Genomic DNA, 113911 nt, shown 5'->3' with positions numbered 1-113911 from the left:
GCATCGAACTCTTCGGCATCCCGCTCGGCGTGATCATCGGCATCTTCGTCGTCGTCATGGCGGCCTACTCGTTGATCCTCGACTTTGACCAGATCCAGACGGGTGTCCGACGCGGCGCCCGCGGATCTACGCGTGGACGGCGGCCTTCGGGCTCATCGTCACCATCGTGTGGCTCTACCTCGAGATCCTGCGCATCCTCGCGATCATCGCGAGCAGCCAGCGCAACTAGCGACACCGCGCGACAACGGCTCCGACCCGAAGGGCCCCGGCGAACACGCCGGGGCCCTTCGTCGTTCGCGGCGTGGGCTCGGCGAGCGGGGCGGCGCGGGCGGGGCGGCCGAGCGTCGGAGGGCGAGGTGTCCGGCGCGAGGTCGCACAACACGCCGCATGCGAGACGCCGAGGTCGCACGAAGTGCCGCCGAACGACGCCAAGAGCGACCGATTGTGCGATCTCGGCGGGACGCCAGGTGCCGGTGGGGAGCGGACGGCGCGAGCGGCTGGCGCGGGCGGGGCGGCGCGGGCGGGGGGCGGCGCGGGCGTCGGAGGGCGAGTGTGCGGCGCGAGGTCGCACAACACGCCGCATGCGTGACGCCGAGGTCGCACGAAGTGCCGCCGAACGACGCCGAGAGCGACCGATTGTGCGATCTCGGGGGCGTGGTGGGCGGGCGTCGGGCGGGGCGTCGGAATCGGCGGGCGAGTGTCGGGCGCGAGGTCGCACAACACGCCGCATGCGAGGCGCCGAGAGCGCACGAAGTGCCTCCGAACGACGTCGAGAGTGACCGATTGTGCGATCTCGAGCGGGGCGGGGCGCGGACGCGGAGAGGCCCGGCACGCGAGATGCGTGCCGGGCCTCGTCAGCGCGGGAGGGTCACTCCCCACTCGATCGTCCCCGGCGGCTTCGACGTGACATCGAGCACGACACGGTTCACGTCGGGCACCTCGTTCGTGATGCGGTTCGAGATCTTCGCGAGGGTGTCGTACGGCAGACGGGTCCAGTCGGCGGTCATGGCGTCCTCCGACGAGACCGGACGCAGCACGATGGGGTGCCCGTACGTGCGACCGTCACCCTGGACGCCCACGGACCGGACATCGGCGAGCAGGACGACCGGGCACTGCCAGATCTCCTCGTCGAGGCCGGCCGCGGTGAGCTCTTCACGCGCGATCTTGTCGGCCGCGCGGAGCAGTTCGAGGCGGTCCTTCGTGACCTCGCCGACGATGCGGATGCCGAGCCCCGGGCCGGGGAACGGCTGGCGACCGACGATGACCTCCGGCAGCCCGAGCTCACGACCGACCGCACGGACCTCGTCCTTGAACAGGGTGCGCAGCGGCTCGACGAGCTCGAACGTCATGTCGTCGGGCAGTCCGCCGACGTTGTGGTGCGACTTGATGTTGGCCGTACCCGCTCCGCCGCCGGACTCGACGACGTCGGGGTAGAGGGTGCCCTGCACGAGGAACTTGACCTCGGCATCAGAGTCGGAAGCCTGGGCCTCGAGCACCAGGGCCTCGGCCGCGCCTTCGAACGTGCGGATGAACTCGCGCCCGATGATCTTGCGCTTCTGCTCCGGGTCGCTGACCCCGGCGAGGGCGTCGAGGAACTGCTGCTCGGCGTCGATCGTGATGAGCCGCACACCGGTGGAGGCGACGTAGTCCTCTTCCACCTGCTTGCGCTCGTCGGCACGGAGGAGCCCGTGGTCGACGAAGACGCAGGTCAGCTGGTCGCCGACGGCCTTGTGCACCAGGGCTGCGGCGACGGCGGAGTCGACGCCACCGGAGAGTCCGGCGATGACCCGCGCGGACCCGACCTGCTCCTTGATGCGGGCGACCTGCTCCTCGATGACGTTCGCCGAGTTCCAGTCGCCGGGGAGCCCGGCGGCACGGTGCAGGAAGTTCTCGAGGACGGCCTGGCCGAACACGGAGTGCTTGACCTCGGGGTGCCACTGCACGCCGTAGAGCTTGCGCTCGTCGGACGCGAACGCGGCGACCGGGGTGGAGGCGCTCGATGCGAGGGACCTGGAAGCCCTCCGGCGCCTTCGCCACGGAGTCGCCGTGCGACATCCAGGTCACCTGCGTCTCGGGCTGGCCGCCGAGCAGGACGCTGTCGGTCCCGGTGACGTCGACGGACGTCGAGCCGTACTCGCGGAGGCCGGTGTTCGCGACCTCGCCGCCGAGGGCGGTCGCCATGGCCTGGAAGCCGTAGCAGATGCCGAGCACGGGGACACCGAGCTCGAGGATGTCGCCGTCGAGCGCGGGCGCCCCGGTCTCGTACACGGACGACGGACCACCGGACAGCACGATCGCTGCCGGGTCCTTCGCGCGGATCTCGTCCGCCGTGATCGAGTGCGGGACGATCTCGCTGTAGACGTTCGCTTCGCGGACCCGACGCGCGATGAGCTGCGCGTACTGGGCTCCGAAGTCGACGACCAGGACGGGACGCTGTTCGGTCTCGCTCACCGAGCGGCCTCCTTCTCACGCTGCTGGGCAGCGGTCAGCTCGTGGTAGGTGTCCATGGCCTTCTGCTGCATGCGGTGCTCCACCACGAAGGACATGAACGGGATGATGCCGCCCAGGGCGATGAGCAGGAAGCGGGACGGCCTCCAGCGCATGATGCTCCAGAGGCGGAAGTCGGTGAACAGGTACAGGACGTAGAGCCAGCCGTGCGCGATGAGGATCGCGATCGACAGGTTGAACGTGCCCGGTGCTTCACCGGCGGTGCCGTTCGGCACGAAGAACGGACCGTTGCCGAGCTGCATCTCGAGCTGGAGCAGGGTGTACTTGATGATGACCTCGATCACGAGGGCCAGCAGCAGCACACCGGTGATGTACGCGGAGACGCGGTACCACTTCACCGCGCCCGGGATCTTCGGGATGTCGCGGGTTCGGACGGTCAGAGCCATATCGGCCATCCTACCGTCGGAGCGCAGCGGCTTCGGCGGCGAGGGCGGCATCGCGCTCGTCCTCTTGCTCGCGCTCCCAGGCGTCCTTCACGAAGCGGTACCAGAGGAAGACGGCGAACCCGGCGAACACGACCCACTCGATCGCGTAGAAGAGGTTGAGCCAGTCGAACTGGACCTCGCGCGTGGGGGCACGGTCGGCGATGGTGCCGAGGTCGGCTGCCTTCGCGGTGGCGCCGTCGGCGACCACGTACCCGAGGTACATCCGGTCGTCGAAGGACTTCCACGTGTTCACGAACCGCGCGGGTGCGACCGCGGAGTATTCGCCCTTGTCGTAGGTGTCCTGGTCGGGTGACTCGGCCGGGTAGTAGCGCCCCTCGACGGTCATGCGCGCACCGTCGGTCAGACGATCCCCACCGGCGACCGCGTCGCTCCGCCGATCGGACCAGCCGATGACGACCGGCAGGCTCGCCCCGCTGCCGGCATCGACCAGGTGCCCGACGGTCTGGTAGGTGCCGCCCCCACTGCGCCCGGTCAGGACGGTGGTGTCACCGGCGACGAAGGTGCCGGTGACGGTGACCTTCTGCCCGGCGAGCGTCTCCGTCGCGGGCTGCATCGGCTTCGTCACCGCGTCGAGCGTCTTGCGGGTCTCGGTGGTCGCCGGCAGCGGTTTGCCGTTGGCGATGCTGCGCTCGAGCTGCCACTTGCCCAGCCCCGCGAACACCGCCGCGAGCACGAGCGCCAGCAACAGCAGCGCGATCCACCTCGGTCGTCGGGCTACGGCCACATTCGTATCAGTACTCCGGATCGCGCTGTCGCACCGGGCGTTCGGGACGCTCGGCGGGGATCTCGACGGACGACGTCACGGGTTCGTCGTCCGGCTCCGGTGACCCATTGTCGCGGTCTTCCCTGCCCGCTGCCTCCACGAGGGCGAACTCCTCGGCGAACTGGCGGTCCCGCTCGGCCCGACGGGCGGCGGCCGCGGCGTCCTGGTCGGCGACGCCGGCCTCCGCAGCGGTGTCGACGGCCTCGTCGAGGGCCGGGCCGGCCGGCAGCGTGACGCTGGACCGACCGAGCCGGGCGCGCAGTCGGGAGCGCAGCCGCGAGACGCGCGCCGGGCGCACGACGAGGCGTCCGATGCGGTCGGAGTTCACCGCGAGGAGCGGCCCGAGGATGGCCATCACGAGGACGTAGAGACCGGCGAAGGCGGTGATCCGCGCTTCGAGCCCGGCGGCGGCCGAGGGCGTCGCGAGGATCAGGGCGAACTCGCCGCGGTTCACCAGGATGACCGCCGTGTTGATGCCCTGCTGGACGTTGAAGCCGTTCATGCGCGCCACGATCTGCCCGGCGACGGCGTTCAGCACGACCGTCATGCCGATGGCGCCGAGCACTGGCCAGAGGACCTCGCCGAACGTGGACAGGTCGAGCCCGAGGCCGAAGTTCACGAAGAAGAACGCGGCGAAGACGTCGCGCATCGGGAGTGCGAGCTGTTCGATGCGGTCGCGGTAGCGCGTGGCCCCGCAGAGCAGGCCGATCACGAACGCGCCGATCGCGTCGGTGACCCCGAGCAGGTCACCGATGCCGCCGAACATCACCGCGAGGCCGAAGAACAGCACCGTGAAGAGCTCGTCGTCGCGGGTCGCGAAGATCTTCGACACCCACTTGCCCGCGAACCGGGCGAGGGTGAACATCACGATGAGGAACCCGAACGCCAGCCCGAGCTTGCCGACCACCGCCCAGATGTTCGTGTCGCCGGAGAGCACCACGGAGACGATCGCGAGGTAGATCGCGATGAAGACGTCCTCGATGACGGTCACGCCGAGGATCATCGGGGTCTCGTCGTTGGCGAGCCGTCGCAACTCGATGAGGAGCTTCGTGACGATCGCACTCGACGAGGTGGCGGTCATGCCGGCGATGATCAGGGCCTCGCGGGTGCCCCACCCGAGCGAGAACCCGAAGGCGAACCCCACGCCCATGTTGATCGCGACGTAGGTGCCGCCGGACACGAGGAGCTTGCCGGCGTTGCCGTAGAACTCCTCTTGGTCGAACTCCAACCCGAGGTTGAAGAGCAGCAGGATGAGCCCGAACGTCGCGATGAGCTCGATCGTGTGCGACTCGACGCTCAGCCCGATCCACGGGGTGTGCGGACTCGCGATGAGTCCGACGATCATGTAGATCGGGATCGCGGGCAGGCCGATGGTCTTGCCCAGTCGTCCGAGGACGTAGGCGATGAGGAACAGGCCGCCGATGGTCAGCAGCTCACCACCCAGGTGCACCGGGGTCAGCTCCTGGGCGGCGCCTCGGCGGCCGCGGCCGCGAGCTGTCCGCTGCGGTAGAACGAGAACGCCTTGGCGACCTTCTCCGGGGCACCGGCGACGACGATCGTGTCGCCGGGGAAGACGACGAAGTCCGAGGACGGCGCCGGGTTCGCGCTGTCGCCGCGGACGACCGCGACGACGGTGAGGCCGATGAAGCCCGAGTCGTGCAGGTCGCCGAGGGGCTTGCCCGCGATGGCGTCGTCGTAGTCGACCGAGAACCAGTCGATCGACAGACCCGGGATCTCGTCGAGCTTGTCGAGGCCCTCGGTGATCCGGGTGCCGCCGAGCAGTTCGGCGAGGGTGTGCGCTTCGTCCTCACTGAGGCGGAGCGAGACCTTCTCGGACTTGTCCGCGCCGTCGGAGACGTCGGCGAACGAGATGAGGTCGGAGTGCCCCGACCGGTGCGTGATGACACCGCACTTGCCACCGTCGTCGGTGTAGAAGCTGTGCAGCACGCCGACTCCGGGGAGTTTGACGCGATGGACGTCGACCATGATGGCTCCCTTTTCGAGTACCCCGATGATAACCACCAGGACCGCCCGCGCATTCCGCTCACTAGAGTTCTGTGGATGGGGAGAACACGGATGGTCGTGGCCGTCGTCGGGGTGCTGGTCGTGACGGTGTACGCGGCCTTGCTCGCGGTGCAGCAACTCGTGCTGGATCCGCTCGCCGCGGTGCCGGGCACCTCGCTGGGCGCGATCCACGCGCACCTCGAACGGCAGGGGTTCGACGTCCGCGGTGACGTCGTCGCCGTCCTCGTCACCGCGGCGATCGGTGTCGTGCTGGCGATCGTGGTGGCGACGGTGACGCTGTGGCGGCGCGTGGAACCGCACTTCGTCGTCGCCTGGATGCTCGGGATCATCGCGGCGGGTGCGGTCCCGTTCTTCGTCGCCGGCTTCCAGCTCGGCATGGACGTCGCCGACGGCTACGGGGTCAGCGGCGGCGCCCACACCGCCTGGGCCGGCGTCCTGTACGTCACGAGCCTGGTCGCATTGCTCGCGATCCCGGTGGTGATCGTGTTCGGCGAGCGGCGGCGCGCCCTCCGGGCCACGTCGGGACCGCGGGTCGCCTGACGGACGCGGGTCGCACCTCCAGTCCGTTCGTCAGCCTGGAGGCGCGACACCCGTCGTCGACGCCGGTCGCGTCCGACCGGGGTCGGCCCTACTCCGGTTCGGTCGTCTTCTCGCCGACCACCTGGTCGTCGGACGCCTTCGCGCCCTCCGCACCGCTCAATCGTCCGCCACCGACGACCACGTCGTCTTCGTCGAATCCGAACGCGATGTCCGGCGCCTCGAGCCGCACCCGGTCGGCGGACTCGTCGTCCGGCTGCAGCTGCGACTCCCGCTCGGCAGCGACCCGCTTGAGGTAGTTCGACACCTCGTTCTCGGTGGTCTCCTGGTCCCAGCCGAGCACGTCGGCCATCAACCGGGCGGCGACGGGAGCAGCGGACTCGCCGCGGTCCCACGCCTCGATCGAGATGCGGGTGCGGCGGGCGAGGACGTCCTCCAGGTGGAGGGCACCCTCGTGCGAGGCGGCGTACACGACCTCCGCACCGATGTAGTCGTCGGCCCCGGGCAGCGGCTCGGCGAGGGACGGGTTCTGCTGGACGAGCTGCGGACCTCGGTCGCGAGGGTGCCGTACCGGTTGAGGAGGTGCTCGATGCGGACCTTGTGCACGCCGAAGCTGCGCGCGGTGCGCCCGCGGCGGTTCCACGCGGCCGGGTAGCCCTCGGCGCCGAGCAGCGGGATGTCCTCGGTCGTCGAGCCGGGGATCTTGCCGTCCATCGCGGCGACGGCCTCGTCGATGGCGTCCTTGCCCATCACGCGGTAGGTCGTCCACTTGCCGCCGGCGACCACCACGAGCCCCGGCACGGTGTGCGCGACGACGTGCTCACGGCTGAGCTTCTTGATCGTCTGCTCGGACTCCCCCGCCAGGAGCGGTCGGAGTCCCGCGTAGACGCCCTCGACGTCCTCGCGCGTGAGCGGCACCGCGAGCACCTTGTTGACGTGCTCGAGGATGTAGTCGATGTCCGCTGCCGTGGCCGCCGGGTGCGCCTTGTCGAGGTACCAGTCGGTGTCGGTGGTGCCGACGAGCCAGTGCCGGCCCCACGGGATCACGAACAGCACGCTCTTCTCGGTGCGGAGGATCATGCCCGTGTTCGACTGGAACCGGTCGCGCGGGATCACCAGGTGCACGCCCTTCGACGACCGCACCTTGAACTGCCCGCGGGTGCCGATCATGGCTTGGGTGTCGTCGGTCCAGACGCCCGTCGCGTTCACGACCTGCTTCGCCCGGATGTCGAACTTCTCGCCGGTCTGGATGTCGTGCGCGTGCGCCCCGACGACCCGCTCCCCGACCTTGATGAAGCCCTCTATCCGGACCCGGGCCGCGGCGTGCGCGCCGTACGAGGCGGCGGTGCGGACGAGCGACGCGACGTAGCGGGCGTCGTCGACCTGGGCGTCGTAGTAGGTCATGCCGCCCACGAACGCGTCCTTCTTCAGGCCCGGCATGTTCTTGAGCACCTGGGTCCGGCTGAGGTGCCGGTGGTGCGGGACCCCGGCGGGCGTCCGCCGCTCCAGCTGAACACGTCGTACATCGCCATGCCGATGCCGATGTAGAACCGCTCCCACACGCGGTGGTTGAGCGGGTACAGGAAGCGCACCGGCTTCACCAGGTGCGGCGCGATCCGTTGCAGGAGCAGCCCGCGTTCGATGAGGGCCTCGCGCACGAGCGCGAAGTTGAGCTGCTCGAGGTAGCGGATGCCACCGTGCACGAGCTTCGACGACCGGCTGGACGTGCCCGAGCCCCAGTCGCGGGCCTCGACGATGCCGACGCTCAGACCGCGGGTCACGGCGTCGAGCGCACTGCCCCCGCCGACGATCCCGCCGCCGATCACCAGGACGTCGAGCTCCTTGGTCTTCAGCGCCTCGATCGCGGCGTCGCGTTCGTCCGGGCCGAGCTTCGCCGAGGGGTCGAAGCCGACCCCCGGTGCGGGTCCCGCCGGCCGCGCGGGCCTGGTCGCGCTGGACGTGCTGGTGCTGCTGGTCGTCGCCATCGTCGCCTCCGTGTCAGCGTCGGCGCCGAGGCGTCACCCGTGACGCTGCACGGGTGCCACCGTCAGTGCTGGTGGTACGGCGCCACGACCACTTCTACTCGCTGGAACTCCTTGACGTCGGAGTATCCGGTCGTCGCCATCGACCGACGCAGTGCGCCGACGATGTTCGCGCGGCCGTCCCACGTCGGGGTCGGGGCCGTGCAGGACGTTCTCGAGCGGGGCGATCGTGCCCACCTCGACCCGGCGGCCGCGGGGCAGCTCCGGGTGGTGCGCCTCGGCACCCCAGTGGAAGCCGCCGCCCGGCGCCTCGGCCGCACGGGCCAGCGCGGTGCCGAGCATGACGGCGTCGGCGCCCATCGCGATCGCCTTCACGACGTCGCCCGCGGTGCGAGCCCGCCGTCGGCGATGACGTGCACGTACCGGCCGCCGGACTCGTCCATGTAGTCGCGGCGAGCGCCGGCGATGTCCGCGACGGCCGTGGCCATCGGGGCGTGGATGCCGAGCGCCGCACGGGTCGTCGAGGCGGCGCCACCGCCGAAGCCGACGAGGACACCGGCGGCACCGGTGCGCATGAGGTGCAGCGCCGCCGTGTAGGTGGAGGCACCGCCCACGATCACCGGGACGTCGAGCTCGTAGATGAACTTCTTGAGGTTGAGGGGCTCGGTCTTCTGCGACACGTGCTCGGCCGACACCGTCGTGCCGCGGATCACGAACAGGTCGACACCGGCGTCGACGACGGTCTGCGAGAACTCCTGCGTGCGCTGCGGGCTGAGCGACCCGGCGACGGGGACCCCGGCGGCACGGATCTCGGCCAGGCGCGCGGTGATCAGCTCGGCCTTGACCGGCTCGGAGTAGATCTCCTGCATGCGCTTCGTGACGTTGCCGTCGGTGAGCGCCTTGATCTCGTCGTAGTAGGGCGCCGGGTCCTCGTAGCGGGTCCAGAGCCCCTCGAGGTCGAGCACGCCCAGCATGCCGAGCTTGCCCATCTGGATGACCGTGGCCGGCGAGGCGACGGAGTCCATCGGGGCCGACAGGATCGGCGACTCGAACGTGAACGCGTCGATCGACCACTGCACGCTGACGTCCTGCGGGTCCCGCGTCCGTCGCGAGGGGACCACCGCGATGTCGTCGAACGCGTACGCCCGACGTCCGCGCTTGCCTGCACCGATCTCGACTTCACTCACCCGGCAAGCCTAGCGGTCGTGTCCCCCGGGTGACACGGGCGGCCGGTACAGCGCCGGGGTCGGCCGACGGGGTTCAGCGCGGCGGGCGCGGACGGGCCCGGCGCTTCCGTAGCGCCCGGAGCACCAGGCCGAGCAGGAGCGCCAGCACCACCAGGACCCCGAGGAAGGCGCCGCGACCTTCCACCAGGAGTGCGGCACCGACGAAGAGCGCGGCGAACACCAGCCAGACGAGGGCGTCGAGCACGAGGGGGCCGGGGTGCGCACGTCCGGAACGATACCGACCCTGCGGGGGCGAGCCGCGCCTCCAGGCCGTCAGCAGCCCACCAGAGGCGGGACGCTGCGTGAGGAGGAGGGCCGTGCGGCGCTGAGCGTCAATCGCACGACCCTCCTCGGTGCGGATGTCGCCCCCACAGCGGCACCCACTGGTCGACTCCGACCGCTCAGCGAGCGGAGTCGACGTCCTTGGCGAGCGTCCCCAGGTAGAGCTCGATGACCTTCGGGTCGTCGGCGAGCTCCTTCCCGGTGCCCGAGTACGCGTTCCGCCCCCTGGTCGAGCACGTACCCACGATCGCAGATCTGCAGACAGCGTCGCGCGTTCTGCTCCACCATCACGATCGACACACCGGCCTTGTTGATCCGGCGCGTGCGGATGAACGTCTCGTCCTGCCGCACCGGCGACAAACCGGCCGACGGCTCGTCGAGCAGGAGCACCTTCGGGTCCATCATCAGCGCGCGGGCCATCGCGACCGACTGCCGCTCACCGCCCGACAGCGACCCGGCCCGCTGGCCCTTGCGCTGCCCGAGCACGGGGAACAGGTCGTAGATGACCTCGAGCCGCTCGGCGAACTTCTTGGGCCGCAGGTACAGCCCCATCTGCAGGTTCTCCTCGATGGAGAGCGACGGGAAGACGTTGTTCGTCTGGGGGACGAAGCCGACGCCGGCCTGCACGAGCTTGTTCGCCTTGAGGTTCGTGATGTCCTCGCCCTGCAGGGTCACCGATCCCTCGCGGACGGACACCAGGCCGAACAGCGCCTTGAGGAGCGTCGACTTCCCGGCACCGTTCGGACCGATGATGCCGATGAGTTCGCCCGGGTAGCAGTCGAGGTCGCAGCCGTTCAGGATGTTGACGCCCGGCAGGTACCCGGCGGTGAGGTTCTTCGCGCTCAGCACCGGCTCGCGTTCCAGGGTGGCCGTGCCGGCCTGCGCCGCTTCCGGACTGGAGGCGCTGCTCGCGTTCGTGGGGTCCGTCGCGTCCGTCATCGGGTCGCCTCCTGCTCGTCTTCTTCGGCTACTTCCTCGGCGAGCTCCTCGTAGGTCTCCTCGTTGAGGAGCGAGTCGTCACCGAGGTCGGTGTCGTGGTGCGCACCGAGGTACGCGTCGATGACCGCGCGGTCGTCCATCACCGTGTCGGCCGGACCCTCGGCGACGACCTTGCCCTCGGCCATCACCACGACCCAGTCCGAGATGTGCCGGACCATGTGCATGTCGTGCTCGACGAACAGCACGGTCATGCCGTCGTCGCGGAGGGACTTGATGTGCCCGAGGAGCGACTGGGTGAGCGCCGGGTTCACGCCCGCCATCGGCTCGTCGAGCATGATCATCGTCGGGTCGGACATGAGCGCCCGGGCCATCTCGAGGAGCTCCGCTGCCCGCCGGACAGCGACCCGGCGTAGTCGTCGGCCTTGTCGTCGAGCTTGAAGCGCGCGAGGAGTTCCTCGGCCTTCGCGGTGATCTCCCGCTCGCGCTTCGCCCACACCGGCTTGATCAGCGCGGCGAAGAAGTTCTCGCCCGGCTGGTCACGGGCACCGAGCAGCATGTTCTGCATCACCGTCAGACGGCTCAGGGCCTTGGTGAGCTGGAACGTGCGGACCATGCCCTTGTTGGCGATGTGGGTCGCGCTCGTCTTCTGCAGCGTCGCGCCGTCGAAGCGTCGTCTTCGCGCCGGGGCTCGGCTTGTCGAACCCGGTGAGCAGGTTGAAGAACGTCGTCTTGCCGGCGCCGTTCGGGCCGATGAGGGCCGTGATCGAGCCGCGCTGGACCTCGAGGTGGTCGACGTCGACCGCGGTCATGCCGCCGAAGTGGCGGGTGACGTCGTCGACCACCAGGATCGGGTCGGCCTTGGGGTGGCTGTACTCAGACACTGAACGTCAGCTCCTTCTTGTTGCCGAGGAGTCCCTGTGGACGGAACACGATGAGGAGCATGAGCGCGACGCCGACGAGCACGTAGGAGAACTGCTCCGCCTGCTGCGCGTTCATGATCGAGTTCGGGATGAAGTCGCCGGCCAGGGTGCGGATGAGGAGCCGGAGCACGAAGAAGAGCACCGAGCCGAGCACCGGACCGAAGACCGTCGCGGCGCCGCCGAGGATGAGCGCCGTCCAGATGAAGAACGTCATCGAGCGGCCCATCGCGTCCGGCTGCACCGAACTCGGCAGGACGTAGATGATGCCCGCGATCGCGCCGAGCGCACCACCGAACACGAGCGCCTGCATCTTGTACGAGTAGACGTTCTTGCCGAGGGAACGGACGGCGTCCTCGTCCTCGCGGATGGCCTTCAGGGACACGGCCCCACGGGCTGCGCATGAGCAGGAACAGCACGAGGGTGAACAGGGCCACGAGACCCCAGGCCGCGATGCGGATCCACCAGCCGTTGACCCCGTTGTTCGAGTACGTGAACCACAGGATCGTGGTGGTGCCGTCGGGCAGCGGGCTGAGGGCGTTGAACGGGTCGCGGTAGCTCGACCCGGTGATGCCGTTCGAGCCGCCGAGTCGTCGAGGTGAGCAGACTCGAGCGACCCACCATGCGGATGATCTCGGCGCCGGAGATCGTCACGATCGCCAGGTAGTCGCCGCGCAACCGCAGGGTCGGGATGCCGAGGATGATCGCGAACACGATGGCCACCAGCAGGGCGACCAGGACCGCCATCACGAACGGCAGCCCGTTCGTGATCGAGATCGCGAAGCCGTAGGCGCCGAGCAGCAGGAACGCCGCCTGGCCCATGTTGATGAGACCGGTGAGTCCGAAGTGGACGTTCAGGCCGATCGCGGCGAGCGCGAACGCGGCCGTCGTCGGGGCGAGTGCCTCCTGGGTGAGCGAGGACAGCAGGTTGAGGATGTAGTCCATGGCGGCGCTCCTTAGCCGATCCGCTCGGCGCGACCGAAGATGCCCTGCGGCCGGAACAGCAGGATGAGGATGAGGATCACGAGGGCGGTGGCGTACTTGAAGTCACCGGGGAGCACGAGGTTCGTGAGCTCGACGACGATGCCGATGATCATCGAACCGACGAGCGCGCCGTACGCGGTGCCGAGGCCGCCGAGCGTGACCGAGGCGAACATGAGCAGCAGCAGCTGGAGGCCGGTCTGCCAGTTCACGCCGTTCAGCACGAGGCCGAGCATCACGCCGGAGAGCCCCGCGAGGCCGGCGGCGAGCGTCCACACGAACCGGATCACGCGGTCGACGTCGATGCCGGACGCGCTGGCCAGGGCCGGGTTGTCGGACACCGCCCGGGTCGCGCGGCCGAACCGGGTCTTCGCGAGGAACAACCCGGTGGCGACGAGCACCACGAGTGCGATCGCCATCGCCACGTAGGACTGCACCGTGAGGGTGATTCCCGCGAACGGGACCGTCTCGGGGTTGCCCTGCTGGATGCGGACCGTCGAGGCGCCGAAGAAGTACTGGAACGCGTACTGGGCGGCGATCGACAGGCCGATCGTCACGATCATGAGCTGCGTCAGGCTGATGCGCTTGCGTCGCAGCGGCCGCCAGATGCCGGCGTCCTGCAGCCACCCGGTCGCGGCGCACGGCAGCGTGACGACGATGCCGGTCAGCCAGATGTTCCAGCCGAGCTGGTTCGCGAACAGGTAGGCGAGGAGGCCACCGAGGGTCACCTGCTCACCGTGCGAGAAGCTCGACAGGCCCGTGGTGCCGTAGATGAGCGAGAGTCCCACCGACGCGAGGGCGATGAGGAGCCCGAGCCGGATCCCGGAGACGAACTGCTGCCAGACGCGGGCGGCGCTGACGCTCGAGGTCGCCTCGGACGTCGTCGCTCCCTGCTGGTCGGACAGCTGGAAGATCTGCCCCGAGTTGGCGTTGAGCGACGCGTTCACCGTGCGGTCGGCGTCCTCGGCGTCCGTCAGGTACTGGCCCTTCGGCAGGCTGTCCTGGTCGACGCGCACCGTGTAGCGGCCGGCCTCGTCCACCCGGACCGACCAGCGGCCGGCGTCGGTGGTCGTCGCCGTCTGGTCGAAGCCCCCGGGACCCGTGACGTCCACGTCGACGCCCTCGGCGGGCTTCCGCTCGAGTCGAGGATCGTGCCCTGGATGCACCCGTTGGTCGGGCTCACCGTGCAGGGCTGCGACGACGCCGGGGCGCTGCTGCTGCTGGCGGACGGACTGCTCGTCGCCGCGTGCGCCGCGGGCGCCACTGCCCAGTCGATCGCGAAGGTGGCGAGGAAAGCGAGGAAGAGTACTGCGGCGAGGACCAGGCGCTTGCGACCTGGCGCTCCTCGGCGGAACCGGCGCCGCAGCACTGATCCCGGCGGAGTGATGGAACCCACGGATGAGCCTCTCGTTCGGATAGTCGAGGAACCTAGGGGTTTTTTGTGTCCCCCGTGTTTCCATCACGTTCCCTGGAGAAATCGTGCCGCAACCGTGATCCTCCTCAGGAAGCGCGGTCCCGGATCCACTGGGTTCCGCCCGTCCGGTCGGTGCAGCAGGCTCATCCGGTGAGCGCGCTCGTCGCGCGCTCGTCCCGCTCTCGCCGCGCGCTCGTCGCCGCGCTCGTCCCGGTCTCGTCCCGCTCTCGTCCCGAGGAATGGCGGGGCACCTGGCCGCGTTAGCATGTCCTATCCGGAAACCCGTCGTCGCGTTCTCGGTGCAACCACTTCACCTCGCCCACGAAGGGGACCCATGGACCAGCCGGATCCGTTCGGATTCATCGGACTCACGTACGACGACGTCATGCTCCTGCCGGGGCACACCGACGTCATCCCGAGCGAGGCGTCGACGACGTCCCGGCTCACCAAGCGGATCTCGGTCAACGTGCCGCTGCTCTCCGCCGCCATGGACACCGTGACCGAGGCCCGGATGGCGATCGCCATGGCCCGTCAGGGCGGCATCGGCATCCTGCACCGCAACATGTCGATCGACGACCAGGCCGCATACGTCGACAAGGTGAAGCGCTCCGAGTCGGGCATGATCACGAACCCGGTCACGACCCGTCCCGACGCCACCGTCGCCGAGGTGGACGCCCTCTGCGGGCAGTTCCGCGTCTCCGGCCTGCCGGTGGTCGAGCGCGACGGCACGCTCGTCGGCATCATCACGAACCGCGACATGCGCTTCGTCGCCCCGTTCGAGATGGCGACGACCTTCGTCCGCGACGTCATGACGAAGGCCCCGCTCATCACCGCGATGGAGGGCATCGACCCCGAGGAAGCGGTGGCGATCTTCGCGCAGCACAAGATCGAGAAGCTGCCACTGGTGGACGCCGACGGCAAGCTCCGCGGCCTCATCACCGTGAAGGACTTCGACAAGAGCGAGAAGTACCCCGACGCCACGAAGGACGACGAGGGCCGCCTGCGCGTCGGTGCCGCCATCGGGTTCTTCGGCGACGCCTGGCAGCGTGCCGAGGCCCTGCTCGAGGCGGGCGTGGACGTGCTCGTCGTCGACACCGCGAACGGCGAGAGCGAGGGCGTACTCGACATGGTCCGTCGCCTGAAGGCCGACCCGCGCTTCGACGGTGTGGACGTCATCGGCGGCAACGTCGCGACCCGTCAGGGCGCACAGGCGCTCATCGACGCCGGTGTCGACGCCGTCAAGGTCGGCGTGGGCCCCGGTTCGATCTGCACCACCCGCGTGGTGGCCGGCGTCGGCGTCCCGCAGGTCACCGCCGTGTACGAGGCATCGCTCGCCGCTCGGGAGGCCGGTGTGCCGGTCATCGCCGACGGCGGCCTGCAGTACTCGGGCGACATCGCGAAGGCCCTCGTCGCCGGTGCCGACACCGTCATGCTCGGCTCGCTCCTGGCGGGCACCGACGAGTCCCCGGGCGACCTGGTGTTCGTCGGCGGCAAGCAGTACAAGGCGTACCGCGGGATGGGCTCCCTCGGCGCACTGCAGACCCGCGGCGAGAAGACCTCGTACTCGAAGGACCGGTACTTCCAGGCCGACGTCCCCTCGGACGAGAAGCTCATCCCGGAGGGCATCGAGGGACAGGTGCCCTACCGCGGCTCGGTCGCGAACGCCGTGTACCAGCTCGTCGGCGGCCTGCGGCAGTCGATGTTCTACGTCGGCGGCCGGACCGTGCCGGAGCTCAAGGCGCGCGGCAAGTTCGTCCGCATCACCGCGGCCGGGCTCAAGGAGCGTCACCCGCACGACATCAAGATGGTCGTCGAGGCGCCGAACTACCGCGGCTGACCCGGCTGGCTCCGCCCTGCCACCCCCGCAAAACGCAACGTCGGCGGTTTCTCGCAGCGTCATACCGCTGCGAGGAGCCGCCGACGTTGCGTTTCAGCGGGCCTCGGACTGGGAGCGCAGGAGTTCTCCTACAGATCGCCACCTGTGGCGCCGTGCCGGCCGATGCGTCGAGCACGCTCGTCGCATGGACGCACCACCACGACTCATCCTGCTGACCTCGGACGACCGGCACTCGCAGCACGCGGTGCGACGCGGTGAACTCGTCCGCGTCACGCACGGTGTCGCCGTCGACCAGTCGGCGTGGCACGCGGCCTCCGTCCAGCAGCGAGCACGCATCGAACTGGAGGCAGTGGTCACCTCGATCGGTGAGTGGCGCGTGCTCTCACACCGATCGGCTGCGCTGCTGTGGGGACTCCCCGACGTGGATCGCCCCGACCGCCGCGTGCACGTCACGGATCCCCTCCTGAGCACCACGCACTCCGGTCGCAGAGTGGTCCGTCACGCGGCACCGCTCCTCGCTGACGAGATCGTGGTGGTCGATGGTCGACGCGTCACGTCCCTCATCCGGACCGTGGTCGACACCGTCCGGGCACGTCGTTCGAGAACGCCGTCGCCGTCCTCGACCACGTCCTGCGCGAACGACTCTCGGACGTCGACGAGATCCGCCGCGCGTTCGCCGCGTGGCCGTCCCCGCGCGGTATGACGAAGGGCCGACGGGCACTCCGGTTCGCCGACCCGCTCGCGGATTCACCCGGAGAATCGGTGAGCCGCGTCCGACTCGACGATGACGGCTTTCCACCGCCGGTGCTCCAACAGTCGTTCGGACCGTTCCGCGTCGACTTCTGGTGGGCACGTGCGGGGATCATCGGCGAGTTCGACGGACTCGGGAAGTACGAGGACGTGGACGCGGTACGCCGAGAGAAGTCCCGCGAACAGTCGCTGCTCCTGCGCCCCGAGGTCCGTCGCGTCGTCCGCTGGGGCTGGACCGAGGTCCGGACGCCCGGTCGCTTGCGGGCAGTCCTCCGCGCAGCGGAGCTTGCCGACCGGCGCGTGAGCGCAAAACGCAACTCGGGCGGCTCTCCGCAGCGCTGTACCGCTGCGAGAAACCGCCCGAGTTGCGTTTTGCGGGGACCCCGGCCGAGGCGCGCCGCCCTACGCGCTCCGCCAGTCGTCCGACGTGATGTGCGAGCCGCCGTGCGGTCCCATCTGCAGCATGCCGCCGTCGACCGGCAGGGACACCCCGGTTATGTACGACGACGCGGGCGACGCCAGGAACGCCACCGCCGCCGCGATCTCCCACGCGTTGCCGGGTCGGCCGAGCGGGACCCCCGGACGCGCGATGGTGTGCGGGTCCTGGTCCTCGGCGCCGGTCATCCGCGTGGCGATCTCCCCCGGCGCGACGGCGTTCGCCGTGATCCCGTGCTCGGCGAGCTCGATCGCGATGGTCTTGAGCAGCCCGCCGAGCCCGTGCTTCGCGGCGTCGTAGGCGGCCGATCCGTACCGGGGCTGGTGCTCGTGCACGCTCGTGATCCCGATGACCCGACCACCGGTGCCCTGCGCTACCATCCGTCGGGCGGCCGCCTGGATGGTGACGAAGGCACCGTCGAGGTCCGTCGCGACGGTGTGCCGCCACTGGTCGAGCGTGAGGTCGAGGAACGGCGCGTTGTCACCGGTCCCCGCGTCGGCGACGATGACGTCCACCCCGCCGAGCTGCTCGGCGAGGCGGTCGATCACGGCGCCGGCCTGGTCGAGCTGCGTGACGTCGATCTGTTCGACGAAGACGCGGCGGCCGGCATCGCGCACCTCGGCCGCGGTCTGCTCCGCGCGCTCGGGCTCGGACAGGTACGTGATGCCGACGTCCATGCCGGCGGCCGCGAGGGCCACGGCGGTCGCTCGACCGATGCCGGACTCGGCTCCGGTGACGATCGCGCGCGTGGGGCGGAAGGTGGTGGTCGAGGTCGGTTCGCTCATGTCCGGGGACCGTACGCGGAGGCCTCCGCAGCGTCCGTCAGCTTCCGCGCGCTCCGGTCAGGCGGCGCCGGTGACCCGCTCCGACCGTCCGGTCGGTCAGCTCATCAGGGGTTCCGTACGTCTGTACAGATTCATCACGGGTCTGTAACGAAACACCCAGGGGTGGATGAACGACACACGGGCGAAACACATCCGCCCTAGCTTTCTCGACATCCCACGTGGAGGACGCCGCGCTCGACCCGATGCGGCTCGGCCTCCGCGCAGAGAAAGGGCTCCACGGATGATCAGAACCACCCGTGCCACCACGGCACTGGCGGTGGCGGGAGCGGCAGCGCTCCTCCTCGCCGCCTGTTCCACCACCTCGGGCGACACCTCGCCGTCCTCGTCCGCCTCGGGCGGCGCGAAGAAGGACCCCGCCGCCAGCTGCAAGGCCCTGACACCCCCGGCACCGACGCGCTGAAGATCGGCACGATCCTGCCGCTCACCGGCTCGCTCGCGTACCTGAACCCGCCCGCCGAGTCCGGAGTCGGCCTCGCGGTGCAGGACATCAACGCGGCCGGCGGCGTGCTCGACAAGGACGTCACGATCGACCCCGCCACCGACTCGGGCGACAGCAACGACATGACCGTGTCGAGCTCGGCGGCGACGAAGCTCGTGAACGCCAAGGTGCCGGTCGCGATCGGCGCCGAGTCCTCGAGCGTCACGCTCAACGTGATCGACCAGCTGGACGAGCAACTGCATCGTGGAGATCTCCCCCGCCAACACGGCGGCGGACCTGTCGGGCTACTCGTCGTACTACTACCGGACCGCTCCGCCGGACTCCGTGCAGGGTTCGGCGCTCGGCCAGCTCGTCACGGGTGACGGCAACGCCAAGGTCGCGTTCCTGGTCTTCAACGACACCTACGGCACGGGGCTCCGCAACACCGTGCAGAAGGCCGTCGAGGACTCGGGCGGCTCGATCGTCTACGGCGGCAAGGGCAAGGGCCAGGAGTTCCCGCCCGGACAGACCACGTTCTCGTCCGAGGTGACGGCCGCGCTGGCCGCGAAGCCCGACGCGATCGTCGTCCTGGCCTTCGACGAGACGAAGTCGATCATTCCGGAGCTCGTCTCGCAGGGGAACAAGGCGAAGATCTACATGTCGGACGGCAACACCGCCGACTACTCGAAGGACTTCGACAAGGGCACGCTGACCGGCGCGCAGGGCACGATCCCCGGCGCCTCGCCGAAGGACGAGTTCAAGCAGCAGCTCGCCGCCTTCTACAAGAAGTCGTCCGGCAAGGACCTGGCCGACTACTCGTACGCGGCCGAGTCCTACGACGCCACCGTCCTCGCCGCGCTGGCGGCGGTGAAGGCAAGGGCACGGACTCGGGCACCATCCAGGCCAACATGGCCAAGGTGTCCGGAGCCGACGGCGGCACCGAGTGCTCGACGTTCAAGGACTGCGTCGCCCTGCTCGACAAGGGTGAGGACATCCACTACACGGGCCCGTCGGGCATCGGTCCGTTCGACGACAACAACGACCCGTCGAGCGCCTACATCGGCATCTACAAGTTCGACGGCGACAACAAGCCCGTCTACCAGAGCGCCATCCAGGGCTCGATCAAGAAGTAGAACACCAGAACCACCTCTCGAGAGCGACAGTTCTCCGCGGAACCCCCGTGGAGAACTGTCGCTCTCGCGGTGCGGGCGGGCGGCCTGGAGGCGCGGCTCAGCCCCGTCAGACCGGCTCGGCGGGCGCGGATGCGAGCGCCCGGCGCCGCGACGCCCGAGCCGCCGCGAAGGAGTCGACGGTGAGGATGACCAGCGCGAGCCACACGATGCCGAAGCCGAACCACCGCGCTCCCGACATCGGCTCGTGCTGCACGACCACACCCACCAGCAGCTGCATGATCGGCGCGAGGTACTGCGTCAGCCCGAGCGTAGAAGGCTTCACCCGCCGCGCCGACGACGCGAACAGCAGCAGCGGCACCGCCGTCGCCGGCCCGGTCAGCAGCGTGACGAGGACGTGCACCCAGCCCTCGCTCGTGAACGTCAGTCCGCCGCCGAGGCCGGTCATGCCGAGCACGACGAGCGCCACGACCGCGATCGGCAGCAGCCACACGGTCTCGATCGTCAGGCCGCTCAGGGCGTCCACGGTGCCGCCGACCCGCTTCTTCACGAGGCCGTACAGGCCGAACGAGAACGCCAGCGCCAGGGAGATCCACGGCATCCGCCGTAGCCGACCGCGATCACGACGACCGCCACGACGCTGATGCCGACGGCCGCCCACTGCGCTGGCCGCAGCCGTTCGCGGAGCACCAGCACGCCGAGCGCGATCGTGACGAGCGGGTTGATGAAGTACCCGAGCGCCGCCTCGACCGTGTGGCCGGTGGTCGTGGCAGCGACGTACACGGTCCAGTTCACCAGGATGAGCACCGCGGCCAGGCCCATCACGAGCATCACCCGGCGCTGCGCCATCAGCGTGCGGGTCCGCAGCCACGAACGGGTCACGGCGATCGCGACCGCGCAGAACACCAGCCCGAAGACGATGCGCCACGCGACGATCTCGAACGCGCCGGCGGGGGCCATCGCCGCGAAGAGCAGCGGCATGAGTCCCCAGAGTCCGTACGCGACGATGCCCTGGACGACACCCACGGATGCCTCGCTGCGGGGCGGACGCGCCGGACTCGGTTCACTCACGGAACCATCCTAGGAAGCCGGACCGACGCTGCGGGCGGGCACCGTGCCTCCCGGCCGCCGCGACGTGACCACCGACCGGACGCGAGAACGCCCCGCCGGCCGGAGCCAACGGGGCGTTCTCGGTGAGTACTGGACTCAGTGCTCGATGACCGCGAGGACGTCGCGGGCCGAGAGGACGAGGAGGTCCTCGCCCGAGTACTTGACCTCGGTGCCGCCGTACTTCGAGTAGATGACCTTGTCACCCACGGCGACGTCGAGCGGGACGCGGTTGCCGTTGTCGTCGATACGACCCGGACCCACGGCGACGACCTCGCCCTCCTGGGGCTTCTCCTTCGCGGTGTCCGGGATGACCAGACCGGAAGCGGTGGTCTGCTCCGCCTCGACCTGGCGGATGACGATGCGATCCTCGAGCGGCTTGATGCTGACGGCCACGGTGACCTCTTCTTTCTCGGTAGAGACTCGGTACTGATGAAAACCGGGTTGGCACTACGCACAGGAGAGTGCCAACGCCAACTCTAGGAGGTCGTTGGCACTCGGTCAATCCGAGTGCCAACCCAGGTCGAGCCTCTCGGCGACCTGGGAGGATCGACGCGTGGAAGCCGCCGACCTCGCCCAGTTGCTCACCCCCGCGGGGATGGCCCTGCTCGACCGTACCCCCGCCGTCTCGGACGGCGGTGAGATCGTGCGGGTCGTCGCTCGGCTGCGGGCCGAAGGGCACGATCCCGGGCTCGTGGCAGCGGTCCTGACGCAGGCGAAGCTCCGGCAGAAGGCGCGGGGGAAGTTCGGCGACTTCGCGGCCCGCATGCTCTTCACCGAGGCCGGCCTCGAGCAGGCCACCCGCCTGCAGGTCGCCGCACAGCACGCCGGACGCTTCGCAGCCGCAGGGCTGACCCGGGTCGCCGACCTCGGCTGCGGGATCGGCGGGGACGCGTTGGCGATGGCGGCGCTCGACCTCGACGTCACCGCCGTCGACCGCGACGAGGTGACCGCGGCCGTCGCCACGCACAACCTCGCTCCCTGGCCGAACGCCCGGGTCGAGCTCGGCGACGCGGCGTCGTTCGACGTGTCCAGCGTCGACGGCGTCTGGATGGACCCCGCACGACGCACCTCCGGCCACTCGGACACCCGCCGCCTGGCGGACCCGGACGACTGGTCGCCGTCGCTCGACACCGTGTTCGCAGCCGCGAGCGATGAACCCCACCGGTGTGAAGCTCGGTCCGGGCGTCGACCGCGACCTGATCCCGGACACCGCCGAGGCGCAGTGGACCTCCGTCGACCGCGAGGTCGTCGAACTCGCCCTGTGGTTCGGCCCGCTCGCCCGACCGGGCGTCCGCCGCGCCGCGACCGTGATCGGGGTCGCACGGCATCGCCGAACTCGTCGGGGCCGCCGACGCCGAGGACGTGGAGTCGGTCCCTCGGCTCGTACCTCTACGAACCCGACGGCGCCGTCATCCGGGCTCGGCTCATCGGCGACCTCGCACGGTCCCTCGACGGCCGCATGCTCTCCGAGGGCATCGCGTACGTCACCTCCGACCGGGCCGTCACCACCCCGTTCGCGCAGGGGTTCCGCGTGCTCGACACGATGCCGCTCGACGTGAAGAAGCTCGCGGCACGTCTGGCGGCCGACGACATCGGCACGGTGGAGATCAAGAAGCGCGGGGTCGACGTCGACCCGGCGCAGTTCCGCAAGCGGCTGCGGTTGCGCGGCAGCGGTCGCGTCACGCTCGTGCTCACCCGCCTGGAGGGACGGCACACCGCGATCCTGTGCGAGCGGCTCTCCGAGACGGCCGGGTAGGGCGCGGTTCGAGCCGGGCCGGCCGGGCCGGCCGGGCCGGCCGGGTCAGAGGATGAAGGCGCCCGAGTCGTAGCTGTTGTAGTCGTAGTCCGACGAGTACGACCCGGAGATCGCCCCGAGGACGACGATGAGCCCGACGATCAGGATGAACAGGCCCGTCAGGGCCCATCCGCCGATGACCCCGGCGAGCGCCAGACCGCGGCCGCCCTCACCGGTCTGCTTGATCTTGCCGAGGGCGATGTGGCCCATGATCGCGCCGGCGGGGCTGGTCAGGATCACGAGCGGCCAGATGATGATGCCGCCGAACGCGAAGACGATCGAGAGGATCGCGAGCGTGTTCGTCTTCGGACGCTGCGCGTACGGCTGGTAGCCGGCGGGGGCGTAGGGGTTCTGCTGGCCCGTCGCGTACGGATTCTGCGGGGCGCCGTAGCCGGGCTGCCCGCCCTGCTGGCCGTACTGGCCGCTCTGCTGGCCGGGTGCGGCGTACGGGTTCTGCGGGGCGCCGGAGCCCGGCTGGCCGATCTGCTGACCGTACTGGCCGTACTGACCGCCCGGCTGGCCGTACTGCCCGCCCTGGCCGTACTGGCCGCTCTGCTGACCAGGTGCGGCGTACGGGTTCTGTGGAGCCGCGTACCCACCCGAGACGCCCTGCGCCGCCGATCCCTGGCCGGACTGCGCCCACGGGTCAGTCGGCGCAGGGGCGGGGGCGGATGCCGGGGCTTCCGGGGCGGAGGCACCGTACTGCTGCGACTGGCCGCCGTCGGCCTGCCCACCGTCGTACTGCCCGGCGTCAGGCTGTCCGGACGTCGGCTGCGCGCTCTGCTCCGGCTGGTTCGCTGACGCGCCACCCTCCGGCGTCGTCTCGCCCGGCTTCGGCCACTGGTTCTGATCGGACACCGTCCACCCCTCTCGGCACCTCGGTCGTCGGTGCCTTGTGAATACTCCCACAGACGACTTGCCACCGCCCCGGACGCGAACCCGGACGGCGCCCGTCGTCAGACCTGGACGGTCGTCACCGGCAGCGTCGAGTCCGCAGCGATGCCGAGGTCGCTCGGCGCGCGCCCCTCCGCGACCAACCGCGCACCGATGGCCGCGATCATCGCGCCGTTGTCGGTGCAGAGGTCGAGCGGCGGGATCCGGAGCTCGACCCCGGCCGCCGCACAGCGTTCCTCGGCCACCGCTCGGAGCCGGGCGTTCGCCACGACACCGCCGCCGAGCAGGAGTCGGTCGACCCCGGTGTCCCGGCAGGCGTTCAGCGCCTTCGTGATGAGCACGTCGACCACGGCCTCGCGGAAGCTCGCGGCGACGTCGGCCACCGGGACCTCGCGACCTTCGTCACGGCACCGCTCCACCCAGCGTGCGACCGAGGTCTTCAGCCCGGAGAACGAGAAGTCGTAGCGGTGCGCGGCCAGGTCCTTCGGCAGCGTCAGGCCGCGGGGGAACCGGATCGCCGTCGGGTCGCCGTCAGCTGCCGCCCGGTCGATCTGCGGTCCGCCGGGGTACGGCAGCCCGAGCAGTCGTGCGACCTTGTCGAACGCTTCGCCTGCGGCGTCGTCGATCGTCTCGCCCAGGAGTTCGACGTCCCCGACCAGGTCGCGCACGAGCAGCAGCGACGTGTGCCCGCCGGACACCAGCAGCGCCACAGTCGGCAGGTCGATCTCGGTGCCGTCCGCCCGCAGGACGTCCGCTCCGACGTGTCCGACCAGGTGGTTCACGCCGTACAGGGGCTTGCCCGTCGCCACGGCGAGGGCCTTCGCCGCGCCGACGCCGACCATGAGTGCTCCGGCCAGGCCCGGGCCCGCGGTCACCGCGACGGCGTCGAGCTCGTCGAGCGTGACGCCCGCCTGGTCGAGCGCGGCCTCGAGCGTCGGCGTCATCGCCTCGAGGTGTGCGCGTGCGGCCACCTCGGGCACGACGCCGCCGTAGCGCGCGTGCTCCTCCATGCTCGACGCGATGACGTTCGCGAGCAGGGTGCTCCCGCGCACGATCCCGACGCCGGTCTCGTCGCAGCTCGTCTCGATGCCGAGCACGAGTGGTTCAGCCATCGAGGGCCTCCTGTCCGATCGGTCCCGGGCCGTCCGTGGCACCGTGCGGGAGCTCCGGCGCGCATCACCCACGCGTCGACGCCGTCCGGCTGGTAGTAGCGGGGACGGACCGCGATCCGCTCGAACCCGAACGCGGTGTACATCGCCTGCGCGACGGGGTTGTCGGCGCGGACCTCGAGGAACACCTCGTGCACGCCACGGCGTCGGGCCTCGTCGAGGAGCTCGGTGAAGAGCACCCGGCCGATGCCCTTCCCCCGCTGGTCGGCGGCGACCGCGATGGTCTGCACGTCCGCCACCGGGTTGCCGGCGAGCGACGAGAGCCCGGCGTAGCCGACGACCGTCGGCGCACCGCCCTCGGTCGTCTCGACGACGACGTAGTACCCGTGCGGCGAGTACAGCTCACCGGACATCTGCGACGCCGACCACGCGTCCGTCGGGAACGACGCGTGCTCGAGCCACATCACGTCGTCGAGGTCCTGCGGGTAGGCGCGCCGCAGGCGCAGGCCGTCGGGCAGGGTCACTTGCTTGACCCGCTTCGGCGCACCCGGCATCGTCACGTCGGGATCACGCAGGTAGAGCGGGGTGTCGTCGGCGAAGGGCGCACCGGACGCGAGCCGGTCCACGGCGAGCGCCCCGAGCCTCCAGGCCGGGATGGACGCGACGGTCACGCGGTCCCAGCCCACCGCTTCTGGCCTGGAGGCGCGGATCGCCTCGTCGAGGTCCGCCGGCTTGGCGAGTCCGGGGCCGGCCACGCGGACGCCGTCGGCGTCGCAGGCGCTCCAGTAGACCTCGCGGCGGCGGGCGTCCGTGAGGACGACGAACGGGCCGCTCTGCGGCTGGTCGGCCGCGACCGCGTCGTGGCTGACCAGCGGGAGAAGGGGACGCCGCGTGCCGCGGCGAAGGTGCGGGCGGCGGCGATGCCGACGCGGAGGCCGGTGAACGGTCCGGGGCCCATGCCGGCGACGACACCGGTGACGTCGGCGCCGGCGAGGCCGGCCTCGTCGAGGACCTCGGCGAGGAAGGGGCCGATCACCTCGGCGTGCCGACGGCTGTCCTCGGTGTCACGGGTCGCGAGGGCCTGACCGGTCGTCGGGTCGACGACGGCGACGGAGGTCCCGGCGGAGGTGTCGATCGCGAGCAGCACCCGTCCATCGTAGGCGTGGCGGACGGTCCCTACTGCGGCACTCAGTCCTCGGCCAGGCGGCCCGCGACTGCCTGCCAGATCTCGTCGGCCCGCCACCGCTCTCGTCCGCCGCGGCCGGCGCGTCCGAGGGACCGCACCCAGCCGTGTTCTTCCGCACGGCGGAGCAGCGAGGACGCCGTCGGCTGCGAGACGTCGAGCGCTCGTCGCACGGAAGCCACCGTGAGGACCGGTCAGGAGTTCGGGTTCCTGCACGAGTTGCCGAAGGCCGGCGAGGCGACCGATGGCGATGTCGGCGCGGGACACCGCAGCGTCCGTGACCGCTTCGAGCGAGAGTTCCCTCGGGATCGGCGACGGGAGGAAGTACGCGTGCGGCCACTCGGAGCAGCGGGCGGGTCGTCAGTGCGCCGAAGCGTTCTGACCGGAAGTCTTCTCGGCGCATGCCGACGTCACAATCAAGAGGGCATTCTGCTTATAACTTCGCGAAGAAGATACAACTCTGCGGCGGAGCGGGGCGCGCCGGGTCAGAGGACGGCGTCGGCCCAGCGGGGACCCGTGCCGGTGACGACCACGCGGCGGGGCTCGTCGGGGACGTCGTCCGGGTCGAGTTCGTCGTCCGCGGTCGCGTCGGCGCCGGTCGCGCGGATGATCTCGACGTCGAGGACACTGTCGGCGATGCCGTCGACGAACCCGCGCCCCCACTCGACCACGACGATCGAGGCGTCCCAGTCGAGGTCGAGGTCGTCGAGCTCGACCGGATCCGACAGGCGGTAGGCGTCGACGTGCACCAGGTCCGGGCCGGCGGTCGTCGGGTGCGTCCGCGCGAGCACGAAGGTCGGGCTCGACACCTGCCCACGGGCTCCGAGCGCCGCGCCGAGGCCGCGGGTCATCGTGGTCTTGCCGGCGCCGAGCGGCCCGGTGAGCACGACGAGGTCACCGGCGCGCAGGACCGCCGCCAGCCGGGCCCCGAGGGCGCCCATCTCCGCCGTGGTCGCCACGGTGGTGTCGAGCAGGACGCGGGACTGCTCGGTCACGGCTGCTCGCCCCGGAGGTACTCGGCGACGTGCCCCTCGACACGGTGGCCTTCGTAGACGCGCGGCACCCGGGCACCGATCCGGCAGACGATCTCCTCACCGATGGTGCCGAGCGCCTGCCCCCACTCGAGGACGGTCATCTCGTCGTGCTCGCCCGTGCCGAAGAGCACCACGGCGTCGCCGACCTGCACGTCGTCGTCACCGACGTCGACCAGGAACTGGTCCATGGCGACCCGACCGGCGATCGGGTAGCGGGTCCCGCCGATGGCGACCTCGATGCGCCCCTGCGCCAGTCGCGGGACGCCGTCCGCGTAGCCGACGGGCACGAGGGCGAGCGTCGTCTCGGCGAGGGTCCGGTACGTGTAGTCGTACGAGACGCCGGTGTCGACGGGCACCCGCTTCGTCTTCGCGACCGAGGCCGTCAGCGTCATCACGGGTTCGAGTCCGAGGTCCGACGCCGAGACGCCGTCCGCCCCGGGGATGCCGAACAGGTTCGCGCCCATCCGGACCATGTCCTTGCGGAACTCCTTGCGCTCGAGCCCGGCGAGCGAGGCGGCGACGTGCTCCGTCGGCACGTCGAGCCCGAGGTCCTCGGCCTGCTCGACCGCGGCGTCGAACAGCGCGACGGCGGAGGCGTCGTCTTCGTCGGAGGACTCGGCGAGGTGCGTGTACGCGGCGACGACCTCGATGCGTCCGGCGCGCTGGGCGTCCACGGCGAGCGCGACGAGCGCCGGCCAGGCCTCGAGCGTCGCGCCGTCGCGGTGCAGCCCGGAGTCGACGCCGAGGTGCACCCGCGCGGGGCGCTGGTCGACGGCGTCGACGACCCGCTGCAGCTCGGCGACGTTCGAGACGCCGAGGTCGACGGCGGAGTCGATCGCGTCGCGGAAGTCGAGCGCGGGGTCGTGCTGCCACGTGAACAGGTGCACGTCCTCGCCGACGCCGATCGACCGAGGCGCAGGGCCGCGGGGACCGTCAGCACGCCGATCCAGCGGATGCCGGCATCGACCGCGGCGAGCGCGATCGGTTCGAGGCCGTGCCCGTAGGCGTCGGCCTTCATGATCGCCATCACCTCGACGGGGTCCATCCACTCGCGGACCAGGTCGAGGTTGGCGCGGTAGGCGTCGAGGTCGATCTCGGCCCGGCGCAGCGGCGCGTTCACGTCGTCCTCCGTTCCACGCTGCGGCCGACCCGCGCGACCACCTCGTAGTTGATCGTGCCGACCGCCGCGGCCCAGTCCTCCACCGCGGGGTCGCCGTTCGCCGGGTCGCCCCAGAGGACGGCCTCGTCGCCGACCTGCACGTCGGCGTCGCCGATGTCGACGTGCATCGCGTTCATCGCCACGCGTCCGACGACCGGGAACGTGCCGTCGCCGATCCGGACGACGACGCGGTTGCCGAAGTCGCGGTCGAAGCCGTCCGCGTAGCCGAGGCCGATCACCGCGAGCCGGGTGTCCGTCTCGGCGCGCCAGGTGTAGCCGTAGCTGACGCCCTCGCCCGCGCGCACCGGCACTGTGCGGAGGACCGCGGCCGTGACGCGCATCGCGGGGCGCAGCCCGAGGTCGGCCGAGGTGCGGTCGGGGAACGGGCTGAGCCCGTACAGCGCGAGCCCGACCCGGGCCAGGTCGTGACGGGTCTCGGGGACGGCGATGCTCGCGGCGCTGGCGGCGAGGTGCACCACGTCCGGCACGATGCCGTTCGCAGCGAGGCCGTCGAGCGCCCGCTGCAGGGCGGCGTCCTGGTCGAGGTCGTCGGCACGCGACGCGTTCGACAGGTGCGACATGAGCCCCTCGACCCGGGTGCGGGCACCGCTCCGGGCGAGACGGCCCGCGGTCGCGAAGAGCTCGGCCCACTCGGACTCGACCGCACCGCTGCGACCGAGGCCCGTGTCGACGCAGATGTGGACGGCGGGGACCTCGGAGTCGGCGGCGGCGGCCAGCTGCGACACGCTCGACACCGCCGGGGTGACACCGTGCCGGGCCGCACGGCGGAAGTCCTCGTCGGGGGCGTGCAGCACGCGAGGATGCGGACCCCCCTCGTCGATGCCGGCCTGCCGGAGCGCGAGCGCCTCGTCGATGTCGGCGACGCCGAGCCACTCGGCCCCGGCGTCGACGAACGCCTGCGCGGCCTCGGCCGCGCCGTGGCCGTACCCGTTGGCCTTGACGACCGCGATGACGCCGGACGGGGCCACCCGTTCGGCGACCGTCGCGTAGTTGGCGATGAGCGCCTCCCGGTCGACCGTGATGCCGGTGAACGCGCTCATGACGCGACCCCCTCGGCGGTGAACGCACTCAAGCCGATTCCCCTGTTCCTTCCAACACCACGAAGGCCGTGGCGATCCCGCCGTCGTGCGACAGCGACAGGTGCACCGACCCGACGCCCCGCGTCTCGGCGACCTGCTGGGCCCCACGCCGCAGCGTGAGCGACGGGTTCCGCTGGTCGTCGGAGACGACCTCGAGGTCCTGCCAACTGAGCCCCACTCGACCCGAACGCCTTGATGAGCGCTTCCTTCGCGGCGAACCGCGCCGCGAGCGACGCGATCGGACGGGGCTCCCGTCGCGGATCAGCTCCGCCGGCGTGAACAGCCGCGTGCGCATCGCCGGCGTGCGGTCGAGCACCAGCTCGAACCGCTCCAGGTCGACGACGTCGACACCGATGCCGATGACATCGCCGTCTACTCGACGGTGACCGACTTCGCGAGGTTGCGCGGCTGGTCGACGTCGAGGCGCCTCCGCCGCGGCGAGCTCCATGCCGAACATGTGCAGCGGCGCCACGGCGAGCAGCGGCTCGAACAGCGGCGTCGCGAGCGGGATGCGCAGGACCTCGTCGGCGAAGGGCAGCACGGCGGCGTCGCCCTCTTCCGCGATGGCGATCACCCGGGCGCCGCGGGCGCGGATCTCCTGGATGTTCGACACCACCTTCGGGTGCAGCGACCGGGGGTCACGCGGGGACGGCACGATCACGAAGACGATCTGCCCGGGCTCGATGAGGGCGATCGGGCCGTGCTTGAGCTCACCGGCGGCGAAGCCCTCGGCGTGGATGTACGCGAGCTCCTTGAGCTTCAGCGCACCCTCGAGCGCGATCGGGTACCCGACGTGCCGACCGAGGAACAGCACGCTCCGGGTGTCCGCCATCCAGCGGGCGAGGTCCTTGATGCCGGACGCGTCGTCGATGGTCTGCTGGAGCTTCGGGGCGAGGCCTCGAGCTCGGCGACCTGCTCGGCGATCTGCTCGGCCGTCAGCGTGCCCCGCAGCGTGGCGAGGTGCAGCCCGAGCAGGTAGAGCGCGACGCCCTGGGCGATGAAGGCCTTCGTCGACGCGACCGCGACCTCGGGGCCGGCGTGCGTGTAGATGACCGCGTCGGACTCGCGCGGGATCGTGGCGCCCTGGGTGTTGCAGATCGACAGCACCTGCGCGCCCTGCTCACGCGCGTACTTGACGGCCATGAGCGTGTCCATGGTCTCGCCGGACTGGCTGATCGAGACGACCAGGGTGCGCTCGTTCAGCACCGGGTCGCGGTAGCGGAACTCGTGGGCGAGCTCGACCTCGACGGGGATGCGGGCCCACTGCTCGATGGCGTACTTGCCGAGGATGCCGGCGTAGGCGGCGGTGCCGCAGGCGATCACGATGACGCGGTCGACGGTCGCCAGGCGCTCGGCGATCGGGTCGAGGTCGTGCAGGGTGACGGCGCCGTCGTGCACGCGGCCGAGGATCGTCTTCGCGACGGCCTCGGGCTCCTCGCTGATCTCCTTCGCCATGAAGGAGCTCCAGCCGCCCTTGTCGGCGGCGGAGGCGTCCAAGTTCACCTCGAACTCGCTCGGCGCGGCCGGGGTGCCGTCGAAGTGGATGACGTCGACGCCGTCGGGGCGGATCGTGGCGATCTCGTCCTGCCCGATCGACAGCGCGCGCTGCGTGTAGGCGACGAACGCGGCCACCGTCCGAGCCCATAAAGCTCTCGCCGTCGCCGAGGCCGACCACGAGGGGGGAGTTGCGACGGGCACCGACGACGACACCGGGCTGGTCGGCGTGCACGACGAGGAGCGTGAAGGCCCCCTCGAGCCGCTGCACGGCCTGCTGCATGGCGGAGGTCAGGTCACCGGTCTCGCGGAACGCGCGTGCGACGAGGTGCGCGGCGACCTCGGAGTCGGTCTCGCTGAGGAACTCGACGCCTTCTGCCTTGCAGCTCGGCGCGGAGCTCGGAGAAGTTCTCGATGATGCCGTTGTGGATGAGCGCGAGCTTGCCGCCGTCAGCCAGGTGCGGGTGCGCGTTGCCGTCGGTCGGGCCACCGTGGGTCGCCCAGCGGGTGTGGCCGATGCCGGTGCCGCCGTCGGCGATCGGGTGCGACTCGAGCTCGTCGACCAGGGCCTGGAGCTTGCCCGCCTTCTTGGCGGAGGCGAGTTCCTGCGAGCCGTCGACCACGGCGATGCCCTGTCGAGTCGTAGCCGCGGTACTCGAGACGACGAAGACCACCGAGGAGCACGTCCTGGCTGCTGTTGCTGCCGACGTAGCCGACGATTCCACACATGGGGACGATCCTACGGTCTGCCTGGGCACCGACCCTGCGAAGGCGCAGGGCTGGGGATAACGTTTGGGACATGGGACGCTTCGACGACATCGCCATCACCACACTGCACGGCGAGGACACCACGTTCGGCGCCTACGCGGACAAGGCGGTGCTGGTCGTGAACGTCGCGTCGCGGTGCGGTCTGGCGCCGCAGTACGAGCAGCTCGAAGCCCTGCAGAAGGAGTACGGCCCCCGCGGCTTCACGGTGCTCGGCTTCCCCAGCAACCAGTTCCTGCAGGAACTCGGCTCGTCCGAGGCGATCGACGAGTACTGCTCGACCACGTGGGGCGTCACCTTCCCGATGTCCGAGAAGGTGAAGGTCAACGGCAAGGGCGCGCACCCGCTCTACCAGGCCCTCAAGGAGACCCCGGACGCCGACGGCAAGGCGGGTCGCGTCTCGTGGAACTTCGAGAAGTTCCTCGTCGCCCCGGACGGCACCGTCTCGCGCTTCCGTCCGACCACGAAGCCGGATGCTCCGCAGGTCATCGCCGCCATCGAGGCGGCTCTCCCCGCCTGACGCGTCGCGTCCTGCGGACGCGCACCGAGCACTGGACTGGAGGCCCGGTGCACGTGAGCAGACCGGCTCACGTGCACCGGGCCTCCCGTCTGTACGCTCGATCCCATGCCGTTCTCGGGGAGACCGCCGTCGCGCACCCGACCCCGTTCGTGGAGATCCCGCGAGGAGAGTGGTCGCAGCTCGCCCGAAGGAGCACTTGTCGCTCACCGAGACCGAGATCGTGCAGCTGCGCGGTCTCGGCGACCGGTTGGACATGCAGGAGGTGCAGGAGGGTCTACCTGCCGCTCTCCCGGCTGCTGACGCTGTACGCGGCCGGCGCACGGAACCTGCACGCCGAGACGAGTCGGTTCCTCGGGGAGCGCGCCGGACGCACGCCGTTCGTCATCGGTGTCGCCGGCTCCGTCGCGGTCGGCAAGTCCACGGTCGCCCGTCTGCTGCGCGAGCTGACGAAGCGCTGGCCGGACACCCCGCGGGTCGAGCTCGTGACGACCGACGGCTTCCTGTACCCGAACGCCGAGCTGGAGCGCCGCGGGATCATGGACCGGAAGGGCTTCCCGGAGTCGTACGACCGCCGCTCCCTGCTGCGCTTCGTGAGCCAGGTGAAGAGCGGGGCGACCGAGGTCCGGGCGCCGTACTACTCGCACCTGGTCTACGACATCGTGCCCGATGCCGAGATCGTGGTGCGGCAGCCCGACGTCCTCATCGTCGAGGGGCTGAACGTGCTCGCCCTGCCCGTGCACGGACGACTGGCGCTCTCGGACCTGTTCGACTTCACGATCTACGTCGACGCGAAGACGAAGGACATCGAGTCCTGGTACGTCGACCGGTTCCTGGCTCTGCAGGAAGAGGCCTTCGCGAGCCCGGACTCGTTCTTCCACCGCTTCGCCTCGCTCTCCCGCGAGGACGCGGTGGAGACGGCGACCCAGGTGTGGCGGGCGATCAACGAGCCGAACCTGATCGAGAACGTGCTGCCGACGCGCTCCCGCGCCACCCTCGTGCTGAAGAAGGGCGCGAACCACAAGGTCAACTCGGTGCTGCTCCGCAAGATCTGACGCGGGCGCGGCCGGGCGCCACCGCAAAACGCAACGAAGGCGGTTGCCCGCAGAGGAATACCGCTGCGAGCAACCGCCGAGGTTGCGTTTTGCGAGGGAGAGGGAGACTGCGCGCGGCGCAGGCGCGGCGCAGGCGCCTACGCGGCGTCGAGCGCCAAGCGCTCCTGCACGACGGCGGCGAGCTCCTCGGCGATGCGCTGGGCGTCGTCCTGCGAGGCAGCCTCGACCATCACCCGCACGACGGGCTCGGTGCCCGACGGACGGAGCAGCACGCGGCCGCTGTCCCCGAGCGCCTCGCTCGCGGCGGCGATGGCGTCCTGCACGCCCTGGTCGGCCAGCCCGTGCCGGTCGACACCACGCACGTTGAGCAGCACCTGCGGGAACACCGTCATGCACGCGGCGAGCCTTGCAGGGACTTGCCGGTGCGGGCCATCTCGGCGACGAGGTGCAGGCCCGTGAGGATGCCGTCGCCGGTGGTCGCGAACTCGTTGAAGATGATGTGGCCGGACTGCTCGCCACCGAGCGAGAAGTCGCCCTCGGTCATCTTCTCGAGCACGCAGCGGTCGCCCACGCCGGCCTCGATCACGGTGATGCCCGCGTCGGCCATGGCGCGCTTCAGCCCGAGGTTCGACATGACCGTCGCGACGAGGGTGTCGTCCTTCAGGCGCCCGCGCTCCTGCAGCGACAGCGCGAGGATCGCCATGATCTGGTCACCGTCGATCGCGTTGCCGGCGGCGTCCACCGCGAGGCAACGGTCCGCGTCACCGTCGTGCGCGATGCCGACGTCGGCACCGTGCTCGAGCACCGCGCGGGCGAGGTTGTCGATGTGGGTGGACCCGACGCCGTCGTTGATGTTCCAGCCGTCGGGGTCGGCGCCGATGAGCGTCACGCGAGCACCAGCGTTGACGAAGACCTCGGGCGAGACGCCGGCGGCGGCACCGTTCGCGCAGTCGAGTACGACGTGGATGCCGTCGAGCCGCATGCGGCAGCGTGCCGAGCAGGTGGACGACGTAGCGGTCCTCCGCGTCGGCGAACCGCGAGATGCGCCCGACGTCGATGCCCGTGGGGGTGGGTGCCGAGTGGTCGTGCATGGCCGCTTCGATGCGGTCCTCGACCTCGTCCGGGAGCTTGCGGCCACCGGCGGCGAAGAACTTGATCCCGTTGTCGGGAGCGGGGTTGTGCGACGCGGAGATCATCACGCCGAAGTCGGCGTCGATGTCCGCGACGAGGAACGCCGCTGCGGGGGTCGGGATGACCCCGGCGTCGAGGACGTCGACGCCTGCGGAGGCGAGCCCGGCCGCGACCGCGGAGCCCAGGAACTCGCCGGAGACACGCGGGTCGCGCGCGAGGACCGCGCGCGGGCGCGGTCGGCCGGACGCCCGGCGGGCGTCGGCGTGGTGTCCGTGTGGAGAACGGCCGCGCTCGCCTGGGCAAGACCCAGTGCGAGCGCGGCCGTCAGCTCGCCGTTGGCGAGACCACGAACCCCGTCGGTACCGAACAGACGCGGCATTGCGATCTTCAGCCGGTGGCGACTAGCGCTTCGAGAACTGCGACGCCTTGCGGGCTCTTCTTGAGACCGGCCTTCTTGCGCTCGATGACGCGGGCGTCACGGGTGAGGAAGCCGGCCTTCTTGAGGGTCGCGCGGTTGTTCTCGCGGTCGATCTCGTTCAGGGTGCGGGCGATGGCGAGGCGGAGCGCGCCGGCCTGACCCGAGGGGCCACCACCGGTGATGCGGGCGACGACGTCGTACGAGCCGAGGAGCTCGAGCACCTTGAACGGGTCGTTGATGAGCTGCTGGTGCAGCTTGTTCGGGAAGTAGTCCTCGAGCGTGCGGCCGTTCACCACGAAGGTGCCGGAGCCCGGCACGAGGCGGACGCGCGCGATGGCCTCCTTGCGGCGCCCGACGGCACCGCCGGAGACGTTGAGGATCTGACGGGGAGCGGCCTCGGCAGCGGCGGGTGCGCTCTCCGTGGTGAAGCTCTCCGGGGTCTGGTCGAGGGAATCAGCGATCTGAGCCATGAGTTTTCTCTAGTCCTTGGAAGTCGTCGTGGCCGCTGTTACTGCGAGACCTGGTCGAAGGTGTACGTCTTGGGCTGCTGCGCGGCGTGGGGGTGCTCGGCACCCGCGTACACCTTGAGCTTCTTGAGCTGCTCGCGGCCCAGCGTGTTCTTCGGGAGCATGCCGCGGATCGCCTTCTCGACGGCGCGGGTGGGGTCTTCTCGAGCATCTCCGGGTAGGAGGTCGCCGTGAGGCCGCCCGGGTAGCCCGAGTGGCGGTAGTAGACCTTCTTCGCGAGCTTGGAACCGGTCAGGGCGACCTTGTCCGCGTTCACGATGATGACGTAGTCACCCATGTCCATGTGCTGGGCGAAGGTGGCCTTGTGCTTGCCGCGGAGGAGTGCGGCGACGTGCGAGGCGAGACGGCCGAGGACGACGTCGGTCGCGTCGATGACGATCCAGTCGTGCTGGACGTCAGCCGGCTTCGGTGAGAACGTGCGAGTCACAGGAGTGCTGCTTTCGTGTCGAGGTGAGGAGTCCGTGAATCCCGCTCCGGTTGGGGTTCAGCGCGGCAGAAGCCGGTGGAACACCCAGGTGGAGGGCCCATCTGACTGTCTTGCGTGCGGGGCACGCAGACCAAGGTGAGAGCCTACCCGACGCGCGTCACGTCGGTCAAACGCGAGCGGACGGCGGACGGGAGGCGCGGTGCCGGCTGGCACCGCGCCTCCCGTCCGAGGAGTGGTTACGTCCGTCAGCCGAACAGGCTGCGCAACCAGGCGATGAGCGCCGCGAGTGCGGCGAGCGCGTCGGCGAGCGTGCCGCCGCCGTGACCCGGCTTCGCCATCGTGACCGGGCCCGCCACCGTGGCCCGGGTTCCCGCCGTCACCCGGGGTGGAGACGCCGGGCAGATCGATGCCGACCAGGATCGGGTCGTGGTCGCTCGCACGGTAGACGTCGTCCTGGTACAGGTCCGTGACGTTGTAGTCGTAGCGGCTGTACTCCAGGCCGACGGACTCGACCGAGTTGATGTTCCAGATGTCCACGCCCGTCACGGTCTGCAGCGCCGCGGGCGAGGCGAACACGTGGTCGAGCGATCCGCTCAGACCGCTGAACACGTACGACCACTCGGAGGCGTCCCGCGTCGGCCCGAGGTCGGTGTAGCCGGCCTGGTCGAGGACGGCCACCGGGTCCTCCTGGCTGTAGGCGTTGAAGTCGCCGAGCATGAAGACCTTGTCGGTGCCGGACTGCCGCTGCATCGCGGTCGAGAACGCGACGAGCGCCTTCGACTGCGCGACACGTGAGGCGTTCGAGGCGCCCTGCCCGTCACCCTGGTCGGCGTCCGCACCCGTGCCGGAGCCCTTCGACTTGAAGTGGTTCGCGATCACCAGGAAGGTGTCCTTCGCGGACGGCTTCGACGGCTTCCCGTTGCCCTTGCCGGGCTTCGCGGTCACCGGGGCGAAGGCCTGCGCGAGCGGCTGGCGCGCGTTCGCGAACGCCGTCGAGTCGGTGAGGATCGTCGACCCGCCGACCGGCTGCACGCGGTCCTTCTTGTAGATGAGCGCGAGGCGGATGACGTCCTCGCTCGCGGGGAGCTTCGACGGCGACTTCGCGTACGCCCACGTGTCCTTGCCGGTCGCCTGGTTGAGCGCGGCGACGAGGGTGGCCACGGCGGCGTCGCGGTCCTGGCCGAAGCGGGCCGAGTTCTCGATCTCCTCGAGGGAGACGACGTCGGCGCCGAGACCGTTGATGGCCTTGACGATCTTCACCTGCTGGCGGGCGAGGTCGTCCGCGTTCGCCGCACCGCGGGCGTCGCAGCCGTCCCGCACCGTGACGGGGTCGCCGTCGCGGTCGTTGTAGTACGTGCAGCCGGTGAGCTGGTCGCCGGTCGTCGGGAAGTAGTTCAGGACGTTGAAGCCGGCGAGGCGGATGTCGCCGCCGACGTTCTCGGGAGGCCGTGGTCCGCACGTTCGAGAACGACGCGGGCAGCTCCGCCTTGGGGGTCGCCCCGGTGATCGGCGACGTCGGCTGGAACTTCCACGAGTCGTTCCGGTAGTCGAGCACGACGGGCTTCGCGAAGGTCGCGCTGGCCCCGACCGTGACCGGGCCCTGGGTGAGCCACGACACCGGGATCGACTGGTTCGCCGCGCTGAGGAAGTTCGTGCTCGCGCCGTCGTCGAGGACGACCTTGCGGGCCGCGTTGTCCGCCGTCACGGCCGCCGCCTCGGCGCTGCCCGGGCGGGCGACCTCGGTCGGCTGCAGCAGGCGCTTCGTGCCGGACGCCAGGACGACCTCGCCGTACTGGTTCGTCGTGTAGTTGTCGGCGACCGTGTACGCACCCTGCGGCGCGACGAGCATGCTCTCGAGCGACTCCCGCTGCGCGTCGGTCCGTGGGAACGTCAGGGTGGCCGGCACGGGCTGGACCACACCGGCCGCGGGGAGCTTCGTCCAGACCGGCGGCGGTGGGCACCGTCAGCTCGGTCAGGCCGTTGAACTCGGAGACGGTGCCGGTCAGGCGGACCGCGTCGCCGATCGCCACGCTGCCCGCGGTCGCCGCCGAGTACACGAAGACGGCGTCCGACGCGGTGTGCGTCGCGAGGTCGAGCGCTCCGCCGGTGCCGGCGGTCTGGACCGTGTAGCCGCTGAAGCCGCCGGTGGCGTAGACCGCCGTGACGACGCCGTCCGTGGTGACCGCCTTGCCGGCGTACGGCGAGGCGGTGCCGGTGCCCTGCAGCTGCGCGATCGTGACCTGCTCGGCCGGGGTGCCGGGGTCGGTCGGGTCAGTGGGGTCGGTCGGGTCCGTCGGCTGGCCGGTCTCGCCCGCGGCGTTCTCGGGCGTGATCGTGGACGTGACGGTGAAGTCCGCCGCGTTCGAGTCGGTGTCCGTGGTGCCCTGGCGGGTCAGGCCGTCCGGCACCGAGTTCGCCGTGCCCGCCGTGGCGACCGCGGTCTCGAACGTGTTCGACGTGCCGTAGCCGAGCAGGTCGACGACGCCCGGGGTGCCGGTGGCGACCGCCCTTTTTTTTTTTTTTTTTTTTTTTCGCGGGCAGCGACAGCGCCGTCGCCTGGTCGGCGAGCACGAGGGTGCCGGTGGAGCCGGAGGGTTCAGACCCGTGACGGCGTCCGCCTCGGGCAGGGCCTCGCCGTTCGTGCCGTTCGAGCCCATCTGCACCAGGTACGTGCCGTGCGCCGGGACGGAGCCGCTCAGCTTGCCGACCGCGGGCGTACCGGTGCCGGTCGCGGCGCGGTACTGCACGGACCAGCCGTCGACACTGACGGCGGTGTCGGTCGGGTTGCCGAGTTCGACGAACTTGTTCGTGAAGGGCTGGTTCGCGCTGCCGCCCTTGAGGTAGGCCTCCTCGATGACGAGCCCGGTGCCGGCGGGGTTCGCACTCGCGGTGGTGACGGAGACGAGCGGGGCCGCGAGGAGCGCTGCGGCAGCGGTGGCGCACAGCAGAGTGCGCCCGACGGATCTGTGCATGCCCGCACGCTACCGAGCTGCGGCGCCGCTCAGGTTTCCGGCGGGTGAACGATCCGTTCCACCCCTGATCGGGGTGCGTGCGGGCATGGTCGTTCCGGGCGTACCTGGTCGTTCCGGGCGTCCCTGGTCGTTCCGGGCGTCCCTGGTCGTTCCGGGCGTCCCTGGTCGTTCCTTCCGACCAGGTATGCCCGATTCCACTTTCCATCGGCGCGCCGCGGCGCCGGAACAGCCTCAGGCGCTGACCGGCACCCACTCCGCACCGACACGGTGCACGGCCGGCCCGTGCCCCGGCAGCAGGATCTCGGGGATCGGCAGCGCCCGCGCCGACTCGATCGCCCGCGACTGGTCCGCCGTGAAGAACGGCGTGATCATCCGCGGCCGCGGCGACCACGACGCCGGCTGCGTGTCGTGCCGACTCACGACCGCGTCCCCGGTGACGATCGCGTTCGCCGCCGGCAGCAGGTACGCCGTGGACCCGTCGGTGTGCCCCTCGGCGGGCAGCGGCGTGATCGCCCGACCGTCGAAGTCCGCGCCGGTGAAGGCCCGCGCCGTGGGCACGGTGGTGGGCCGGAGCGCATCGGACCGGATCGCGCGCGCGAGCCACCGGAGCACCCGCGGCGACGCCAGCCGCCCGCCGATCTCCGCGGGGGTCACCTGCTGCCGGACGGGACCGCGCACGTTGTCGAGCTCGTCGGCGTGCGCCAGGACCTCGACGTGCGGGTGGCGCGCCAGGATGCCGGGGATCCCACCGACGTGGTCGACGTGCCCGTGTGTGACGTAGACGCGGCGCAGGTCGTCGAGGTCGTGCCCGGCGTACCGGACGGTGTCGAGCACGAGGTCGGTGTCGGCCGGGTAGCCCGCGTCGATGAGCGCGACCCCGTCTTCTTCCGCCAGGACGACCCAGTTCGACACGGGCCCCTCGACGAAGACCACACCGGGGGCGACGGAGACGACGGACCGGGGTTCGCGGGAGCTCATCCCTCGACGGTAGCGGAGGGTTCCTCCGCCACGCGCCGGGCGCGCGTCTGCTCGGCCCGGGCGGCGAGCTCGTCGTCGGCCGGGTACCCGACCTCGGTCAGGGTGAGCCCCTTCGCCGGCGCGGTCTTGAACGCACTCGTGCGGGTCTGCGCCGTGCGCAGCTCCTCGAGACGGTCCGGCCCGAAGCGCCCCTCCCCCACCGCGATGGTCGCCCCCACCATCGCCCGCACCATGGAGTGGCAGAAGGCGTCGGCCTGGAGGCGCGCCACCAGCACGCCGTCCGGCTCACGGTCCCAGCGGAACTCCTGCAGCGTCCGGATCGTGGTCGCGCCCTCGCGCGGCTTGCAGAAGGTCGCGAAGTCGTGCAGCCCCAACAACCGCAGCGCACCGCGCTCCATCGCCGCCGGGTCCAGCCGCGTCGGGTGCCACACCGTGTGCCCCCGCCGACGTGGATCGCGACCGGCGTCGGCGTCCGCGATCCGGTAGTCGTAGCGCCGCCAGAGCGGGGAGAAGCGCGCGTCGAACCCGTCGGGCGCGACCGAGGCCCGGGTGATGACGACGTCCCCCTCGGGTGCCGCGATGCCGTTGACGCGCTTGACCAGTCCGTCGAGCGTGGCGCGCGGTGGCCCGTCCGGTGCGGAGCGCCGGGGCCGGGTGAGGGCGCCCCACTGCTCGGCGGTGAGGTCGAGGTGCGCCACCTGCCCGGTGGCGTGCACCCCGGCGTCGGTGCGTCCGGCGACGGTGAGCTGCGGGGTTCGCCCCAGCGGGTGAAGACGGTGGCGAGTGCGCTCTCCAGCGCTTCCTGCACGGTGCGGAGCCCGGGCTGCCGGGCCCACCCGGAGAACGCGGCACCGTCGTAGGCGACGTCGAGCCGCAGCCGGACCTGCTCGTGCTCACTCACACCCCCACGGTAGCGATGTCAGTGCCGCGTCAGTGCCACGTGAGCGCCCGGCGGCACGATCGTCCTCGACATCGACGATCGCCGTCGAGTCACCAGGAGAGGATCCGCGATGACCACCACACCGCTCGCGGTCGAGGCCACCGGTCTCGTGAAGACCTTCGGGACGAACCGGGCAGTGGACGGTGTCGACCTCCGCGTGGAGGCCGGGACGGTCTACGGCGTGCTCGGCCCGAACGGCGCCGGCAAGACCACCACCATCTCGATGCTCGCGACCCTGCTCCGGCCGGACGGCGGCGAGGCCCGCGTGTTCGGGCACGACGTCCGCCACGAGGCGCAGGTCGTCCGGTCCCTGATCGGCGTCACCGGGCAGTACGCGAGCGTCGACGAGACGCTCAGCGCGACCGAGAACCTCGTCATCTTCGCGCGACTGCTCGGCCTGAGCCGGGCCGACTCGAAGCGGAAGGCCGTCGAGCTGCTCGAGCGCTTCGGCCTGACCGAGGCCGCTTCCCGACCGCTGAAGAACTTCTCGGGTGGCATGCGCCGGCGTCTCGACCTGGCGGCGAGCCTCATCGCGCAGCCGCCGCTGATCTTCCTCGACGAGCCGACGACCGGGCTCGACCCCCGGACCCGGGCGCAGATGTGGGACACCATCCGCGAGCTCGTCGCGACCGGCTCGACCGTGCTCCTGACGACGCAGTACCTCGACGAGGCCGACCAGCTCGCCGACCGCATCGCCGTGATCGACCACGGTCGGGTGGTCGCCGAGGGCACGAGCGACGAGCTGAAGTCCTCGATCGGTACGTCGTCGCTGCAGCTCCGGCTGACGGACGCACTGCGCCTCGACGCGGCACGGGCGCTCGTCCGGAACACCCTCGGCGTCGACGCGGTGGCCAGCCCCGAGGGCTCGCGGCTGACCGCCCCGATGTCCGACCCGGACCGCGTCACCGACCTGCTGGTGTCGTTCCGCGAAGCCGGCATCTCCCTCGCCGAGATGAGCGTGCAGAAGCCGACGCTCGACGAGGTCTTCCTCACCATCACGGGTGCGCCGGCGACCGCAGACGAGCCCGCCGACGCCGACCTCGAATCGAGCAACGCATGACCACCATCACCCCCTCCACGGGCACGTCCACCCCGCGGATCACCCCGCGCCCCGGCGTCGGCGGCTCCGGACTCGGCGCCACGGTCCGGCAGTCCTTCACGATGGCGTACCGGGGCCTGGTGAAGGTCCGTCGGACGCCCGAGCAGCTGTTCGACGTGACGCTCATGCCGATCATCTTCACCGTGATGTTCACGTACATCTTCGGTGGCGCGATCGCCGGCGACATCGGCAGCTACCTGCCGATCATCATCCCCGGCATCCTGGTGCAGACGAACATCACGTCGTCGATCGTCACGGGCGTCCAGCTCCGCGAGGACATGGACAAGGGCGTCTTCGACCGCTTCAAGTCCCTGCCGATCGCCCGCATCGCGCCGCTCGCGGGTGCGTTGCTCGCCGACACCGTCCGGTACGCCATCGCGACGACCATCACCTTCGCCACCGGCTTCGCGATGGGGCTCCGTCCCGAGGGCGGCGTCGGCGCGGTGGTCCTCGCCGGCCTGCTCGTCGTCGTGGTCGCCTGGGCCGTCAGCTGGATCTTCGCCTACTTCGGCGTGATCGCCCGCACGGCCTCGAGCGTCTCCGGCATCTCGAACATGGTGCTGTTCCCGCTGACGTTCCTGTCGAACGCGTTCGTCCCCGCGGACACGCTGCCGGACTGGCTGCGCTGGTTCTCCGAGGTCAACCCGATCTCGCACCTCATCACCGCGGTCCGCGACCTCATCAACCACGGCACCGTCACGGGCGACCTCTGGATCAGCCTGCTCGGCGCCGCCGTGATCGTCGCGGTGTTCGCCCCGCTCACGGTGCGGGCGTACATGCGGAAGGCCTGACGGGCAGCGGGCCCATCAGCGGGGTCCGAAGCGGAGCTCCTCGAGCAGGAGCCGCGCTCGCGAGGACGGCCTCGGCCCGGTCCCACCCGGCCGAGGCCGTCTCGGCGTCGGCGAGCGTCGACTCCCCGACCGCGTCGGCGAGCAGCGGTCGCAGCCGGCGGTGCAGCAAGACCGCGAAGTCCTGCCGCGACCCGAACCGGGTGGCGAACGCCCAGCAGCGGGCCGCGTGCTCGGGCTCGCCGGAGCGGGCAGCGGCGACCGCCAGCCCGGCCAGCGTGGTGCCGATGACGGGCAGGTCCAACCACCACGGGTGCAGGCGCAGCATCACGAGTGCCCCGACCCGGATGCGGCGAGCGACGTCCCGTTCGGCGGCCTGGAGGCGCGGTGCGGCTCCGCCGGTACGGCTCGCCGCCGCCTCGTCGACCGCCGCGATCCGCGCGGCCCCCGCCATCACGGTCCAGTGCGGCGTCTGCTTCCGGAACGGCGCCACCCACTCCCACGCCGCGGTGTACTCCGCGGCGGCGCGGTCGAGGTCGCCCTCGTACCGCAGGCACTCCGCCGAGATGGCGACGGCGAGCACCCCGATCTGCGAGCGGTCCCCGTCGAAGCCGCCACGCCCCTCCACGGGCCGCAGCCGCAGGTCGGCCGCGACGCCGCGAGCGCGTTCGACGTCCCCGGTCGAGGCGGAACACAGTCCGACCGTCCAACCGATCTCGTACAGGTCGTCGTCGGCCCCGAAGCGCTCGAGCTGGTCGCGCGCCACGTCGGCGACCACGAGCGCCCCGGCGTGGTCGCCGGTCTGGGCGAGCAGCTGGGTCATGGTGACCGCGCCGGTGCCGGTGGTCCAGGCGTCCCGGGTGGTGCCGGATAGCTCCTGCGCGCGCGTAGCGTAGCGGAGTGCCGCCGCGGTCTCGCCGTCGTTCTCGGCGAGCGGTGCGCTGAGCATGTTCGCGAGGCACGCGACCCCGGGGTCCGGGTCGGTGCGCATCCGGGCGAGGAGCGCGGTCCCCTCGGCGGGTCGGCCGAGGGTGAGCAGCAGGGCGACCTGGGCGTCGAGCACCGGGAACCCGGTCGGCCCGACGCGACGCCGCAGGTGCCGGAGCACGGAGACCGCACGGGCGGTGACCCGCCGACCCTCGAACGCGGCGGAGGCTCCGGCGACGAGGAGTCCGACCTCGGTCGCGGCGACGTCCTCGTCGGCCGGGGGCGTCCGGCGCAGCACGTCGACGACGTCGGCGGCGATCGCCACGACCTCGCCGTGGGCACCGCGCAGCGTCCAGTACCCGCCGAGGGCCGCGAACACCTGCGCCGTCGCCGGGGCGTCCTCGGCGCGCAGGCTCCAGCGCAGCAGGGTCACCAGGTTGTCCGCTTCGCGGCGCACCTCGTGGAACCGGCGGAGCTGGTCCTCGCCGGTGATGGTGAAGAGGTTCCGGTCGGCGGTGAACGTCCGGGCCCAGCCGATCATGGCCGTGCGGACCGCCTCGGTCGTCCCGCGTTCGTCGAGGCGGGCGGCGCCGAACTCGCGGACGGTCTCGAGCAGGCGGTAGCGCACCGGCTCCCCCTCGTGCTCGACGAGCTGCACGAGGGACTGCTCGACGAGCTCGGCCAGGTCGTCGAGGGCGTCGCGCCGGCGATCGGGTGCCGCGACCGCCTCGACCGCGTCGACCGCGAGCCCGTCCGGGAAGAGCGCGAGGCGTGTGAGCAGGTCCTGCGCGCCCTCGTCGAGCAGCCGCCAGCTCCACTCGATGACGGCGAGCAGCGTGCGGTGCCGTTCGGGCGCACTCCGGTCGCCACCGCGCAGGAGCGCGAACCGGTCGTCCAGCCGCCGTTCGATCTCGGCGGTGCTCATGCCGCGGATCCGTGCCGCGGCCAGCTCGATCGCGAGCGGTGACCCGTCGAGGCGCGTGCAGATGCGCCGCACGGCGTCGACCGGCAGGACGGCTCCCGGGCGCGCGGCACGGGCACGCTCGGTGAACAGGCGGACAGCGGCGCCGTCGGCCTCGACCGGCAAGGGCGCGAGGGGCGCCACGGCCTCGCCGGCGATCGCGAGGGCTGCCCGCGACGTCGTGAGGATCCGGAGGTCCGGGGCGGCGGCGAGCAGGTCCGCGGCGAAGCCGGCCACGGTGTCGACGAGGTGCTCGCAGTTGTCCAGCACGAGCAGTGTCGGGCCGTCGGCGAGCGCTCGGACGACGCGCCCCTGCAGGTCGGCGACCACGGCGTCACGCAGCGACCGTGCGGAGCGGAACTCGGCGATCCCGAGGAGCGCCCCGAGTGCCGGCACGACGTCCTCGGCGGCGAGCGGCGCGAGTTCGAACACGACGACGCCGCAGGTGGCCGGCACCTCGGCGGCGACGGCCTGCGCGAGACGCGTCTTCCCGAGGCCGCCCGCGCCGAGGATCGTCACGAGCCGGTGCCGCGACAGCAGGTCGGCGACGGTGTCGAGGTCCTCCTGCCGGCCGACGAGCGTGTTCGGCGCAGCGCGGAGGCCGATGCGACGAGCGCGCCCGGTGTCGGCGGCCCCACGCCGGAGCAGGTCCGCGTTGAGCCGCACCAGGTCGGCCGAGGGATCCGCTCCGAGCTCGTCGGCCAGGCGGTCGCGGTGCGCTGCGAAGGCCGCGAGCGCCTCGGCCGTCCGACCGGCTGCGACGAGGGCCCGCATGGACCCGGCGACCGCGGCCTCGTCGAAGGGGTTCGCCCGGGCCTCCGTCGTCCAGACGTCGACGGCCTCGTCCACCTGCCCGGCGTCGAGCAGCGCGGTGCCGAGCGAACGCCGGAGCGCGCGCCGGGCTGCCGCTGCCCGTTCGGCGAGCGCGGCACCGAGGTCGCCCTCGACGTCGTCACCAGGGGTCCCCCGCCAGAGGTCGAGGACGGCACGCACCGTCTCCGGGTCGGCGTGGTCTGCCGCTGCGCGTTCGGCGCGGGCGAGGTCGACGTCGTCGGGCTCGCACCCGAGCGCGTACCCGGTGCTGGTGGACACGACGACGCCGTCCGCGACGGTGCGACGCAGCCGCGAGACGAGGGTCTGCAGCGCCGCCCGGGCACCGCGGGGCTGGTCCACCGGCCAGAGCTCGTCGATGAGCGCCTCGGTCGTGACGGCGTGCCCGCGGGCGAGCACGAGCGCGGCGAGGAACGACCGTGCGAGGGCCCCCGGGACCGGCGTCGGCGCTCCCGTCGGACCCACGACCGTCACGGGTCCGAGGACGGCGATGCGGGGCTGCTCGGGCACGGTGCGAGTCTACGGACGGACGGTGCCCGATCCGCCCACGACCGGGGTCATTCGCCCCGGTACCGCGACTGCAGCTCGGCGTACCGCGCGTCCCAGTCGAACGCGGCGACGCCGTCGTGGTTCCCGGCGAGGTCGAGCTCGAGCAGCTCGAGGTAGGTGTGCCACCCGGCGCCGTAGTCCCGGCTCCCGATGCCGGCGTGCTCGAGCCGGAGCGACGCACCGTCCGGCGCGGGTTCGACCGTGACGACGACCGTCGTCTCGTCCTCGCCACGGGCCTGCCAGGTCGTCGTGAAGGAGCGCGGCGGGTCGCACGCCGTGACGGTGCCCTCGGTGAAGGCGGTCCCGTCGTCGAACCGGGCGAGCCAGCGGCCGCCGAGCCGCAGGTCCCCCTCGTACGGCGCCATCCAGCACGAGAGGCGCTCGCGGTCGGTCACGGCGTCCCACAGGTCCTCGGGCGTGGTCGGGTAGGTCTGGGCGAAACGGAGGAGGTACCCGCCGCCGGGTAGGTCGTCGATGGTGCCGTCGGTGGTGCGCATGTCATGACTCCTCGTCGTGTCGTGGGGCGTCCGGTCGTGGGGCGCCGGGTCGGGATCCCGCGCGGCGCCCGCGTGCGATCTCGGTCGAGAGGGCGTCGAGCCGCTGCCGCCAGAGCGCGCGGTACCGTTCGACGGCGTGGTCGAGCTCCTCGACCGCGCGGGGTTCCAGCCGGTACACGCGCGACGTCCCCCGCGGTGCGGCGGACGCGAACCCGGCCTCGCGCAGCACCCGCAGGTGTCGCGACACGGCCGGCTGCGAGATGCCGAACTCGTCGGCGATGACGTCCGTCAGTGCGCCGGCGGTGTGGTCGTCCTCGGCGAGGAGCTCCACCAGCCGCCGCCGGACGGGGTCACCGAGGACGTCGAATGCGTGCACGGCCGCACTCTATAACCGAGGTGTTATGAAGTCGAGGACTCAGCCGCGCGGACGCCCGAACGCCGACGGCCCCGTCCGGGTGTCCAGGTCGACGGTCGCGCGCCGCTCGGACTCGACGATGCCCCGCAGTGCGACGAGCGCCGCCGAGGTCACCGCCACGTGCGACGGGTTCGCCCGCGACGCGTCCAGCGCCCGCTCGACCTCCGCGATAGCCTCGTCGCCCTCTTCCTCGGGGCACTCGCCACGGATCACGCACGAGAGCCGCCGCATCGCCTTCGACAGCGGTTCCGCGAACGCCGGGTCCGGCCGCCCGAGCCCCTCGGACACCGGCCCGGAGCGTGCGACGAGCTCGGTGAGGTCCGTCGTGTACCAGGCCACCCGCTCGAGCGCACGGAAGCGGGCACCGTCCTGCTGCAGCCGGGCTCGTGAGCCGCGGAGTGCCCCGCGGGGGTTGAGCCGCCGGCTCTCGTGCGCGATCGACACCCGGGAGCGCACGTCGGCGATCGCCCGGTCGAGCCGGTCCTGCTGGTGGTCCCAGGCCTTCTCGTCGCGCTTGCCCTCCTCGAGGACGTTCGCGAGCCCCTCGAGGTGGTCGGCGAGGACCCCGTTGACCGCGTCGATGCGGTGCTCCGCGTCCCAGAAGTGCAACGGCGGGAAGACGAGGAAGTTCACGAGCAACCCGACGGTCACGCCGACGGCCATCTGCACGAGGTACCCGAGCGAGTACCCCTCCGCGTGCGCCCCGCCGACGAGCAGGACGAACAACGCCGCGGTGGACACCCACGAGCTGCCCTCGCCGAGCACGCGGAACCCGCCGACGAGCACACCGATTCCGACCGCGAGCGCGACCGCGAGGAACCCGGGGTCCCCCACCCACATCGTGAATCCGGCGATGACGATGCCGAGCGCGATCCCGACCAGGGTCTGCACGCCGCTCCGGATGCCGGCGAACACCGTCGTCTGCATGGCCACGACCGCACCGAGCGGCGCGTAGTAGGGGTACTCCGCCGCGACTCCGGGCACGTGCCGGGCTATGAACCAGGCGATCACCGCCGCGGCTGCCGCCTTGGCGGCGTGCAGCAGGCGCGGCTGCGTCCCGGAGACCCGGCTCCACCGCCAGACCCGGGTACCGACCCCCGCGATGTGCTCGAACGGCATGTGTCCCTCTCGTCCTGTCGGCCGGTCACACTACGGCCGGTGGGCTGTCAGGACGGACGGAACCGCGTTCTCCGGACTGGTCCGATGACGGCCTGGAGGCGCGTGGCGGGCCCGCACCGCGCCTCCAGGCCGCCGTCCGGTCACCCCCGGAACGACAGGACGCCCCCGCGACGTGCGTCGCAGGGGCGTCCTGTGGTGGTGCTGGGTCTTACTTGTCGTCCGACTTCGCGTCGTCGGACTTCGAAGCAGCGTCGTCCTCGACCTCGGCAGCAGCCTCGGTCTCGGTCTCCGTCTCGACCGGAGCGGACTCCTCGGTGGTCTCGGTCTCTTCGACCGGCGCCTCCTCGGTGGTCTCGTCCGCGGCCGGCTCCTCGACCGGGGCAGCAGCGGCCGGAGCCGTGGTGCGGGTCACCGGGGCGGGCGTGCCCGACACCGGTTCGAGGACGAGCTCGATCGACGCGAGTGGAGCGTTGTCGCCCTTGCGGAAGCCGAGCTTCGTGATGCGGGTGTAACCGCCCTGACGGTCGGCGACCTGCGGTGCGATCTCCGTGAACAGCGTGTGCACGACGGTCTTGTCGCGGAGGGCCGCGATGACCCGACGACGGGCGTGCAGGTCGCCGCGCTTCGCGAACGTGATGAGACGCTCGGCGACGGGACGGAGGCGCTTGGCCTTCGTCTCGGTGGTCGTGATGCGACCGTGCGTGAAGAGGGCGTTGGCGAGGTTGCTCAGGAGCAGGCGCTCGTGGGCGGGGCCGCCACCGAGGCGGGGGCCCTTGGTGGGCTTCGGCATGTCAGTTCTCCAGTGGTGAAAGAGTGGTGCGCGCTACGTCAGCGGCACGCGTGCGCGTGAGCGCGAGGTCAGTTGTTGGACTCGTCCTCGTCGTACCCGCTGTAGAAGTGGGCGCCGTCGAATCCGGGGACGGTGTCCTTGAGGGACAGGCCGAGCTCGGTGAGCTTGTCCTTGACCTCGTCCACCGACTTCTGACCGAAGTTGCGGATGTTCATGAGCTGCGTCTCCGACAGGGCGACGAGCTCGGACACCGTGTTGATGCCCTCCCGCTTGAGGCAGTTGTAGCTGCGGACCGACAGGTCGAGGTCCTCGATCGGGGTCTGCAGCTCGTTCGAGAGCACCGCGTCGACCGGCGCGGGGCCGATCTCGATGCCCTCGGCCGCCGTGTTGAGCTCGCGGGCGAGCCCGAACAGCTCGACGAGCGTCCGGCCAGCCGATGCGATGGCGTCGCGCGGCGTGATGGCCGGCTTCGACTCGACGTCGACGACCAGGCGGTCGAAGTCCGTGCGCTCACCGGCACGCGTCGCCTCGACGCGGTAGGTGACCTTCAGGACGGGCGAGTAGATCGAGTCGATCGGGATCTGACCCGCTTCGGAGAACTCCGAGCGGTTCTGCGTCGCCGACACGTAGCCACGGCCACGCTCGATCGTGAGCTCGAGCTCGAAGCGCGCGGTGTCGTTCAGGGTCGCGATGACGAGGTCCGGGTTGTGGATCTCGACGCCGGCCGGAGCGGAGATGTCCGCTGCGGTGACCTGACCGGCACCCTGCTTGCGCAGGTACGCGGTGATCGGCTCGTCGTGCTCGCTGGAGACGACCAGGCTCTTGATGTTGAGGATGATCTCGGTGACGTCTTCCTTGACACCGGGAACGGTGCTGAACTCGTGGAGGACGCCGTCGATGCGGATGCTGGTGACGGCCGCGCCGGGGATCGAGGAGAGGAGCGTGCGGCGCAGCGAGTTGCCGAGGGTGTACCCGAAGCCCGGCTCGAGCGGCTCGATGACGAAGCGCGAGCGGAACTCGGAGATCGTTTCCTCGGTCAGGGTGGGGCGCTGTGCAATGAGCACTGTGGGATTCCTTTCGGCGGAGTGTCCGCTATATGACACTCGGCGGTACGACGGGGCCGACCGGGCCCCGACGGGTCTGTTGAGTTGTGATCACGCGCACCGGAGTGCGCGATCGAACGACCAGGAATGGCCGCGGGCCCTGCTCGCCCCGGAACGGACGGATCCGGTCAGGGGACGAGCAGGGCGCGGCCGGTTGCTCCCTCGCGTCAGACGCGACGGCGCTTGGGCGGGCGGCACCCGTTGTGCGCCTGCGGCGTGACGTCGTTGATCGAGCCGACCTCGAGGCCAGCGGCCTGGAGGGAGCGGATCGCGGTCTCGCGGCCCGAACCCGGACCCTTCACGAAGACGTCGACCTTCTTGACGCCGTGCTCCTGCGCCTGACGCGCAGCGGACTCGGCGGCGAGCTGCGCCGCGAACGGCGTCGACTTGCGCGAACCCTTGAAGCCCACGGCACCCGAGGACGCCCAGCTGAGGACGGCACCCGACGGGTCGGTGATGCTGACGATCGTGTTGTTGAACGTGCTCTTGATGTGGGCCTGGCCCACTGCGACGTTCTTCTTCTCCTTGCGGCGCGGCTTGCGCGCGGCAGTCTTGGGGGTAGCCATCGGGGTCTCCTATCGAGCCTTCTTCTTGCCTGCCACGGTGCGCTTCGGTCCCTTGCGGGTACGCGCGTTGGTCTTGGTGCGCTGACCGCGCACCGGGAGACCACGACGGTGGCGAAGACCCTCGTAGCTACCGATCTCGACCTTGCGGCGGATGTCGGCGGCGACCTCACGGCGGAGGTCACCCTCCACCTTGAAGTTGCCCTCGATGAAGTCGCGGAGGGCGACGAGCTGGTCGTCGGTCAGGTCCTTGACGCGGATGTCACCGGAGATACCGGTCTCGGCGAGTGCCTGGACCGCGCGGGTACGGCCGACGCCGTAGATGTACGTGAGTGCGATCTCCACGCGCTTCTCGCGCGGGATGTCGACGCCTGCTAGACGTGCCATGTGATGGCTGCTCCTGTTGTCGATGGAGGTGTGGAGCAGTACCGGTGCTCGGGCCTCCGACCCGGGGTGTCCCCGCTCGCGCGGTTCTTGGTACTGCGTTCGATGTTGAGTTGTGGTTCCTGCGCAGGCCGCCCGAGGGCGATCCGCATCAGGCAGCCAGCCGGTCCCTGTCGGGCACCGGCTCACCCGGGACTAGCCCTGGCGCTGCTTGTGACGCGGGTTGCTCTTGCAGATCACCATGACGCGGCCCTTGCGGCGAATCACTCGGCAGTGCTCGCAGATGGGCTTGACGCTGGGGTTGACCTTCATTGTTGTTTCCTCGTGCTCGCTGGCTTCGTGCCCGGCAGGCTTGCCGAGCCGTTCCTTTCCAGCTCGCGGATCACTTGTAGCGGTAGACGATCCGGCCGCGGGTCAGGTCGTACGGGCTCAGCTCCACGATCACGCGGTCCTCGGGGAGGATGCGGATGTAGTGCTGGCGCATCTTCCCGGAGATGTGCGCGAGGACCTTGTGTCCGTTGGTCAGCTCAACGCGGAACATCGCGTTGGGCAGAGCTTCGAGCACCGAGCCTTCGATCTCGATGACGCCGTCTTTCTTGGCCATAGCCTCACTGTCGCTTGGTTGGATTACCGGTGTGATCCCCGAGCCGGTCTGCGGGTCGGGCGCCACGCCAAGAAGGCATGGCACACCAAAGATCGATCTTATGTGATAGACCCAGGATTGCCAAGTGGAGACGGCGAAGTCCCCTCGTCTGGGGCTTCCCGAGCAGCTCCGCCCGAGGCAGTCTGAGTCTTCCACAGTGCTTTGACGGCGCGTTCCGGGCCGCCGCCAGTCGCCGGCCCCTAGCGTGACCGCGCAGCCTCGTCCGGCCGTCACCACGCCGGACCCCCGAACGGAGACCACGTGCCCGACGCCACCCGACGACCGCTCGCCCGCCACGGACGGCTCCCCCGCCGACGCGGGTGGACGACCGCGGCCTCGATCGTGGCGTCCGTGCTGGCCGTGGTCCTCGTCAGCGGCACGAGCGTCGCCGCCATCGCCGGCGCCCAGCTCGCGACGGCGCCGACGACCGTGCAGCTGAGCACCGACGACCAGAGCACCGCGCAGACCGCCGACATCACGGCCATCAAGGGCGGCGCGAACATCCTCCTCATCGGCAGTGACACCCGCGTCGGACAGTTCGACTCCGCCGACGACGTGCAGGGCGCCCGCAACGACGTCACGATGCTCATCCACATCTCGCAGGACCACCAACAGCTCACCGCGATCAGCTTCCCGCGTGACCTGATGGTGCCGATCCCGGCGTGCTCGAACCCCGAGACGGGCACCACGTACCCGGCGGCGACCTCGGCGCAGTTCAACACGGCCCTCGGCAACGGCGGCGTCTCGTGCGTGGTCGACACCGTCGAGAACCTGACCGGCCTGAGCATCCCCTACGCCGGGCTGATCACCTTCGACGGCGTGATCGAGATGTCGAACGCCCTCGGCGGCGTGGACGTCTGCGTCGCGGACCCGATCAACGACACCTTCACCGGGCTCCACCTGACGGCCGGGTCGCACAACCTCGAGGGCTCCGACGCACTGGCCTTCCTCCGCACCCGCCACGGCGTCGGCGACGGCAGCGACCTCGCCCGGATCAGCTCGCAGCAGGTCTTCCTGTCCGCGCTGCTCCGCAAGGTCACCGCGGACGGCACCCTGTCGAACCCGATCACGCTCTACAAGCTCGCCGGTGCGGCGCTGTCGAACATGACGCTCTCGGACGGCCTCGCGCAGACGCGCACGCTCGTCGGGCTGGCCGGGGCACTCCGGGGGATGAGCACGGCGAACATGCTCTTCGTGCAGTACCCCGTCGCGGACGACCCGGCCGACCACGCGCGCGTGATCGTCGACCAGGAGGCCGCGCACACCCTCAACGTGGCGCTGCAGAACGACCAGAAGACCTCGCTGAGCGACTCGACCACCGGCCGAGCGTCGGAGGAGTCCCCGGCCGGCACCAGCAGCGCGACCGCCGCCCCGTCCTCGTCCGCCGGGTCGCCGTCGACCGGGTCCTCGTCGGCGGGGTCCTCGTCGGCGGGGTCCTCATCAACGGGGACCGGCGCGAACGCACCGGCAGCGACGCCCACGTCGACGCCGCTCCCGTCGTCGATCACCGGGCAGAGCGCCTCCGAGCAGACCTGCTCCGTCGGCAACTGACCCCGAGACTCGGGTGCGGCCCGTGACCCGGCCGTGCGCACGGCTGGGCCGGCGGGGCGGGCGCGAGTCGGGCCTCCAGGCAGGGTGAGCCGGGAGGCGCGACCTACGGGATCGGGACCGGCGTCACACCCAGCGGGGCCAGGCCGGCCGCACCACCATCAGCAGCCGTCAGCACCCAGATGCCGCCCGCGTGGATGGCGATGCTGTGCTCCCAGTGCGCGGCGTCCGAACCGTCCAGCGTGCGGACGGTCCAGTCGTCGTCGTCGGTCGAGCTGTCGATCGTGCCGGCGGTGACCATCGGCTCGATCGCGACCACCAGGCCCGGCTTCACGGCCGGACCCGCGCCACGGACGCGGTAGTTGAACACCGGCGGGTCCTCGTGCATGGACCGGCCGATGCCGTGGCCGGTGAAGTCCTCGACGATGCCCCAGGCGCCGGTCTCGTCGATGGCGTCCTCGATGACGGCGCCGACCTCGTGGAGGTGCTTGGCGTGCGCCAGCGCGGCGATGCCGTGCCAGAGCGCACGCTCCGTCGTGTCGCAGAGCGTCTGACGCGCCGCGGTCAGCGGTGCGTCACCGCCCGGCACGACCGTCGTGAACGCGCTGTCGCCGTTCCAGCCGTCGACCTCGGCACCGGCGTCGACCGACACGATGTCACCCGGCTGCAGCACGCGGTCGCCGGGGATGCCGTGCACGATCTCGTCGTTCACCGAGACGCAGAGCGTGTGGTGGTAGCCCGGGACGAGCTGGAAGTTCGGGATGCCGCCACCGTCACGGATGACGGTCTCGGCGATCGCGTCGAGCTCACCGGTCGTGATGCCGGGGCGGACGGCGCCGCGGACCGCGAGCAGGGCCTGCTCGGTCAGCAGGCCCGGCCGCACCATGGCGCGGAGCTCGTCCGGGGTCTTGTAGATCGAGGGCTTCCGGAGACGGACCACGCGGTCAGACGCCTGCGGTCAGCCCACGCGAGGACAGGGCCGTCTGGATGCGGTCGCCCACCTCGTCGATGCCGCCGAGACCGTCGACGTCCACCACGAGGCCACGCTCGGCGTAGGCGTTCACGATCGGTGCCGTCTGCTCCGTGTAGACCTGCTGACGACGACGGATGGTCTCCTCGTTGTCGTCGCTCCGGCCCTGCTCCTCGGCACGCTTCAGCAGCCGGCCCACGAGCTCGTCCTGGTCGGCCACGAGCTGGATGACGGCGTCGATCCCGGTGCCCTGCTCGGCGAGCAGCGCGTCGAGGTACTCGACCTGACCGACCGTGCGGGGGTACCCGTCGAGCAGGAAACCGCCCTGCGCGTCGGCCTCGTTCAGGCGCGACTTGACCAGCTCGTTCGTGAGGGAGTCGGGGACGTAGTCGCCCGCGTCCATGATCGCCTTCGCCTGGACGCCGAGCGGGGTGCCCTCTGCGACGTTCTTGCGGAAGATGTCGCCCGTGGAGACGGCCGGGATCCCGAAGGACTCGGCGATGCGGCCGGCCTGGGTGCCCTTCCCCGCTCCGGGGGGTCCGACGATGATGAGACGTGCGCTCAACGGAGAAGCCCTTCGTAGTGACGTTGCTGCAGCTGCGAGTCGATCTGCTTCACGGTCTCGAGACCGACACCCACGATGATGAGGATGCTCGCGCCACCGAACGGGAAGTTCTGGTTCGCACCGAACAGCGCCAGTGCTGCCAGTGGGATGAGCGCGATGAGACCGAGGTAGAGCGAGCCGGGCAGCGTCACCCGGGTCAGGACGTAGTCGAGGTACTCGGCGGTGGGCCGACCGGCACGGATGCCGGGGATGAACCCGCCGTACTTCTTCATGTTGTCGGCGACCTCTTCGGGGTTGAAGGTGATCGCGACGTAGAAGTACGTGAAGCCGACGATGAGCAGGAAGTACAGGACCATGTAGAACCAGTTGTCACCCGAGGTCAGGTTGGACTGGATCCAGGTCACCCACGCGGCCGGCTCGGTGCCGTCGGAGGGCTGGTTGAACTGCGCGACCAGGGCCGGCAGGTACAGCAGCGACGAGGCGAAGATGACGGGCACGACGCCGGCCATGTTGACCTTGATCGGGATGTACGTGTTGTTGCCGCCGTAGGTGCGACGCCCGACCATGCGCTTGGCGTACTGGACGGGGATGCGCCGCTGTGACTGCTCGACGAACACGACGGCCATCATGATCACCAGCCCGACGAGGATCACGAAGAGGAAGAGCTCGAACGACTGCGACTGCTCGATGGCCCAGAGCGCCGACGGGAACTGCGCCGCGATCGACGTGAAGATGAGGAGCGACATGCCGTTGCCGATACCGCGCTCGGTGACGAGCTCACCCATCCACATGATGAGGCCGGTGCCGGCGGTCAGCGTGACGACCATGAGCATGATCGCGTACCAGCTGTCGTTCGAGATGATCGACGAGCAGGAGGACGAGGCGTTGGTGCCGAACAGGGCGCCGGAGCGGGCGACCGTGATCAGGGTGGTGGACTGCAGCACGCCGAGCGCGATCGTGAGGTAGCGCGTGTACTGCGTCAGCTTGGCCTGACCGGACTGTCCCTCCTTGTAGAGGGCGTCGAAGTGCGGGATGACCACGCGCAGGAGCTGCACGATGATCGACGACGTGATGTACGGCATGATCCCGAGCGCGAAGACCGAGAGCTTCAGCAGTGCGCCGCCGGAGAACAGGTTGATGAGGTCGTAGAGACCGCCGGACGACGAGGCGCTGGCGAGACAGGTCTGCACGGCCGAGTAGTCGACGAACGGTGCAGGGATGTACGACCCCAGGCGGAACAGCGCGATGATCGCGAGGGTGAAGCCGATCTTCTTGCGAAGATCTGGGGTGCGCATGATGCGCGCGACCGCTCTGAACACGAGGACTCCGAACTTCTGGGACCGGCGACCCGGACGAGGGCCGTCACCGGTGTGGTCGGCAGGGCCGACCTGGCCGGCGGACGCCGACCACTGTCAAGGAAACCGTAACGGCGGCCCGTGCGCAAACGCACGGGCCGCCGACGGGGGTTACTGGGAGACGGTGCCGCCAGCAGCCGCGATCTTCTCGGCGGCGGACGCCGAGACCTTGTCGACCGCGACCGTGAGCTTCACGCTGATGTCACCCTGACCGAGAACCTTGACCTTCTCGTTCTTGCGGACGGCGCCCTTGGCGACCAGGTCCGCGACGGTGACGTCGCCACCGTTCGGGTAGAGCTCCGCGATCTTGTCCAGGTTCACGACCTGGTACTCGACACGGAACGGGTTCTTGAACCCGCGGAGCTTCGGGGTGCGCATGTGCAGCGGCATCTGCCCACCCTCGAAGCCGACCTTGACCTGGTAACGAGCCTTCTGGCCCTTGGTACCACGGCCGGCGGTCTTGCCCTTCGAGCCCTCACCACGACCGACCCGGGTGCGTGCCTTCTTGGCACCCTCGGCGGGGCGGAGGTGGTGCAGCTTCAGCACCTGGACGCGCTCGTTCTTCTCGTCGCTCATGCGTCGACCTCCTCGACCTTCACGAGGTGCGCCACCGTTGCGACGTACCCGCGGTTCTGGGCGTTGTCCTCACGCAGGACCGTACGGCCGATGCGCTTGAGACCCAGGCTGCGGAGCGTGTCGCGCTGGTACTGCTTCTCGCTGATAACGGACTTCGTCTGCGTGATCTTCAGCATCGCCATCACGCACCTGCCTTCTCGGACGCGGCACGCAGAGCAGCGGCCTCGGCCTGGAGCAGACGGTCCGGGACGACCCGGTCCACGGGGAGACCGCGGCGGCTTGCGACCGCGCGGGGCTCCTCGAGCTGCTTCAGCGCCGTGACGGTCGCGTGCACGATGTTGATCGTGTTCGACGAACCGAGCGACTTGCTCAGGACGTCGTGGATGCCGGCGCACTCGAGGACGGCGCGGACCGGACCACCGGCGATGACACCGGTACCGGCAGCGGCCGGACGGAGGAGCACGACACCGGCAGCGGCCTCGCCCTGCACCGGGTGCGGGATCGTGTTGCCGACGCGGGGGACGCGGAAGAAGTTCTTCTTCGCTTCCTCGACACCCTTCGAGATGGCGGTCGGGACCTCGCGGGCCTTGCCGTAGCCGACACCGACGAGACCGTTGCCGTCACCGACGACGACGAGCGCGGTGAAGCTGAAGCGACGACCACCCTTGACGACCTTGGAGACGCGGTTGATGGTCACGACGCGCTCGAGGAACTGGCTGTCGCCACCCCGCCCGTTGCGGTCGTTGCCACGGCCGCCACCCTGCTGACGGTCGCGTCCGCCACCACGGCGGCCACGGTTGTCGGCGGAGTCGCGGTTGTTCGATGCCGAACCCGCAGCGGTCTCGACGGGACGCTCGACCACGGGGACCTCGGGCTCCTTGGCCGCGGGGGCCTCGGTGCTCGTGGCCTCGGCGTCGGTCGCCTCAGCAGCCTCGGTCGACTCGGTGGTCGCCGTGGCCTCGGTGGGCTCGACGGCCTCGGTCGCTTCGACGTTGGCGTCTTCGTTCGTGTTCGCGATGTCGCTCACAGGTTCAGCCCTCCTTCACGGGCACCATCGGCGATCGCGGCGACGCGACCGGCGTACTTGCTACCACCGCGGTCGAAGACCACGGCCTCGACGCCGGCTGCCTTCGCGCGCTCGGCGAGGAGCTCGCCGACGCGACGGGCCTTGGCCGTCTTGTCGCCGTCGAACGAGCGGAGGTCGGCCTCCATCGTCGACGCGCTGGCCAGCGTGTGGCCCTTGGCGTCGTCGATGACCTGCACGAACACGTGCCGCGACGAACGGGTGACGGCGAGACGCGGACGCATCTCGGTGCCGGTGATCTTCTTGCGGAGACGGTTGTGACGGCGCGCCTTGGCGGCCGACTTGCTCTTGCCTCGGATTCCGATGGCCATGATCACTTACCTGACTTTCCGGCCTTGCGGCGCACGATCTCGCCCGCGTAGCGGACACCCTTGCCCTTGTAGGGCTCGGGCTTGCGCAGCTTGCGGATGTTTGCAGCGACCTCGCCGACCGACTGCTTGTCGATGCCGATGACGGTGAGCTTGTTGTTGCCCTCGACGGTGAAGCTGATGCCCGCCGGCGGCTCGACCGTGATCGGGTGGGAGTACCCGAGCGCGAACTCGACGTTGCTGCCCTTCGCCTGCACGCGGTAACCGGTGCCGACGACCTCGAGGCCCTTGGTGTAGCCCTGGGTCACGCCGACGATGTTGTTCGCGATGAGGGTGCGGGTCAGGCCGTGCAGCGCACGCGAGCTGCGCTCGTCGTCCGGACGGGTGACGAGGACCTGGTTCTCCTCGACCTTGGCCTGGATGGGCTCGGCGACGACGAGCGCGAGCTCGCCCTTCGGGCCCTTGACCGCGACGTTCTGGCCGTCGATGGAGACGGTCACGCCAGCGGGGATGTCAATGGGGAAGACGTCCGATTCGAGACATGTTCGATCACCACACGTAGGCGAGGACTTCCCCACCCACGCCCTTCTGCTCGGCTTCGCGGTCAGTGAGCAGTCCCGACGAGGTCGAGAGGATCGCCACACCGAGGCCACCGAGGACCTGGGGGATCTCCGTCGACTTCGCGTAGACCCGGAGACCGGGCTTCGAGACGCGCTTGATGCCGGCGATCGAACGCTCGCGCTCGGGGCCGTACTTCAGGTCGATCGTGAGGGTCTGCCCGACGCGGGCGTCCTCGACCTTCCACTCGCTGATGTAACCCTCGCGCTTGAGGATCTCAGCGATGTTCTTCTTCAACTTGGAGCTGGGAAGCGAGACGTCGTCGTGGTGCGCCGAGTTCGCGTTCCGCAATCTGGTCAGCATGTCTGCGACCGGATCGGTCATCGTCATGATGGTCGTCCATTCTTCGCCTGGTTTCGACACCCGTTCCACGAATGCCGACCTGAGCGATCGGGTGATCCGGGGGCGATTCCCTGGATCGGTGTGTTCGTGCGTGCGGGCCGGAGGACGTGAATCCTCCGGCCCGCACCGCCCGAAGTATCTTAGACCGTCTGCTCGGCAGAACGGAACGGGAACCCGAGCTGGCGGAGCAGCGCGCGGCCCTCGTCGTCCGTCTTCGCGGTGGTCACGACGGTGATGTCGAAGCCACGCACGCGGTCGATGCGGTCCTGGTCGATCTCGTGGAACACGGACTGCTCCGTGAGACCGAACGTGTAGTTGCCGTTGCCGTCGAACTGCTTGTCGCTGAGCCCGCGGAAGTCGCGGATGCGGGGCAGTGCGAGCGTCACCAGGCGGTCGATGAACTCCCACGCGCGGTCACCGCGGAGGGTGACGTGCGCGCCGATGGCCTGGCCCTCGCGCAGCTTGAACTGCGCGATGGACTTGCGGGCCTTCGTGACCTGGGGCTTCTGACCCGTGATCGCCGTGAGGTCCTTGATGGCCCCCTCGATGATCTTCGAGTCACGAGCCGCCTCGCCGACGCCGGTGTTCACGACGACCTTGACCAGGCCGGGGACCTGGTTGACGTTCGCGTACCCGAACTGCTCGGTGAGGGCAGCCTTGATCTCGTTCTTGTACTTCTGCTTGAGGCGCGGGTCGACCTTGGTCGCCGGCGCGGCAGTCGTGTCGGTCATCAGAGCTTCTCACCCGACTTCTTGGCGTAGCGGACGCGGACGGTCTTCTTGACGCCGTCCTTCTCCACCTCTTCGGTGCGGAAACCGACGCGGGTCGGCTTCTTGGTCTTCGGGTCGACGATGGCGACGTTCGAGACGTGGATCGGGGCCTCGTGCTGCTCGATGCCACCGGTCTTCGAACCGCGCTGGGTCTGGCCGACGCGGACGTGCTTCGTGACGAAGTTCACGCCCTCGACGACGACGCGCTCCTTGTCGCGGAGCACCTCGATGACCTTGCCCTGCTTGCCGCGGTCGCCGCCACGCTCCTGCGTGGCGCCCGCGATGACCTCGACGAGGTCACCCTTCTTGATGTTCGCCATGGCTTACAGCACCTCCGGCGCGAGCGAGATGATCTTCATGAACTTCTTGTCACGGAGCTCGCGACCGACCGGACCGAAGATGCGCGTACCGCGCGGGTCGCCGTCGGCCTTGAGGATCACCGCCGCGTTCTCGTCGAACTTGATGTAGGAGCCGTCCTGACGACGGACTTCCTTCTTGGTGCGAACGATGACCGCCTTGACGACGTCACCCTTCTTCACGTTGCCGCCGGGGATGGCGTCCTTCACCGTGGCGACGATGACGTCACCGAGACCGGCGTAGCGACGACCCGAGCCACCGAGCACGCGGATGGTCAAGATCTCCTTGGCACCCGTGTTGTCGGCGACCTTGAGGCGGGATTCCTGCTGAATCACTGCTGTCTCCTATTCCGAAGCAGGCCGAGGCCTACTTGGCCTTCTCGAGGATCTCGACCAGGCGCCAGCGCTTGGAAGCGCTGAGGGGACGGGTCTCGCTGATCACGACGAGGTCGCCGACACCAGCGGTGCCGAGCTCGTCGTGGGCCTTCACCTTGGACGTGCGACGGATGATCTTGCCGTAGAGCGCGTGCTTCACGCGGTCCTCGACCTCGACCACGATGGTCTTGTCCATCTTGTCGCTCGTGACGTAGCCACGACGCGTCTTGCGGTAGCCGCGAGCGGAGGCGGCGGAGGTCTTCTCTTCGTTCGCCATTACTTCTCCTCGGCGGTCTCGGCCTCGGTCGACTCAGCCGGCTTCTCAGCCTTCTTGGTCGTCTTCTTGGCCTTGGTGGCGGTCTCGACGGGCGCGGGAGTGGCACGGATGCCGAGCTCGCGCTCGCGGAGGACGGTGTAGATACGGGCGATGTCGCGCTTGACGGCACGGAGACGACCGTGGCTCTCCAGCTGGCCGGTGGCCGACTGGAAGCGGAGGTTGAAGAGTTCCTCCTTGGCCTTCTTCAGCTCGTCAGCAAGACGCTCGTTCTCGAACGTGTCGAGCTCCGTCGGACGGAGCTCCTTGGAACCGATCGCCATTATGCGTCGCCCTCCTCGCGCTTGATGATGCGTGCCTTGAGGGGCAGCTTGTGGATTGCACGAGTCAGCGCCTCACGGGCGATGTCCTCGCTGACGCCGGAGAGCTCGAAGAGCACGCGACCCGGCTTGACGTTGGCGACCCACCACTCGGGCGAGCCCTTACCGGAACCCATGCGGGTTTCAGCCGGCTTCTTGGTGAGCGGACGGTCCGGGTAGATGTTGATCCACACCTTGCCGCCACGCTTGATGTGACGCGTCATGGCGATACGAGCGGACTCGATCTGACGGTTGGTCACGTAAGCGGGGGTCAGCGCCTGGATGCCGTAGTCACCGAACGACACCTTGGTGCCACCGGTGGCCTGGCCCGAACGCTTCGGGTGGTGCTGCTTACGGTGCTTGACTCGACGGGGAATAAGCATTGTTACGCCTCAACTCCTGCGCCGGCCGGCGCGTCCTGCGAGGGCCTGCTGCTGGCGTCCACCGCGGTCGCCGCCGCGGCGGTCGCCGCGCTCGCCGCCACGGGGGCCGCCACGACGCTCGGGGCGCGACGAACGCTGGTTCGCCTGCTCGCGAGCGAGCTCCTTGTTCGTGATGTCGCCCTTGTAGATCCAGACCTTCACGCCGATGCGGCCGAACGTGGTCCGGGCCTCGTAGAAGCCGTAGTCGATGTTCGCGCGGAGCGTGTGCAGGGGCACGCGGCCCTCGCGGTAGAACTCCGAACGCGACATCTCGGCGCCGCCGAGACGACCCGACACCTGGATGCGGACACCCTTGGCGCCGGCGCGCTGTGCACCCTGCAGGCCCTTGCGCATGGCGCGACGGAACGCGACACGAGCGGAGAGCTGCTCGGCGATGCCCTGCGCGACGAGCTGGGCCTCGGTCTCGGGGTTCTTGACCTCGAGGATGTTGAGCTGGATCTGCTTCTTGGTGAGCTTCTCGAAGCTCGCCACGGACGCGCTCCGCCTCGGCGCCGCGGCGACCGATGACGATGCCCGGACGCGCGGTGTGGATGTCCACGCGGACACGGTCACGGGTGCGCTCGAGCTCGATGCGGGCGACGCCGGCACGGTCGAGGGTCTTCTTCAGGTACTCGCGCACCTTGATGTCCTCGGCCACGTAGTCGGCGTAGCGCTGACCCGGCTTCGTGCTGTCGGTGAACCAGTGCGAGACGTGGTCCGTCGTGATCCCGAGACGGAAGCCGTACGGGTTGACCTTCTGGCCCATTACTTGCTCGCCTTCTTGCTCGTCGCCGCAGCCTCGACCTCATCCGGCGTCGCGAGGACGACCGTGATGTGCGAGGTGCGCTTGTTGATGCGGAAGGCGCGGCCCTGGGCACGCGGCTGGAACCGCTTCAGGGTCGTGCCCTCGTCGACGAAGACGCGGCTCACGTAGAGGTCGCGCTCGTCGAGGAAGCTGTTCGTCGAGTCCGCCTTCACCCGGGCGTTCGCGATCGCCGAGGCGACCAGCTTGTACACGGGCTCCGAAGCGCCCTGGGGGGCGAACTTCAGGATGGCGAGCGCCTCGTGGGCCTGCTTGCCGCGGATCAGCTCGATGACGCGACGGGCCTTCTGAGGCGTGACGCGGATGTGTCGCACGCGTGCGATCGACTCCACCATTTCGTTCCTCCTCTGCGTCGCCGCGTTAGCGGCGACGGCCCTTCTTGTCGTCCTTCACGTGACCACGGAAGGTGCGGGTCGGCGCGAACTCGCCGAGCTTGTGACCGACCATCGACTCGGTGACGAACACCGGGATGTGCTTGCGGCCGTCGTGCACGGCGATCGTGTGCCCGAGCATGTTCGGGATGATCATCGAGCGACGCGACCAGGTACGGATCACGTTCTTGGTGTTGGCCTCGTTCTGCGTGACGACCTTGCGGAGCAGGTGCTCGTCGACGAAGGGGCCCTTCTTCAGACTGCGTGGCATCTTCTGAACTCCTACTTGCGCTTCTTGCCGGCGTTACGGCGACGGACGATGAGCTTGTCGCTCGGCTTGTTCGACTTCCGCGTGCGACCCTCGGACTGGCCCCAGGGGCTGACCGGGTGACGACCACCGGACGTCTTGCCCTCGCCACCACCGTGCGGGTGGTCGACCGGGTTCATCGCGACACCACGGACGGTCGGGCGGACGCCCTTCCAGCGCATGCGGCCGGCCTTGCCCCAGTTGATGTTCGACTGCTCGGCGTTGCCGACCTCGCCGATCGTGGCGCGGCAGCGGGCGTCGACGTTGCGGACCTCGCCCGACGGCAGACGGAGCTGCGCGTAGGGGCCGTCCTTGGCGACGAGACGCACCGAGGCGCCGGCGGAGCGGGCCATCTTGGCGCCGCCACCGGGGCGGAGCTCGATGGCGTGGATGACCGTACCGACGGGGATGTTGCGCAGCGGCAGGTTGTTGCCGGGCTTGATGTCGGCGCCGGGGCCCTGCTCGATGACGTCGCCCTGCTTGAGCTTGTTCGGCGCGATGATGTACTGCTTCGTGCCGTCCACGTAGTGCAGGAGCGCGATGCGCGCAGTGCGGTTCGGGTCGTACTCGATGTGAGCGACCTTGGCGTCCACGCCGTCCTTGTCGTGACGACGGAAGTCGATCACGCGGTACTGGCGCTTGTGGCCACCACCGATGTGACGGGTGGTGATGCGGCCGGAGCTGTTGCGTCCACCCGGTCTTCGGCAGCGGACGAAGCAGCGACTTCTCCGGCGTCGAACGGGTGATCTCAGCGAAGTCGGCGACCGACGAGCCGCGACGACCGGGGGTCGTCGGCTTGTAGTTACGAATAGCCATGATTTATCCCTCTGGTCCTCAGCCGACAGCCGTGAAGATGTCGATCGAACCGGACTTGAGCGTCACGATGGCGCGCTTGGTGTCCTTGCGCTTGCCCATGCCGAAACGCGTGCGACGGGTCTTGCCCGGACGGTTCAGCGTGTTGATGCTCGCGACCTTGACGTCGAAGATCTTCTCGATGGCGAGCTTGATCTCGGTCTTGTTCGAACGGGGGTCCACGATGAACGTGTACTTGCCCTGGTCGATCAGGCCGTAGCTCTTCTCCGAGACGACCGGCGAGATGATGATGTCGCGCGGGTCCTTGTTGAAGCCGCTCATGCGGAGATCTCCTTCGCGGTCTTCGACGCGATGAAGGCGTCGAGTGCGCTCTTGCTGAAGACGAGCGCGTCGGCCTTGAGCACGTCGTAGGCGTTGAGCTGGCCGTACGAGAGCGCGTGGACGTTCGGCAGGTTGCGGATCGACTTGAGCGTCAGCTCGTCGTCCGACTCGAGCACGACGAGCACGTGCTTGACGGGCGCGACCTTCTCGAGCAGCGTGCGCGCGGTCTTGGTCGACGGGACCTCGGCTGCGACGAAGCCGTCGACAGCGGAGATGCGGCCACCGCGGGCGCGGTCCGAGAGCGAGCCGAGCAGAGCAGCGGCGATCATCTTCTTCGGGGTGCGCTGCGAGTAGTCACGCGGGGTCGGTCCGTGGACGACGCCACCGCCGGTGTGCTCCGGAGCGCGGACCGAACCCTGACGGGCGCGGCCGGTGCCCTTCTGCTTGAACGGCTTGCGACCAGCACCGCGGACTTCGCCGCGGTTCTTGGTCTTGTGGGTGCCCTGACGCGCGGCTGCGAGCTGCGCGGTGACGACCTGGTGGATCAGCGGGACGTTGGTCTCGACGTCGAAGAGCTCGGCGGGGAGCTCGACGGTGCCGGACTTGGCGCCCGATGCGTCGAGGACGTCGATCGTGGTTGCGGTCGTGGTGGCCATGATCACTTACCCTTCACGGCGGTGCGGACGAAGACGGAGCGACCGCGGGCACCGGGGACCGCGCCCTTGACGAGCAGCAGACCCTTCTCGGCGTCGACGGCGTGCACCGTGAGGTTGAGGACGGTGACGCGCTCGCCACCCATGCGACCGGCCATGCGCATGCCCTTGAAGACACGCGACGGGGTCGACGAAGCACCGATGGAACCGGGCTTGCGGTGGTTGCGGTGGGCACCGTGCGAAGCGGAGACGCCGGCGAAGCCGTGGCGCTTCATGACACCGGCGAAGCCCTTGCCCTTGGAGGTACCGACGACGTCGACCTTCTGGCCCGCCGTGAACGTGCTGTCCACGGTGAGCTCCTGGCCGAGCGTGTACTCAGCGGAGTCGTTGGTACGGATCTCGGTGAGGGTGCGACGCGGGGTCACGCCAGCGGCCTCGAAGTGGCCAGCGGCCGGCTTGTTGACCTTGCGCGGGTCGATCGCGCCGGCGGCGATCTGGATCGCCTCGTAGCCGTCGCGCTCGGCGTTGCGGATCTGGGTGACCACGTTCGGGCCGACCTCGATCACGGTGACGGGGATGAACTTGTTGTTCTCGTCCCACACCTGGGTCATCCCGAGCTTCTTGCCGAGGAGGCCCTTGACGGACTTGGTTGAATTCGCCATCAGTCCAGCCCCCTTACAGCTTGATCTCGATGTTGACGTCTGCCGGCAGGTCGAGTCGCATGAGCGAGTCCACGGCCTTCGGCGTCGGGTCGACGATGTCGATGACCCGCTTGTGCGTGCGCTTCTCGAAGTGCTCGCGCGAGTCCTTGTACTTGTGAGGAGAACGGATCACGGTGACCACGTTCTTCTCGGTGGGGAGCGGCACCGGGCCGACCACGGTCGCACCGGCACGGGTCACCGTGTCGACGATCTTCCGGGCCGACGTGTCGATGACCTCGTGGTCGTACGACTTGAGCCGGATGCGGATCTTCTGTCCCGCCATGTGTCTCTTTGTCCTCTCTGCGCCGCGCACCCTCGGGCCGCCTGACGCCGCCTGCGCCGTGCATTCCTGCACGACTTGGCTGTTTTCCTGAACCAACCGGCCGCATCCGCTGGGGATGACCGCTGTTCTCCTGTCAACCGCGCGGGGCGGCGTGGGCCGTCCAGCGTGGGCATGTCGCTTCCCCCACGTCCGGACACAGCTGTGGCCGGGCGCTCACGAGGGACTCGATCGTGTTCTGCTGCCTGCGGCCCAACCCAGCCCTGCTGAACAGAGGGGTTGTGCACTGCCAGAGCAGTGATCCTGCGCACGCGAAGCGCGCGGAATTCGGAACCGGACAAGTCCTCGCATAGGCACCGCCATCCGTGCAACCCGGGCGTGTCGCGATTTCATGGCGTGTCGTGGCCGGCTCACTCCCCCCGGATCCACGGGGATCACGGGCCTGGAGGCGCGGCTCGGCCCCGACACGCGACATGCCCCCCGGAGACGGTCCGGAGGGCATGTCGTGGTGCGGTCGTGCGCGCTACTCGGCGACGACCGGCGGGACGAACCACGGGGGGAAGACCGCGACCCGGGGAGCGTGGCCACCGTGGTCCTGCAGCACCGCCTTGACGGTCTGTCGGACGCGGTCGTTCGGTACGCCGATCACGGCGACGGCGGAGAACGGCACGCTCGGCCCGGCGAGGAGCTCGAGGCCGAGCATCTCCGGGTCGGTGAAGTCCGTGCGGCGGATGAGGTTCGTCGCGGCCTCGGGACCGACGGCGAAGCGGACGTCGTCGGCGTCGGCGTCCTGGTCGGCGACGATCACCGACGCACCGAACGCCGAGACGGGCACGACGAGCATGATGTACTCGGTCGCCTTGGTCCGGCGTGCCGCGTCGGACCAGCGCTCGCCCTCGGCGCCGGTGCGGAGTTCGTCCCAGCGGGTGGCGTCGGGCGAGAGGGTGAAGGGCACGTGCCCGGCGACGGACGAGCCGTCCGGGGCGGTGGCCTCGGCACGCGCCGCACGCGCGGTGGCCGACGCGACGTCGACGACCGGGGTGACGGCGTCGGACGCCAGGATGGCGCCGGACCCGACGATGTCGTCGAGGTTGTCCACGTGGGTCACGTGGTGGGCCCGGAGCGACGCGAAGTCACGCGCCTCGGGGAGGTCGGGGACCGGGGACCGCAGCGAGGACGCGGGGGTCGCGGCCTGGCCGGGGACGCTCCGGAGGAGGTGGTGATGCGGGTCCGCCGAGGGGTCGGGGCGGTGGGGATCTCCGACGCCGCACGCTGGCGCGGGGCGCAGATGTCGCAGAGCTCGGTCTCGAATCCGTGGATGCACTCGTCTGTCACGACTGGTGGGGGTCCTTCCGTGCCCGTGTGGGGGTGGTCGGGCACGAGGTCCAACGGTACGTCATACCGGCGTGTTCCGCCTCACTGCCGGTAGAGGAGGGCCCGGACCTCGGACTCCGCGGCGTGCAGACGACCGGGGTCGATGGTCTCGCCGTGGTCGTACGCGTCGAGCAACCGCGGGTCGATGTAGCTCTGCCGGCACACCGTCGGGGTGTTCCCGAGCTCCTCGCTCGCGACCTTCACGGCGTGCGAGACCGCCTTCTTCCGCTTCGCCTCGGACGGCAGCGGCCCGGTCTTGGCCAGGTCGACGGCCGCGGCCACGGTGCCGTGCAGGGTCCGGAAGTCCTTCGCGGTGAACTCCTCGCCGGCGCGCTCCTTGACGTAGGCGTTGATGTCCTCGGCGGAGAGCGGTTCCCACTCGGCACCGCGGCGTTCGCGGAAGGAGAGCAGCCGGGCGTTCGGCCCGCGCCGCTTCATCCCGACGATGACGGAGGCGAGGTCCGGGTCGTGGATGGACGAGGACCACTCCTGACCGCTCTTGCCGGGGAAGTCGAGCTCGATGTCGTCGCCGGAGACGTGGGCGTGCGCGCAGAGGAGCGTGGAGAGCCCGCGGCTGCCGTGCTCCGTGGCGTACCGCTCCGACCCGACCCGCAGGGAGCCCTGGTCGAGCATCCGGAACGCGGCCGCCAGCGCGCGCTGCCGGTCCGGCTCCGGTCGGCGGAGGTCCTGCGTGACCATCCGGCGGGCGGACGGCAGCGACTCGGCGAGTGCGAGGGCGCGGTCGTACTTGATCCGGTCCATCCGCTCGCGCCAGCCCGGGTGGTACATGTACTGCCGTCGGCCGGCGCCGTCGATGCCGGTGGCCAGGATGTGGCCGTTCTCGTAGGGCGAGATCCAGACGTCGTCCCACGCGGGCGGGATGACGAAGTCCTCGAGCCGCTGCCGGATCTCGGGGTCGGTGACGGTCTTGCCGTCCGGGTCGCCGGTACGAGAACCCGCGGCCACTGCGGACGCGGTGGTAGCCGCGACCGTTGGTCGCGGAGCGGCGGAGGCGTGTCACGTCGTCGATGCAACACGCGCGTGCCTGTGACCGGGCCAGGTCAGGGCCTGGAGGCGCGGTGCGGGCCCGCACCGCGCCTCCAGGCCGTCAGGTGGTCACGCTCGACGGCGTCGGCGCGCGACCAGCAGGATCCCGCCGGCGGCCATCGCGAGGAGCGCGAGCAGCACGCCGATCCCGAGATCGGTGGCACCCGTGAAGGCGAGCTCCGTGCCCTTCGGTGCGCTGCCCACCGGCGCGGGATCCGCCGCACGCTGCGGAGTCCGTCGGGCTGGCCGACCCGGACACCGGCGTCACCTGCGTCGTCGGGGACGCGACCGTCGCGACGTTCGTGATGCGGTCCGGGGCGTCGGACGCGACCCTCGCGGTGACCTGGAGCGCCACCGAGCCGCCCACCGCGAGCGGTCCGGTCAGCGTGCAGGTGACGGTCCGGCCGGTCGTGCAGCCGGCCGCGTCGCCGTCGTTGACGCTCACCAACGAGAGCCCCTCGGGCAGGCGGTCGGTGACCACCACGGGACCCGGGTCCTCGGTGAGGCCGTCGTTGCGCACCGTGATCGTGTACCCGACGGTCTTCCCACGCACGAGCGCACCGGTGTGCGTCTTCGTGATCGACAGGCTCGACGCGGGGTCCACGGCGAGCTCGTCGTCGGCGTCGTTGTCGGCGAGCGTCGTCTCCGTCGTGCTCGTCGCGACCGTCGCCGTGGGCTGCACGCCCGGGTACGCGTCCGCCGTCGGCGTCTGGTGGACCGTGATCGCCGGCGCGAGCGCTCCGGCGGGCAGGGTGCCGGCCAGGACGTACGAGACGGTCGTCGAGCCGTCCGCGTTCCGGACGACGCCGGTGACCGTCCAGGCCGGGTCGGCCTCGGTCGACACGTCGGTCAGGCCCTTCGGCAGCGTGTACGTGGCCGTGACGCCCGTGGCGTCGGACAGGCCGGCGTTCCGGACCTGCACCGTCTCCGGCAGGTCCTTCCCGATGACGGCCGACCCCTCGTGCCCGATGGTGATCGCGACGTTCGCGACCCGCTCGACGGGGAGCGTGCTCGTCGTCGGCTGCGCGTTCGTGCCGGTCGGGGCGGGGGTGCCCTGACCGGAGACGAGCGCGCGGTTCTCGACCTGGTCCGCGGTGGACCCGGAGGCCACCTTCGTCGTGATCCAGAGGCCCGGTGCGTCCGTCCCGGCGACGATCGTCGTCGGGAGCGAGCACGTGACGGCGCTCGGGTCGGAGGTGCCGTCGCACGTCCACACCGCACCGTCGCTCGACGCGCCGACGAACGTCAGCCCCTCGGGCAACTGGTCGGTGACGACCGTGGTGGGCTGCTCGTCGGACGGTCCCGTGTTGTGGACCCGGAGGAGCCAGACCTGCTCGGCTCCCGCGGTGACGCGCTTCGACGCGGTGGTCGAGCCGACCTTCGTCACCGGGGTCTTCGTCAGGCCGAGCGTCGCGTGGGTCGTGACGTCGACCTCGGCACCGGCGGTGTCGTTCGACGGGTCCGTGTCGGGCGTCGCGGAGGACACCGTCGCGGTGTTCGATCAACGTGCCGGCGGGGGTGCCGGACGCGATCGACGCGGTCACGTGGAGACATCGTGCTCGCGCCGGAGGCGAGCGATCCGGTCGACCAGGTCGCCGGGCCGCTGCCCTGCTCCCAGGCGTCGTCGTCGGTCGTCACCGCCGTGACGGTCATCCCGGCGGGCGGGGTGTCGGTCCAGCTGACGTCCTGCGCGTCCGAGGGGCCGTCGTTCGTCACGGTGACGTCGTAGGTGACGCTCGTGCCGGCGTCGGCGCTCGGGGCGCTCGTGCGCTGTCTTCGTGACCGACAGGTCGGCGTGCGTCGTGACGTCGACCGTCGCGTCGTCGTGCGCCGTCAGGCCGCCGGCGGTGACCGGGGACGCGGTGACCGTGTTCACGATCGCCGAGCCGCGGAGGAGACGCCGGGACGTGCACCGTCAGCACGATGGTGTGCGGGTCGGTCGCCCCGGCGGCGATGCCGTCGACGCTCGAGAGCGTCAGCACCCCGTCCGTGTCCGACACGAGCGTCCAGTGCTGCGCGATCTCGGCCGACAGCCCACGGAACTCGACACCGGCGGGGAGCGTGTCCTGCACCAGGACGCTCGGCGACACGTCGTCGCCCGCGGGCAGGTCGGACGGGCCGTCGGGGTTGGCGACCGTGATCGTGTAGGTGACGTCCTTCCCCGCGTCCACCGACTCGACGTCGGCGGTCTTCGTCACCGACAGGCCGGCGGTCTGGGTGGCGTCGCTGCGTGCCTGGCTCTGCAGGGTCGCGGCGTTGTCGGCCGTCACCACCGCGGTGTTCGTCAGCGTGCCGTGGAACGAGGACGGGGTCGTCACGGTGATGGTGAACGTCGTCGTCTTCCCGGCGGCGAGGGTGCCGTCGAGGACGCGGGTCACGTCGGTGCCGTCGCCGGCCGGGGCCGTGCACGTCCAGGCACCGTCGGTCTGCGTGATCGTGTCGGCGCCCTGCTCGAGCGGGACGGTCGGCTTGCAGGCGCGTGCCGCCGAGCAGGGTGTCCGTCACCGTGACGTTCCGGGCGTCGGCGGTGCCGGTGTTCCTGACGCGGATCGTCCAGTCGGCGGCGTCCCCGGCGACGAGGGTCGGCTGGTCGGCCGCCGCCTCCGTGCCGCCCGGCTGCTTGCCGTCGAGGACCGTCTTCGGGCCGAACCGCTTCGCGATCGTCAGCGACGTGCCGTCGTCGACCCCCGTGGTGGCCTTCGCCGAGTCGTTCGACGACGTCGGGTCGGTCGTGGTGGTCGTGTCGACCGCGACCGCGGCGGTGTTCACGATCGTCTGCGCGGCCGTCACGTCCGCGTGGACCGTCGCCGTGACCGTGATCGCCCCGGCCGCCTGGCCGTTCGCGAGCCCGTCGCGGGTGCACGTCACGGTGTTGCCGTCCGTGTCGCACGTCCAGCCGGAGTCGGTGGACGTCGCGCTCACCAGCGACACCGTGTCGGGCAGCGTGTCCGTGACCGTCACGGTGCCGCGGGCGTCGGAGACGCTCTGCGTGGTCGTGTCCTGCACGTTCCGCACCGACAGGTTCCACGAGATCGTCCCGCCGGCCGGAGCCTCTGCGGACGGACCCGTCTTCGTGATCGCGAGGTCGGCGATCGCCACCGGGGTGATGCTCGAGGTGTCGCGGTCGTTCCCGGCGTTCGGGTCGAAGGTCTGCCCGGTGCCCTGCTCGATCGTCGCAGTGTTGCGGATCGCCGTGAGCGGGGCGTCCGACGGCAGGGTCAGGGCGACGTCGAGCTCGGGGAACGACGCTCCCTTCGCCACCGTGGCGCCGTTCACGCAGGTCCAGGTGCCGTCGGCGGGCGCGCAGGTCCAGCCGGAGCCGCTGAAGGCCAGCGAGGCGCCGGCGGGCACGCCGGTGGGCGCGTCGACCACGGTCGTGCCGTGCGCTGCGTCCGGGCCGGTGTTCGTCACCGTGATGGTCCACGCCTTCGCGGTGGTGGCACCGGCGACGACCTTCGCCGTCGTGGCGGTCTTCGTCAGGGCGAGGTCGGCGGCGGCGATGCGTGCGGTCGCGGTGGCGTCCGTGCCGGCGCTGCCGTCGGCGGCCTTCGGGTAGGTCACGAAGGACCCCGTGCCGCCGTCGTACGAGGTGCCGCCTGATGCGTCGGTGACCGTCGCGGTGACGTGGTTCGTGTGGGCGACCGTGCTGCCTGCACCCGGCGTCGTCGCGGCGTCCGGGCTCGGGGACCGCGCGGTAGTGCAGGGTCGTGGTGGCGTTCGACGCGAGCGGGCCGAGGTCCGACCAGGAGAGCGTGCGGCCGTTCGTCGCGGGGTCGCTCACCGCGGTGGCGGCTCCCCCGTCACGGACGATCGTGGCGCTCCCGGCGACGTACTGCCAGTTCGCGGGGAGGACGTCCGTCGCGGAGACCTTCGTCGCGGCGCTGCCGCGGTTCGTGAACGTCACCGAGGAAGTCCGAGGCGACGCCGACGTAGGACAGACCGCCGACGGTGTCGTTCGTCTTCGCGACGGCGACGTCCGGGAACGACGGGGTGACGGTCGCGGAGTCCTCGACGGCGGCGTAGCTCGCGCCACCGGTCGCCAGGCTGCGGTAGCCACCGGTCGAGACGGTGTTGGTGAGCGGACCGCCGTTCAGCGAGACGTCGTCCGCGAGCTTCGCGGAGTACGTGTGCTGCACGGATCCGCCCGCACCACCGACGGTGGTCGTCGGCCAGGTGACCACACCGCCGCCGCAGTCCGCGGTCGCGGGGGCGGAGGACCCCGCCGTCCGAGATCGAGGCGCCGTCGACGACGATGCCCGCGGGCACGCAGTCGGTGATCGTGGTGCCGTACGCCGGCGACGCGCCCTTCGCGTTGGTCACGGTGATCGTGTACCGGAAGGTCTGTCCCGGCTCCACGGCCAGCGCGTCGCTGGTCGTCCCGAGCACCGTCGCCGTCTTGTCGATCGACAGGGACGGCGCCACGACCCTGGCGTTCGCCGGGTTCGAGGTGGCGGTGCCGTCCGTCGGCGCCGTGCCCTTCGCGGACTTGTCCCAGGCGAGGTTCGCGGTGTTCGACAGGGCGGTGCCGGCCGTCGCGGTCGTCGAGAGTCGGACCGGGATCGACACGGTGACGGTGACGGCGTCGGGCCGTCCGGTCGCGATGTCGCTGACGTCGACGCGGATGCTGCGGGTGGCGGGGTCCACGGTGCCGGTCGCCGTGACGGAGGCGTCGGACGTCGCCGCCGTGAGCAGGCCGTCCACCGACAGCCCCGCGGGGAGCACGTCGGTCAGACGGGTGTCGAAGACGGAGACGTTCGCGGGGATCGTGGCCGTCACCCGGTAGGTGGCCGCGTCACCCGGTCGGAGCGGGAGCGCGGTCGTGGTGCTCGGGTCCGTCGTCGCAGCGGCACCGGGGTGCCGTCGGTGTTCGACCACGTCGGCGCGGTGAGCTGCTTGGACACGGACGGTGACGCCACGGTGATGGTGTCGTCGGCGCTCGCGGTCTGGACGTAGGTCGCGCCGGCGTTCGTGTAGTCGGTGTCGAGGCTCGAGCCGACGACCTTCGCGGTGTTCGCGTAGCTCGTGCCCGCCGGGGCTCTTGTCCGCCAGGGTGCCGGTCACCGTGATGGTCGCCGACGCCCCGGGTGCGAGGGTGCCGACGTTCCACGCGTGCAGGGTGCGGTCGGTGCCGCAGGCACCGATCGTCGCGCTGCGCCTGGGTCAGCGAACCGGTCGCCTCCGCGCGCGACGAGCCGGTGAACTGCAAGGACGACGGGAAGCAGTCGGCGACGAACACGCTGCGCGCGTCGGTCGTGCTCGACTTGTTCGTCGCAGTGAGCGTCCACGTGACGACGTCCTGGCCGGACACGACGGCACCGTTCCGGTCGTCGGTCTTCGTGATCGCCAGGTTCGGAGCCGTCACCGCGACCACGACCCGGTTCGTCGGGGCGACGGATGCGCCCGTGACCGGGTCGGTGCTGCGAAGGTCGCGGTGTTCGTGATCGTCGACGGGGCGAACCCCGAGCCGTCTGACTTCGGGTACGCGCCCGTGCCCGCGGAGACCGCGAGCCCGGTGACCGTGACCGAGAACGTGACGTCGCTCCCGGTGGTGTTGTCGAACACCGCGGGGAAGACGAGTGCGCCGCCGCCGTTGGTGTTCGCCGTGGCGCCGCCGGTGAAGGTGTAGTCCTGCCCACCGTAGGAGACCGTCGTGTCCCCGTCGGTCATGCCCCGTGTCGCGGCGCCCGCGGCTCCGGGCATGCCCAGCGTCCAGGTCGTCGCGCTCGTCGTCTTCAGCCCGGGGACCGCGGCCAGCGGGTCGACCAGCGAGGCGGATCCGACGCTCGTGCCGGCCTTCACGGTGACGGAGTAGGTGTACGCCAGCGGCTGCCCGGGCACGGCGTTGAGACCGGACCGGTTGGTGGCGCCACCGTCGGTGCCGCCGGTCTTGGCGACGACGGCGGGCGTGATCGTCACCGTCCGCTGGTCGTTCGCGGTCACCGCGGCGAGCTGCGCGCCGGTCGCTCCGGACGCGTGCGTGCTCGTGCCGGCGACGGGGGCCGGCACCCAGGTCTGCGCGACGCCGGTGTCGGCCGTCGTGTCGAAGCGCACGACCGAGGCGGAGTTCTTGTAGGCGGTGCCGGCGAACGACTGCGCCGGGATCTGCATCGTGTAGAGCAGGTCCGCGGTCGCGCCGGACGCGATCGGACCGACGCCCGACCAGACGACGAAGGACCGCTTCGAGAAGGTCGAGGAGGCTCCGGTCGGCAGGGTGTTGGTGCAGGTGCCACCGCTGCCGGAGGCGTCCACGGCGGAGCAGTCGATGCCAACGGGCAGCGCGTCCCACACCGACACGTTGCTGATCGGGTACGAGCCCCCGGTCCCCGCCGGGTTCGTGACGCGCAGCCGGTACTGCAGCACCTGCCCCTCGGTCGTGTTCGCCGGGTTCACGTTCGCGCCGAGGCTCGAGGTGTCCTTGCCGGACTGCACGATGGTCTTGCTCAGCGTCGCCGAAGCGGGCCCGGCGACCTTGTAGTTCGCCGTGGACCGCAGGCTCGTGACGGAACCGGCCGTGTTCTGCTGGGCGAACTTCATGAGGTTCGCGGTGATGTCCGGCACGGTGGTGCTGGAACCGGCCTTGGTGATCCGGGCAGCGACGTACAGGACGACGGTCGCGCCGGTGGTGTCACCGTCGACGTAGGTGCCACCGGTCGCCGACGACCCGATCGAGAACGACGCCATCGACGCGCTCGAGCCGGTGAGCTTCACCTGGGCGGCCGGCACGGTGCTCTCCGAGCCGTAGGACCAGTCGGTGCCCTGCACCCACTGCGCCGCGGACGCCGACGTCCCCACGGGCAGCATGTCCGTGACGGTCGCGTTGCGGCTCTGCACGCCGGCGGGGAACGTGACCTGCAGGCGGAAGCAGACCACGTCGTTGAGGGTGAAGGGGTCGGCGGGCGTCGCCGACGAGTACGGACCGGTCGCCGCAGCGCAGTCGGCGGCACCGGTCACCGGCGACGTCGTGCTGCGCGGGAGCACCGACTTCTGGATCTGCGGGCTGTTCGACGTGATCGTCGCTCGCGAGTCGTCGACCACCTTCTGGGTGCCGGCGTCGCCGTGCACACCGGTGGAGGTACCGGCGATCGCGACCTTGTTCGTGAAGTCGTCACCGGCGGCCGTCGGGCCGGCGCTGCCGGTGACGGAGTAGCTCTGACGCATGAGCGCCTTGTACGTCACCGTCGGCGCCGCGTTCGTCGCCTGGTCCGCGATGTGGAACCGCACCGTGAAGGTGCCTTCCGCGGCGGAGTAGGCGACTGAGTCGATCGTGGCGCCCGTCATCTGCTGGTCGAGGGAGGCGTTCTTCGACGGGTCGCAGTCGGCGGGCAGCGCGCCGGTCGTCGGGGTCCCCGCGGGGAACGCCGGGCACAGGCCGTCCGGGAGCGTGTCGGTGAGGGCGATGCCGGCGGACGACTCGTACTCGCTGGTGCGGACGAGCAGCGAGTAGGTCGCGAGCTTGCCGGCCGCGAACGAGGTCGGGGAGACGCTCTTCGCCACGGCGAGGTCCATCGCCTCGACTGTCAGCGACGCGTCCGCCCGCTGCGCCGAGGTGGCGCCACCACCGACGGCCCCGTGTACGTGCCCTGCGCGTCCACCAGGTTGGTCTGGCCGCGGCCGTTCGAGGTGGTGTCGGCGGTGTCCTGCCGGGTCGACGCGCCGTTGTTGTTGTCGAGGTCGGCGGCCTGCTGCAACGACGTGGCTGCCGGAGTGGTCGAGCTCGTGGACGGCTGACCGGGCTGGCCTCGCGAACGACATCGTGTTCGCGCGCAGCGGGACGGCTGCCAGGTACTTGATCGTGACGGTCGCACCCTTGGCGAGGTCCCCGAGGTTCCAGACCACCTTCGTGAACACCGACGAGCCCTGGTTCGCCACGGTGTTGACGGTCTCGACGCTCTGCGGCGTGCGGCAGGCCGTCGCGTCCCACGTGCCGGTCGCCTTCGACGGGGTGGTCGCGGTGAGGGACGGTGCGCCCGGGTACTCGGCGCCCGAGGTGGTGTTGTCGATCGTTCCGCACTGCAGGAACTCCCGAGTCCGGCCGGCAGGTGGTCCGTGACGACGACACCGTTGGTGGGTGCCTGCGCGGTGTTCTTGATCGTCAGCGTGTAGACCGTCGGGTGGTCGTGCACACCACGGACGAGTTCGTTCTCGGGGCTCTGCTCGCCCTTCGTGATGCTCAGCGCGGAGACCGTCGTGGCGTTCGACTGCGCCGCCGCGGTGTTGATCCCAGCCGCTGCCGTCGGCGTCCCCGTGGCGCCGTAGGTCGGAAGGGTCCGAGCGTCCGTGCTCGCGGCGACCTGCGCGGTCCCGGTGAAGTTGGTCCCCACCGGCCAGGAGGCGTCGACGGACTGCACCGTGAACGCGATCGACTTCTGGTCGCCCGCCACCAGGTCGGAGACGTTCGACCAGACGAGGAGCGTTCCGTCGCCCTGCGCGGCGGACAGCGTCGTGATGGTGGGTTCCCCGGCCTGCGTGCCGGCGGAGCCAGCGGTGTAGGCGACGCCGACGGGGAGCCGGTAGGTGTACCCGAGGTTGTAGAGCGAGGTGCCGCTGCCGGCCGAGGTGGTGTTCTTCGCCGGCGATCGTCACGCCTGCCGGGGCTCCGTTGAGCACCGAGCCGTCCGCCTTCGCCGTGACCGTGACGAGCGAGTCCGCGGCCTGTGTGGGGGTCGCGACCGCGAACACCGACAGCAGTGCGGCGAGCAGACTCACCACGACGGTCATCGCCAGGGCGCGCGGGCGTGCAGGGAACAGGGCAGGACGCATCGGGTGTGCTCTCGGGTCGTCGTCGGATGACGCCGAGGGCAACGCAGGGGGAGTCGCACCGTGCGGGCAGGGATCCCTCGGTACGGACTGCGGCGGTGTTCGGGTCACCACGGGAGGCCGGTTCGGCCTCGCGACCCCACGGTATCGAGACCGGCGCTTCCGCCGCTGGACCCAGTGTGGGGTACACGGTGGTCCCCCACACGCACGACCGCGCCCGCCCGGCGGGAGCCGGGCGGGCGCGGTACCGCAGGTGTCGAGCGTCAGGCCGTGCCGGCGCCGTCGTTCCCGATCTTGTCGTCGAGGTCCTTCGCGGTCGTGTCGATCTGCTCGTCGAACTTCCCGCCGGTGACCTTCTTGATGCCGTCGGCCAGGCCGTGGATGATCTTGTCGGAGACCTCCTCGGCCTTGTCGCTCTTGACGGCCTCCTCGATCTTGTCCCGGTTCGCGTCGACGAAGGCCTTCGCCTTGTCGGTGACCTCTTGCGCCTTCGCGGAGACGTTCTTCTGGATGTCGTCGAAGCCGGCCATGGTGCCTCCTTGTCCGGCCGGGCGAACCGGCCGCTCGATGGCCGGACGTCCCGACCGCGTGGTCGCCATCGTGCCCGCCCGCGGGCGTCTTGTCCGCCGAGCGCGAGAGAACTCCTGGCAAACGGAAAGCGGGGCCGGACCCGAAGGCCCGACCCCGCTGTCGCAGGTAACCGGAGTTACTTGGTGATCTCTTCGACCGTACCGGCGCCGACCGTACGACCACCCTCACGGATGGCGAAGCGGAGGCCCGGCTCCATGGCGATCGGCTGGATGAGCTCGACGGTCATGGAGACGGTGTCGCCGGGCATGACCATCTCGGTGCCCTCGGGCAGCGTGATGACGCCGGTGACGTCCGTGGTGCGGAAGTAGAACTGCGGGCGGTAGTTCGCGTAGAACGGGTTGTGACGCCCACCCTCGTCCTTGGTCAGGATGTACGCGTTCGCCTTGAAGTCCGTGTGCGGCGTGACCGAACCGGGCTTGACGACGACCTGGCCGCGCTCCACGTCCTCGCGCTTGAGGCCACGGATGAGCAGACCGGTGTTGTCACCAGCCTCGGCCTTGTCGAGCAGCTTGCGGAACATCTCGATGCCCGTGACCGTGGTCTTCTGCGTCGGGCGGATGCCGACGATCTCGACCTCGGAGTTCAGGTCGAGCGTGCCACGCTCGACACGACCGGTGACGACGGTGCCACGACCGGTGATCGTGAAGACGTCCTCGATCGGCATCAGGAAGGGCTGGTCGGTGGCGCGCACCGGGTCCGGAACGGACTCGTCGACGGCGGCCATGAGGTCCTGGACGGACTTGACCCACTTCTCGTCGCCCTCGAGCGCCTTGAGCGCCGAGACCTGCACGACGGGAGCGTCCTCGTCGAACTCCTGCGAGCCGAGCAGCTCGCGGACCTCGAGCTCGACGAGCTCCAGGATCTCCTCGTCGTCCACCATGTCGGACTTGTTCAGCGCGACGACGATGTACGGGACGCCGACCTGGCGAGCGAGCAGGACGTGCTCACGCGTCTGGGGCATCGGGCCGTCGGTGGCGGCGACCACGAGGATCGCGCCGTCCATCTGCGCCGCACCCGTGATCATGTTCTTCACGTAGTCGGCGTGACCCGGAGCGTCGACGTGCGCGTAGTGACGCTTCTCGGTCTGGTACTCGACGTGCGAGATGTTGATCGTGATACCGCGGTCGCGCTCCTCGGGAGCGCTGTCGATCTGCGCGAAGTCACGGGCCTCGTTGAGGTCCGGGTACTGGTCGTGCAGAACCTTGGTGATCGCCGCCGTGAGCGTCGTCTTGCCGTGGTCGACGTGACCGATGGTTCCGATGTTGACGTGCGGCTTGGTGCGCTCGAACTTGGCCTTGGCCACTGGGGTCCTCCTCAGGACTCGGAAGCGACACCCCCGACCGGCCCGTGTTGGGCGCGGGATCGTTGGTGCGCGGTGTGTGTCTTTACTTTACTTGGTGACGAGGGGCCCGTCGCCGGGCTCCTCGCCTGTGGAGAAACGCTGGAGGCGTTACTCCCCGCGTTCTTCGCGATGATCTCCTCGGCGACCTTGGCCGGGACCTGGCTGTAGGTCTCGAAGGTCATCGAGTAGACGGCACGACCAGAGGTCTTCGACCGCAGGTCGCCGACGTAGCCGAACATCTCGGACAGCGGCACGCTCGCGCGGACCACCTTGACGCCGGACGCGTCCTCCATCGAGGCGATCTGGCCACGACGGGAGTTCAGGTCACCGATGACGTCGCCCATGTACTCCTCGGGCGTACGGACCTCGACGGCCATGATCGGCTCGAGGATCGCCGGACCGGCCTTGCGGGCCGCTTCCTTGTAGGCGATCGAGCCGGCGATCTTGAACGCCATCTCGGACGAGTCGACGTCGTGCGCCGCGCCGTCCTTGAGGGTGGCCTTCACGCCGACCGTCGGGTAGCCCGCGAGGATGCCGACCTGCATGGCGTCCTGGATGCCGGCGTCGACCGACGGGATGTACTCGCGCGGGACACGGCCACCGGAGGTCGCGTTGACGAACTCGTAGACCTTCTCGCTCGTGACCTCCATCGGCTCGAGCGCGATCTGCACCTTCGCGAACTGACCGGAGCCACCGGTCTGCTTCTTGTGGGTGTAGTCGTAGCGCTCGACGACCTTGGTCAGCGTCTCGCGGTAGGCCACCTGGGGCTTGCCGACGCTGGCCTCGACGTGGAACTCGCGCTTCATGCGGTCGACGAGGATGTCGAGGTGGAGCTCGCCCATGCCCTTGATCGTCGTCTGACCGGTCTCGGCGTTGAGCTCGACGCGGAACGTCGGGTCCTCTTCGGCGAGCTTCTGGATGGCCGTGGAGAGCTTCTCCTGGTCGGCCTTCGTGTTCGGCTCGATCGCGACCTCGATGACCGGCTCCGGGAACGTCATCGACTCGAGGACGACCTGGTTCGCCGGGTCGCACAGGGTGTCACCGGTGGTGGTGTCCTTGAGGCCGATGACCGCGTAGATGTGGCCAGCGGTCACGTTGGCGACCGGGTTCTCCTTGTTGGAGTGCATCTGGAAGATCTTCCCGATGCGCTCCTTCTTGCCCTTGGTCGAGTTGATGACCTGGGCACCGGACTCGATCGAGCCGGAGTAGACGCGGACGTACGTCAGACGACCGAAGAAGGGGTGCACCGCGACCTTGAACGCGAGGGCCGAGAACGGCTCCGTGGCGTCGGGCTTGCGGATGATCTCCTTCTCCTCGTCCTTGACGTCGTGGCCGATCATCGGCGGCACGTCGAGCGGGGACGAGGTAGTCGATGACGGCGTCGAGCATCGGCTGGACACCGCGGTTCTTGAACGCGCGGAACCGCACAGCACCGGGTAGAGCTCGCTGCTGACGGTGAGCTTGCGGATCGCGGCCTTGATCTCGGCCACCGAGAAGTCGGTGTCGCCCTCGAGGTAGCGGTTCAGCAGCTCGTCGTCGGCCTCGGCCACGCGCTCGATGAGCTTCTCGCGGTACTCGGCGGCGCGGTCGGCGAGGTCGGCCGGGATCTCCTCGATCTCGTACTTCGCACCCATCGCGACGTCACCCTTGGCGTCGCCGCGCCAGGTGAGCGCACGCATCTGGACGAGGTCGACGACGCCTTCGAACGAGCTCTCGGAGCCGATCGGCAGCTGGAGCACGAGGGGCTCCGCGCCGAGGCGGTTCACGATGGTGTCGACGGTGTAGTAGAAGTCGGCGCCCAGCTTGTCCATCTTGTTGACGAAGCAGATGCGCGGGACGTCGTACTTATCAGCCTGACGCCACACGGTCTCGGACAGGGGCTCGACGCCCTCTTTCCCGTCGAGGACGGCGACCGCACCGTCGAGGACGCGGAGCGAGCGCTCCACCTCGACCGTGAAGTCCACGTGACCGGGGGTGTCGATGATGTTGATCTGGTTGTTGTCCCAGAAGCAGGTCGTCGCGGCCGACGTGATCGTGATGCCGCGCTCCTGCTCCTGCGCCATCCAGTCCATCGTGGCAGCGCCGTCGTGGACCTCACCGATCTTGTGCGTGATGCCCGTGTAGAACAGGATGCGCTCGGTCGTCGTGGTCTTGCCGGCATCGATGTGCGCCATGATGCCGATGTTGCGGACCTTGTTCAGGTCGGTGAGCACGTCCTGTGCCACAGGGGTTCCTCCGGAAGAGTTGTAGGAGAGGTTGGCGGCCGTCCGGGCGCCGGGGTTCTTGACCACCGGCGCCCGGACGGTGCCGAGACTACCAGGCCGGACTTACCAGCGGTAGTGGGCGAAGGCCTTGTTCGACTCGGCCATCTTGTGCGTGTCCTCGCGGCGCTTGACCGCGGCACCGAGACCGTTCGACGCGTCGAGGATCTCGTTCATGAGACGCTCGGTCATCGTCTTCTCGCGACGGGCCTTGGCGTACGAGGTGAGCCAGCGGAGCGCGAGGGTGTTCGCGCGGTGCGGCTTGACCTCGACCGGCACCTGGTAGGTCGAGCCACCGACGCGGCGGCTGCGGACCTCGAGGGTCGGACGGACGTTGTCGAGCGCCTTCTTGAGCGTCACGACGGCGTCCTGCTGGTTCTTGGCGGTGACCCCTTCGAGTGCGTCGTAGACGATGCGCTCGGCGAGGCCCTTCTTGCCGTCCAGCAGGATCTTGTTCACGAGTTGGGAGACGATCGGTGCGCCGTAGACGGGGTCTGCGACGACGGGACGCTTGGGGGCGGGACCTTACGAGGCATTGGCTCAACCCTTCTTCGCGCCGTAGCGGCTACGTGCCTGCTTACGGTTCTTCACGGCCTGCGTGTCGAGCGCGCCGCGGATGATCTTGTAGCGGACACCGGGGAGGTCCTTCACACGACCGCCACGGACGAGCACCATCGAGTGCTCCTGGAGGTTGTGGCCCTCACCGGGGATGTAGGCCGTGACCTCGGTACCGTTCGAGAGCTTCACACGAGCGACCTTGCGCAGTGCCGAGTTCGGCTTCTTGGGGGTGGTGGTGTAGACGCGGGTGCACACACCACGCTGCTGGGGTTCGCCTTCAGTGCCGGCGCCTTGGTCTTGGTGACCTTCGGCGAACGACCCTTGCGAACGAGCTGCTGAATAGTAGGCAACTGTTCTCCTGGTCCTGCTCGTGCTCTCTGGCCGACGCGGTCCGCCGGCTTCCTCGTCCCACGCTGATCACCGCCCTGACGGCGGACGACGAGTGGGGGACGGATTCCGGCCGACCGAGGGTCGATACCGGTTTTTTCGGGCGCGCCTTAGGGCGCACACCCGAAGAGACTACCCGCGTCACACAGTGAAATCAATCCGGGCGCGTCGCCCTGGAGGCCCGTGGTGACCGCCCTGGGCGAACACCCGCCGTGCGGGTGCGCACCCTGCGCGCGGGGCGCGACGCCGAGACGGTTCCGCGCGTCGGCGCGGCGCCCGCCACCCGCGCGACCGGGCCGTGACCACGCGGGCGGGCGAGGTGCGTGGCGGGGACGAGCCGCGCCTCCAGGCCGGAGTGATCCGCCGGGTGGCGGACCGTCAGGATCCCGTGTCGGTCGAACCGTTGCCGATCGCGGACCGGAACGTGGCGCCCTGGTCGGTGAAGCCGGTGATGTACCCGCTCGCGTTGACGTTCATCGGACCGGCCGAAGCCGTCCGACGCCCACCGGACCGGAGATGTCCGCGGTGAACGTGGCGCGGCCGAACGTCGTCGTGGTGACGAGCCAGCCGGACGAGACCCAGCCGCCGATCGAGACGGCCGGACGGGTCTCGAGGGTCCACTTCTGGTTCGTGTAGGTGTAGGCCGGGTCCTCGCCGTAGGCGTAGAAGCTGCAGCCCTTCGGCGACGCGTCGGTCGAGGCGATGCAGCCGTTCACCCAGGCGTCCACCGCGGCCTTGGCCGACTGCTCGCCGGCTGCCGTCAGCTTCGTCGTCATCGACACCGGCGTCGAGACCTCGCCACCGAAGCCCGCGACCGTCGCCTTCGAGCCGTCCGCCTCGAACCACTTGCCGCCGTCGAGTGCGACGTCGTACGTGCCGGGCAGCGCCGGGAGCTCGGCCGTGCCGTCCTTCGCGGTCGTGACCGACTGGCCGGCGACGGTCACCTTCGCACCCGACGGCCCGCGGACACTGACGTCCACCGTGCCGAGCTTCGGCGCCTGGAGTTCCCAGACCGGGAACACACCCCAATCGGTGCCGGTCTTGTCGAGCGTGAACGTCGTCGAGACGTCGCGGCCGTCCTGCTTGAGGTAAGCGGGTGACCGTCGCGGTGTCACCGTCGTCACGGGTGGCCGCGATCCGGTACCCCGTGACGCGCCCGGTCGCCTTCCTGTACGCCGCTTCCGTGAGGAGGACGTCGTCCTTGTCGTGCTCGATGCCGGCCGCCTGCAGCGCGTCGTCGACCTTGCCGGCCGTCAGGTCGTCGAGGAACGCCCGCACCGGACGATCCGCCGAGTGCGAGGCCGTACCGACCGAGTAGCCGACGATCCCCGCGACGGCGAGCAGCACGATCGCCGTGCCGCCGGCGATGATGCCGATGAGGGCGCCGCGGCGGAGCTTGCGGCGAGGGCGGGGTGCCGGTGCCGCGGCGGACGCCGGTGCCGAGTGCGCTGCGTCCAGCAGTGCCCCGGGCGTGCCGCTGATCGTGTCGACGGTCGGGACGGCTCCCCAGCCGTCGGGCTCGTGCTGGTCGGTCATCGGTCCCCCGTCGTGGTGCTGGTGTCGCTGCCGGAAGCCTACCGCCGGGCTCCGTCATCGCTCGTGCTCGTGGTCGTCGTCGGGGCCCCCGGGGTCTTCGCCTGGTGCCGCGCCGCCGCGATGCCGCCGACCACGCAGAGCAGGACCACCACCACCGGAGCCCACGACGAACGGACCGAGGGCGTAGCCCGCCGGGAAGACCAGCAGCTCGGTGAGGTCCGACCGGACCAGGGCGTACCCGACCGCCCCGACGCCGAGCATCACGAGGTACGCGGTCGCCGCGGCGACCGAGGCCGGTGACGCCGGGGTTGCCGTCACGGGCGCCGACCGCCGTCGCGAGGAAGACCACGGTCGCGCCGCCGAGCACCATCGCCGGCCCGAGGTACGGGGTGGCGTCGGGCTGCGAGATGACCTCGACGTCGGCGAGCAGGGCTTCGAAGCCCGTCACCGCGATGACGAGCGCGATGAAGAGCACCGACGTCATCGTCGCGATCAACCACCGGGACATGCGGCGATCGTATCGCTGGGAGCGTCAGGCGCGGGTGGAGTCCGCGCGGCGCGGCTCGTCGGCGTGGTCGTCGTCCTCGGCGCGTGCTGCTCGGTCCTGGCGGTCGGCCTGGTCCTGGGCTGCCGCCACGAGGGCGAGCGCGATCGTCGCGGTGATGACGGGGATGGACTCGGTCATCGGGGCGGCGGCGGTCGTCGCTTCCGCCGTTGCTTCGGTCGTCGCGTCTGCCGTGTCGGCCGTCGCGTCCGTCGCGTACGCCACTGCCTGGAGGCCCGGGGCTGCGTCCGCCTCGTCGGTCACGTCCGGCTCGTGGTCGCGCAGCGCCGGCCCGACGATGGGCAGGACCGCGGTCGTCGCCGGCGGCTCGGCGTGCAGGACCGGCTGCTCGGAGTCGATCGGCGCGCCGTGCTCGGCGGCGCGCTTCGCCACGCGGCGGGCCTTCGCCATCTTCGCCAGGACGACCACCGCGACGATCGCCCAGATGCCGTTCACGATCGTCGACGAGGATCGCGTGGTGCGCCGCGACGTTGACCGCGACCGCGAAGGCCTCCGACGAGGTTGAACAGTTGGTAGACGGGGCCGTTCGGCAGCTTGCCCGTCGAGAAGAGAATGTAACCTGCAAGAACGGTTACGGCTCCGAACCAGCCGAGGAACTCCACGATTCCGTACAACACGCGCGACTCCGGGCACGACGACGAACGGCCGATTCGAGCCGACCGTTCGAGAGGGTGTGAGCAGCCGCGAGTGCGGCGTCAGGAACATCGTACGCACAGCGACAGGCGTCGCGGAAGAGGGCTCGGCGTGGCGTGGGGGACCCCAGTCGGAGGGGTGTTCCGCGGGGGTGGATCAGCCGTTGTTCGGGGTGCTGCTCGTCGGCCCGGACGACCGGTCGAGAACGTAGATCGACCCGCCGAACGTCCAGGTCGAGCTGCCGGTGGCGGCGCCGTCGTCCCCGCTCTTCTCGGCGGACGAGATCGTCGTGATCAGGAAGAGCCGCTGGCCCGCCTGCACGCCCTTGACGAAGGTGAGCGCCTGATCGAACGTGCCGTCGACGGCCACGGTCACCGGGATCACGGAGAGGTTCTGGCTCGTGATGGTCGGGTCCGTGACGATGCTCGGTGCCACGGGCGCCACCGGCGCAGCCGCAGTCGACGTCGCCGGAGCGGCCGGTTCCGCCGTCGCACTCGCGGACGCCTCGTCAGTGGCGGGCTCCGCCGAGACCGCCGGCGAGTAGGCGGTTGCATCGCTCGCGGTGAAGGACGAGACCTGCATGCCAGACGCCGCCGCGATCGTGTTCAGCTCGTCGATGAACGACGAGACGCTGGCGGAGTCCGGCACCGACGCGGACAACGCGGTCAAGGTCCTCCGCATCGCCGGGGAGTTCGGCGGCCCGTGTCTTCAGCCGCGCGAGTTCGCCCCGGCTGGCGTCGTTCGACTGACTCACCGTCTCGGTCTGGGCGTGTGCCGCCGCAGTCTGCGTGAGCTGCGGTTGGACCGCGAGGAAGAACCCTCCGACGGCCACGATCGCCATCGCGAGGACGGCGAGCAGGAGACTGAGCCGGTTCCGGGACATCGATCAGCCCTTCTTCGCGTCGGCGGCGTACTTGCCGTCCAACGCCTTCTCGTTCAGGTGGATGGTCATGTTGACCGCGTACCCGCTGCCGTCGTCCGCGCGGGCGACCGAGTTGGCGTTGGCATCGACGAAACCCCGGACACCTCCGACGGCCGTGAGCCAGTCGGGGACGGACGGGAGTTCGGCGCTCTTCGCGTCGAACGTCAGCGTCGCGATGCGCTGCCCCTGGAGCGGGTCGTCCGACTGCGCGTACACCTCGGTCGCCGACGCGGAGTCCACCGTGACACCGGTGATCTGCACTCCGGCCGGCAGCTTGGAGCGCACGGACTGCAGCGTGGCCGACCAGTCGATCTCCGTCGACCCCGACCTCCTGCGCCGCTTCGAGGAGCGTGCTCTCCGCCTCGGTGCTCCTGACGTCGCGGTACTGACCCTGCTGTTGGAGGAGAGTCGTCGTCTCGCTCTGCGCCGCGGTCAGGTCCTGCTCGGCGGACATCCGGTCCATCGTCGCCCACGCAGCGACGAGGCCGACACCGACCGCCACCACGACCACGCCGGCCCAGGCGCGTCGCACCGTCCCGCGCTGGCGACGATTCGTGTGGACCTCAGCCGGCAGCAGGTCGACGCGCGGCGCCCCGCCGATCACCAGGGCACGGTCCCCTTCGGTTCGTCCGCTGTCGGACGTCGCGGGGCGCAGTCGCCGCGGTCCGGCCGGCCTTCGGGTTACGCCGACGGTTCTTCGCCGGCTTCTCGAGTGTCTCGGTCATGCTGCACGGCCTCCGACCGCGAGGCTCCAGGCGACGGAGATCGACGCCGATCGTTCGCGGAGCAGTTCCGGGGTGACACCGCGTGCGGTGCGAGCCGACACGAACGGGTCACCGAGCGCAACGGGGAGGCCCGATACGTCACCGAGGCCCTCCCGGAAGCCCGGGAGCATCGCACCACCACCGACGAGCACGATGCCGCGGACCGCCTCGTCGGGACGCGTGTTCGCGTAGTAGGTGACGGTGTTCCTGATGCTCGTCATCAGCTCGTTCACGGTCTCCCGCGTCACGGCGAGGGCGCGAGCATCGTCCAGGGTCCGGGTCGTGCCGACGATCCCGAAGTGACGCTTCACGGCTTCCGCCTCGGCCGGAGGGATCTCGAGCCGGGTCGCGATGGTCCTGGTCACGTCGTCGCCGCCGGTCGGGATGATGCGGACGAACTGCGGAACGCCGTCGTGGGCGATGACGACCGACGTGGTGTTCCCGCCGCAGTCGACGATCGCGACGGTTCCGGCTCCTGCGATACGAGGCGCGAGGACGCGTGTGAGTGCGAACGGGATCAGGTCGACACCGACCGGGTTCAGGCCCGCCAGCTCAGCTGCGCGGACGTTCGCCAGCACGGCGTCCTTGATCGCAGCGACGAGCAGCCCGTGCACGACGGGCCCGCCGTCTCCCTCTCCCTCGCGGGTCGGGTAGAAGTCGAGGATCGCATCGACGACCGGAACCGGGAGCATGTCCTGCACCTGGAACGGGAGCGATTCCCGGATCTGCGCGAGCGGCGCCCTCGGTACCGTGAGGTCACGGGAGAGCACCCGCTGGTTGCCCATGCCCAGGACGACGTCCTTGGTTCGGAACCGACCGATGGACCACAGCTCTCGGAAGGCCGTCGCGACGGTGTTGGCCTCGAGCACCTCGCCGTGCTTCGTGGCGTCCTTCGGGACCGGCACCTCGGCGACGCGGACGATGGTCGGCTGCGCCTTGTCGGCGTCGGCGACCTCGACCGCACGGATCGCTTCCGCACCGATGTCGATGCCGACGATGTTCTTCGCCATGTCGTGTTCCTTCTGGTCGCGCGGGCAGCTGGTGGTGAGGGCGGTCCGTCAGACGAGACCGAGTAGGCGGAGGTACGCGTCCCAGATCGGGGTGCCGACGAATGCCCCCACCCACGCACCGAGGAGCATCCACGGTCCGAACGGGATACCGGTCGATCGACCGGCTCGTCGGACGAGGAGCAGGACGATGCCGAAGGTACCTCCGAGGAGGAAGGCTCCGAAAGCACCCACAGCGAGGGTCCCCATCCGAGGTACGCGAGCACGAAGCCCAGCGCGCCGGCGAGCTTGACGTCGCCGAAACCCATTCCCCGGGGCACCGCGAGCGCGAGGACCAGGTACACACCTCCGAGCACGAGCAGCCCGATCACCGCACGCAGCAGCGCCACCCAGTCGCCGGTGAGGATCGTCGCGACGGCGAGCAGGCCGGCGAGTACCGGGTACATCGGGATCACGATCCGGTTCGGGAGGGTCTGCGTGTCGAGGTCGATGAGGGTCAGGGCGACACTCACCGCCATGAGGTAGAGCAAAGTGACGATCAGGACGAGGTGCCCCGCGAAGACAGCGCCGGTCGTCCCAGCGTCCGGGAGGAACCGGATACCGACCACGAGGAACAAGACCGCCGTCACCGCCTCGACGAGCGGGTAGCGCGCCGAGATCGGCTCACTGCAGTCGCGGCAGCGCCCTCGGAGCGCGAGCCACGAGAGGACGGGGACGTTGTCGACCCCTCGGATCGCTCTGCCGCACTTCGGGCAGGCCGAAGCCGGGGCGACGACCGACATCCCAGCGGGCACGCGGTACACGACGACGTTGAGGAAGGACCCGACGGCGAGGCCGAACACGCCCCCGAACGCTGCGAGCAGCGCCGCCAGGGTCATCGACTCACTCATCACGAGATCGCCGCTCCGCTCGCGTCGTACGCGGTCTTGGACTCGACCTGCGTCGCAACCCGGTAGGTGGTCACCGTCGGCTGGGGGAACTTCGGCGGCGTGTAGGTCGCCAAGCTCGAGTCGAACGTGTACGCCTTCGTGTAGCCCTGTCCGCTGGCCAGCCCGACGGCTCCGCGGAAGTTCTGTGCGATCGAGCCGCTCACAGTGAGCGTGCCACGACCCGCCGACGACCCACGGGTCCAGTTCTGCACCACGAAGGTCCCGTTGTTCGAGAGGATCGCTGCGTCGATCTCGCGGTCCGCCGACAGGATGGCGCTGTTGTTGGAGTTGATCGGGTTCCACACCCACACGGCGCGCTGGCCGATCAGACCGAGCACGGTCGACGCGCTGCGACTCGCCGGGTACTCGATGTCGCCTGTGACGTAGAGGTAGTTCTCCGCAGCGATGGTCACAGCCTTGTCGACGGTGCCCTGGACGAAGGCGTCGCCGCGGTCGCAGGCGTACGGAGCGGTCACCTTCGTTCCGTCACCTGCCGTGGGGTCCGTCTCCGAGTTGGAAGCGGACGACCCGACGTACGGGAACCCGACACCGTTCGGCTTGAAGTTCGTGGCGGTGCTGGCGTTCGCGGTCGCGTCGCAGGCCGTCGCGACGTTCTTGAGCGTCGAGTTGCCCTTCCAGTAGTTGGGATCCTGGACAGCCCCACTCGCCCGCGCACTCGGCTCGTTCTGGACGAAGATGAGGTTGTTCTTCGGGATGGCCACCCGAGCTCCGTTGGAACTCCGCAGGTCGGTGGGCGCTCCGCACTTCGACGCGGCAGCGGCGGAGTCCTGGTTCACGCCGGTGATCGACGCTCCCGGCGTCGCGGTTGCCCCGGTGACCTGCGTGGCGATCGTCAACGGCGAGCGCACGGTCATCGTGCCGTCACCGTTGAAGGTGATCTTCGTCGGGCCGGTGTAGAGGCACCCCGCCCCCTCGACGGTGCTGGTGGTGGACGTCAGGTCGGAGCGCGTGAAGTCCCGCAGGTCTCCGATCGTCGCCGGCGGCGTGAGCGTCGACGACGTCGTGGGGCTCGACGCGTACCGGCCGACGGAGCATCCGCTGCTGGAGACGCCGTACACGCTCTGCACCGTGCTCTTGAAACGTGCCCACACACCTTGATCTGGTCGTTCGAGCGCACCGGCCCTTCGAGCACGTCGCCGGAGCCGAACTGGATCTGGTCGCAGCTCGTGCTCGTCGCGACGGGACGGTAGGCCGAAGTGCAGGAGCTGGAGCTGAAGTTCGAGGCCTTCTCGTTCGTCACCGTCGGGTCACCCGACTCGTAGTTCGTGAAGTAGAGGTAGTTGGAGAAGCCGTCGGGCCGGACGTTCGCCACCACCGTGCGGGTGGTCGTTCCAGAACGCCCCGTGGACTGCAACCGGATCACGCCCTGGGACGAGAGCTTGCTGTTGTCGACGGCGTACCGGAACGAGGAGTCGCTCGCAGATCCGTCGCCGGTCGGAACCGACACCCACGGCTGCCCGGTCCGGTAGTTGAACGCGGGGTTGTCCCCCGGCCCCTTCGTGAAGGTGCTATTCGAGGTCGCGCTGAACGGTGCGCTCGACTGGCCGTAGTTGCCGTACGTGTTGTCGGCGTTGAGCCGGGACTGGTAGTCGGCCACGCCGGCGTACGCCGCAGCGATCGCGCGGTTCCAGGACCGGTCCGTCGAGGTGGCCGTCGCGCCCGACGTGGCGATGGCGACCATCGTCGCGACGAGGAGCATCACCACCGTGCCGATGCCGACCACGGCCACGAGGGCGATGCCCTGTTCGTCGTCACGCGCGCGTACTGCACGCAGCATCCGGATCACGAGGAGGCTCCCATCACGATGTTCGGCAGGCTCGCGGTGTTGGTCAGGGTCACGGCGTTCGGGTCCGTCGAACTGGCCCCGACCGTCATCGTGATGCTGACCGTGCGGATGTTGGGCAGGTCTGCGGCGGCGACCGGTGAGGTCGACGATCCGAGCGGGTTGTTGGAGGCGTCCCTGAAGGTGAAGGCGACGGTGTTCACCACAGAGGACGCGAGCGTCCGTCGTGACGTGGCGGTCGCCGACGGCGTGGGACCGGAGGCGAGGGGGAATGCGAAGTACGAGGAATTGCCCGACACCGCAGTTCCGTTCCACTTCGTCTCGGTGAGTCGTTTGGTCGTCGGGTCGAGGGTGAGCTGCACCTGGACCGGCTTCGAGAGCGTCGAGTCCAGGTTGACGTAGGCGAAGAAGCGGACGGACGTCGCGCTCGCGTACTGGAACGCGTACTGCGAGTCGTCGCCCGTCGGCACGGGATTGTCGGTCGCCGCGCGGAGGACTCGACCGATCTCGTTCATCGCGACGGACGCGGCACGGGTGTTCTGGCTGACCGACGCCGCCGTCACCGAAGCCTTCTGCGAGGCGACGAGGAACGAGCCGGCGATGGTGAGGACGATGAGCGACAGGCTCATGGCCACCAGGAGCTCGACCAGGGTGATGCCGCGCTCGTCGGAGCGAGCACGAGCAACCATTCGACGGACCGACGCGATCACGATGTCGGGACCGTCCGCGGATCGAGCGTCACGACGTTGCCGCTCGTCGAGACCTTGAGGTTCGTCACGTTCGGGTTCGACGACACCGTCTGCGAGTTCGTGCTCAAGACACCCAGGATGCTCGTCGTCCCCCGGAGCGTCCACGTTCCGAACGGCAGCGCGACCGCCGTCGCCGAGGCGGCAGACATCCCGGTGAAGTAGTACGTCGTCGACGGCGAGCAGCCCGGATCACCGTTCGGCACCGCCGCGGTGTTCTTGACCGTCGCGACCAGCACCGTGTCGAGTCCGCTCATCTTCACGTTGAACACGCCCATGGGCGCCCTCGCGGTCGCCGCGGTCGCGGTGGTCGGGTTGTAGCCCGGCGTGGATCCGTCGGAGGCGTTGAAGATGTTGGGCGACGTGGTCAGGTTCGCAGCAGTCGGCCACGCGGTCGGATCGACGCTCTTACAGTCCGCCGAATACCCGCCGGCGATCGCGGTCCACTGGTACGGGAAGAGCGTCGCGGACGTCGTCGAGACGATCCTCACCGAGTCGTCGTACCGGTAGGTCATCGGCATCGACGTCGGGAGCTTCGCCGCCACGCCGTCCTTGAGGTTCAGGGGCGGTCCGGCGGTCACCGTGACGCCCTGGTCGTAGAGGAAAGAAGCGCTGCCGACGCCGCCTGCTGTGGTGGCGACCGACGCGTCCGGCGAGGTGACACCGGCCTTGTCGACGTTGCCGGCTTTCGAGATCGACACCTTGTACGTACCCGGCGTCACCCCCACTGCGTAGCTGCAGCCGTTCGCATCAGTCGCGGCGGGCGGGTTGGACAGGCTCGTGGCGCCACCCGAAACAGGGGTGATCGTCACGGCGACTCCCGTGTTCGGGCCGCCGGTGGCGGTACGGACGCCGACGACGATCGTCGATGCCGTGGCGCTCGAGACCGCCGACGACGGAGCGATCAAGCTGTCGAGGACGACGTTCTTCTGGCGCGGGGACGTTCCGCTCGTCCACGAGACGGTGATCGCCACGCGCTTGTACGCGAGCGCTCCGGAGCCTGCGCCGCACGAGTTGTCGGAGCCGTCGGAGTTGATCCAGTTCGTGGTCTGCTTGATCGTGTAGTCCTGGTTGCCGACACGCTGCGACGACGTGTCGTCGTCCAGTGTGAAGACGTCCATGGTGCTCCGGGCCGCGTCGAGGGCCTGGTTGGCGAGGTTGAGTGCTGCCTCACGAGAGCGGTTGTCCTGGGTGAGGTACATCGTCGAGACGATCCCGGCGGCGACGCCGGCGGCGATCATCGCGAACACGGTCATCGCGACCATGACCTCGATGATCGAGAAGCCCTCATCGGACTCTCGCGCCGCGCGGGGGCGGTCGACGATGCGCAACAGCATGCTCAGCCTCTCTCGTGTGCGCGGCGGTCGTAGGTGGTGCAGAGACGGGCCGTGACGAAGGTCACGGCCCGTCTCTGGACCACTGTCAGCAGGTTGAGCCGTCAACCACGCCGGACGAGTCAGAGGCGCAGAAGGTCTTCCCGGTCGAGCTCGTCCCCACGACCTTGAACGTCGGGGAGGCAGTCGACGAACCCGCCGTCGTCGTGTAGACGAGAGGGTTGGTGTTGCCGCTGAGGCTCGCGCCGGCGCTCTTGAGATCGGCGGTGAGTGCAGTGCCGTTGGTACCGGTCCCGTAGGTCGCGGCAGCGGAAGTGAACCAGTCGACGACTGGATGGCCACGACGGCGGTCTTGAAGTTCGAGAGGTCCGACTTCGCGCTGGAGTCCTTCGCGTTGTTCTGGACGCCGAGGTACACCGGGATGGCGATCGCGGCGAGGATGCCGATGATGATCACGACGACGAGGAGCTCGATGAGCGTGAAGCCCTTTTCCTTGTCCTCGAGGAGGGCCTTGCGGCGAGCGTTGAGCTTGCCCATGAGAGCGAAGTACATGGTGGTTTCCATTCTTCTGGGATGCAATGGGGGTTTGTGCCGGGGACTGCTCCGCCGCCGCTGACAAGAGTATTCAGGGCGCTTTGTCGGCATAATCCCGAGAACGGGGTGATCGGGGGTGCGAAATGCCCCCAGTACCGGGGGTGGGCAAAGAGCTGACCACCCCCGTGAAGGGGTGGTCAGCTCTGGCAGCGCCCTACTTGACGAGCGACGAGATCTGGAAGATCGGCAAGTACAGCGCGACGATCATGCCGCCGACGACCACGCCGAGGAATCCGATGAGCAGCGGCTCGATCAGCGAGGTCAGCGCCTCGGTCGATGCCTCTACTTCATTGTCGTAGAACACGGCGATACGCTCGAGCATCAATTCCATGGATCCGGCGTCTTCACCGACCGCGATCATTTGCGCAACCATTGTCGGGAAGACTGTTTCCCGCTCGAGCGGGGCGGCGATCGATTCACCTTTTCGCACGGCTTCGGAAACTCGCCGCAATGCGCGCTCGACGACGAAGTTGTTGGACACTTGCCCGGCGATCTGCAGGGCTTCGAGGATCGGGACGCCGGCCCCGATCATGTTCGACAGGTTCCGAGCGAACCGAGCCATGACGATCTTGCGGTTGAGCTGTCCGAACACCGGCAGCCGGAGCTTGAGTGGATCGATGGCGCCGCGGACAGGATCCGTGTTCTTGTTCGCTCGCCACCAGAGCCACCCGAGGATGATCGCGACGGCGAGGACCGGTCCGACGTAGACCATCGCCTGCGAGAGCCAGACGAGCATCATCGTCGGCAGCGGCAGCTTGCCCTCCGAGGCTCGAGAACATGTTCTGGAAGATCGGCACGATGAACACGAGCATGATCACGACGGCGACCAGGGACATGCACAACACGACCACCGGGTACGTCATCGCCGACTTGATCGTCGCGCGGAGCTTGTGCTCCTTCTCGAAGTTCGTCGCGATCGAGTCCATCGCCTGATCGAGGAACCCACCCGTCTCCCCCGCCCGGATCATGTTGATCATGATCGGCGGGAAGTCCACCGGGTACTTCGCCACGGCATCCGAGAACGAGACACCGCGCTCGACGTCGTCGCGGACCTTGCCCAGGATGTCCTTGAGCTTCTTGTTCTCCGTCTGGTCGGACAGGATCGACAGCGCCTGGAGCAGCGAGAGCCCGGACGACAGCATGGTCGAGGCCTGCCGCGACATGATCGCCAGGTCCTTGAGGCCCACGCCCTTCTCGAACCCGGGGATCTTGATCTCGGTCTGCAACCCCGTGCCGGCCTTCGCCTCGGTGATGGCGATCGGCGAGACGCCCATCCCCCGCAACCGCTGGACGACGGCTCCCTCGGAGGACGCGTCGAGCCGCCCCTTCACGAGCTTGCCGGCGCCGTCGCGCCCTCGGTAGTCGTAGGCGAGCGACATCAGTGGCCTCCTGAGTACTTGTCGCCGAAGTCGATCTCGGACGCGGCGATGGCGGCGGCGGAGGAGTCGGACGGCGACTCGACGCGCTGCACGAGCCGGTCGAAGCCCTCGAGGTCGTGCACCTTCTCGAGCGCGGCCTTCCGCGTGATGGTGCCGACGTTGACGAGTTCGGCGAGGTCCTGGTCCATCGTGTGCATGCCCATGTCGCGCCCGGCCTGCATGGCCGAGGTGATCTGGTACGTCTTGCCCTCGCGCACGAGGTTCCCGATGGCCGGGGTGGTCTTCATGATCTCGGTCGCGACGACGCGGCCGGAGCCGTTGGCCTTCGGCACGAGGGTCTGGCAGACGACGCCTTCGAGGGTGGAGGCGAGCTGCGTCCGGATCTGTCCCTGCTGGTGCGGCGGGAAGACGTCGATGACGCGGTCGATCGTGCCCGGGGCGCTCTGCGTGTGCAGGGTCGCGAACACGAGGTGACCGGTCTCGGCGGCGGTGAGGGCGACGGAGATGGTCTCGAGGTCGCGGAGCTCACCGATCAGGATGACGTCGGGGTCCTGGCGGAGCACGTGCTTGAGGGCGGCGGCGAAGGAGGTGCGTGTCCGCACCGGACCTCGCGCTGGTTGATGATCGCCTTCTTGTGGTCGTGCATGAACTCGATCGGGTCCTCGACCGTCACGATGTGGTCGGCACGGGTCTCGTTGACCAGGTCGATGAGCGCCGCGAGGGTCGTCGACTTGCCGGAGCCGGTCGGTCCGGTGACGAGCACGAGCCCGCGGGGCAGCTTGGCGAACTCCACGTACTCGGGGATGCCGAGTTCCTTGAGGGTCTTGATCTTGGTGGGGATGATGCGGAACGCCGCGCCCCAGTTGCCGCGCTGCTGGTAGTAGTTCACGCGGAAGCGGTACTCCGGTGACAGCGAGTACGCGAAGTCGAGCTCCTGGTCGTGGTCGAACTGGCCGGCCTGCTCGACGGACAGCAGCGTCTTGAGCGCGGCGATCACCTTGTTGCGGGCCCACGGGCCGCCGGGGACGGCAGGCCGGAGCGACCCGTCGACGCGCACGGTGGGGGCGGCGTCCGCGGTGAGGTGCAGGTCGGACGCACCCTGGTAGACCACCTGCGCGAGCGCGGTGATGAGGTCGGGGTCCGCGACTTCGCGCGCGTGGCGCGTGAAGTTGATCTCGGCCTGACCGTCGGGTGCGGGCGCGTAGGTGGGTGCGTGGACGGCCTGGAGGACCGTGGTCGGGTCGGCGGGCACGACCGGCAGGTGCTGGGTCGCGGCGTCGGCGTACCCGTAGGACGCCGTCGACGGCGGGACGGCTGCGGGCGGCGTCGCGGGAGCGGCGTGCGGCTGCGCGACCGGCACGGCGACGGGGTCGCCGGTCGGGACGGGCCACGTCGCGGCCGGAGCCGGGACCGGGGCCGGGGCCGGGGCAGGCGGGGCCGGCCACGCGGCGGTGTCACTCGACAGGTCGTGGACCGGACCGGCCGGGGCGGTGGTGACCCGTGCCTCCAGGCCGGGCGAGGTCGGCTGCTGCGCCGCGGCGGCAGCGAGCCGCGCAGCACGACGGCCACCGACCTCGGTGCCCGGCCGTCCGGGGTGCCAGCCCGCGACGGGCTCGTCCCCGGGCACGGAGATGTCGTAGACGGAGTCAGTCATCGTTCCACTCCCACGCCTACGCGACCACGCGCAGGATCTCGTCGATGCTCGTCATGCCGAGCTTGACCTTCTCCCACCCGTCCTGGCGGAGGGTGAGCATGCCCTGCTGCTGGGCGACGCGGCTGATCTCGGCGCTCGAGGCCCGCGAGACCGCGAGGCGTTCGATCTCCTCGGTCACGGTCATGACCTCGTGCAGGGCGATGCGGCCGCGGTACCCGGTGTTCGAGCAGACGGCACAGCCGACGGGGCCGAAGAACTCGGACACGGCCGCGTCCTCGGACGCCACGAAGCCGAGCGCCACGAGCTGCGCCGGCGTGTACTGCGCCGGCGCCTTGCAGCGGTCGCAGAGCCGCCGGGCGAGACGCTGGGCGACGACGGAGTCGAGCGCGGAGCCGACCGAGGAACGGCTCGATGTCCATCTCGGTGAGCCGGGTGATCGCCGAGGGGGCGTCGTTCGTGTGCAGGGTCGAGAGCACGAGGTGGCCGGTGAGCGAGGCCTCGATCGCGATCTGCGCGGTCTCGTGGTCGCGGATCTCACCGAGGAGCACCACGTCGGGGTTGAGCGCAGGATCGAGCGGAGCGCCGACGCGAACGTCAGACCGGCCTTCGGATTGACCTGCACCTGGTTGATGCCGGCCATCCGGTACTCGACCGGGTCCTCGACGGTGATCACGTTGATCTCGGGCTTCGCGACGGCGTTGAGCGTCGTGTAGAGCGTCGTCGACTTGCCCGAACCGGTCGGCCCCGTGACCAGGATCATGCCGTAGGGCTTCGAGTAGGAGCGCTGGTACGCCTGGAAGTTCTGCTCGAGCAGGTTGGGGTCCTTGAGGGACATCGACGTGTTCGTGTTGTCGAGGATCCGCATGACGACCTTCTCGCCCCACACCGTGGGGAGGGTCGCGACACGGAGGTCGATCTGCCGACCGCCGTGGCGCACCGACATGCGGCCGTCCTGCGGCTTCCGACGCTCGGCGATGTCGATGTCGCTCATGATCTTCAGACGGCTGATGACGCCGTTCTGGATGTTCTTCGGCGCGGGCGCCATCTCGTGGAGCACGCCGTCGATGCGGTAGCGGACCCGGACCTCGTGCTCGCCGGGCTCGATGTGGATGTCGGACGCGTGGTCCTGGATGGCCTGCGAGACGAGCAGGTTCACGAAGCGGACGATCGGGACGTCGTCGAGGGCGCCGTCGGTCGGGTCGACCTGCTGCTGGGCCTGCGAGGACGCCTCTTCCTCGAGCGAGGAGGTCAGGTCGTTCAGCTCGTCGTCGGCACGCAGGTAGCGGTCGAGCGCGGCCGCGAGGTCGCGCTCCTCGACCTGGCAGCGGCTTCACCGGGCGGCCCGAGGCGGTGCGGGCGTCGTCGATCGCCAGGACGTTGGTGGGGTTCACCATGGCGAGGACGAGGACCTCGCCCTCGAACCCGACGCCGAGCACCCCGTGCCGACGGCAGAGCGCCGCGGGGAGCATCGACACCGCGGTGCCGTCGACCGGGTAGTCGGTCAGGGGCACGGTCTTGGAGTTGTGCGAGGCTGCGCGGGCGGTGATGTACTGCGCCTCGCTGACGAGCCCCTGGTCGACGAGCGATCGGATCGAACGGTCGTCGATCTCCTCGTCGCCGGTCATCGAGTCGAGGTACTCGATCGGCAGGGCTCCGTTGAGGATGAGGATCTCGGACAGCGTGGCCATGTGCCCCGGAGCCTCCTTCGGGTCGGGCGCGGGTCGTCGTGACGAGCGCCGCAGGGAATCGGCGCCCGACCACGCTACGTCCGCGCCGAAGGCCCCCCGCAGTCCCACAACGAGGGGGCGAGGGGGTGTCGGTGTCCCCAGTGCAGGGGTACCGGCCGGTACCGCCCCTCGGGCGGCCCCTCGTCAGAGGGGCGTCGAGGCCGTGACGTGCACCGCGCCCGCGACGAACCCGAGGCGCTCGTAGATGCGCCCCGCCCCGCTCGGGTTCTCGGCGTCGACGTGGAGCACCGCGGCCGACAGACCGTCGGCCCGGACGGCCCGCAGGACGGCGTCGGTGACGATCGGCGCGAGCCCCAGACCACGGGCACCGCGCACCACACCGACCCAGTGCACGTACCCGTACGAGCGCCCGCGGGCCGCGAAGCCGTCCGGGTCCACCTCGACGATGGCGAACGCCGCGATCGCACCGTCGGCGTCGAGCACCACGCGGGACAGGTCGAGCCGGCTCTTGGCCGCGGTGAGGAACCCGCGCCAGTCCGGCTCCACCATCGGCTGCGACCCCCAGTGGTCGCGGGAAGGCGTCGTTCTTGGCGATGCGCAACGGCTCGATGTCGTCCGCGGTGGCCGCCCGCACGACGAAGCCGTCGGGCAGCGCCGGGACGGCGTCCGTGGAACCGCCGGCGGCACCGTCGAGCACCGCTTCCATGTCGATCCAGTTGCGCGTCGGCTCGAACCCGAACCGTGCCGCGAGCCGCAGTGACGGAGCGCCGTCGGGAGCGCCGATCTCGATCGTCGCCGGCACGTCGACGTCGAGCGCCGCGAGCCGCTGGCGGGCGCGACCCACCTGCCACGCGAACACCCGTCGCCCGATCCCACGACCACGCAGCGCGGGGTGCACCGCCCCGTCGAGGACCGCGCGGGCGGCGGTGACCCGGGAGGGGACGTCGATGACGATGCCGTAGGCCTGCACATGCCCCTCATCGTCGACGCCGACGAGGGTGTCCCGCTCGACGTCCAGCCCCTCGGTGGACAGCGTCCGCTCGAAGTCCGCTGTGGAGGGATGCGCGTGGGGATCGTCCACGGCAGCCGCTGCGACCGCCACGGCGTGCACCGCCCCGAGGTCCTGTCGTGACCCGGCACGGAACGTCAGCCCACCGACCGGCATCGGGGGTTCGAGGTGGGCCGGGGCAGTGATCCGTTCGCGCAGCGTCGCCATCCGTCCACCCTGCCAGACCGGACTCACGCGCCAGACCGGATGGACGCACCGGACCCGGTGCACATGACGCGGCCGACGCGGAAACCCCTCGACGCGCGGGCACCACCCGGGACATGATGAGTCATGGACATCACGAGTGTGACCGTGGGGCTGCCCGTCACCGACATCGAGGCGTCCTGCCTCTGGTACGGCGCCGTGTTCGAACGTGCCGAGCCGGACCTCGAACCGGACGAGGGCATCGCCGAGTACGAGGTCGGCGGCATCTGGATCCAGCTCTACGAGGACGAGAACGCCGAGGAGAACCCGGTCAGCGTCCGCTTCGGCGTCGACGACGTCGCCGCCCAGCACGCACGCATCGGCTCCCTCGGCATCGACATCGGCCCGGTCGAGTGCGTCGACGGCGCCGTCGACTGGTTCGACGTCCGCGACCCCGACGGCAACGTCCTCAGCCTGTTCTCCCTGGTCGACGAGACCGGCCGCGGGTCCGGCCGCGACAACGGCGCCGACCGCGCGGTCTAGACGGCACCGGCTGACGGACTGGAGGCGCGTGGCGCCGCCGACCCGCGCCTCCAGGCCGTCACGTGGTGACGACACGACGAAGGCCCCGCCTCGCTTGCGGAGACGGGGCCTTCGTGGGATCACATCAGACTCAGTTGTAGGTGCCCGGCGTGAAGTCGTCCGACGAGAAGCTGTCGAAGTCGACGAAGCTCAGGTCGGCGTCCGAGAACGACGAGTCGTCCGCGAAGATGCGGTTCGGGTACCGCTCCGCCTTCGCTTCTTCCGTCGCGTTCACGTCCACGTCGCGGTACCGGCTGAGGCCCGTCCCGGCGGGGATGAGCTTCCCGATGATGACGTTCTCCTTGAGGCCGCCGAGGTGGTCCTGCTTGCCCTCCATGGCCGCCTGCGTGAGCACGCGGGTGGTCTCCTGGAAGGAAGCGGCGGACAGCCACGACTCGGTCGCGAGGGACGCCTTCGTGATGCCCATGACCTCCTGGCGAGCGGAAGCGGTCTTGCGACCCTCCTGCAGCGCCGCGCGGTTGAGCGCGTTGTACCGCGAACGGTCCACGAGCTCGCCCGGGAGCAGGTCGGTGTCGCCGTGGTCGACGACGGTGACCTTGCGGAGCATCTGGCGCACGATGACCTCGATGTGCTTGTCGTGGATCGGCACGCCCTGCGGGCCGTACACGTCCTGCACACCGTTGACGAGGTGCTTCTGGACCTCACGCACACCCTTGACCCGGAGGACTTCCTTCGGGTCCACGGTGCCGGCGATGAACTGCTCGCCGAGCTCGACGTGCTGGCCGTCCTCGATGAGGAGGGTCGCACGCTTGAGCACCGGGTAGATGAACGGCTCGTCGCCGTTGTCCGGCGTGAGGATGATGCGACGACCCTTGTCGGTGTCCTCGATCGTGGCGCGGCCGGGGGCCTCGGCGATCGGGGACGCGCCCTTCGGGGTCCGCGCCTCGAACAGCTCGGTGACACGCGGCAGACCCTGGGTGATGTCGTCGGCCGAGGCCGAACCACCCGTGTGGAAGGTACGCATCGTCAGCTGGGTACCGGGCTCACCGATGGACTGGGCGGCGATGATGCCGACCGCCTCGCCGATGTCGACGAGGTTGCCCGTGGCGAGCGAACGGCCGTAGCACTTCGCGCAGACACCGATGGCCGACTCGCGAGGTCAGGACCGAGCGCACCTTGATGCTCTCGACACCGGCAGCGAGCAGCTTCTCGAGGAGGACGTCACCGACGTCCTCAGCGAGCCTCGGCGACGACCGTGCCCTTTGCGTCCACGGCCTCGACGGCCAGGGTGCGGGAGTACACGGTGTTCTCGACGCGCGGGTCGCGGACCAGCTTGCCGTCGGCGCCCACGGTCGCGATCGGGAGCTCGAGGCCCCGGCTCGTGCCGCAGTCGTCCTCGCGGATGATGACGTCCTGCGAGGACGTCCACGAGACGACGGGTGAGGTACCCGGAGTCCGCGGTACGGAGCGCGGTGTCGGCAAGACCCTTGCAGAGCACCGTGCGTGGCGATGAAGTACTCCGCCACGGTCAGGCCCTCGCGGTACGAGTTGATGATCGGGCGGGCGATGATCTCGCCCTTCGGGTTGTTCACCAGACCACGCATACCGGCGATGTTGCGGACCTGCAACCAGTTACCACGAGCACCGGACGACACCATGCGGTTGATGGTGTTGTCGACCGGGAAGTTGTCACGCATCTCCTGCGCGATCTCGTTCGTGGCCTCGGTCCAGATCTTGATCAGGTCGGCGCGACGTTCCGCGTCGGTGATCAGACCCTTGTCGAACTCGCCCTGCACCTTGGCGGCCTGGATCTCGTAGCCCGCGATGATCTCCTTCTTGCGAGGAGGCGTCACGACGTCCGAGAGCGCGACGGTCACACCGGAGCGCGTGCCCCAGTAGAAGCCGGCGTCCTTGATCCGGTCCAGCGCGGCGGCCGTCTCGGTCTTGGAGTAGCGCTCTGCGAGGTCGTTGACGATCGCGGAGAGCACGCCCTTGTCCGTGACCTTCTGGACGAACGGGTAGTTCGTCGGGAGGGTCTCGTTGAAGAGCGCACGGCCGAGGGTCGTCTCGAGCAGCACCGGCTCGCCCTGCACGTAGCCCTCAGGGGCCTCGCCCTCGGCGAACCACACGTCGGACATGCGGATCTTGACGAGCGCGTTCAGGTGCAGGGTGTTCTGGTCCTTCGCGAGGATGGCCTCGGCGACGGAGGAGAACGCACGACCCTCACCCACGGCGCCCTCGCGGACGGTCGTGAGGTGGTGCAGACCGATGATCATGTCCTGTGCGGGCAGGGTCACCGGACGGCCGTCGGACGGCTTGAGGATGTTGTTCGAGGCGAGCATCAGGATGCGGGCCTCGGCCTGGGCCTCGACCGACAGCGGCAGGTGCACGGCCATCTGGTCGCCGTCGAAGTCCGCGTTGAACGCAGCACACACGAGCGGGTGGAGCTGGATGGCCTTGCCCTCGACGAGGCTGCGGCTCGAACGCCTGGATGCCCAGACGGTGCAGCGTCGGCGCACGGTTCAGCAGCACGGGGCGCTCGCGGATGATCTCCTCGAGCACGTCCCACACCTGCGGACGCGAACGCTCGACCATGCGCTTCGCCGACTTGATGTTCTGCGCGTGCGACAGGTCGATGAGGCGCTTGATGACGAACGGCTTGAAGAGCTCCAGCGCCATCTGCTTGGGCAGACCGCACTGGTGCAGCTTCAGCTGCGGGCCGACGATGATGACCGAACGGCCCGAGTAGTCGACGCGCTTGCCGAGCAGGTTCTGGCGGAAACGACCCTGCTTGCCCTTGAGCATGTCGCTCAGGGACTTCAGGGCGCGGTTGCCGGTACCCGTGACGGGACGACCACGACGACCGTTGTCGAACAGCGCGTCAACGGCTTCCTGCAGCATGCGCTTCTCGTTGTTCACGATGATCTCGGGGGCACCGAGGTCGAGCAGGCGGCGAGAGACGGTTGTTGCGGTTGATCACACGACGGTAGAGGTCGTTGAGGTCCGACGTGGCGAAACGGCCACCGTCGAGCTGCACCATCGGGCGGAGCTCCGGCGGGATGACCGGCACGACGCCGAGCACCATCGCTGCCGGCGAGTTGCCGGTGGCGAGGAAGGAGCTGACGACGCGCAGACGCTTGATCGCGCGGATCTTCTTCTGGCCCTTGCCCTCGGCGATCTGCAGGCGCAGTGCCTCGGCCTCGGCGGCCAGGTCGAACGCCTCGAGCCGCAGCTTGATCGCCTCGGCGCCCATGTAGGCGTCGAAGTAGATCCCGAAGCGGTCCTGGAGCTCGTGGAAGACGGCGTCCTCGGGCTTGAGGTCGCCCACCTTGAGGTTGCGGAAGTCCTCCCACACGCGCTCGAGACGGGTGATGTCCTCGTCGAACGACTTGCGGACCTGGGACATCTCCTTCTCGGCGGTGTCCTTGGTGCGGCGCTTGACGTCGGCCTTCGCACCTTCCTCTTCGAGCGCTGCCAGGTCGTCCTCGAGCTTCTTGAGGCGGTCGGCGATGATCGAGTCGCGCTGTCCCTCGAGGGTCTTGATCTCGAGACGCATCTCGTTCTCGAGACCCGGCATGTCCGCGTGACGGCCCTCTTCATCGATGTCGATGATCATGTACGCCGCGAAGTAGATGACCTTCTCGAGGTCCTTCGGCGCCATGTCGAGGAGGTACCCGAGGCGCGACGGGACGCCCTTGAAGTACCAGATGTGCGTGACGGGCGCGGCGAGCTCGATGTGGCCCATGCGCTCACGACGGACCGAGGACTTGGTGACCTCGACGCCGCAGCGCTCGCAGACGATGCCCTTGAACCGGACACGCTTGTACTTGCCGCAGGCGCACTCCCAGTCGCGGGACGGACCGAAGATCTGCTCGCCGAACAGACCATCCTTCTCGGGCTTGAGGGTGCGGTAGTTGATGGTCTCCGGCTTCTTGACCTCGCCGTACGACCACTGGCGGATGTCCTCGGCCGTGGCGAGGCCGATCCGCAGTGCGTCAAATGAAGTTGCTTCGAGCAATGTTCTTCTCTCTAGCTGGATTCGTTACGAGTACGGGCGGGATCAGATGTCGTCGACGGACGACGACTCGAACCGCGAGGAGATGTTGATGCCGAGCTCTTCAGCGGCACGGAAGACCTCGTCGTCCGTGTCGCGGAGGCTGACCGCCTGGCCGTCGGCCGAGAGGACCTCGACGTTCAGGCAGAGCGACTGCATCTCCTTCATGAGGACCTTGAACGACTCCGGGATACCGGGCTCCTGGATGTTCTCGCCCTTGACGATCGCCTCGTAGACCTTCACGCGGCCGAGGATGTCGTCGGACTTGATCGTCAGGAGCTCCTGGAGGGCGTAGGCGGCGCCGTACGCCTCGAGCGCCCGCCCTCCATCTCACCGAAGCGCTGGCCACCGAACTGCGCCTTACCACCCAGCGGCTGCTGCGTGATCATCGAGTACGGACCGGTCGAACGGGCGTGGATCTTGTCGTCGACCAGGTGGTGCAGCTTGAGGATGTACATGTAGCCGACCGACACGGGCTCCGGGAACGGCTCGCCGGAGCGGCCGTCGAAGAGCTGCGCCTTGCCGGACGAACCGATCAGACGCTCGCCGTCGCGGTTCGGGAGCGTGGAGTCGAGGAGGCCCTCGATCTCACGCTCGTACGCACCGTCGAACACCGGGGTCGCGACCTTCGTGCCGGGCGCCGCGCTGTGCGCTGCCTCCGGCAGAGCCGAAGCCCACTCCTGGATGCCCTCGACGTTCCAGCCCTGCTTCGCGAGCCACCCGAGGTGGATCTCGAGGACCTGGCCGAAGTTCATGCGGCCGGGGACGCCGAGCGGGTTGAGCACGATGTCGACCGGGGTGCCGTCCGCCAGGAACGGCATGTCCTCGACCGGCAGGATCGTCGAGATGACGCCCTTGTTGCCGTGACGACCGGCGAGCTTGTCACCCGCGGTGATCTTGCGCTTCTGGGCGATGTAGACGACCACGCGCTGGTTGACGCCCGAGCCGAGCTCGTCGTCGCCGTCCTGCGAGTCGAACACCTTGACGCCGATGATCGTGCCCTCTTCACCGTGGGGCACCTTCAGCGAGGTGTCGCGCACCTCGCGCGACTTCTCGTTGAAGATCGCGCGGAGCAGGCGCTCTTCAGCGGAGAGCTCGGTCTCGCCCTTCGGCGTGACCTTGCCGACCAGGATGTCGCCGGGGCGGACCTCGGCACCGATGCGGATGATGCCGCGCTCGTCGAGGTCGGCCAGGAGGTCCGGGCTGACGTTCGGCGGGTCGCGGGTGATCTCTTCCTTGCCGAGCTTCGTGTCGCGGGCGTCGACCTCGTACTCCTCGATGTGGATCGAGGAGAGCGTGTCGTCCTTCACGAGGTTCTGCGACAGGATCATCGCGTCCTCGTAGTTGTAGCCCTCCCACGGCATGAAGGCGACGAGGAGGTTCTTGCCGAGCGCGAGCTCGCCGTTCTCCGTCGCGGGGCCGTCGGCGATGACCTCGCCCTGCTCCACACGCTCGCCGGCCGAGACGACCACGCGGTGGTTGTAGCTCGTGCCCTGGTTGGAGCGGTCGAACTTGCGCAGGTAGAAGGTCTGCGTGCCGCCCTCGTCGAGCTGCAGGGTCACGGCGTCGGCCGAGACCTCGGAGACGACACCGGCCTTGTCGGCGGTGACGACGTCGCCGGCGTCGATGGCGGTGTAGCCCTCCATGCCGGTGCCGACGAGCGGCGACTCGGAACGGAGCAGCGGGACTGCCTGACGCTGCATGTTCGCACCGCGTGAGGGCGCGGTTCGCGTCGTCGTGCTCGAGGAACGGGATGAGCGAGGTCGCGACCGACACCATCTGGCGCGGCGAGACGTCCATGTAGTCGACCTCGTCCTTGCCGACGAGCTCGACCTCGCCGCCCTTCTTGCGGACGAGCACCTTGTCGTCCTGGAAGTGGAACGAGTCGGTCAGCGGGGCGTTGGCCTGCGCGACGACGAACTCGTCCTCTTCCGAGGCGGTCAGGTAGTCGATCGTCTTCGTGACCTCGCCGTTGACGACGCGACGGTACGGGGTCTCGATGAAGCCGAACGAGTTGATCCGACCGAACGACGCGAGCGAGCCGATCAGGCCGATGTTCGGGCCTTCCGGGGTCTCGATCGGGCACATGCGGCCGTAGTGCGACGGGTGGACGTCACGGACCTCGACACCGGCACGCTCACGGGACAGACCACCCGGGCCGAGGGCCGACAGGCGACGCTTGTGCGTCAGACCCGCGAGCGGGTTGTTCTGGTCCATGAACTGCGACAGCTGGGACGTTCCGAAGAACTCCTTGATCGCGGCGACGACCGGACGCACGTTGATGAGCGTCTGCGGCGTGATCGCCTCGATGTCCTGCGTGGTCATGCGCTCGCGGACGACGCGCTCCATGCGGGACAGACCCGTGCGGACCTGGTTCTGGATGAGCTCGCCGACGGCGCGGATGCGACGGTTGCCGAAGTGGTCGATGTCGTCCACGTCGAGGCGCAGCGAGACCGGCTCGCCGTCACGAACACCGTCGAGGTTCGTCTTCTCGGCGTGCAGCGAGACGAGGTACTTGATCGTGCGGACGATGTCCTGCACGGTCAGGACCGAGTCGCTGAGCGGCGCGTCGATGCCGAGCTTGCGGTTGACCTTGTAGCGGCCGACCTTCGCGAGGTCGTAGCGCTTCGGGTTGAAGTAGAAGTTGTCGAGCAGCGCACGCGCGGCCTCGGCAGCGACCTGCTCGCCCGGACGCAGCTTGCGGTAGATGTCCTTGAGCGCCTCTTCCTTGGTGAGGATGGCGTCCTTCTCGAGGGTCGACTCGATCGAGGCGAAGCCCTTGAACTCGTCGAGGATCTCCTCGCTCGTCATGCCGAGCGCCTTGAGGAAGACCGTGACCGACTGCTTGCGCTTGCGGTCGATGCGCACGCCCACCTGGTCGCGCTTGTCGATCTCGAACTCGAGCCCACGCACCGCGCGACGGGATCACGCGAGCGGAGTAGATGTCCTTGTCGGACGTCTTCTCCTGCTGACGCTCGAAGTACACGCCCGGGGAACGGACGAGCTGCGAGACGACGACACGCTCGGTGCCGTTGATGATGAACGTGCCGCGCTCGGTCGCGAGCGGGAAGTCGCCCATGAAGACCGTCTGCGTCTTGATCTCACCGGTCATGTGGTTCATGAACTCGGCGTTGACGTAGAGCGGGGCAGCGTAGGTCTTGCCACGCTCCTTGCACTCGTCGATCGAGTACTTCGGGTCCTCGAGCTCGGGCGACGTGAAGCCGAGCTGCATGGTCTCGCCGAGGTCCTCGATCGGGGAGATCTCCTCGAAGATCTCCTCGAGCCCGGAGTGCAGTGCGAGGTCGGTGCGACCCTGCTCCTGGCCTTCGGCGAGGCGGGCCTTCCAGACGTCGTTGCCGACGAGCCAGTCGAAGCTCTCCGTCTGGAGTGCGAGCAGATCAGGAACCGTGAGGGTGTCCGTGATCTTGGCGAACGAGAGTCGCGAGTGGTTGCGACCGTTCTTGGGGTTGGTGGATGCGTTGGGCGCAGCAGCCAAGGGTTTGACCTCCGGTAGGCCCCGTCGGGCCGGTACTGACGAGCAGCACGTAGGTGAGTGGATTGAACGCTCGGCGCACCCCTCGAAGACACGCGATCACGTGACGGCCGGTGAGCTGTGCACGTGTGCGATGATCTGGGTGAGCGGGACCCGCCGACATATACGGATCCGGCACCACCACGGCACGATCTCAGGTCACGTTCTGATGAACGTGTTGGAAGAAGGCGCTGCGTCGACCGCAATATGACGACACTGATGCCAGGGGGCGCGAACTGCCATCATAGGTCGCGCTGGACGGCGGTGTCCAGTCCTGGCTTGACCGAATTCGGCAGTGCCGTGTATAAGCCGGTGGACCGACCTGGTATTCCCGCTGTGGACCCGGCTGCTCAGCGCACGGAGCGGAGTGCCCGGACGGCGGCTTCCGGGCGACGCGTCCGCACGAACGTCCGCTTCCCGCGGTCATCGGTGAACTCGATGCCGAGTCCCGGCGTGAGGATGAGTGCCCGCACACCCCGGCGCAGTCGCAGCCCGATCCCGCCGTAGGTCGACGCGTCCGCCTCGACCAGTCGCACGTCCACGATCCGCCGCCGCGCGATCCGCCGCCGGGAGCAGCGGCCGGAAGTGGGGGGGGGGGGGGGGGGGGGGGGGGGGGGGGGGGGGGGGGGCAGCACGACGTGGTGGTCCGTCACGGTGAAGCCCGACCGGGCCACGAGCAGCAGGAACCCGACGGCGACGGCGACGAGGGCCGGCACGATGAGCGCGGTCTCGGGGCGCTTCGCCGGGCCACCCGAGCACCGCGGCCGTGGAGTCCGAGACCACCGATGAGCAGCACACCGCCGACGGCGCGCATCCACGTCGGCGCCTGCTCGTGGTCGACGAGCGGCTCGGGCCCGGCCGCGCGGGGCGTCGTGGCGCGGGCCGTGGGGACGGACCGGCTGGGGGCGAGACGGTACGTGGGGACACTCATCGGTGTCGGTCATGGGATCGGGCTCCTGCGGATTTCGTGGTCCGGCGCTGCATTCGTATTTTACATGACGAATGCAGGATTCACGGTGGCCGAGCGCGGGGCTCCGCCACGGGCGGCGCGCAGCAGGGCGGGTGGGTCCGAGCACGCCGACGACGCACACTGGACCTCGGCGGTGGGGGTGCCGAGTGGTCACGCCGCGGTCACGGCGGTGCGGAAGCGCGAGGTGTGGGGCACAGCGCGGATCGACGCACCGGGGTGACGACCGCACGACGATAACCGCCGACCCTTGGCGTCCGCTGGCCGTTCATGTGTACGCATTCAACTGCGGCACCGGCGCAGGACTGTTCAGCGCAGGACGCGGGCCACGGCCTCCGCACGGGTCCGGACGCCGAGCTTCGCGAAGACCTGGTTGACGTAGGACTTCACGGTCGGCACGGTCAGGAACAGCTCGGCGGCGATCTCCGGGTTCGACCGCCCGTCGGCGATGCGCTCGAGGACGTCCGCCTCGCGCGGGGTGAGCTCCGGGAACCGTGCACGAACTCCGGCCGCTGACGGCACGGTGGCCGGCGTCGGAGCAGCGGTGCCGCCGGCGGGTTGGGCGACCAGGCGCGCACCCACGGTGGCGTCGAAGGTCGACTGTCCGGAAACCACCGCCCGGATCGCGGTCGCGATCTCGGCCCGGCCCGCGTCCTTGGTGAGGTACCCGCGGGCACCGGCCCGGAGTGCGGTGACGATCGACTCGTCGTCGGCGAACGTGGTCAGGACGAGGACGGCGACCTGCGGGTGTGCCGCGGCGATGGACGCGGTCGCGGTCGGCCCGTCGACGCCCGGCATCCGCAGGTCCATCAGGACGACGTCCGGCGCCTCGCGCTCGACGGCGGCGATCGCCTCGGCCCCGTCGGACGCCTCGCCGACGACCTGCAGGTCCGGCACCAGGGACAGGACGGTCACCAGTCCGTCGCGCACGATGGCCTGGTCGTCGACGACGAGCACCCGGATGGTCACGACCGGCGATCCTGCGGGTCGGCCGGGGCGTCGGCGCCGGCGTCGGCCGTCGGCAGGTGCATCGCCACCACGAACTCGTCGTCCGACCGCTCGGCCTCGACCGTGGCGCCGCTCGCGAGCTCGTCGAACCGCTCGCGCATCCCGAGCAGGCCGCTCCCGCCGCCGGCGAGCGGGTTGGCCACGACGACGTCCACGGCAGCGCCCGTCCCGGATGACGGACAGGGACACGGGGCGGCCGGGGGCGTGCCTGCGGGCGTTGCTCAGTGCCTCCCGGACGACCTGCACCACGGCGGCACGGTGAGCCGCATCGAGGGCGGACAACGTGGTGTCGCCCTGCGTGACGACCATGCCGCCGAACGAGCGGTGCGCGTCGAGCAGGCCCGTCAGGCCCGCCTCGTGGTCGGTGGTCGGCCTGGAGGAACGGATCGCCGACACGGGACCGGTCGCGTCCGTCGACGTGGTCGGCTCGGCGGCGGGGGCCGACGCGGCCGCGTCGTCCGCGTCGTCTGCGTCGTCTGCGTCGCGCAGCGCGTGCACCGCGCGGCGGGCCTCGGCGAGCCCGTCGGCGGCGAGGGCGCGGGCTTCGCCGGCGCGCTGCGTGGCGTCCTCGACGCGGCCGGCCTCGAGGAGCGCCTCGACGGCGTCCAACTGGAGCACCAGACCGCCGAGCGAGTGTGCGAGCACGTCGTGGATGTCCCGCGCGGCACGGGACCGGTCCGCCAGCAGCTCGGCGCGCTGCTGCTCACGCTCGGCCTCGCGGGCACGCTCGGCGGCGACCCGGAACTGGCGCCGACTGAAACCGATGAGGACGCCGAGGAGCAGCCCGCCGCTCGTCCCGAGGACGAACTGGACCGACGCGTGCTCGATCGTGGCGGACACCGCGATCACCACGATCGCGGCCAGGGCGGCGACCGCCGAGACCCAGATCGGCAGCCGCGGGTTCGCGCCGAGGAGCACGACGCCGACGATCACCGGCACGATCATCAGCGAGTCGGTCGGCACCACGGTCACGGCACCGGCGGCGATCATCACGACACCGGCCACCACGAGGACCCGCGACGTCCGGCCGAACTCGCGGAGCGCCCACGCGGCGAGCGCCACCGCGCCGACGACCCAGACCACGCCGGGTGCTCGAGCTGCACGCCGTTCCGCACGAACCAGAACGCGACGATCACGATGCCGAGCGCGTTGAGGCCCCACGCGGCACCGGAACGCGACCGGCCCCCGGGGAGGTCGGTCTGGTCCTGGCCGGTCAGCAGGGTCACCGGACCATCATGCCGCGCGTCCGGCGGTCGCCGCGGGATCCGCTGGTCGAGGACCACCGCACGGGCCGCGCGGTTCAGCGCGAGGACGAGCAGGATCGTGCCGGTCGAGGTGAGGAGGTGGGCGCCGAAGTGGCCGCCGACGACGTCGAGGCCGATGCGGACGACGATGAGGACGATCCAGAGCCCGGCGCCGAGCCACCCGGTCCGCGACTGGATCGTGCGGCCCTTGTCGTCCGGCGTCCCGACCGTGCGGAAGCGGGTGATGCGCCCCATGGTGAGCCCGACGCCGACGGTGATGAGCGCCTCGATGCCGAGGAACACCACGTCCATGCTGGTGATCGTCGCCTTCGTCTGGGCGAGGACGACCACCCCGATGACGCCCATGATCAGCGGTCCGCGCCAGATCCGCGCCGGGTCGAGGTACTGCCAGGTCGCCTGGCGGTACGCGAGGAACGCGACGAGGGCGATCCCGATGAGGATGTTCGCGGCGAGCTGGACCGACATGGTGTGTGCCTTTCGACGGGGGCCGGCGGGGCGTTCCCGACCGGTGACACCAGCCTCGTTCGCGGGCGTCCACGGCCACACCAACCAGGGGTGGGGACGCGGGTGGTGATCGCCCGGGCCGCCGAGGTGGTGTTCGATTGGGGGCATGGCTGATGCGTTCGACGGGTTCCGGATCGGTGCGGGCTACGCGGTCGTCGAGCCGGACAAGCACCGGCCCGGGTCGTTCACGCTCGTGGTCGACGGCACCCCGCAGTCGCACGTCGACCTCGAGGACCCGACGCACCTCGCGTTCGAGTACATCCGGCGGATCGGGCACGCCATCGACCTGCTGCCCGAGGGGCCGATCACGGCCCTGCACCTCGGCGGCGGTGCGCTCACCCTGCCCCGGTACGTCGCCGTGACGCGGCCGGGCTCCCGGCAGCAGGTGATCGAACTCGAACGGGACCTCGTCGACCACGTGCGGGACGCGCTGCCGTTCCCCCGGGGGGCACTCGATCCGGGTGCGCTACGGCGACGCGCGCGAGGTGCTGGAGCGGCTGCCGGCCGGACTGCGCGGCTCGGTCGACCTGGCCGTCGTCGACGTGTTCGGCGGATCGCAGATCCCGGCGCACGTGACGAGCGTCGAGTTCTACCGGTCGGTGGCGTCCTTCCTGTCGCCGACGGGGATCGTCGCGGTGAACGTGGCGGACGGCGCGGGGCTGGCGTTCGCCCGCGGCCAGGCGTCGACCCTGCAGTCGGTGCTGCCCTCGGTGGCGGCGGTCGCGGACACCGGGATGCTGAAGGGGCGGCGGTTCGGGAACATCGTGCTGCTCGGCTCCCCCACCGACCTGCCGGTGGCGGAGATGCCGCGGCGGTACTCCTCTGATCCGATGCCGGCGAAGGTCGTGCACGGGGGCGGAGCTCAAGGCCTTCATCGCGGGAGCGCCGATCGTCACCGACCAGACCGCGGTGGCGTCGCCGGAGCCGAACCGGAGCGTGTTCGGCGGCTGATCGCTCCGGGCGCAGGAACGTCGACCGGAACGACACCGCCGACCCCGTCCGACTTCGGCGCTGTCGCCCGTTGCGGACGCAACCGCGTCCGGGCCTGGAGGCGCGGGTCGGCGCCGACCCGCGCCTCCAGGCCGGCAGACGGGCACGTCACCGGCGCGAGGCGGCCGTGCGACGGCGAGGCGTTGTCGGGCGCTGCCGGGGCGTGGCTGCCAGGATGGACGGAACGACCGTGCAGGCGCGCGACCGACCGATGGGAATCCCCGATGACGAACGACGACCGGAGCAACGAGGACCGGACCGGCGACGGCCAGGTGCCGAGCTGGGGCGAGCCGCAACAGCAGCCGACCTCCGCCGCCGCCGACGAGCCGCGCTACGGCGAGCGCAGCGCGCAGGACGCTCCCCGCTACGGCGAGCGCGCCCCCGAGGGCGAGACGCCGCAGTACGGGCAGCAGCAGCAGTACGGGTCCGCCCAGTACGGCGAACAGCAGGGGCAGTACGGGCAGCAGCCCGCGGCGTCCTGGGGCGACCAGCACCGGACGCAGCAGCCCTACGCCGCCTCGTCGGCCCCGACGAGCGCCGGGGCGCCCGCGTGGCAGGGCCACGAGGAACCGAAGCGCAAGAAGAAGACCGTGGGGGTCGTGGCGTTCATCGTCGCGCTGCTCGCGCTGGTCGTCGCGGTCATCGGCGGGTACCTGTTCGGCGCTGCGTTCGGCGGCTCCGACGCCTTCCGCCAGTCGATCGAGAACGGCGGGGCGACCCCGAGCGACGCGGACATCATGGCGCTCACGTCCTCGTCCAGCGCGGTCATCGGCTCCGTGCTCTTCTACCTCGGTACGGCGCTCGGGCTCTGGGCGATCGTGCAGGGCATCGTCGCGGCGATCACCAAGCGTGGCCGCGGGTGGGGTGTCTTCGCGATCATCCTCGCGGTCGTCGCGGCGATCGCGTTCGTGGTCACGATCCTCATCGCGGCGGTCGCTGCCAGCGGCATGTCCTGATCCCCGGTCCCCGAGGACGGCCCGTCGTGCAGCAGCACGGCGGGCCGTCCGCGTTCTCGGCACGCGGCGTGACCCCGTGCGCGTGGCACCGCTCGCTCTCGGGGCGGCGCGGCTGCCCTCGAACCGATGTCCCTCCCGCCCGACGACCGCCAGCAGCCCGACCGCCTCGACCGCGCTCGGGAACCCCGTCATGCCGCGCCCGTGACGGCCGGTGTCAGCCCGGGCAGCACGTTCGCCCCGATCAGCCTCCGCCCCGCCGTGGACGCCGACGCGATCCAGCAGCGTCTGCGCGACCTCGGGCAGAGCCGCAGCACCGACGCGCTCGCCGAACGTGCCGAGCTCCTCCGGCTGCTCGGGCGGCTCGACGAGGCCCTCGTCATCGCGGAGGAGGTCTTCCGCCTGACGATGTTCACGGGCGAGCGTGCGGACAAGGTGGCCGCCCGCATCCGCCGTGCGCACGTCCTGCACGACCTCGGTCGCTACGAGCGTGCCGCCACCGAGTCGGCACTCGCACAGGACACCGCCCGGACCGAGGAGTGGCCGGAGCTCGAGGGCGCGGCAGCCGAGCTCGAGGGCTGGTCGCTGTTCGAGCTCTCGCGGTTCGACGAGGCCCGTTCGGCACTGTCGCGGGCGTACCAGGCCTTCCGGAAGGCCGGCGCCCCTCCGAACGCACCGAGGCACTGCGGACCGCTGTCGAGGCCGCGCTCCGCGCCTCCGTCTCGCAGCCGAAGCCCGCCGAGGACCGGCCGCGCACCGCCCGGGACATCGCCGCACGCCGTTCCGACGAGGACGAGCCCGTGACGCGGGTCGCCGAGCCGGTGAAGCAGGTGCCGCCGATCCGTCGCCGGGTGCTGGGTGCGCCGGACGCCGCGCGCACCGAAGCCGACGACCTGTGGGGCCGCATCGCCGCCCGCGCAGCGCAGAAGGGCCAGGCCGGCCGGGACGAACCGGACGACGACGGCCGGTGACCACCGAAGCGACCCACGCGACGGAGACCGCTCAGGCACGACGGGAGCGACAGGCGACGCTCGAGTCCGTCCGCGTTCGCGCCGAGCAGCTCATGACGGCGCACCTCGGCGCCGGTACGTGGTCGTTCGACTTCGACCACGCCAAGACCCGCGCCGGGCAGTGCGACTTCGCCCGCAGACGCCTCACGGTCAGCCGGCACCTGGCCGTCCGGTTCTCCGAGGCCGACGTCGACCAGGTCCTGCTGCACGAGATCGCCCACGCGCTGGCCGGTGCGCGCGCCGCCCACGGCCCCACCTGGCGCCGGACGGCCGGGCGCTCGGCTACACGGGTTCGCGCCTGCACGACGGACCGGTGGCGAGCGAACTCGCACCCTGGATCGGCACGTGCCCGGCGGGCCACGAGCACTTCCGGTACCGCACCCCCACCCGGCCCCTGGCGTGCGCACGCTGTGCACGGCGGTTCGACGCTCGCAACGTCATCACGTGGACCCGACGAGCGGACCAGGAGCGCTCGGCTACCGCATGATCGGCCCTCCGCGAGGGGCGCGCCAGTCAACCCGTTAGCCTGGGCGGATGCACACGGGGCAGCACATCCGCACGGACGCCGGTTCCACCTGGTTCTTCGACGCCGGACGGATCGCCCTCGACTTCGCCCACACCGGCGGGTTCGCCGACGACCCGGACGGTCGACGCCCTCGGGCGCAACTCGGTGAGCTCCTGATGACGCCGGCCGACCTGGACGAATGGCTGACCGACCACACCGAGCCGATCGATGTCGGTGCCGCGGCGCGCGAGCTACAGGACGCCCGAGCGCTCCGCGCTGCGATCCGCCCGCCTGGCGGTCGCTGCGGCACCCACGCCGGCGTCGACCGCGGCGGAGCGCACCGCCGTCGCCGCAGGCCTGCGCGCCGGGACCGGCCGGACGCGCCCCGCGCCCCGACGACATCGACACCGTCAACCTGTTCGCCGCCCTGCCGGACGTACCCCCGAGCCTCCCGGGTGGCCGCCGCCGAGCCGGAGCGAACCGTGTGCGGCTCGCACAGGCGCTCTCGAGCGTCGCGCGCGACGCGGTCTCGCTCTTCACCGAGGTCGGCTTCGACGACGTCGCGGCGGACGGCCAGCCGACCAGGCTGAGTCGCTGCTCAGCCGAGGACTG

Annotated in this window: 107 protein-coding genes and 25 pseudogenes (2 of these 132 cut by a window edge); 24 read left to right on the top strand and 108 right to left on the bottom strand. The window is 70.0% G+C overall.

All coding sequences use genetic code 11. The features are described 5' to 3' along the window. Positions 1–229: pseudogene (locus ACZ8AI_RS22070) on the top strand (Bax inhibitor-1/YccA family protein); it begins 437 nt to the left of the window's first position. A gap of 625 nt (positions 230–854) precedes the next feature. On the opposite strand, the pseudogene guaA reads toward ACZ8AI_RS22070, so the two are convergent. From guaA to ACZ8AI_RS22045, 5 genes and pseudogenes are all read right to left on the bottom strand, one after another. After that, positions 855–2451: pseudogene (gene guaA, locus ACZ8AI_RS22065) on the bottom strand (glutamine-hydrolyzing GMP synthase). Continuing rightward, positions 2448–2894 (bottom strand): DUF3817 domain-containing protein, encoded by a 447-nt coding sequence (locus tag ACZ8AI_RS22060; protein WP_464859845.1) that lies wholly within the window; start codon positions 2892–2894, stop codon positions 2448–2450. The pseudogene guaA and the gene ACZ8AI_RS22060 overlap by 4 nt, the downstream one beginning before the upstream one ends. A 10-nt stretch (positions 2895–2904) precedes the next feature. After that, on the bottom strand, positions 2905–3639 hold the full coding sequence (locus ACZ8AI_RS22055) for an SURF1 family cytochrome oxidase biogenesis protein (protein WP_464859844.1): 735 nt from the start codon (positions 3637–3639) through the stop codon (positions 2905–2907). 46 nt (positions 3640–3685) lie between these two features. After that, positions 3686–5167 (bottom strand): cation:proton antiporter, encoded by a 1482-nt coding sequence (locus tag ACZ8AI_RS22050; RefSeq protein ID WP_464859843.1) that lies wholly within the window; start codon positions 5165–5167, stop codon positions 3686–3688. 5 nt (positions 5168–5172) lie between these two features. Further along, complete coding sequence (locus ACZ8AI_RS22045; protein ID WP_071292493.1) at positions 5173–5703, bottom strand: cation:proton antiporter regulatory subunit; 531 nt, start codon at positions 5701–5703, stop codon at positions 5173–5175. 96 nt (positions 5704–5799) lie between these two features. Between ACZ8AI_RS22045 and ACZ8AI_RS22040 the strand changes: the two genes are divergently transcribed. Further along, entirely contained in the window at positions 5800–6282 is a 483-nt protein-coding gene (locus ACZ8AI_RS22040) for a hypothetical protein (RefSeq protein WP_464859842.1), read from the top strand. An 88-nt stretch (positions 6283–6370) separates the two neighbouring features. On the opposite strand, the gene ACZ8AI_RS22035 is transcribed toward ACZ8AI_RS22040, so the two are convergent. The 11 genes and pseudogenes from ACZ8AI_RS22035 to ACZ8AI_RS21985 form a co-directional block, all read right to left on the bottom strand. After that, positions 6371–6622, bottom strand: coding sequence for a hypothetical protein (locus ACZ8AI_RS22035; RefSeq protein ID WP_464859936.1), 252 nt, complete (start codon positions 6620–6622; stop codon positions 6371–6373). 36 nt (positions 6623–6658) lie between these two features. Next, positions 6659–7788: pseudogene (locus ACZ8AI_RS22030) on the bottom strand (glycerol-3-phosphate dehydrogenase/oxidase); the annotation flags it as partial. Beyond that, positions 7707–8264 carry an FAD-dependent oxidoreductase gene (locus ACZ8AI_RS22025; RefSeq protein WP_464859841.1) on the bottom strand — a complete coding sequence of 186 codons (558 nt, stop codon included), beginning with the start codon at positions 8262–8264 and terminating at the stop codon, positions 7707–7709. The gene ACZ8AI_RS22025 and the pseudogene ACZ8AI_RS22030, both read right to left, overlap by 82 nt. Before the next feature lie 62 nt (positions 8265–8326). Next, a pseudogene (locus ACZ8AI_RS22020) lies at positions 8327–9448 on the bottom strand (GuaB3 family IMP dehydrogenase-related protein). Between the two features lie 73 nt (positions 9449–9521). Next, on the bottom strand, positions 9522–9692 hold the full coding sequence (locus ACZ8AI_RS22015) for a hypothetical protein (RefSeq protein ID WP_464859840.1): 171 nt from the start codon (positions 9690–9692) through the stop codon (positions 9522–9524). Positions 9693–9888: 196 nt separating this feature from the next. Beyond that, positions 9889–10708 (bottom strand): annotated as a pseudogene (locus ACZ8AI_RS22010) (ABC transporter ATP-binding protein). Next, on the bottom strand, positions 10705–11079 hold the full coding sequence (locus ACZ8AI_RS22005; protein WP_464859839.1) for an ABC transporter ATP-binding protein C-terminal domain-containing protein: 375 nt from the start codon (positions 11077–11079) through the stop codon (positions 10705–10707). Before ACZ8AI_RS22005 ends, ACZ8AI_RS22010 begins: the two are co-directional and overlap by 4 nt. Next, entirely contained in the window at positions 11046–11273 is a 228-nt protein-coding gene (locus tag ACZ8AI_RS22000; RefSeq protein WP_464859838.1) for a hypothetical protein, read from the bottom strand. The genes ACZ8AI_RS22005 and ACZ8AI_RS22000 overlap by 34 nt, the downstream gene beginning before the upstream one ends. Next, a complete protein-coding gene (locus ACZ8AI_RS21995; RefSeq protein WP_464859837.1) occupies positions 11245–11589 on the bottom strand; it encodes an ATP-binding cassette domain-containing protein in 345 nt (114 codons plus the stop codon). The genes ACZ8AI_RS22000 and ACZ8AI_RS21995 overlap by 29 nt, the downstream gene beginning before the upstream one ends. Further along, positions 11582–12570 (bottom strand): annotated as a pseudogene (locus ACZ8AI_RS21990) (branched-chain amino acid ABC transporter permease). Before ACZ8AI_RS21990 ends, ACZ8AI_RS21995 begins: the two are co-directional and overlap by 8 nt. Before the next feature lie 11 nt (positions 12571–12581). Further along, entirely contained in the window at positions 12582–13772 is a 1191-nt protein-coding gene (locus ACZ8AI_RS21985; protein ID WP_464859836.1) for a branched-chain amino acid ABC transporter permease, read from the bottom strand. 582 nt (positions 13773–14354) lie between these two features. Here ACZ8AI_RS21985 and guaB point away from each other — a divergent pair. Together guaB and ACZ8AI_RS21975 are read left to right on the top strand one after the other, a co-directional pair. Beyond that, on the top strand, positions 14355–15857 hold the full coding sequence (gene guaB, locus ACZ8AI_RS21980; RefSeq protein WP_464859835.1) for an IMP dehydrogenase: 1503 nt from the start codon (positions 14355–14357) through the stop codon (positions 15855–15857). A gap of 184 nt (positions 15858–16041) precedes the next feature. Further along, positions 16042–16560, top strand: a complete 519-nt coding sequence (locus tag ACZ8AI_RS21975) for a hypothetical protein (RefSeq protein ID WP_464859834.1) — start codon at positions 16042–16044, stop codon at positions 16558–16560. 449 nt (positions 16561–17009) lie between these two features. Here the strand turns inward: ACZ8AI_RS21975 and ACZ8AI_RS21970 are convergent, their stop codons facing one another. Next, positions 17010–17828 carry an SDR family oxidoreductase gene (locus tag ACZ8AI_RS21970; protein WP_464859833.1) on the bottom strand — a complete coding sequence of 273 codons (819 nt, stop codon included), beginning with the start codon at positions 17826–17828 and terminating at the stop codon, positions 17010–17012. 280 nt (positions 17829–18108) lie between these two features. On the opposite strand from ACZ8AI_RS21970, the gene ACZ8AI_RS21965 reads away from it, so the two are divergent. From ACZ8AI_RS21965 to ACZ8AI_RS21955, 3 genes are read left to right on the top strand one after another with little or no spacing between them, the layout of a single operon-like run. Next, positions 18109–18288, top strand: a complete 180-nt coding sequence (locus tag ACZ8AI_RS21965; protein WP_464859832.1) for a hypothetical protein — start codon at positions 18109–18111, stop codon at positions 18286–18288. Next, positions 18252–18689 carry an ABC transporter substrate-binding protein gene (locus ACZ8AI_RS21960; RefSeq protein WP_464859920.1) on the top strand — a complete coding sequence of 146 codons (438 nt, stop codon included), beginning with the start codon at positions 18252–18254 and terminating at the stop codon, positions 18687–18689. The genes ACZ8AI_RS21965 and ACZ8AI_RS21960 overlap by 37 nt, the downstream gene beginning before the upstream one ends. Then, on the top strand, positions 18571–20046 hold the full coding sequence (locus tag ACZ8AI_RS21955; protein WP_464859831.1) for an ABC transporter substrate-binding protein: 1476 nt from the start codon (positions 18571–18573) through the stop codon (positions 20044–20046). The genes ACZ8AI_RS21960 and ACZ8AI_RS21955 overlap by 119 nt, the downstream gene beginning before the upstream one ends. On the opposite strand, the gene ACZ8AI_RS21950 is transcribed toward ACZ8AI_RS21955, so the two are convergent. Next, the gene (locus tag ACZ8AI_RS21950; protein WP_464859830.1) at positions 19983–20507 is read right to left on the bottom strand and encodes an EamA family transporter; all 525 of its coding nucleotides are present in this window, start codon (positions 20505–20507) and stop codon (positions 19983–19985) included. The two genes, ACZ8AI_RS21955 and ACZ8AI_RS21950, sit on opposite strands and share 64 nt — an antisense overlap. A 135-nt stretch (positions 20508–20642) precedes the next feature. Continuing rightward, positions 20643–20939 (bottom strand): co-chaperone GroES, encoded by a 297-nt coding sequence (groES, locus tag ACZ8AI_RS21945; protein ID WP_071292506.1) that lies wholly within the window; start codon positions 20937–20939, stop codon positions 20643–20645. Positions 20940–21099: 160 nt separating this feature from the next. Here groES and ACZ8AI_RS21940 point away from each other — a divergent pair, with 160 nt between their 5' ends. Then, the gene (locus ACZ8AI_RS21940; RefSeq protein ID WP_464859829.1) at positions 21100–22302 is read left to right on the top strand and encodes a class I SAM-dependent methyltransferase; all 1203 of its coding nucleotides are present in this window, start codon (positions 21100–21102) and stop codon (positions 22300–22302) included. 45 nt (positions 22303–22347) lie between these two features. Here the strand turns inward: ACZ8AI_RS21940 and ACZ8AI_RS21935 are convergent, their stop codons facing one another. The 11 genes and pseudogenes from ACZ8AI_RS21935 to glmS form a co-directional block, all read right to left on the bottom strand. Further along, positions 22348–23199, bottom strand: coding sequence for a DUF4190 domain-containing protein (locus ACZ8AI_RS21935; RefSeq protein WP_464859828.1), 852 nt, complete (start codon positions 23197–23199; stop codon positions 22348–22350). Positions 23200–23297: 98 nt separating this feature from the next. Beyond that, a complete protein-coding gene (gene tsaD, locus ACZ8AI_RS21930; RefSeq protein ID WP_464859919.1) occupies positions 23298–24287 on the bottom strand; it encodes a tRNA (adenosine(37)-N6)-threonylcarbamoyltransferase complex transferase subunit TsaD in 990 nt (329 codons plus the stop codon). Next, a complete protein-coding gene (gene rimI, locus ACZ8AI_RS21925; protein ID WP_464859827.1) occupies positions 24176–25099 on the bottom strand; it encodes a ribosomal protein S18-alanine N-acetyltransferase in 924 nt (307 codons plus the stop codon). Before rimI ends, tsaD begins: the two co-directional genes overlap by 112 nt. Continuing rightward, positions 25012–25491 (bottom strand): tRNA (adenosine(37)-N6)-threonylcarbamoyltransferase complex dimerization subunit type 1 TsaB, encoded by a 480-nt coding sequence (gene tsaB / locus ACZ8AI_RS21920; protein WP_464859826.1) that lies wholly within the window; start codon positions 25489–25491, stop codon positions 25012–25014. The genes rimI and tsaB overlap by 88 nt, the downstream gene beginning before the upstream one ends. Positions 25492–25532: 41 nt before the next feature. After that, positions 25533–25700 carry a hypothetical protein gene (locus ACZ8AI_RS21915; RefSeq protein WP_464859825.1) on the bottom strand — a complete coding sequence of 56 codons (168 nt, stop codon included), beginning with the start codon at positions 25698–25700 and terminating at the stop codon, positions 25533–25535. Positions 25701–26012: 312 nt separating this feature from the next. Beyond that, positions 26013–26522: a tRNA (adenosine(37)-N6)-threonylcarbamoyltransferase complex ATPase subunit type 1 TsaE gene (gene tsaE / locus ACZ8AI_RS21910; RefSeq protein ID WP_464859824.1), complete on the bottom strand. Its 510-nt coding sequence runs from the start codon at positions 26520–26522 to the stop codon at positions 26013–26015. Beyond that, on the bottom strand, positions 26519–27448 hold the full coding sequence (gene alr, locus ACZ8AI_RS21905) for an alanine racemase (RefSeq protein ID WP_464859823.1): 930 nt from the start codon (positions 27446–27448) through the stop codon (positions 26519–26521). The genes tsaE and alr (ACZ8AI_RS21905) overlap by 4 nt, the downstream gene beginning before the upstream one ends. 62 nt (positions 27449–27510) lie before the next feature. Next, positions 27511–27606, bottom strand: a pseudogene (locus ACZ8AI_RS21900) (alanine racemase); the annotation flags it as partial. Positions 27607–27677: 71 nt separating this feature from the next. Continuing rightward, positions 27678–28781 (bottom strand): alanine racemase, encoded by a 1104-nt coding sequence (alr, locus tag ACZ8AI_RS21895; RefSeq protein ID WP_464859822.1) that lies wholly within the window; start codon positions 28779–28781, stop codon positions 27678–27680. A gap of 28 nt (positions 28782–28809) precedes the next feature. After that, positions 28810–29136 carry a holo-ACP synthase gene (locus ACZ8AI_RS21890; RefSeq protein WP_464859821.1) on the bottom strand — a complete coding sequence of 109 codons (327 nt, stop codon included), beginning with the start codon at positions 29134–29136 and terminating at the stop codon, positions 28810–28812. A gap of 56 nt (positions 29137–29192) precedes the next feature. After that, a pseudogene (gene glmS / locus ACZ8AI_RS21885) lies at positions 29193–31043 on the bottom strand (glutamine--fructose-6-phosphate transaminase (isomerizing)). 70 nt (positions 31044–31113) lie between these two features. On the opposite strand from glmS, the gene ACZ8AI_RS21880 reads away from it, so the two are divergent. Both ACZ8AI_RS21880 and coaA read left to right on the top strand, forming a co-directional pair. Further along, entirely contained in the window at positions 31114–31599 is a 486-nt protein-coding gene (locus tag ACZ8AI_RS21880; RefSeq protein WP_071292517.1) for a glutathione peroxidase, read from the top strand. Between the two features lie 149 nt (positions 31600–31748). Continuing rightward, positions 31749–32651: a type I pantothenate kinase gene (coaA, locus tag ACZ8AI_RS21875; RefSeq protein ID WP_464859820.1), complete on the top strand. Its 903-nt coding sequence runs from the start codon at positions 31749–31751 to the stop codon at positions 32649–32651. Positions 32652–32788: 137 nt separating this feature from the next. Here the strand turns inward: coaA and glmM are convergent. From glmM to truA, 7 genes and pseudogenes are all read right to left on the bottom strand, one after another. Continuing rightward, positions 32789–34161, bottom strand: a pseudogene (gene glmM, locus ACZ8AI_RS21870) (phosphoglucosamine mutase). A 22-nt stretch (positions 34162–34183) separates the two neighbouring features. Beyond that, a pseudogene (gene rpsI / locus ACZ8AI_RS21865) lies at positions 34184–34670 on the bottom strand (30S ribosomal protein S9). A gap of 38 nt (positions 34671–34708) precedes the next feature. Continuing rightward, positions 34709–35154: pseudogene (gene rplM / locus ACZ8AI_RS21860) on the bottom strand (50S ribosomal protein L13). A 57-nt stretch (positions 35155–35211) separates the two neighbouring features. Then, the gene (locus tag ACZ8AI_RS21855) at positions 35212–36552 is read right to left on the bottom strand and encodes an ExeM/NucH family extracellular endonuclease (protein ID WP_464859918.1); all 1341 of its coding nucleotides are present in this window, start codon (positions 36550–36552) and stop codon (positions 35212–35214) included. Beyond that, positions 36549–38126, bottom strand: coding sequence for a lamin tail domain-containing protein (locus tag ACZ8AI_RS21850; protein WP_464859819.1), 1578 nt, complete (start codon positions 38124–38126; stop codon positions 36549–36551). Before ACZ8AI_RS21850 ends, ACZ8AI_RS21855 begins: the two co-directional genes overlap by 4 nt. Positions 38127–38357: 231 nt before the next feature. Beyond that, positions 38358–39104, bottom strand: coding sequence for an MBL fold metallo-hydrolase (locus tag ACZ8AI_RS21845; protein ID WP_464859818.1), 747 nt, complete (start codon positions 39102–39104; stop codon positions 38358–38360). After that, positions 39101–40005: pseudogene (gene truA, locus ACZ8AI_RS21840) on the bottom strand (tRNA pseudouridine(38-40) synthase TruA). The gene ACZ8AI_RS21845 and the pseudogene truA overlap by 4 nt, the downstream one beginning before the upstream one ends. A 109-nt stretch (positions 40006–40114) precedes the next feature. Here truA and ACZ8AI_RS21835 point away from each other — a divergent pair. Further along, entirely contained in the window at positions 40115–41104 is a 990-nt protein-coding gene (locus tag ACZ8AI_RS21835; RefSeq protein ID WP_464859817.1) for an ATP-binding cassette domain-containing protein, read from the top strand. Continuing rightward, positions 41101–41934 (top strand): ABC transporter permease, encoded by an 834-nt coding sequence (locus tag ACZ8AI_RS21830; protein WP_464859816.1) that lies wholly within the window; start codon positions 41101–41103, stop codon positions 41932–41934. The genes ACZ8AI_RS21835 and ACZ8AI_RS21830 overlap by 4 nt, the downstream gene beginning before the upstream one ends. On the opposite strand, the gene ACZ8AI_RS21825 is transcribed toward ACZ8AI_RS21830, so the two are convergent. The 10 genes from ACZ8AI_RS21825 to infA form a co-directional block, all read right to left on the bottom strand. Continuing rightward, positions 41903–45160 (bottom strand): AfsR/SARP family transcriptional regulator, encoded by a 3258-nt coding sequence (locus tag ACZ8AI_RS21825; RefSeq protein WP_464859815.1) that lies wholly within the window; start codon positions 45158–45160, stop codon positions 41903–41905. The genes ACZ8AI_RS21830 and ACZ8AI_RS21825 overlap by 32 nt on opposite strands. 47 nt (positions 45161–45207) lie before the next feature. Further along, entirely contained in the window at positions 45208–45696 is a 489-nt protein-coding gene (locus ACZ8AI_RS21820; RefSeq protein WP_464859814.1) for an SRPBCC family protein, read from the bottom strand. A gap of 1 nt (position 45697) precedes the next feature. Further along, complete coding sequence (locus tag ACZ8AI_RS21815; protein WP_464859813.1) at positions 45698–46072, bottom strand: ArsR/SmtB family transcription factor; 375 nt, start codon at positions 46070–46072, stop codon at positions 45698–45700. A gap of 39 nt (positions 46073–46111) precedes the next feature. Beyond that, a complete protein-coding gene (locus ACZ8AI_RS21810; RefSeq protein WP_464859812.1) occupies positions 46112–47230 on the bottom strand; it encodes an FUSC family protein in 1119 nt (372 codons plus the stop codon). Positions 47231–47438: 208 nt separating this feature from the next. Beyond that, positions 47439–48020: a 50S ribosomal protein L17 gene (gene rplQ, locus ACZ8AI_RS21805; RefSeq protein ID WP_071292530.1), complete on the bottom strand. Its 582-nt coding sequence runs from the start codon at positions 48018–48020 to the stop codon at positions 47439–47441. Positions 48021–48088: 68 nt separating this feature from the next. Continuing rightward, positions 48089–49084, bottom strand: coding sequence for a DNA-directed RNA polymerase subunit alpha (locus ACZ8AI_RS21800; RefSeq protein WP_022906362.1), 996 nt, complete (start codon positions 49082–49084; stop codon positions 48089–48091). A gap of 206 nt (positions 49085–49290) precedes the next feature. After that, complete coding sequence (rpsK, locus tag ACZ8AI_RS21795; RefSeq protein ID WP_017885507.1) at positions 49291–49689, bottom strand: 30S ribosomal protein S11; 399 nt, start codon at positions 49687–49689, stop codon at positions 49291–49293. Between the two features lie 9 nt (positions 49690–49698). Continuing rightward, a complete protein-coding gene (gene rpsM, locus ACZ8AI_RS21790) occupies positions 49699–50073 on the bottom strand; it encodes a 30S ribosomal protein S13 (protein ID WP_058728274.1) in 375 nt (124 codons plus the stop codon). Between the two features lie 192 nt (positions 50074–50265). Continuing rightward, entirely contained in the window at positions 50266–50382 is a 117-nt protein-coding gene (gene rpmJ / locus ACZ8AI_RS21785; protein ID WP_022903266.1) for a 50S ribosomal protein L36, read from the bottom strand. Between the two features lie 70 nt (positions 50383–50452). Continuing rightward, entirely contained in the window at positions 50453–50674 is a 222-nt protein-coding gene (infA, locus tag ACZ8AI_RS21780) for a translation initiation factor IF-1 (RefSeq protein ID WP_017885509.1), read from the bottom strand. Between the two features lie 300 nt (positions 50675–50974). On the opposite strand from infA, the gene ACZ8AI_RS21775 reads away from it, so the two are divergent. Then, positions 50975–52264 carry an LCP family protein gene (locus tag ACZ8AI_RS21775; protein WP_464859811.1) on the top strand — a complete coding sequence of 430 codons (1290 nt, stop codon included), beginning with the start codon at positions 50975–50977 and terminating at the stop codon, positions 52262–52264. Between the two features lie 103 nt (positions 52265–52367). On the opposite strand, the gene map is transcribed toward ACZ8AI_RS21775, so the two are convergent. The 56 genes and pseudogenes from map to ACZ8AI_RS21495 form a co-directional block, all read right to left on the bottom strand. Further along, positions 52368–53201 carry a type I methionyl aminopeptidase gene (gene map, locus ACZ8AI_RS21770; protein WP_464859810.1) on the bottom strand — a complete coding sequence of 278 codons (834 nt, stop codon included), beginning with the start codon at positions 53199–53201 and terminating at the stop codon, positions 52368–52370. A gap of 4 nt (positions 53202–53205) precedes the next feature. Beyond that, complete coding sequence (locus tag ACZ8AI_RS21765) at positions 53206–53796, bottom strand: adenylate kinase (RefSeq protein ID WP_071292532.1); 591 nt, start codon at positions 53794–53796, stop codon at positions 53206–53208. Beyond that, a complete protein-coding gene (gene secY, locus ACZ8AI_RS21760) occupies positions 53793–55115 on the bottom strand; it encodes a preprotein translocase subunit SecY (RefSeq protein WP_071292533.1) in 1323 nt (440 codons plus the stop codon). The genes ACZ8AI_RS21765 and secY overlap by 4 nt, the downstream gene beginning before the upstream one ends. A 147-nt stretch (positions 55116–55262) precedes the next feature. Continuing rightward, a complete protein-coding gene (gene rplO, locus ACZ8AI_RS21755; protein ID WP_071292534.1) occupies positions 55263–55727 on the bottom strand; it encodes a 50S ribosomal protein L15 in 465 nt (154 codons plus the stop codon). After that, positions 55724–55909 (bottom strand): 50S ribosomal protein L30, encoded by a 186-nt coding sequence (gene rpmD / locus ACZ8AI_RS21750; protein WP_022906355.1) that lies wholly within the window; start codon positions 55907–55909, stop codon positions 55724–55726. The genes rplO and rpmD overlap by 4 nt, the downstream gene beginning before the upstream one ends. Next, on the bottom strand, positions 55909–56589 hold the full coding sequence (rpsE, locus tag ACZ8AI_RS21745; RefSeq protein ID WP_464859917.1) for a 30S ribosomal protein S5: 681 nt from the start codon (positions 56587–56589) through the stop codon (positions 55909–55911). The genes rpmD and rpsE overlap by 1 nt, the downstream gene beginning before the upstream one ends. Before the next feature lie 161 nt (positions 56590–56750). Continuing rightward, a complete protein-coding gene (gene rplR, locus ACZ8AI_RS21740) occupies positions 56751–57122 on the bottom strand; it encodes a 50S ribosomal protein L18 (protein WP_464859809.1) in 372 nt (123 codons plus the stop codon). A 2-nt stretch (positions 57123–57124) separates the two neighbouring features. Beyond that, a pseudogene (rplF, locus tag ACZ8AI_RS21735) lies at positions 57125–57662 on the bottom strand (50S ribosomal protein L6). A 6-nt stretch (positions 57663–57668) separates the two neighbouring features. After that, positions 57669–58067 carry a 30S ribosomal protein S8 gene (gene rpsH / locus ACZ8AI_RS21730; RefSeq protein ID WP_071292538.1) on the bottom strand — a complete coding sequence of 133 codons (399 nt, stop codon included), beginning with the start codon at positions 58065–58067 and terminating at the stop codon, positions 57669–57671. 152 nt (positions 58068–58219) lie between these two features. Next, positions 58220–58810, bottom strand: a complete 591-nt coding sequence (rplE, locus tag ACZ8AI_RS21725; RefSeq protein ID WP_071292539.1) for a 50S ribosomal protein L5 — start codon at positions 58808–58810, stop codon at positions 58220–58222. Beyond that, positions 58810–59169, bottom strand: coding sequence for a 50S ribosomal protein L24 (rplX, locus tag ACZ8AI_RS21720; RefSeq protein ID WP_071292540.1), 360 nt, complete (start codon positions 59167–59169; stop codon positions 58810–58812). The genes rplE and rplX overlap by 1 nt, the downstream gene beginning before the upstream one ends. A gap of 3 nt (positions 59170–59172) precedes the next feature. Continuing rightward, entirely contained in the window at positions 59173–59541 is a 369-nt protein-coding gene (gene rplN / locus ACZ8AI_RS21715; protein WP_071292541.1) for a 50S ribosomal protein L14, read from the bottom strand. A gap of 31 nt (positions 59542–59572) precedes the next feature. Next, positions 59573–59857, bottom strand: a complete 285-nt coding sequence (rpsQ, locus tag ACZ8AI_RS21710; RefSeq protein ID WP_022906348.1) for a 30S ribosomal protein S17 — start codon at positions 59855–59857, stop codon at positions 59573–59575. Beyond that, positions 59857–60177, bottom strand: a complete 321-nt coding sequence (rpmC, locus tag ACZ8AI_RS21705) for a 50S ribosomal protein L29 (RefSeq protein ID WP_071292542.1) — start codon at positions 60175–60177, stop codon at positions 59857–59859. The genes rpsQ and rpmC overlap by 1 nt, the downstream gene beginning before the upstream one ends. Continuing rightward, the gene (gene rplP / locus ACZ8AI_RS21700; RefSeq protein WP_065960031.1) at positions 60177–60596 is read right to left on the bottom strand and encodes a 50S ribosomal protein L16; all 420 of its coding nucleotides are present in this window, start codon (positions 60594–60596) and stop codon (positions 60177–60179) included. The genes rpmC and rplP overlap by 1 nt, the downstream gene beginning before the upstream one ends. Before the next feature lie 9 nt (positions 60597–60605). Beyond that, positions 60606–61401: pseudogene (gene rpsC / locus ACZ8AI_RS21695) on the bottom strand (30S ribosomal protein S3). Continuing rightward, positions 61401–61793: a 50S ribosomal protein L22 gene (gene rplV / locus ACZ8AI_RS21690; protein ID WP_022906344.1), complete on the bottom strand. Its 393-nt coding sequence runs from the start codon at positions 61791–61793 to the stop codon at positions 61401–61403. Before rplV ends, rpsC begins: the two are co-directional and overlap by 1 nt. A gap of 25 nt (positions 61794–61818) precedes the next feature. Then, positions 61819–62100, bottom strand: a complete 282-nt coding sequence (gene rpsS, locus ACZ8AI_RS21685; protein ID WP_022906343.1) for a 30S ribosomal protein S19 — start codon at positions 62098–62100, stop codon at positions 61819–61821. A gap of 11 nt (positions 62101–62111) precedes the next feature. Beyond that, positions 62112–62952: pseudogene (gene rplB, locus ACZ8AI_RS21680) on the bottom strand (50S ribosomal protein L2). A gap of 18 nt (positions 62953–62970) precedes the next feature. Then, positions 62971–63270: a 50S ribosomal protein L23 gene (rplW, locus tag ACZ8AI_RS21675; RefSeq protein WP_022903283.1), complete on the bottom strand. Its 300-nt coding sequence runs from the start codon at positions 63268–63270 to the stop codon at positions 62971–62973. Beyond that, positions 63267–63926 (bottom strand): 50S ribosomal protein L4, encoded by a 660-nt coding sequence (rplD, locus tag ACZ8AI_RS21670; RefSeq protein WP_071292545.1) that lies wholly within the window; start codon positions 63924–63926, stop codon positions 63267–63269. Before rplD ends, rplW begins: the two co-directional genes overlap by 4 nt. A 2-nt stretch (positions 63927–63928) precedes the next feature. After that, positions 63929–64585, bottom strand: a complete 657-nt coding sequence (rplC, locus tag ACZ8AI_RS21665; protein WP_071292546.1) for a 50S ribosomal protein L3 — start codon at positions 64583–64585, stop codon at positions 63929–63931. A gap of 13 nt (positions 64586–64598) precedes the next feature. Further along, positions 64599–64907, bottom strand: coding sequence for a 30S ribosomal protein S10 (gene rpsJ / locus ACZ8AI_RS21660; protein WP_022903286.1), 309 nt, complete (start codon positions 64905–64907; stop codon positions 64599–64601). 520 nt (positions 64908–65427) lie between these two features. Continuing rightward, positions 65428–66012, bottom strand: a complete 585-nt coding sequence (locus tag ACZ8AI_RS21655; RefSeq protein ID WP_464859808.1) for a DarT ssDNA thymidine ADP-ribosyltransferase family protein — start codon at positions 66010–66012, stop codon at positions 65428–65430. Between the two features lie 308 nt (positions 66013–66320). Continuing rightward, positions 66321–67299 (bottom strand): annotated as a pseudogene (locus tag ACZ8AI_RS21650) (DNA topoisomerase IB). Positions 67300–67386: 87 nt separating this feature from the next. Then, a complete protein-coding gene (locus ACZ8AI_RS21645; protein WP_464859807.1) occupies positions 67387–68811 on the bottom strand; it encodes a hypothetical protein in 1425 nt (474 codons plus the stop codon). Further along, positions 68724–69041: a hypothetical protein gene (locus tag ACZ8AI_RS21640; RefSeq protein WP_464859806.1), complete on the bottom strand. Its 318-nt coding sequence runs from the start codon at positions 69039–69041 to the stop codon at positions 68724–68726. The genes ACZ8AI_RS21645 and ACZ8AI_RS21640 overlap by 88 nt, the downstream gene beginning before the upstream one ends. Continuing rightward, positions 69038–69496 (bottom strand): hypothetical protein, encoded by a 459-nt coding sequence (locus tag ACZ8AI_RS21635; RefSeq protein ID WP_464859916.1) that lies wholly within the window; start codon positions 69494–69496, stop codon positions 69038–69040. Before ACZ8AI_RS21635 ends, ACZ8AI_RS21640 begins: the two co-directional genes overlap by 4 nt. A 295-nt stretch (positions 69497–69791) precedes the next feature. After that, positions 69792–70886, bottom strand: a pseudogene (locus ACZ8AI_RS21630) (hypothetical protein); the annotation flags it as partial. 292 nt (positions 70887–71178) lie between these two features. Next, a pseudogene (locus tag ACZ8AI_RS21625) lies at positions 71179–71229 on the bottom strand (hypothetical protein); the annotation flags it as partial. Next, positions 71226–72386 carry an isopeptide-forming domain-containing fimbrial protein gene (locus tag ACZ8AI_RS21620; protein WP_464859805.1) on the bottom strand — a complete coding sequence of 387 codons (1161 nt, stop codon included), beginning with the start codon at positions 72384–72386 and terminating at the stop codon, positions 71226–71228. The pseudogene ACZ8AI_RS21625 and the gene ACZ8AI_RS21620, both read right to left, overlap by 4 nt. Positions 72387–72683: 297 nt before the next feature. Then, positions 72684–73859 carry a hypothetical protein gene (locus ACZ8AI_RS21615; protein WP_464859915.1) on the bottom strand — a complete coding sequence of 392 codons (1176 nt, stop codon included), beginning with the start codon at positions 73857–73859 and terminating at the stop codon, positions 72684–72686. Between the two features lie 983 nt (positions 73860–74842). Then, positions 74843–75448, bottom strand: a complete 606-nt coding sequence (locus ACZ8AI_RS21610; protein ID WP_464859914.1) for a hypothetical protein — start codon at positions 75446–75448, stop codon at positions 74843–74845. Positions 75449–76345: 897 nt separating this feature from the next. Beyond that, the gene (locus ACZ8AI_RS21605; RefSeq protein ID WP_464859804.1) at positions 76346–76612 is read right to left on the bottom strand and encodes a DUF6079 domain-containing protein; all 267 of its coding nucleotides are present in this window, start codon (positions 76610–76612) and stop codon (positions 76346–76348) included. 176 nt (positions 76613–76788) lie between these two features. Further along, complete coding sequence (gene tuf, locus ACZ8AI_RS21600) at positions 76789–77976, bottom strand: elongation factor Tu (protein ID WP_071292550.1); 1188 nt, start codon at positions 77974–77976, stop codon at positions 76789–76791. A gap of 11 nt (positions 77977–77987) precedes the next feature. Then, positions 77988–80306, bottom strand: coding sequence for an elongation factor G (fusA, locus tag ACZ8AI_RS21595; RefSeq protein WP_464859803.1), 2319 nt, complete (start codon positions 80304–80306; stop codon positions 77988–77990). Between the two features lie 36 nt (positions 80307–80342). Beyond that, a pseudogene (gene rpsG / locus ACZ8AI_RS21590) lies at positions 80343–80801 on the bottom strand (30S ribosomal protein S7); the annotation flags it as partial. Between the two features lie 15 nt (positions 80802–80816). Next, positions 80817–81184: pseudogene (gene rpsL / locus ACZ8AI_RS21585) on the bottom strand (30S ribosomal protein S12). A 510-nt stretch (positions 81185–81694) separates the two neighbouring features. Next, positions 81695–82345 carry a hypothetical protein gene (locus ACZ8AI_RS21580; protein ID WP_464859802.1) on the bottom strand — a complete coding sequence of 217 codons (651 nt, stop codon included), beginning with the start codon at positions 82343–82345 and terminating at the stop codon, positions 81695–81697. Beyond that, positions 82342–83265, bottom strand: coding sequence for a DUF6121 family protein (locus tag ACZ8AI_RS21575; protein ID WP_464859801.1), 924 nt, complete (start codon positions 83263–83265; stop codon positions 82342–82344). The genes ACZ8AI_RS21580 and ACZ8AI_RS21575 overlap by 4 nt, the downstream gene beginning before the upstream one ends. 24 nt (positions 83266–83289) lie before the next feature. Continuing rightward, positions 83290–83757 carry a hypothetical protein gene (locus ACZ8AI_RS21570; protein WP_464859800.1) on the bottom strand — a complete coding sequence of 156 codons (468 nt, stop codon included), beginning with the start codon at positions 83755–83757 and terminating at the stop codon, positions 83290–83292. Beyond that, a complete protein-coding gene (locus ACZ8AI_RS21565; protein WP_464859799.1) occupies positions 83754–83924 on the bottom strand; it encodes a hypothetical protein in 171 nt (56 codons plus the stop codon). The genes ACZ8AI_RS21570 and ACZ8AI_RS21565 overlap by 4 nt, the downstream gene beginning before the upstream one ends. Positions 83925–84111: 187 nt before the next feature. Further along, entirely contained in the window at positions 84112–84636 is a 525-nt protein-coding gene (locus tag ACZ8AI_RS21560; RefSeq protein ID WP_464859798.1) for a hypothetical protein, read from the bottom strand. Positions 84637–84841: 205 nt separating this feature from the next. Continuing rightward, positions 84842–85162: a hypothetical protein gene (locus ACZ8AI_RS21555; RefSeq protein ID WP_464859797.1), complete on the bottom strand. Its 321-nt coding sequence runs from the start codon at positions 85160–85162 to the stop codon at positions 84842–84844. 436 nt (positions 85163–85598) lie between these two features. Beyond that, the gene (gene pilM, locus ACZ8AI_RS21550; RefSeq protein ID WP_464859796.1) at positions 85599–86651 is read right to left on the bottom strand and encodes a type IV pilus assembly protein PilM; all 1053 of its coding nucleotides are present in this window, start codon (positions 86649–86651) and stop codon (positions 85599–85601) included. A 48-nt stretch (positions 86652–86699) separates the two neighbouring features. Beyond that, entirely contained in the window at positions 86700–86882 is a 183-nt protein-coding gene (locus ACZ8AI_RS21545; protein ID WP_464859795.1) for a hypothetical protein, read from the bottom strand. An 80-nt stretch (positions 86883–86962) separates the two neighbouring features. Further along, positions 86963–87430 (bottom strand): annotated as a pseudogene (locus ACZ8AI_RS21540) (prepilin peptidase); the annotation flags it as partial. A 107-nt stretch (positions 87431–87537) separates the two neighbouring features. Continuing rightward, entirely contained in the window at positions 87538–88656 is a 1119-nt protein-coding gene (locus ACZ8AI_RS21535) for a hypothetical protein (protein ID WP_464859794.1), read from the bottom strand. Positions 88657–89380: 724 nt separating this feature from the next. Further along, entirely contained in the window at positions 89381–90091 is a 711-nt protein-coding gene (locus tag ACZ8AI_RS21530) for a PulJ/GspJ family protein (RefSeq protein WP_464859793.1), read from the bottom strand. Beyond that, on the bottom strand, positions 90088–92013 hold the full coding sequence (locus ACZ8AI_RS21525; protein ID WP_464859792.1) for a prepilin-type N-terminal cleavage/methylation domain-containing protein: 1926 nt from the start codon (positions 92011–92013) through the stop codon (positions 90088–90090). The genes ACZ8AI_RS21530 and ACZ8AI_RS21525 overlap by 4 nt, the downstream gene beginning before the upstream one ends. A gap of 196 nt (positions 92014–92209) precedes the next feature. Then, on the bottom strand, positions 92210–92587 hold the full coding sequence (locus ACZ8AI_RS21520; protein ID WP_464859791.1) for a type II secretion system F family protein: 378 nt from the start codon (positions 92585–92587) through the stop codon (positions 92210–92212). After that, the gene (locus ACZ8AI_RS21515; RefSeq protein ID WP_464859790.1) at positions 92472–93434 is read right to left on the bottom strand and encodes a type II secretion system F family protein; all 963 of its coding nucleotides are present in this window, start codon (positions 93432–93434) and stop codon (positions 92472–92474) included. The genes ACZ8AI_RS21520 and ACZ8AI_RS21515 overlap by 116 nt, the downstream gene beginning before the upstream one ends. Beyond that, positions 93434–93997, bottom strand: a complete 564-nt coding sequence (locus ACZ8AI_RS21510; RefSeq protein WP_464859789.1) for a type IV pilus twitching motility protein PilT — start codon at positions 93995–93997, stop codon at positions 93434–93436. The genes ACZ8AI_RS21515 and ACZ8AI_RS21510 overlap by 1 nt, the downstream gene beginning before the upstream one ends. Continuing rightward, a complete protein-coding gene (locus ACZ8AI_RS21505; RefSeq protein ID WP_464859788.1) occupies positions 93967–95088 on the bottom strand; it encodes a type IV pilus twitching motility protein PilT in 1122 nt (373 codons plus the stop codon). The genes ACZ8AI_RS21510 and ACZ8AI_RS21505 overlap by 31 nt, the downstream gene beginning before the upstream one ends. A 16-nt stretch (positions 95089–95104) precedes the next feature. After that, a pseudogene (locus ACZ8AI_RS21500) lies at positions 95105–96776 on the bottom strand (GspE/PulE family protein). Positions 96777–96959: 183 nt separating this feature from the next. Then, on the bottom strand, positions 96960–97325 hold the full coding sequence (locus tag ACZ8AI_RS21495; protein ID WP_464859787.1) for a GNAT family N-acetyltransferase: 366 nt from the start codon (positions 97323–97325) through the stop codon (positions 96960–96962). 421 nt (positions 97326–97746) lie between these two features. Here ACZ8AI_RS21495 and ACZ8AI_RS21490 point away from each other — a divergent pair, with 421 nt between their 5' ends. Then, entirely contained in the window at positions 97747–97908 is a 162-nt protein-coding gene (locus tag ACZ8AI_RS21490) for a hypothetical protein (protein ID WP_464859786.1), read from the top strand. A gap of 207 nt (positions 97909–98115) precedes the next feature. Continuing rightward, on the top strand, positions 98116–98511 hold the full coding sequence (locus tag ACZ8AI_RS21485; RefSeq protein WP_071292565.1) for a VOC family protein: 396 nt from the start codon (positions 98116–98118) through the stop codon (positions 98509–98511). A gap of 130 nt (positions 98512–98641) precedes the next feature. On the opposite strand, the pseudogene rpoC reads toward ACZ8AI_RS21485, so the two are convergent. Then, positions 98642–102529 (bottom strand): annotated as a pseudogene (rpoC, locus tag ACZ8AI_RS21480) (DNA-directed RNA polymerase subunit beta'). A 42-nt stretch (positions 102530–102571) separates the two neighbouring features. Continuing rightward, positions 102572–106061: pseudogene (rpoB, locus tag ACZ8AI_RS21475) on the bottom strand (DNA-directed RNA polymerase subunit beta). 499 nt (positions 106062–106560) lie between these two features. On the opposite strand from rpoB, the gene ACZ8AI_RS21470 reads away from it, so the two are divergent. Beyond that, entirely contained in the window at positions 106561–106755 is a 195-nt protein-coding gene (locus ACZ8AI_RS21470; RefSeq protein WP_464859785.1) for a hypothetical protein, read from the top strand. Here the strand turns inward: ACZ8AI_RS21470 and ACZ8AI_RS21465 are convergent. Next, positions 106747–107028 (bottom strand): hypothetical protein, encoded by a 282-nt coding sequence (locus tag ACZ8AI_RS21465; protein WP_464859784.1) that lies wholly within the window; start codon positions 107026–107028, stop codon positions 106747–106749. The genes ACZ8AI_RS21470 and ACZ8AI_RS21465 overlap by 9 nt on opposite strands. 64 nt (positions 107029–107092) lie before the next feature. On the opposite strand from ACZ8AI_RS21465, the gene ACZ8AI_RS21460 reads away from it, so the two are divergent. Further along, on the top strand, positions 107093–107287 hold the full coding sequence (locus tag ACZ8AI_RS21460; RefSeq protein ID WP_464859783.1) for a hypothetical protein: 195 nt from the start codon (positions 107093–107095) through the stop codon (positions 107285–107287). 86 nt (positions 107288–107373) lie between these two features. Here the strand turns inward: ACZ8AI_RS21460 and ACZ8AI_RS21455 are convergent, their stop codons facing one another. Beyond that, a complete protein-coding gene (locus ACZ8AI_RS21455) occupies positions 107374–109155 on the bottom strand; it encodes a response regulator (protein WP_464859782.1) in 1782 nt (593 codons plus the stop codon). After that, positions 109062–109802, bottom strand: a complete 741-nt coding sequence (locus tag ACZ8AI_RS21450; protein ID WP_464859781.1) for a hypothetical protein — start codon at positions 109800–109802, stop codon at positions 109062–109064. The genes ACZ8AI_RS21455 and ACZ8AI_RS21450 overlap by 94 nt, the downstream gene beginning before the upstream one ends. Before the next feature lie 145 nt (positions 109803–109947). On the opposite strand from ACZ8AI_RS21450, the pseudogene ACZ8AI_RS21445 reads away from it, so the two are divergent. From ACZ8AI_RS21445 to ACZ8AI_RS21415, 7 genes and pseudogenes are all read left to right on the top strand, one after another. Next, positions 109948–110792 (top strand): annotated as a pseudogene (locus ACZ8AI_RS21445) (spermidine synthase). Between the two features lie 263 nt (positions 110793–111055). Further along, entirely contained in the window at positions 111056–111787 is a 732-nt protein-coding gene (locus ACZ8AI_RS21440) for a hypothetical protein (RefSeq protein WP_464859780.1), read from the top strand. A 126-nt stretch (positions 111788–111913) separates the two neighbouring features. After that, positions 111914–112588 carry a hypothetical protein gene (locus ACZ8AI_RS21435; protein WP_464859779.1) on the top strand — a complete coding sequence of 225 codons (675 nt, stop codon included), beginning with the start codon at positions 111914–111916 and terminating at the stop codon, positions 112586–112588. Next, positions 112585–112755, top strand: coding sequence for a hypothetical protein (locus ACZ8AI_RS21430; protein ID WP_464859778.1), 171 nt, complete (start codon positions 112585–112587; stop codon positions 112753–112755). The genes ACZ8AI_RS21435 and ACZ8AI_RS21430 overlap by 4 nt, the downstream gene beginning before the upstream one ends. Beyond that, positions 112752–113468 (top strand): SprT-like domain-containing protein, encoded by a 717-nt coding sequence (locus tag ACZ8AI_RS21425; RefSeq protein WP_464859777.1) that lies wholly within the window; start codon positions 112752–112754, stop codon positions 113466–113468. Before ACZ8AI_RS21430 ends, ACZ8AI_RS21425 begins: the two co-directional genes overlap by 4 nt. Then, complete coding sequence (locus ACZ8AI_RS21420; protein WP_464859913.1) at positions 113392–113889, top strand: ABATE domain-containing protein; 498 nt, start codon at positions 113392–113394, stop codon at positions 113887–113889. Before ACZ8AI_RS21425 ends, ACZ8AI_RS21420 begins: the two co-directional genes overlap by 77 nt. Then, positions 113784–113911, top strand: the 5' portion of a protein-coding gene (locus ACZ8AI_RS21415; RefSeq protein ID WP_464859776.1) for a CGNR zinc finger domain-containing protein. It continues 115 nt past the right edge of the window; only the first 128 of its 243 coding nucleotides appear in the window; the start codon lies at positions 113784–113786; its stop codon lies off the right edge, out of view. The genes ACZ8AI_RS21420 and ACZ8AI_RS21415 overlap by 106 nt, the downstream gene beginning before the upstream one ends.

It is taken from the genome of Curtobacterium sp. AC273, from assembly GCF_979253735.1.
The sequence above is the reverse complement of the archived record's forward strand: the minus strand, read 5'-3'. Positions and strand labels throughout refer to the sequence as shown.

What these genes read in the sequence shown, in the direction of transcription:
- rplQ (WP_071292530.1), bottom strand. Translation starts at nt 48,020, where the DNA reads ATGCCGAAGCCCACCAAGGGCCCCCGCCTCGGTGGCGGCCCCGCCCAC.
- ACZ8AI_RS21820 (WP_464859814.1), bottom strand. Translation starts at nt 45,696, where the DNA reads ATGCGCACCACCGACGGCACCATCGACGACCTACCCGGCGGCGGGTAC.
- rplP (WP_065960031.1), bottom strand. Translation starts at nt 60,596, where the DNA reads ATGCTTATTCCCCGTCGAGTCAAGCACCGTAAGCAGCACCACCCGAAG.
- ACZ8AI_RS21560 (WP_464859798.1), bottom strand. Translation starts at nt 84,636, where the DNA reads ATGCGGAGGACCTTGACCGCGTTGTCCGCGTCGGTGCCGGACTCCGCC.
- rplD (WP_071292545.1), bottom strand. Translation starts at nt 63,926, where the DNA reads ATGGCCACCACGACCGCAACCACGATCGACGTCCTCGACGCATCGGGC.
- ACZ8AI_RS21605 (WP_464859804.1), bottom strand. Translation starts at nt 76,612, where the DNA reads ATGGCCGGCTTCGACGACATCCAGAAGAACGTCTCCGCGAAGGCGCAA.
- rplC (WP_071292546.1), bottom strand. Translation starts at nt 64,585, where the DNA reads ATGGCGAATTCAACCAAGTCCGTCAAGGGCCTCCTCGGCAAGAAGCTC.
- rpsM (WP_058728274.1), bottom strand. Translation starts at nt 50,073, where the DNA reads ATGGCACGTCTAGCAGGCGTCGACATCCCGCGCGAGAAGCGCGTGGAG.
- ACZ8AI_RS22025 (WP_464859841.1), bottom strand. Translation starts at nt 8,264, where the DNA reads ATGGCGACGACCAGCAGCACCAGCACGTCCAGCGCGACCAGGCCCGCG.
- rplV (WP_022906344.1), bottom strand. Translation starts at nt 61,793, where the DNA reads ATGGTGGAGTCGATCGCACGCGTGCGACACATCCGCGTCACGCCTCAG.
- rpsK (WP_017885507.1), bottom strand. Translation starts at nt 49,689, where the DNA reads ATGGCTACCCCCAAGACTGCCGCGCGCAAGCCGCGCCGCAAGGAGAAG.
- rplR (WP_464859809.1), bottom strand. Translation starts at nt 57,122, where the DNA reads ATGGCCATCGGAATCCGAGGCAAGAGCAAGTCGGCCGCCAAGGCGCGC.
- rpmD (WP_022906355.1), bottom strand. Translation starts at nt 55,909, where the DNA reads ATGGCGATGCTGAAGATCACGCAGACGAAGTCCGTTATCAGCGAGAAG.
- rpsH (WP_071292538.1), bottom strand. Translation starts at nt 58,067, where the DNA reads ATGACGATGACCGATCCGGTCGCAGACATGCTGACCAGATTGCGGAAC.
- ACZ8AI_RS21435 (WP_464859779.1), top strand. Translation starts at nt 111,914, where the DNA reads ATGTCCCTCCCGCCCGACGACCGCCAGCAGCCCGACCGCCTCGACCGC.
- ACZ8AI_RS22045 (WP_071292493.1), bottom strand. Translation starts at nt 5,703, where the DNA reads ATGGTCGACGTCCATCGCGTCAAACTCCCCGGAGTCGGCGTGCTGCAC.
- rplW (WP_022903283.1), bottom strand. Translation starts at nt 63,270, where the DNA reads ATGAGCGGCTTCAACAAGGACCCGCGCGACATCATCATCTCGCCGGTC.
- rpsQ (WP_022906348.1), bottom strand. Translation starts at nt 59,857, where the DNA reads ATGGCGAACGAAGAGAAGACCTCCGCCGCCTCCGCTCGCGGCTACCGC.
- rplX (WP_071292540.1), bottom strand. Translation starts at nt 59,169, where the DNA reads ATGGCGAACATCAAGAAGGGTGACCTCGTCGAGGTCATCGCGGGCGCC.
- rpsJ (WP_022903286.1), bottom strand. Translation starts at nt 64,907, where the DNA reads ATGGCGGGACAGAAGATCCGCATCCGGCTCAAGTCGTACGACCACGAG.
- ACZ8AI_RS21465 (WP_464859784.1), bottom strand. Translation starts at nt 107,028, where the DNA reads ATGAGTGTCCCCACGTACCGTCTCGCCCCCAGCCGGTCCGTCCCCACG.
- ACZ8AI_RS21505 (WP_464859788.1), bottom strand. Translation starts at nt 95,088, where the DNA reads ATGACTGACTCCGTCTACGACATCTCCGTGCCCGGGGACGAGCCCGTC.
- rpmJ (WP_022903266.1), bottom strand. Translation starts at nt 50,382, where the DNA reads ATGAAGGTCAACCCCAGCGTCAAGCCCATCTGCGAGCACTGCCGAGTG.
- ACZ8AI_RS21495 (WP_464859787.1), bottom strand. Translation starts at nt 97,325, where the DNA reads ATGGTGGAGCCGGACTGGCGCGGGTTCCTCACCGCGGCCAAGAGCCGG.
- ACZ8AI_RS21485 (WP_071292565.1), top strand. Translation starts at nt 98,116, where the DNA reads ATGGACATCACGAGTGTGACCGTGGGGCTGCCCGTCACCGACATCGAG.
- ACZ8AI_RS21850 (WP_464859819.1), bottom strand. Translation starts at nt 38,126, where the DNA reads ATGCACAGATCCGTCGGGCGCACTCTGCTGTGCGCCACCGCTGCCGCA.
- ACZ8AI_RS21835 (WP_464859817.1), top strand. Translation starts at nt 40,115, where the DNA reads ATGACCACCACACCGCTCGCGGTCGAGGCCACCGGTCTCGTGAAGACC.
- ACZ8AI_RS21615 (WP_464859915.1), bottom strand. Translation starts at nt 73,859, where the DNA reads ATGAAGTTCGCCCAGCAGAACACGGCCGGTTCCGTCACGAGCCTGCGG.
- ACZ8AI_RS21845 (WP_464859818.1), bottom strand. Translation starts at nt 39,104, where the DNA reads ATGAGCTCCCGCGAACCCCGGTCCGTCGTCTCCGTCGCCCCCGGTGTG.
- ACZ8AI_RS21515 (WP_464859790.1), bottom strand. Translation starts at nt 93,434, where the DNA reads ATGTCGCTCGCCTACGACTACCGAGGGCGCGACGGCGCCGGCAAGCTC.
- infA (WP_017885509.1), bottom strand. Translation starts at nt 50,674, where the DNA reads ATGGCCAAGAAAGACGGCGTCATCGAGATCGAAGGCTCGGTGCTCGAA.
- ACZ8AI_RS21520 (WP_464859791.1), bottom strand. Translation starts at nt 92,587, where the DNA reads ATGATCGGGGCCGGCGTCCCGATCCTCGAAGCCCTGCAGATCGCCGGG.
- ACZ8AI_RS21970 (WP_464859833.1), bottom strand. Translation starts at nt 17,828, where the DNA reads ATGAGCGAACCGACCTCGACCACCACCTTCCGCCCCACGCGCGCGATC.
- ACZ8AI_RS21490 (WP_464859786.1), top strand. Translation starts at nt 97,747, where the DNA reads ATGCCCCTCATCGTCGACGCCGACGAGGGTGTCCCGCTCGACGTCCAG.
- rpsS (WP_022906343.1), bottom strand. Translation starts at nt 62,100, where the DNA reads ATGCCACGCAGTCTGAAGAAGGGCCCCTTCGTCGACGAGCACCTGCTC.
- rplO (WP_071292534.1), bottom strand. Translation starts at nt 55,727, where the DNA reads ATGAGCGACGAGAAGAACGAGCGCGTCCAGGTGCTGAAGCTGCACCAC.
- ACZ8AI_RS21575 (WP_464859801.1), bottom strand. Translation starts at nt 83,265, where the DNA reads ATGTCCCGGTGGTTGATCGCGACGATGACGTCGGTGCTCTTCATCGCG.
- ACZ8AI_RS21810 (WP_464859812.1), bottom strand. Translation starts at nt 47,230, where the DNA reads ATGCCGTTCGAGCACATCGCGGGGGTCGGTACCCGGGTCTGGCGGTGG.
- alr (WP_464859822.1), bottom strand. Translation starts at nt 28,781, where the DNA reads ATGAGCGCGTTCACCGGCATCACGGTCGACCGGGAGGCGCTCATCGCC.
- guaB (WP_464859835.1), top strand. Translation starts at nt 14,355, where the DNA reads ATGGACCAGCCGGATCCGTTCGGATTCATCGGACTCACGTACGACGAC.
- ACZ8AI_RS21460 (WP_464859783.1), top strand. Translation starts at nt 107,093, where the DNA reads ATGACGAATGCAGGATTCACGGTGGCCGAGCGCGGGGCTCCGCCACGG.
- ACZ8AI_RS22000 (WP_464859838.1), bottom strand. Translation starts at nt 11,273, where the DNA reads ATGCAGAACATGCTGCTCGGTGCCCGTGACCAGCCGGGCGAGAACTTC.
- ACZ8AI_RS21450 (WP_464859781.1), bottom strand. Translation starts at nt 109,802, where the DNA reads ATGTCGGTCCAGCTCGCCGCGAACATCCTCATCGGGATCGCCCTCGTC.
- rplE (WP_071292539.1), bottom strand. Translation starts at nt 58,810, where the DNA reads ATGACCGACACGACTGCCGCGCCGGCGACCAAGGTCGACCCGCGCCTC.
- ACZ8AI_RS21525 (WP_464859792.1), bottom strand. Translation starts at nt 92,013, where the DNA reads ATGTACTTCGCTCTCATGGGCAAGCTCAACGCTCGCCGCAAGGCCCTC.
- ACZ8AI_RS21965 (WP_464859832.1), top strand. Translation starts at nt 18,109, where the DNA reads ATGATCAGAACCACCCGTGCCACCACGGCACTGGCGGTGGCGGGAGCG.
- ACZ8AI_RS21880 (WP_071292517.1), top strand. Translation starts at nt 31,114, where the DNA reads ATGGGACGCTTCGACGACATCGCCATCACCACACTGCACGGCGAGGAC.
- ACZ8AI_RS21440 (WP_464859780.1), top strand. Translation starts at nt 111,056, where the DNA reads ATGACGAACGACGACCGGAGCAACGAGGACCGGACCGGCGACGGCCAG.
- ACZ8AI_RS22005 (WP_464859839.1), bottom strand. Translation starts at nt 11,079, where the DNA reads ATGGCCCGGGCGCTCATGTCCGACCCGACGATGATCATGCTCGACGAG.
- ACZ8AI_RS21975 (WP_464859834.1), top strand. Translation starts at nt 16,042, where the DNA reads ATGGACGCACCACCACGACTCATCCTGCTGACCTCGGACGACCGGCAC.
- pilM (WP_464859796.1), bottom strand. Translation starts at nt 86,651, where the DNA reads ATGGCGAAGAACATCGTCGGCATCGACATCGGTGCGGAAGCGATCCGT.
- rpmC (WP_071292542.1), bottom strand. Translation starts at nt 60,177, where the DNA reads ATGGCGATCGGTTCCAAGGAGCTCCGTCCGACGGAGCTCGACACGTTC.
- ACZ8AI_RS21830 (WP_464859816.1), top strand. Translation starts at nt 41,101, where the DNA reads ATGACCACCATCACCCCCTCCACGGGCACGTCCACCCCGCGGATCACC.
- ACZ8AI_RS22060 (WP_464859845.1), bottom strand. Translation starts at nt 2,894, where the DNA reads ATGGCTCTGACCGTCCGAACCCGCGACATCCCGAAGATCCCGGGCGCG.